Origin of the sequence: Marinibaculum pumilum (assembly GCF_042646425.1) — a bacterium.
Classification (GTDB): domain Bacteria; phylum Pseudomonadota; class Alphaproteobacteria; order Ferrovibrionales; family Ferrovibrionaceae; genus Marinibaculum; species Marinibaculum pumilum.
Window position 1 is genome coordinate 749,287 of the sequence record NZ_JBHRTR010000028.1, and the last position, 111,657, is coordinate 860,943.

General features: G+C 67.8%; 108 protein-coding genes (1 of these 108 only partly in view). 61 read left to right on the top strand and 47 right to left on the bottom strand.

The window, feature by feature from the left end; all coding sequences use genetic code 11:
* The first annotated feature begins 283 nt into the window (after positions 1-283).
* Genes dnaB through ACFOGJ_RS16135 form a run of 4 tightly spaced genes read left to right on the top strand, consistent with a single transcriptional unit; the run spans position 284 to position 2,761 of the window.
* Positions 284-1,681, top strand: a complete 1,398-nt coding sequence (gene dnaB, locus ACFOGJ_RS16120) for a replicative DNA helicase (protein ID WP_379902201.1) — start codon at positions 284-286, stop codon at positions 1,679-1,681.
* Complete coding sequence (locus tag ACFOGJ_RS16125; protein ID WP_379902203.1) at positions 1,678-2,448, top strand: hypothetical protein; 771 nt, start codon at positions 1,678-1,680, stop codon at positions 2,446-2,448. Before dnaB ends, ACFOGJ_RS16125 begins: the two co-directional genes overlap by 4 nt.
* A gap of 14 nt (positions 2,449-2,462) precedes the next feature.
* Positions 2,463-2,609, top strand: a complete 147-nt coding sequence (locus tag ACFOGJ_RS16130; RefSeq protein ID WP_379902205.1) for a hypothetical protein — start codon at positions 2,463-2,465, stop codon at positions 2,607-2,609.
* Complete coding sequence (locus ACFOGJ_RS16135; protein WP_379902207.1) at positions 2,609-2,761, top strand: hypothetical protein; 153 nt, start codon at positions 2,609-2,611, stop codon at positions 2,759-2,761. Before ACFOGJ_RS16130 ends, ACFOGJ_RS16135 begins: the two co-directional genes overlap by 1 nt.
* Before the next feature lie 221 nt (positions 2,762-2,982).
* Here the strand turns inward: ACFOGJ_RS16135 and ACFOGJ_RS16140 are convergent, their stop codons facing one another.
* Both ACFOGJ_RS16140 and ACFOGJ_RS16145 read right to left on the bottom strand, forming a co-directional pair.
* Positions 2,983-3,186 (bottom strand): helix-turn-helix domain-containing protein, encoded by a 204-nt coding sequence (locus ACFOGJ_RS16140; RefSeq protein ID WP_379902209.1) that lies wholly within the window; start codon positions 3,184-3,186, stop codon positions 2,983-2,985.
* The gene (locus tag ACFOGJ_RS16145; protein ID WP_379902211.1) at positions 3,183-3,392 is read right to left on the bottom strand and encodes a hypothetical protein; all 210 of its coding nucleotides are present in this window, start codon (positions 3,390-3,392) and stop codon (positions 3,183-3,185) included. Before ACFOGJ_RS16145 ends, ACFOGJ_RS16140 begins: the two co-directional genes overlap by 4 nt.
* Before the next feature lie 91 nt (positions 3,393-3,483).
* On the opposite strand from ACFOGJ_RS16145, the gene ACFOGJ_RS16150 reads away from it, so the two are divergent.
* From ACFOGJ_RS16150 to ACFOGJ_RS16265, 24 genes are all read left to right on the top strand, one after another.
* Positions 3,484-3,903, top strand: a complete 420-nt coding sequence (locus ACFOGJ_RS16150) for a hypothetical protein (RefSeq protein ID WP_379902213.1) — start codon at positions 3,484-3,486, stop codon at positions 3,901-3,903.
* Positions 3,904-4,245: 342 nt separating this feature from the next.
* Positions 4,246-4,542, top strand: a complete 297-nt coding sequence (locus tag ACFOGJ_RS16155) for a hypothetical protein (RefSeq protein WP_379902215.1) — start codon at positions 4,246-4,248, stop codon at positions 4,540-4,542.
* Entirely contained in the window at positions 4,535-5,872 is a 1,338-nt protein-coding gene (locus ACFOGJ_RS16160; RefSeq protein ID WP_379902216.1) for a terminase large subunit domain-containing protein, read from the top strand. The genes ACFOGJ_RS16155 and ACFOGJ_RS16160 overlap by 8 nt, the downstream gene beginning before the upstream one ends.
* The gene (locus tag ACFOGJ_RS16165) at positions 5,872-6,234 is read left to right on the top strand and encodes a hypothetical protein (RefSeq protein ID WP_379902218.1); all 363 of its coding nucleotides are present in this window, start codon (positions 5,872-5,874) and stop codon (positions 6,232-6,234) included. Before ACFOGJ_RS16160 ends, ACFOGJ_RS16165 begins: the two co-directional genes overlap by 1 nt.
* Positions 6,227-8,242 carry a portal protein gene (locus ACFOGJ_RS16170; protein ID WP_379902220.1) on the top strand — a complete coding sequence of 672 codons (2,016 nt, stop codon included), beginning with the start codon at positions 6,227-6,229 and terminating at the stop codon, positions 8,240-8,242. Before ACFOGJ_RS16165 ends, ACFOGJ_RS16170 begins: the two co-directional genes overlap by 8 nt.
* Positions 8,243-8,262: 20 nt before the next feature.
* Positions 8,263-8,448 (top strand): hypothetical protein, encoded by a 186-nt coding sequence (locus tag ACFOGJ_RS16175; protein ID WP_379902222.1) that lies wholly within the window; start codon positions 8,263-8,265, stop codon positions 8,446-8,448.
* Positions 8,445-8,672: a hypothetical protein gene (locus ACFOGJ_RS16180; RefSeq protein WP_379902224.1), complete on the top strand. Its 228-nt coding sequence runs from the start codon at positions 8,445-8,447 to the stop codon at positions 8,670-8,672. Before ACFOGJ_RS16175 ends, ACFOGJ_RS16180 begins: the two co-directional genes overlap by 4 nt.
* A complete protein-coding gene (locus ACFOGJ_RS16185; protein WP_379902226.1) occupies positions 8,672-9,778 on the top strand; it encodes a hypothetical protein in 1,107 nt (368 codons plus the stop codon). Before ACFOGJ_RS16180 ends, ACFOGJ_RS16185 begins: the two co-directional genes overlap by 1 nt.
* A 32-nt stretch (positions 9,779-9,810) precedes the next feature.
* Positions 9,811-10,776 (top strand): phage major capsid protein, encoded by a 966-nt coding sequence (locus ACFOGJ_RS16190; protein ID WP_379902228.1) that lies wholly within the window; start codon positions 9,811-9,813, stop codon positions 10,774-10,776.
* A gap of 13 nt (positions 10,777-10,789) precedes the next feature.
* Positions 10,790-11,284, top strand: a complete 495-nt coding sequence (locus tag ACFOGJ_RS16195; protein WP_379902230.1) for a hypothetical protein — start codon at positions 10,790-10,792, stop codon at positions 11,282-11,284.
* The gene (locus tag ACFOGJ_RS16200; protein ID WP_379902232.1) at positions 11,284-12,972 is read left to right on the top strand and encodes a 6-hydroxymethylpterin diphosphokinase MptE-like protein; all 1,689 of its coding nucleotides are present in this window, start codon (positions 11,284-11,286) and stop codon (positions 12,970-12,972) included. The genes ACFOGJ_RS16195 and ACFOGJ_RS16200 overlap by 1 nt, the downstream gene beginning before the upstream one ends.
* Positions 12,962-13,528 carry a hypothetical protein gene (locus ACFOGJ_RS16205; RefSeq protein ID WP_379902234.1) on the top strand — a complete coding sequence of 189 codons (567 nt, stop codon included), beginning with the start codon at positions 12,962-12,964 and terminating at the stop codon, positions 13,526-13,528. Before ACFOGJ_RS16200 ends, ACFOGJ_RS16205 begins: the two co-directional genes overlap by 11 nt.
* On the top strand, positions 13,494-14,210 hold the full coding sequence (locus ACFOGJ_RS16210) for a phage adaptor protein (RefSeq protein WP_379902236.1): 717 nt from the start codon (positions 13,494-13,496) through the stop codon (positions 14,208-14,210). Before ACFOGJ_RS16205 ends, ACFOGJ_RS16210 begins: the two co-directional genes overlap by 35 nt.
* Positions 14,211-14,297: 87 nt before the next feature.
* Positions 14,298-15,752, top strand: a complete 1,455-nt coding sequence (locus ACFOGJ_RS16215) for a hypothetical protein (RefSeq protein ID WP_379902238.1) — start codon at positions 14,298-14,300, stop codon at positions 15,750-15,752.
* Entirely contained in the window at positions 15,752-16,198 is a 447-nt protein-coding gene (locus ACFOGJ_RS16220) for a GNAT family N-acetyltransferase (protein ID WP_379902240.1), read from the top strand. The genes ACFOGJ_RS16215 and ACFOGJ_RS16220 overlap by 1 nt, the downstream gene beginning before the upstream one ends.
* Before the next feature lies 1 nt (position 16,199).
* Positions 16,200-18,491, top strand: coding sequence for a tail fiber domain-containing protein (locus tag ACFOGJ_RS16225; protein WP_379902242.1), 2,292 nt, complete (start codon positions 16,200-16,202; stop codon positions 18,489-18,491).
* The gene (locus tag ACFOGJ_RS16230; protein WP_379902244.1) at positions 18,478-20,295 is read left to right on the top strand and encodes a hypothetical protein; all 1,818 of its coding nucleotides are present in this window, start codon (positions 18,478-18,480) and stop codon (positions 20,293-20,295) included. The genes ACFOGJ_RS16225 and ACFOGJ_RS16230 overlap by 14 nt, the downstream gene beginning before the upstream one ends.
* Positions 20,282-22,549, top strand: a complete 2,268-nt coding sequence (locus tag ACFOGJ_RS16235) for a hypothetical protein (RefSeq protein ID WP_379902246.1) — start codon at positions 20,282-20,284, stop codon at positions 22,547-22,549. Before ACFOGJ_RS16230 ends, ACFOGJ_RS16235 begins: the two co-directional genes overlap by 14 nt.
* Positions 22,550-22,823: 274 nt before the next feature.
* On the top strand, positions 22,824-23,492 hold the full coding sequence (locus tag ACFOGJ_RS16240) for a hypothetical protein (protein ID WP_379902248.1): 669 nt from the start codon (positions 22,824-22,826) through the stop codon (positions 23,490-23,492).
* Entirely contained in the window at positions 23,489-24,475 is a 987-nt protein-coding gene (locus tag ACFOGJ_RS16245) for a hypothetical protein (RefSeq protein ID WP_379902250.1), read from the top strand. Before ACFOGJ_RS16240 ends, ACFOGJ_RS16245 begins: the two co-directional genes overlap by 4 nt.
* A gap of 3 nt (positions 24,476-24,478) precedes the next feature.
* Positions 24,479-24,892 carry a hypothetical protein gene (locus tag ACFOGJ_RS16250; protein WP_379902252.1) on the top strand — a complete coding sequence of 138 codons (414 nt, stop codon included), beginning with the start codon at positions 24,479-24,481 and terminating at the stop codon, positions 24,890-24,892.
* 143 nt (positions 24,893-25,035) lie between these two features.
* Positions 25,036-25,302 (top strand): hypothetical protein, encoded by a 267-nt coding sequence (locus ACFOGJ_RS16255; protein WP_379902254.1) that lies wholly within the window; start codon positions 25,036-25,038, stop codon positions 25,300-25,302.
* Complete coding sequence (locus ACFOGJ_RS16260; protein WP_379902554.1) at positions 25,302-25,712, top strand: D-Ala-D-Ala carboxypeptidase family metallohydrolase; 411 nt, start codon at positions 25,302-25,304, stop codon at positions 25,710-25,712. The genes ACFOGJ_RS16255 and ACFOGJ_RS16260 overlap by 1 nt, the downstream gene beginning before the upstream one ends.
* Positions 25,678-26,172, top strand: coding sequence for a hypothetical protein (locus tag ACFOGJ_RS16265; RefSeq protein ID WP_379902256.1), 495 nt, complete (start codon positions 25,678-25,680; stop codon positions 26,170-26,172). Before ACFOGJ_RS16260 ends, ACFOGJ_RS16265 begins: the two co-directional genes overlap by 35 nt.
* Before the next feature lie 164 nt (positions 26,173-26,336).
* Here the strand turns inward: ACFOGJ_RS16265 and ACFOGJ_RS16270 are convergent, their stop codons facing one another.
* From ACFOGJ_RS16270 to ACFOGJ_RS16305, 8 genes are all read right to left on the bottom strand, one after another.
* Positions 26,337-26,579 (bottom strand): hypothetical protein, encoded by a 243-nt coding sequence (locus tag ACFOGJ_RS16270; RefSeq protein ID WP_379902257.1) that lies wholly within the window; start codon positions 26,577-26,579, stop codon positions 26,337-26,339.
* Positions 26,580-27,045: 466 nt separating this feature from the next.
* Positions 27,046-27,315, bottom strand: a complete 270-nt coding sequence (locus ACFOGJ_RS16275) for a hypothetical protein (RefSeq protein ID WP_379902259.1) — start codon at positions 27,313-27,315, stop codon at positions 27,046-27,048.
* On the bottom strand, positions 27,308-27,697 hold the full coding sequence (locus ACFOGJ_RS16280; RefSeq protein WP_379902260.1) for a hypothetical protein: 390 nt from the start codon (positions 27,695-27,697) through the stop codon (positions 27,308-27,310). The genes ACFOGJ_RS16275 and ACFOGJ_RS16280 overlap by 8 nt, the downstream gene beginning before the upstream one ends.
* Positions 27,698-27,885: 188 nt before the next feature.
* Positions 27,886-28,128, bottom strand: coding sequence for a hypothetical protein (locus ACFOGJ_RS16285; RefSeq protein WP_379902262.1), 243 nt, complete (start codon positions 28,126-28,128; stop codon positions 27,886-27,888).
* Positions 28,129-28,205: 77 nt separating this feature from the next.
* Complete coding sequence (locus ACFOGJ_RS16290) at positions 28,206-28,535, bottom strand: hypothetical protein (protein ID WP_379902263.1); 330 nt, start codon at positions 28,533-28,535, stop codon at positions 28,206-28,208.
* 2 nt (positions 28,536-28,537) lie between these two features.
* A complete protein-coding gene (locus ACFOGJ_RS16295; RefSeq protein ID WP_379902265.1) occupies positions 28,538-28,690 on the bottom strand; it encodes a hypothetical protein in 153 nt (50 codons plus the stop codon).
* Between the two features lie 28 nt (positions 28,691-28,718).
* Positions 28,719-29,345, bottom strand: coding sequence for a hypothetical protein (locus ACFOGJ_RS16300; RefSeq protein ID WP_379902267.1), 627 nt, complete (start codon positions 29,343-29,345; stop codon positions 28,719-28,721).
* Positions 29,346-29,423: 78 nt separating this feature from the next.
* Positions 29,424-29,954, bottom strand: coding sequence for an ASCH domain-containing protein (locus ACFOGJ_RS16305; protein WP_379902269.1), 531 nt, complete (start codon positions 29,952-29,954; stop codon positions 29,424-29,426).
* A 430-nt stretch (positions 29,955-30,384) separates the two neighbouring features.
* Between ACFOGJ_RS16305 and ACFOGJ_RS16310 the strand changes: the two genes are divergently transcribed.
* From ACFOGJ_RS16310 to ACFOGJ_RS16325, 4 genes are all read left to right on the top strand, one after another.
* A complete protein-coding gene (locus ACFOGJ_RS16310) occupies positions 30,385-30,807 on the top strand; it encodes a group II truncated hemoglobin (RefSeq protein ID WP_379902271.1) in 423 nt (140 codons plus the stop codon).
* Between the two features lie 41 nt (positions 30,808-30,848).
* The gene (locus tag ACFOGJ_RS16315; RefSeq protein WP_379902273.1) at positions 30,849-31,367 is read left to right on the top strand and encodes a CreA family protein; all 519 of its coding nucleotides are present in this window, start codon (positions 30,849-30,851) and stop codon (positions 31,365-31,367) included.
* A 78-nt stretch (positions 31,368-31,445) separates the two neighbouring features.
* Positions 31,446-31,838, top strand: a complete 393-nt coding sequence (locus ACFOGJ_RS16320) for a nuclear transport factor 2 family protein (protein WP_379902275.1) — start codon at positions 31,446-31,448, stop codon at positions 31,836-31,838.
* A gap of 49 nt (positions 31,839-31,887) precedes the next feature.
* A complete protein-coding gene (locus ACFOGJ_RS16325) occupies positions 31,888-32,760 on the top strand; it encodes an alpha/beta fold hydrolase (protein WP_379902277.1) in 873 nt (290 codons plus the stop codon).
* Here the strand turns inward: ACFOGJ_RS16325 and ACFOGJ_RS16330 are convergent.
* The 6 genes from ACFOGJ_RS16330 to ACFOGJ_RS16355 all read right to left on the bottom strand — a co-directional run bounded on the left by ACFOGJ_RS16330 (position 32,757) and on the right by ACFOGJ_RS16355 (position 38,643).
* Complete coding sequence (locus tag ACFOGJ_RS16330) at positions 32,757-33,656, bottom strand: LysR family transcriptional regulator (protein WP_379902279.1); 900 nt, start codon at positions 33,654-33,656, stop codon at positions 32,757-32,759. The genes ACFOGJ_RS16325 and ACFOGJ_RS16330 overlap by 4 nt on opposite strands.
* A 28-nt stretch (positions 33,657-33,684) precedes the next feature.
* Positions 33,685-34,689: an NAD(P)-dependent oxidoreductase gene (locus ACFOGJ_RS16335; protein WP_379902281.1), complete on the bottom strand. Its 1,005-nt coding sequence runs from the start codon at positions 34,687-34,689 to the stop codon at positions 33,685-33,687.
* Positions 34,690-34,699: 10 nt separating this feature from the next.
* A complete protein-coding gene (gene phnE, locus ACFOGJ_RS16340) occupies positions 34,700-35,518 on the bottom strand; it encodes a phosphonate ABC transporter, permease protein PhnE (RefSeq protein ID WP_379902282.1) in 819 nt (272 codons plus the stop codon).
* A 40-nt stretch (positions 35,519-35,558) separates the two neighbouring features.
* On the bottom strand, positions 35,559-36,428 hold the full coding sequence (gene phnD / locus ACFOGJ_RS16345; protein ID WP_379902284.1) for a phosphate/phosphite/phosphonate ABC transporter substrate-binding protein: 870 nt from the start codon (positions 36,426-36,428) through the stop codon (positions 35,559-35,561).
* 59 nt (positions 36,429-36,487) lie between these two features.
* Positions 36,488-37,264, bottom strand: a complete 777-nt coding sequence (phnC, locus tag ACFOGJ_RS16350; protein ID WP_379902286.1) for a phosphonate ABC transporter ATP-binding protein — start codon at positions 37,262-37,264, stop codon at positions 36,488-36,490.
* A 146-nt stretch (positions 37,265-37,410) separates the two neighbouring features.
* A complete protein-coding gene (locus ACFOGJ_RS16355) occupies positions 37,411-38,643 on the bottom strand; it encodes an acyl-CoA dehydrogenase family protein (protein WP_379902288.1) in 1,233 nt (410 codons plus the stop codon).
* 95 nt (positions 38,644-38,738) lie between these two features.
* Here ACFOGJ_RS16355 and ACFOGJ_RS16360 point away from each other — a divergent pair, with 95 nt between their 5' ends.
* Positions 38,739-39,644, top strand: a complete 906-nt coding sequence (locus tag ACFOGJ_RS16360) for a LysR family transcriptional regulator (RefSeq protein ID WP_379902289.1) — start codon at positions 38,739-38,741, stop codon at positions 39,642-39,644.
* Between the two features lie 3 nt (positions 39,645-39,647).
* Here the strand turns inward: ACFOGJ_RS16360 and ACFOGJ_RS16365 are convergent, their stop codons facing one another.
* Together ACFOGJ_RS16365 and ACFOGJ_RS16370 are read right to left on the bottom strand one after the other, a co-directional pair.
* Positions 39,648-40,253, bottom strand: a complete 606-nt coding sequence (locus tag ACFOGJ_RS16365; RefSeq protein WP_379902291.1) for a 2-hydroxychromene-2-carboxylate isomerase — start codon at positions 40,251-40,253, stop codon at positions 39,648-39,650.
* 84 nt (positions 40,254-40,337) lie between these two features.
* Positions 40,338-41,246, bottom strand: coding sequence for a LysR substrate-binding domain-containing protein (locus tag ACFOGJ_RS16370; RefSeq protein ID WP_379902292.1), 909 nt, complete (start codon positions 41,244-41,246; stop codon positions 40,338-40,340).
* Between the two features lie 232 nt (positions 41,247-41,478).
* Here ACFOGJ_RS16370 and ACFOGJ_RS16375 point away from each other — a divergent pair, with 232 nt between their 5' ends.
* From ACFOGJ_RS16375 to ACFOGJ_RS16385, 3 genes are all read left to right on the top strand, one after another.
* The gene (locus tag ACFOGJ_RS16375) at positions 41,479-42,933 is read left to right on the top strand and encodes a catalase (RefSeq protein WP_379902294.1); all 1,455 of its coding nucleotides are present in this window, start codon (positions 41,479-41,481) and stop codon (positions 42,931-42,933) included.
* A 122-nt stretch (positions 42,934-43,055) separates the two neighbouring features.
* Positions 43,056-44,231 carry an acyl-CoA dehydrogenase family protein gene (locus tag ACFOGJ_RS16380; protein WP_379902296.1) on the top strand — a complete coding sequence of 392 codons (1,176 nt, stop codon included), beginning with the start codon at positions 43,056-43,058 and terminating at the stop codon, positions 44,229-44,231.
* A gap of 40 nt (positions 44,232-44,271) precedes the next feature.
* Positions 44,272-44,685 carry a lysozyme inhibitor LprI family protein gene (locus ACFOGJ_RS16385; RefSeq protein WP_379902298.1) on the top strand — a complete coding sequence of 138 codons (414 nt, stop codon included), beginning with the start codon at positions 44,272-44,274 and terminating at the stop codon, positions 44,683-44,685.
* Positions 44,686-44,710: 25 nt separating this feature from the next.
* On the opposite strand, the gene ACFOGJ_RS16390 is transcribed toward ACFOGJ_RS16385, so the two are convergent.
* The gene (locus tag ACFOGJ_RS16390; RefSeq protein WP_379902300.1) at positions 44,711-45,286 is read right to left on the bottom strand and encodes a PAS domain-containing protein; all 576 of its coding nucleotides are present in this window, start codon (positions 45,284-45,286) and stop codon (positions 44,711-44,713) included.
* 361 nt (positions 45,287-45,647) lie between these two features.
* On the opposite strand from ACFOGJ_RS16390, the gene ACFOGJ_RS16395 reads away from it, so the two are divergent.
* Positions 45,648-46,166, top strand: coding sequence for a hypothetical protein (locus ACFOGJ_RS16395; RefSeq protein ID WP_379902302.1), 519 nt, complete (start codon positions 45,648-45,650; stop codon positions 46,164-46,166).
* A gap of 9 nt (positions 46,167-46,175) precedes the next feature.
* Here the strand turns inward: ACFOGJ_RS16395 and ACFOGJ_RS16400 are convergent, their stop codons facing one another.
* Entirely contained in the window at positions 46,176-47,273 is a 1,098-nt protein-coding gene (locus ACFOGJ_RS16400) for a CobW family GTP-binding protein (protein WP_379902304.1), read from the bottom strand.
* An 80-nt stretch (positions 47,274-47,353) separates the two neighbouring features.
* On the opposite strand from ACFOGJ_RS16400, the gene ACFOGJ_RS16405 reads away from it, so the two are divergent.
* Entirely contained in the window at positions 47,354-49,270 is a 1,917-nt protein-coding gene (locus ACFOGJ_RS16405; RefSeq protein ID WP_379902306.1) for an amidohydrolase, read from the top strand.
* Positions 49,271-49,307: 37 nt separating this feature from the next.
* On the opposite strand, the gene ACFOGJ_RS16410 is transcribed toward ACFOGJ_RS16405, so the two are convergent.
* Entirely contained in the window at positions 49,308-50,291 is a 984-nt protein-coding gene (locus ACFOGJ_RS16410; RefSeq protein ID WP_379902308.1) for a helix-turn-helix domain-containing protein, read from the bottom strand.
* Positions 50,292-50,528: 237 nt separating this feature from the next.
* Between ACFOGJ_RS16410 and ACFOGJ_RS16415 the strand changes: the two genes are divergently transcribed.
* The 6 genes from ACFOGJ_RS16415 (at position 50,529) to ACFOGJ_RS16440 (ending at position 57,084) form a co-directional block, all read left to right on the top strand.
* Positions 50,529-52,043 (top strand): amidase, encoded by a 1,515-nt coding sequence (locus tag ACFOGJ_RS16415; protein WP_379902309.1) that lies wholly within the window; start codon positions 50,529-50,531, stop codon positions 52,041-52,043.
* 287 nt (positions 52,044-52,330) lie between these two features.
* Positions 52,331-53,212 carry a branched-chain amino acid ABC transporter permease gene (locus ACFOGJ_RS16420; protein ID WP_379902311.1) on the top strand — a complete coding sequence of 294 codons (882 nt, stop codon included), beginning with the start codon at positions 52,331-52,333 and terminating at the stop codon, positions 53,210-53,212.
* Between the two features lies 1 nt (position 53,213).
* On the top strand, positions 53,214-54,446 hold the full coding sequence (locus ACFOGJ_RS16425) for a substrate-binding protein (protein ID WP_379902313.1): 1,233 nt from the start codon (positions 53,214-53,216) through the stop codon (positions 54,444-54,446).
* Positions 54,447-54,622: 176 nt separating this feature from the next.
* Positions 54,623-55,651 carry a branched-chain amino acid ABC transporter permease gene (locus ACFOGJ_RS16430; RefSeq protein WP_379902315.1) on the top strand — a complete coding sequence of 343 codons (1,029 nt, stop codon included), beginning with the start codon at positions 54,623-54,625 and terminating at the stop codon, positions 55,649-55,651.
* A 1-nt stretch (position 55,652) separates the two neighbouring features.
* The gene (locus ACFOGJ_RS16435; RefSeq protein ID WP_379902317.1) at positions 55,653-56,387 is read left to right on the top strand and encodes an ABC transporter ATP-binding protein; all 735 of its coding nucleotides are present in this window, start codon (positions 55,653-55,655) and stop codon (positions 56,385-56,387) included.
* A complete protein-coding gene (locus ACFOGJ_RS16440; protein ID WP_379902319.1) occupies positions 56,380-57,084 on the top strand; it encodes an ABC transporter ATP-binding protein in 705 nt (234 codons plus the stop codon). The genes ACFOGJ_RS16435 and ACFOGJ_RS16440 overlap by 8 nt, the downstream gene beginning before the upstream one ends.
* On the opposite strand, the gene ACFOGJ_RS16445 is transcribed toward ACFOGJ_RS16440, so the two are convergent.
* The 3 genes from ACFOGJ_RS16445 to ACFOGJ_RS16455 form a co-directional block, all read right to left on the bottom strand.
* The gene (locus tag ACFOGJ_RS16445) at positions 57,085-57,960 is read right to left on the bottom strand and encodes an ion transporter (RefSeq protein ID WP_379902321.1); all 876 of its coding nucleotides are present in this window, start codon (positions 57,958-57,960) and stop codon (positions 57,085-57,087) included.
* 123 nt (positions 57,961-58,083) lie between these two features.
* Positions 58,084-58,857 carry a glutathione S-transferase family protein gene (locus ACFOGJ_RS16450; protein WP_379902323.1) on the bottom strand — a complete coding sequence of 258 codons (774 nt, stop codon included), beginning with the start codon at positions 58,855-58,857 and terminating at the stop codon, positions 58,084-58,086.
* A gap of 96 nt (positions 58,858-58,953) precedes the next feature.
* Positions 58,954-59,733, bottom strand: coding sequence for a sugar phosphate nucleotidyltransferase (locus ACFOGJ_RS16455; RefSeq protein WP_379902325.1), 780 nt, complete (start codon positions 59,731-59,733; stop codon positions 58,954-58,956).
* 240 nt (positions 59,734-59,973) lie between these two features.
* Between ACFOGJ_RS16455 and ACFOGJ_RS16460 the strand changes: the two genes are divergently transcribed.
* Positions 59,974-61,164, top strand: a complete 1,191-nt coding sequence (locus ACFOGJ_RS16460) for a methyltransferase domain-containing protein (protein WP_379902327.1) — start codon at positions 59,974-59,976, stop codon at positions 61,162-61,164.
* A gap of 15 nt (positions 61,165-61,179) precedes the next feature.
* On the opposite strand, the gene ACFOGJ_RS16465 is transcribed toward ACFOGJ_RS16460, so the two are convergent.
* The 4 genes from ACFOGJ_RS16465 to ACFOGJ_RS16480 all read right to left on the bottom strand — a co-directional run bounded on the left by ACFOGJ_RS16465 (position 61,180) and on the right by ACFOGJ_RS16480 (position 65,485).
* Positions 61,180-62,196 (bottom strand): hypothetical protein, encoded by a 1,017-nt coding sequence (locus ACFOGJ_RS16465; protein WP_379902329.1) that lies wholly within the window; start codon positions 62,194-62,196, stop codon positions 61,180-61,182.
* A 172-nt stretch (positions 62,197-62,368) separates the two neighbouring features.
* Positions 62,369-63,328, bottom strand: a complete 960-nt coding sequence (locus ACFOGJ_RS16470; protein ID WP_379902331.1) for a GDP-L-fucose synthase family protein — start codon at positions 63,326-63,328, stop codon at positions 62,369-62,371.
* 3 nt (positions 63,329-63,331) lie between these two features.
* Complete coding sequence (locus tag ACFOGJ_RS16475) at positions 63,332-64,264, bottom strand: NAD-dependent epimerase/dehydratase family protein (protein WP_379902333.1); 933 nt, start codon at positions 64,262-64,264, stop codon at positions 63,332-63,334.
* 39 nt (positions 64,265-64,303) lie between these two features.
* Positions 64,304-65,485, bottom strand: a complete 1,182-nt coding sequence (locus tag ACFOGJ_RS16480) for a DegT/DnrJ/EryC1/StrS family aminotransferase (protein WP_379902335.1) — start codon at positions 65,483-65,485, stop codon at positions 64,304-64,306.
* A 228-nt stretch (positions 65,486-65,713) separates the two neighbouring features.
* Here ACFOGJ_RS16480 and ACFOGJ_RS16485 point away from each other — a divergent pair, with 228 nt between their 5' ends.
* Both ACFOGJ_RS16485 and ACFOGJ_RS16490 read left to right on the top strand, forming a co-directional pair.
* A complete protein-coding gene (locus ACFOGJ_RS16485) occupies positions 65,714-68,065 on the top strand; it encodes a hypothetical protein (RefSeq protein WP_379902337.1) in 2,352 nt (783 codons plus the stop codon).
* 190 nt (positions 68,066-68,255) lie between these two features.
* The gene (locus ACFOGJ_RS16490; protein WP_379902339.1) at positions 68,256-69,272 is read left to right on the top strand and encodes a GHMP family kinase ATP-binding protein; all 1,017 of its coding nucleotides are present in this window, start codon (positions 68,256-68,258) and stop codon (positions 69,270-69,272) included.
* Positions 69,273-69,285: 13 nt separating this feature from the next.
* Here ACFOGJ_RS16490 and ACFOGJ_RS16495 read toward each other — a convergent pair whose 3' ends face one another.
* The 7 genes from ACFOGJ_RS16495 to ACFOGJ_RS16525 form a co-directional block, all read right to left on the bottom strand.
* Complete coding sequence (locus tag ACFOGJ_RS16495) at positions 69,286-70,191, bottom strand: NAD-dependent epimerase/dehydratase family protein (RefSeq protein WP_379902341.1); 906 nt, start codon at positions 70,189-70,191, stop codon at positions 69,286-69,288.
* The gene (locus ACFOGJ_RS16500; protein WP_379902343.1) at positions 70,191-71,165 is read right to left on the bottom strand and encodes an NAD(P)-dependent oxidoreductase; all 975 of its coding nucleotides are present in this window, start codon (positions 71,163-71,165) and stop codon (positions 70,191-70,193) included. The genes ACFOGJ_RS16495 and ACFOGJ_RS16500 overlap by 1 nt, the downstream gene beginning before the upstream one ends.
* Before the next feature lie 22 nt (positions 71,166-71,187).
* On the bottom strand, positions 71,188-72,159 hold the full coding sequence (locus ACFOGJ_RS16505) for a transketolase family protein (protein WP_379902344.1): 972 nt from the start codon (positions 72,157-72,159) through the stop codon (positions 71,188-71,190).
* The gene (locus ACFOGJ_RS16510; protein WP_379902346.1) at positions 72,152-73,003 is read right to left on the bottom strand and encodes a transketolase; all 852 of its coding nucleotides are present in this window, start codon (positions 73,001-73,003) and stop codon (positions 72,152-72,154) included. Before ACFOGJ_RS16510 ends, ACFOGJ_RS16505 begins: the two co-directional genes overlap by 8 nt.
* Positions 73,004-73,328: 325 nt before the next feature.
* On the bottom strand, positions 73,329-75,356 hold the full coding sequence (locus ACFOGJ_RS16515; protein ID WP_379902348.1) for a B12-binding domain-containing radical SAM protein: 2,028 nt from the start codon (positions 75,354-75,356) through the stop codon (positions 73,329-73,331).
* Between the two features lie 90 nt (positions 75,357-75,446).
* Positions 75,447-76,958, bottom strand: coding sequence for a B12-binding domain-containing radical SAM protein (locus tag ACFOGJ_RS16520; protein ID WP_379902350.1), 1,512 nt, complete (start codon positions 76,956-76,958; stop codon positions 75,447-75,449).
* 468 nt (positions 76,959-77,426) lie between these two features.
* Complete coding sequence (locus ACFOGJ_RS16525) at positions 77,427-78,827, bottom strand: glycosyltransferase family 2 protein (protein ID WP_379902352.1); 1,401 nt, start codon at positions 78,825-78,827, stop codon at positions 77,427-77,429.
* A gap of 261 nt (positions 78,828-79,088) precedes the next feature.
* Between ACFOGJ_RS16525 and ACFOGJ_RS16530 the strand changes: the two genes are divergently transcribed.
* The 6 genes from ACFOGJ_RS16530 (at position 79,089) to ACFOGJ_RS16555 (ending at position 86,894) form a co-directional block, all read left to right on the top strand.
* Positions 79,089-80,195 carry an S-(hydroxymethyl)glutathione dehydrogenase/class III alcohol dehydrogenase gene (locus ACFOGJ_RS16530; RefSeq protein WP_379902354.1) on the top strand — a complete coding sequence of 369 codons (1,107 nt, stop codon included), beginning with the start codon at positions 79,089-79,091 and terminating at the stop codon, positions 80,193-80,195.
* Between the two features lie 14 nt (positions 80,196-80,209).
* Positions 80,210-81,067 carry an S-formylglutathione hydrolase gene (fghA, locus tag ACFOGJ_RS16535; protein ID WP_379902356.1) on the top strand — a complete coding sequence of 286 codons (858 nt, stop codon included), beginning with the start codon at positions 80,210-80,212 and terminating at the stop codon, positions 81,065-81,067.
* A 50-nt stretch (positions 81,068-81,117) separates the two neighbouring features.
* Positions 81,118-82,725, top strand: coding sequence for a class I adenylate-forming enzyme family protein (locus ACFOGJ_RS16540; protein ID WP_379902358.1), 1,608 nt, complete (start codon positions 81,118-81,120; stop codon positions 82,723-82,725).
* Positions 82,722-83,315, top strand: a complete 594-nt coding sequence (locus ACFOGJ_RS16545) for a DinB family protein (RefSeq protein ID WP_379902360.1) — start codon at positions 82,722-82,724, stop codon at positions 83,313-83,315. Before ACFOGJ_RS16540 ends, ACFOGJ_RS16545 begins: the two co-directional genes overlap by 4 nt.
* 73 nt (positions 83,316-83,388) lie before the next feature.
* Positions 83,389-85,431 (top strand): OPT family oligopeptide transporter, encoded by a 2,043-nt coding sequence (locus tag ACFOGJ_RS16550; RefSeq protein ID WP_379902362.1) that lies wholly within the window; start codon positions 83,389-83,391, stop codon positions 85,429-85,431.
* 20 nt (positions 85,432-85,451) lie between these two features.
* On the top strand, positions 85,452-86,894 hold the full coding sequence (locus ACFOGJ_RS16555) for an N-acyl-D-amino-acid deacylase family protein (RefSeq protein ID WP_379902364.1): 1,443 nt from the start codon (positions 85,452-85,454) through the stop codon (positions 86,892-86,894).
* 24 nt (positions 86,895-86,918) lie between these two features.
* On the opposite strand, the gene ACFOGJ_RS16560 is transcribed toward ACFOGJ_RS16555, so the two are convergent.
* Positions 86,919-87,830: a LysR family transcriptional regulator gene (locus ACFOGJ_RS16560; protein ID WP_379902366.1), complete on the bottom strand. Its 912-nt coding sequence runs from the start codon at positions 87,828-87,830 to the stop codon at positions 86,919-86,921.
* Positions 87,831-87,992: 162 nt separating this feature from the next.
* Here ACFOGJ_RS16560 and ACFOGJ_RS16565 point away from each other — a divergent pair, with 162 nt between their 5' ends.
* Both ACFOGJ_RS16565 and ACFOGJ_RS16570 read left to right on the top strand, forming a co-directional pair.
* Positions 87,993-88,613, top strand: a complete 621-nt coding sequence (locus tag ACFOGJ_RS16565) for a flavin reductase family protein (protein ID WP_379902368.1) — start codon at positions 87,993-87,995, stop codon at positions 88,611-88,613.
* Positions 88,614-88,669: 56 nt separating this feature from the next.
* A complete protein-coding gene (locus tag ACFOGJ_RS16570) occupies positions 88,670-90,256 on the top strand; it encodes a 4-hydroxyphenylacetate 3-hydroxylase family protein (protein ID WP_379902370.1) in 1,587 nt (528 codons plus the stop codon).
* A gap of 38 nt (positions 90,257-90,294) precedes the next feature.
* Here ACFOGJ_RS16570 and ACFOGJ_RS16575 read toward each other — a convergent pair whose 3' ends face one another.
* Positions 90,295-91,671: an MFS transporter gene (locus tag ACFOGJ_RS16575; RefSeq protein ID WP_379902372.1), complete on the bottom strand. Its 1,377-nt coding sequence runs from the start codon at positions 91,669-91,671 to the stop codon at positions 90,295-90,297.
* A 93-nt stretch (positions 91,672-91,764) separates the two neighbouring features.
* Between ACFOGJ_RS16575 and ACFOGJ_RS16580 the strand changes: the two genes are divergently transcribed.
* From ACFOGJ_RS16580 to ACFOGJ_RS16590, 3 genes are all read left to right on the top strand, one after another.
* On the top strand, positions 91,765-92,214 hold the full coding sequence (locus tag ACFOGJ_RS16580; protein ID WP_379902374.1) for a VOC family protein: 450 nt from the start codon (positions 91,765-91,767) through the stop codon (positions 92,212-92,214).
* Between the two features lie 151 nt (positions 92,215-92,365).
* Positions 92,366-92,674: a hypothetical protein gene (locus tag ACFOGJ_RS16585; RefSeq protein WP_379902376.1), complete on the top strand. Its 309-nt coding sequence runs from the start codon at positions 92,366-92,368 to the stop codon at positions 92,672-92,674.
* 38 nt (positions 92,675-92,712) lie between these two features.
* Positions 92,713-94,989: a N,N-dimethylformamidase beta subunit family domain-containing protein gene (locus ACFOGJ_RS16590; RefSeq protein ID WP_379902378.1), complete on the top strand. Its 2,277-nt coding sequence runs from the start codon at positions 92,713-92,715 to the stop codon at positions 94,987-94,989.
* A 192-nt stretch (positions 94,990-95,181) separates the two neighbouring features.
* On the opposite strand, the gene denD is transcribed toward ACFOGJ_RS16590, so the two are convergent.
* Entirely contained in the window at positions 95,182-96,174 is a 993-nt protein-coding gene (gene denD, locus ACFOGJ_RS16595) for a D-erythronate dehydrogenase (RefSeq protein ID WP_379902380.1), read from the bottom strand.
* Positions 96,175-96,247: 73 nt separating this feature from the next.
* Here denD and ACFOGJ_RS16600 point away from each other — a divergent pair, with 73 nt between their 5' ends.
* Positions 96,248-96,970 (top strand): helix-turn-helix domain-containing protein, encoded by a 723-nt coding sequence (locus tag ACFOGJ_RS16600; RefSeq protein ID WP_379902382.1) that lies wholly within the window; start codon positions 96,248-96,250, stop codon positions 96,968-96,970.
* Between the two features lie 64 nt (positions 96,971-97,034).
* Entirely contained in the window at positions 97,035-97,793 is a 759-nt protein-coding gene (locus tag ACFOGJ_RS16605) for a sulfite exporter TauE/SafE family protein (RefSeq protein WP_379902384.1), read from the top strand.
* 9 nt (positions 97,794-97,802) lie between these two features.
* On the opposite strand, the gene ACFOGJ_RS16610 is transcribed toward ACFOGJ_RS16605, so the two are convergent.
* The 5 genes from ACFOGJ_RS16610 to ACFOGJ_RS16630 form a co-directional block, all read right to left on the bottom strand.
* The gene (locus tag ACFOGJ_RS16610) at positions 97,803-98,666 is read right to left on the bottom strand and encodes a crotonase/enoyl-CoA hydratase family protein (protein WP_379902385.1); all 864 of its coding nucleotides are present in this window, start codon (positions 98,664-98,666) and stop codon (positions 97,803-97,805) included.
* Positions 98,667-98,686: 20 nt separating this feature from the next.
* A complete protein-coding gene (locus ACFOGJ_RS16615) occupies positions 98,687-100,585 on the bottom strand; it encodes an acyl-CoA synthetase (protein WP_379902387.1) in 1,899 nt (632 codons plus the stop codon).
* 142 nt (positions 100,586-100,727) lie between these two features.
* A complete protein-coding gene (locus tag ACFOGJ_RS16620) occupies positions 100,728-102,191 on the bottom strand; it encodes a sensor histidine kinase (protein WP_379902389.1) in 1,464 nt (487 codons plus the stop codon).
* Positions 102,192-102,203: 12 nt separating this feature from the next.
* Positions 102,204-102,665, bottom strand: coding sequence for a YHS domain-containing (seleno)protein (locus tag ACFOGJ_RS16625; protein WP_379902391.1), 462 nt, complete (start codon positions 102,663-102,665; stop codon positions 102,204-102,206).
* A gap of 176 nt (positions 102,666-102,841) precedes the next feature.
* The gene (locus tag ACFOGJ_RS16630; protein WP_379902393.1) at positions 102,842-103,357 is read right to left on the bottom strand and encodes a GFA family protein; all 516 of its coding nucleotides are present in this window, start codon (positions 103,355-103,357) and stop codon (positions 102,842-102,844) included.
* An 88-nt stretch (positions 103,358-103,445) separates the two neighbouring features.
* On the opposite strand from ACFOGJ_RS16630, the gene ACFOGJ_RS16635 reads away from it, so the two are divergent.
* Entirely contained in the window at positions 103,446-104,399 is a 954-nt protein-coding gene (locus ACFOGJ_RS16635) for an MBL fold metallo-hydrolase (protein ID WP_379902395.1), read from the top strand.
* A gap of 31 nt (positions 104,400-104,430) precedes the next feature.
* Here ACFOGJ_RS16635 and ACFOGJ_RS16640 read toward each other — a convergent pair whose 3' ends face one another.
* The 4 genes from ACFOGJ_RS16640 to ACFOGJ_RS16655 all read right to left on the bottom strand — a co-directional run.
* The gene (locus ACFOGJ_RS16640) at positions 104,431-105,816 is read right to left on the bottom strand and encodes an ATP-binding response regulator (protein ID WP_379902397.1); all 1,386 of its coding nucleotides are present in this window, start codon (positions 105,814-105,816) and stop codon (positions 104,431-104,433) included.
* On the bottom strand, positions 105,810-108,950 hold the full coding sequence (locus ACFOGJ_RS16645; RefSeq protein ID WP_379902399.1) for an ATP-binding protein: 3,141 nt from the start codon (positions 108,948-108,950) through the stop codon (positions 105,810-105,812). Before ACFOGJ_RS16645 ends, ACFOGJ_RS16640 begins: the two co-directional genes overlap by 7 nt.
* A 122-nt stretch (positions 108,951-109,072) precedes the next feature.
* A complete protein-coding gene (locus ACFOGJ_RS16650) occupies positions 109,073-110,182 on the bottom strand; it encodes a TRAP transporter substrate-binding protein (RefSeq protein ID WP_379902401.1) in 1,110 nt (369 codons plus the stop codon).
* A 285-nt stretch (positions 110,183-110,467) separates the two neighbouring features.
* On the bottom strand, positions 110,468-111,657 hold the end of the coding sequence (locus ACFOGJ_RS16655) for an autotransporter domain-containing protein (protein WP_379902403.1). It continues 3,355 nt past the right edge of the window; only the last 1,190 of its 4,545 coding nucleotides appear in the window; its start codon lies off the right edge, out of view; the stop codon is at positions 110,468-110,470.

Below are 111,657 nucleotides of genomic sequence, written 5' to 3' on the forward strand. Positions count from 1 at the left end.
TCGAACATGGTCAAGGCCACGGAGGATTGGCTGGTCAGTCGCGGCTACCTGACCGACGACAGCGCCGTGGATGCCATGCACGTCTACCGGGTCCGGCATGCCGAGTTCGACGGGGTGCGGGTGACTGTCCGCTCTCTGGCCATCTCTCAGGCAAGGGAGGCGGCAGAGTAGATGGCTGGCCGTCCGCGCATCCACGGCATTTTTCCCGCGAACCCGGGGTGCTTGCACGCAGGCCGCGTCGATCTGTGGAATATGGGTGTCCACCTTCAACGGAGGCGGACACATGGCATTCGCTGAGAGCCTGTCACCACAGAAAGAGCCCCCGCACAACATCGAGGCGGAGCAGGAGGTGTTGGGCGCCGTCCTGGTGGACAACGATCTCGCCCAAGACTTCCGGGCCTTCCTGACCGCTGAGGACTTCTACCACCCCGCCCACGGTCGCATCTGGGATGCGGCCATCCGGGAGATCGACAGGGGCGGCTTGGCGGACCCGGTGACGCTCAGGGGCGCGGCGGACCTTGTCGAGGGTCTTGAGGCAGTCGGGGGCGGTCAGTACCTCGGGCAACTGGTTGACGCGCTGTCGTCGCGCCGGACGGCCCCGGCCTACGCCCGGACGGTGCATGCGCTCGCCGTCCGCCGCCGCCTCATCGCATGGGGCGAGGATATCGCATCGGCGGCGGCGACGGAACTGGACGGGGACGCGGCCGACCTGATCTCGGAAGCCGAACGGGCGCTGGCGGAGATCGCAGCGACCGGGGCGGAACTGCCCGTCTATGACTTCGACGCCGTCATTGCCAGCACGCTGGAGACGATCTCCGCCCGGATGTCCGGGGAAACGCCGGGGGCGCTGCCCACGGGGCTTACCGACTTCGACCGGCAGACCGGGGGGCTGCACCTCTGCGACCTGCATGTGATCGCGGGGCGGCCCAGCATGGGCAAGTCCGCACTGTCCGGGACCATCGCATTCAACGTGGCGCGGGCCGGGCATGGGGTCCTGTTCAACAGCCTGGAAATGGCGCGGGACCAGCTCGGCGTGCGGCTCCTGAGCATGGACAGCCGCGTCACCTATTCCGACGCATGGCAGGGCCGCATCGGCAGGGAAGACTATCAGCGGATGTATGCGGCCGGCGAACGGCTTCGGTCTTTGCCGATCCACATTGCCGATCGGGGGCGAATGTCCATGGCCGACGTGCGCCAGGCGCTGCGGACGGCCAAGCGGCGGAATCCGATCAAGCTGGTGATCGTGGATTACATCCAGATTGCCCAGATGGACGACCGGTACCGCGGCAACAGGGTCGCGGAGATCTCCGAGATCACGGCGGCGCTCAAGGCCCTGGCGAAGAACGAAGGCGTGGCGGTGGTGGCACTGTCGCAGCTCTCCCGCGAAAGCGAGAAGCGGCCGGACCCGACCCCGATCCTGTCGGACCTGCGGGAGTCCGGCTCAATCGAGCAGGACGCCGACGCGGTGACCTTCGTCCACCGGCCTGAAGTCTACTTGCAACGCAAGGTGGACAACGCGGACCCGGAACAGGCGAGCAAGTACGCGGCGGCGCTGGCCCGGTCCCGGAACATCGCCGAACTGATCGTGGCCAAGCAGCGCATGGGGCCGCTGGGCAAGGTCGAGACCTATTTCGACGGGCGCACCAGCCGGTTCGCTGATCTGTCTGCAAGGGGTGAATGATGGACTGGTTCCGCTCGCATCACGGTGCGCCGACCGATCCGAAGTGGATCACGATCGCACGCCGGGCAGGTGTTCGCCCCGGTGACGTTGCCGCGATCTGGTGGGCGCTCCTGGACCATGCAAGCCAGCATGAGGACCGTGGCAGTCTTGAGGGCTTCGACGCGGAGTTTCTTGCTGGGGCCTTCGGGTACGAGGAAGGCGATATTGCCAGGGTCATCGAAGCGCTGACCGAAAAGCGGATCGTCGTGGATGGCCGGATAGCCAACTGGAGCAAGCGGCAGCCCAAGCGCGAAGACGACAGCCGCGAACGGGTGCGGGCGTCACGGGAGCGGAAACGTGCGGATGAAACGCCGGGTAACGCGGGTGTAACGCAACGTAACGCGCGCGCCGAATCTGTAACGCACGGTAACTCTAGAACAGAGCAGAACAGAGAAGAACAGAACAGAGAAGATACCCCCCCTACCCCCCCGAGGGGCGACGACGATTCCGGCTATGCGTTCGAGGGCGAAGTCATCCGCTTGAAGACCAAGGACCTGAAAGCCTGGCGAGAGGCATACCACGGAATCAGCGACCTTCTGAGCGAGCTTCGGGCCATTGACGATTGGCTCCGGGACAAGCCGGACAAGCGGAAGCGATGGTTCCCGGCCGTGTCGGGGATGCTGCGGACGAAGCATCAGGAGGCGTTGGCGGCGAAGGCGCGGGCCAGCCCGGAGAACGACCCGCTACTGCGGCGCTGGGGCGCGGAAGCCCCGGCGGTGACCCGCTGACGGAGGGCGGAGGCATGAGCGAGGCGAGCAAGCTGGACATGTTCGAGATGGGCGTGAATGCAGGCCGGGATTTGGCTTGGGCCGATGCGGTCGCATGGATTCTGGCGACTGGTGTTGTCGCCTTCCTCGCCGGCTTCCTCCTGGCATGGGGGACGATGTGATGCGGTTGCACTTGCTCGGGCAAGACGACGGGTTTGCCCTGATCGGCAACGCCGCGGCGATTGCGCTTTCGATGCTGTTCGTGGGCGGCGCGCTTCTGGCGCTGGTGCGGGTTGCGATCCTAGTCGCGCAGTCGGCGCAGGGGTGCGGCTGATGGCGCGTAAGAATGTGACCGACCAAGAGATCCGAGCAAAGGCGCCGCCGGCTGTTGTCGTGACAGTGAAGGTGTTGCGTGAGAAGGCGAGGACCATGCAGGAGCGTGGGGAAGCATCGACTTACTCGTATTGGTCTGGCGTTCTGCACTCGGCTGACGTGATCCGGTCGGCAATGATTGAGGCCGGCACATGGCCCGAAGGGGAGGGGGAAGGCTGATGCTCACTCCGCCGGCATCACAGGCGGGAACCGCCACTGCTGGGTCAATGCGACGTACCCGGCGGCAAGCTGGACAGCGGTGGGGATATCGGCGCGGCCGTTTTCCCAGCTGTTCCACTGCCGGAGCCCGTATCCCATGCGCTCAGCGGCCTCGGCCTGTGTCAGACCGAGGCGCTTGCGCCAGTCGCGAAGGGAGGCGGGGGTCATGCCCGCTCAATCCAGATGCCGAACAGGTCGCTGTCCTCATGGCCCACGACGCTCAGGCAGACATCCTTGCCGATGCTGGTGATCGCCCTGGCTTCGGCCTCGACCGCACCGGCGCCGATGGCGGCCTCGACAGCCTCCGGGATCGTGTCGAACTCCCCGATCTCGCGGGCTTCGTGGTGGGCTTGGGAATAGGTCACTGCGTACATCGTCTTGTTCCTCTGTCCTGCGGGCCCATCCCGTCTGATACAGTACATATAAGCACTCACTGCGCATAAGAAAGGGGCTAGGACGCAGAAAATGCAAAAAATCGCACCCGACCACGGCACAGACGGGCAGGCGGCGATGGCTCGTCAGCGGGAGGTCGTGACAGTCCCGGGGGTGGGCAAGCACGTCCGGTACAACGATGCCTGCCTGCTGGATGCACTCAGGGCGCAGAAGCAGATCACCGACCCGATGTACGAGGCTGGCATCTGGTTCCGGGAGCGCTGGTTCGACGCTGGCTTGGTCCGTCGCTGCACCATGTCCGGTGGGGGCGGTGGGGGTGCGGAGCCGAGTCAGGCGCAGGAGTGGAACGCCAAGTGCTACGACGACACGCTGCGCGCCCTGCCGGGATATTCCATGACGCTGATCGCTGTGTGCTGCGAGGACAGCCCGCGGCATCTGGTGGTGACGCGCCGGGCGCTGGCTGCGCTGGCTGAGCATCGGGGGATCAGGTGATGGGGGTGTTCCCGACGGGGCTAAGCATGGAGCCATGGCCAACCACTGAGGAATGGGCGGAGTACGAAGCCTTGGGGAGCGAGGCGAAAAAGGCGGAATGGATCCAGCGGTGGCACATGGAGAACGTCTGGCTGCCGCGCTGGAAGGCGGAGCGCGAGGCTGAGGAGAAAGCTATCGCGGAGCGGTGGCCGGGATGAAGTTGTTGACAGACCTTCCAGCTTCTGAAACACTGGCTTTCGAGGGTGGGCGAAGTGCGCCCAAAACGCATGCCCGCGCGCTGGGCCGCATCGTCCACCGAGAGCCCGTCACGGAGAGATCCGCGGCGGGCTTTTTCGTGGCTGATTGGTAATCAAGGAAATTCAAATGCCGGCCGGTGGGAAGAGACCAGGAGCCGGAAGGCCGAAGGGGTCACGGACCAAGGTCGGCCAAGAGCTTCGCGACGCAGCCCAGAAGTACACCAAGGACGCCCTGCAAACGCTGGTGGCCATCGCCAAGAAGGGTGAGAGCGAGGCCGCCCGAGTGTCGGCGGCGTGTGCGATACTGGATAGGGCACACGGAAAGCCGGTGCAGGCGCATGAGCACGGCGGCGAGGATGGCAAGGCCATTCGCATCATCCTGACGAGCGAGGCTGATGGCTGAGTCTGTCGAGATCGTGGACCTCTCCGACCAGCTGCGCCCGCAGCAACGAGAGATCGCCGCGCGGATGCGCCGGTTCTCGGTCCTGGTCTGCCATCGGCGTTTCGGCAAGACGGTGCTGATGCTGCTGGTCCTGCTGTCCAGGGCGCTGGACAACCGCAAGACGGCGCCGCGGTATGCCTACATCGCTCCGTATCGGGTGCAGGCCAAGGAAGTGGCGTGGGACTACCTGAAGCGCTTCGCCGGGGCGATACCTGGTGCGGAGTTCAACGAGGGGGAGCTGCGCTGCGACCTGCCCGGCGGGGCGCGTATCCAGCTGTACGGCGCAGACAACCCGGACCGGATGCGTGGCCTGTATCTGGACGGGGCTGTCTTCGACGAGTATGCGCAGATCAACCCGAGCACCTGGACGGAGATCGTCCGGCCGATGCTGACCGATCGGAAGGGGTGGGCTGCGTTCATTGGCACTGTGGCGGGCAGGGACGCATTCTTCCGCCTGTACGAGCATGCCAAGGGGCAGATGGCGGATGGCAACCCGGACTGGTTCGCTGCCCTGTACCGGGCGAGCCGGACGGGGATCGTGGACGAGGCGGAGCTTCGGGACGCTGCAGCGCTGATGACCTCGGACGAGTACGACCGGGAGTTTGAGTGCGACTTCGACGCTGCCGTGCCGGGCACGTTCTACGCTCAGGCACTGAGAGAGGCGGAGGATTCCGGCCGGGTCGGTGTTGTCCCGTGGGAGCCGGATCGCCCGGTGCATACGGCATGGGATATCGGGTTCTCGGACGATACGGCCATCTGGTTCTACCAGCAGGTTGGTAGGGCGCTGCATGTGATCGACTTCTACGCCAGCAACGGCGAGGGGATCGGCCACTACGTCAACGAGCTTCAGCGGCGGCCGTACACCTACGGCAAGCACTTTGGCCCGCACGACCTGCGGCCTAAGACGATGGCGAGCAACGGGCGGTCCCTGTGGGAGCAGGCCAAGAGCCTGGGGTGCACCTTCCACATCGTGCCCGAGCTGGGCGTGAACGACGGCATCAACGCGGTTCGCCGGATCATGCCTCGGCTGTGGATCGACGCGGAGAAGTGCGCGGCCGGGCTGGACGCCCTGCGGCTGTACCGGCGCGAGTGGGACGACGACAAAAAGGCGTTCAAGGACAAGCCGCTGCACGACTGGACTTCGCATGCGGCGGACGCGATGCGGTATCTGGCTGTTGGGTATACGGAGCAGCGGCCGGATGAGTTCCCCGGCCCGCCCCGCTCTGTGCCGACGTGGAACGAGGCGGCGGCGATGATCGACCGGGGGTCGCGGCAGAGGGAGTGGGCGTGATGGCTGATCTATCGAGCGTCGAGATCATCATCCCGCCGTTGCGCTTGCGTCCTGCGGCAAAGGTGACGGCGCGTCAGCGGCGGGAGAATGATGACGCGCGAGCTTTCGCCATCTCGGGAAAGCATAGGCTGCCATCCAAGGAGGAGGACGCGGCGTTCAGGCGGAAGGGCGCTAAGTGGTCAGCAGTTGCAGGGCTAGCTTCGCTGGTGCTTGTTATGCTGTGGCGGGCCGGTGTGGTTTCTGGCGATGTGGCTATGTCTGCGCTGGTGGGGTTTGTCGCTCTCGGTATGACGAGTGCCGCTGCCTTAGCCGTGATTGCGGCCGCTCAGGCCATTCGGCGCAAGAGGAAGCGCTATGGCTGAAGCCTACGAGACAGAGCGCGATGACACAGCCCCGGCGCCCGATGGTCCGGGGCTTTTTCGTCACTGGAAGCGCTGCATCGAAACCGCCGGGCGAAAAGAGGAAGAGTGGCGCAAGGCCGGCATGTCCGTCGTGGAGAAGTACCGTGACGAGAAGCGCCAGAAGCAGGCGGGCAAGCGGCAGCACAAGTTCAACATGCTGTGGTCGAACACCGAGGTTCAGGCGTCGGCCATCTTCCAGGGCAATGTGCAGCCTGACATCCGGCGCCGGTATCGGACCCCCGACCCAACGGGCAAGGAGGGCGCAACGATCATCGAGCGCTCGCTCGCCTACATGGCGGACGAATGCGACTACGACGACGTGATCCGCAGGATTGTGCAGGACATGCTCTTGCCCGGCCGTGGCGTGGCCAGGGTGCGCTACGACTATCAGCCCGGCCCCGATGGGGTGCCGGTGGGCGAGAAGGTGCCTGTCGAGTACGTGGATTGGCGCTGGTTCCGCCGCGATCCTGATGCGGATCGTTGGGAAGATGTGACCTGGATCGCCTTTGGCGGGCAGATGACCCGCCGGCAGCTTGTGGAGGCGTTCGGCAGGAAGGGGCGTGAGGTCAACCTCTCTGCGACCGACGATCCCGAGCAGGACAAGGAAGAGAGCGAGGATAGCGAGGTATATCGCGCCGCGCGGGTGTGGGAGATCTGGGACAAGACGGATAGGACGGTCAAATACTGGTGCCAGGGGTATCAGGACGGTCTGTTGGCGGAGACGGACCCGCCCTATGACCTTCGGGGCTTTTTCCCGTGCCCTCGCCCCATCTACGCCGTGCAGACCAACGATACGCTGATCCCTGTGCCTGAGTACGAGCAGTGGCGGGACCAGGCGGCGGAACTGAACAAGGTCACGGATCGCATCGACAAGGTGGTGGATGCGATCCGGGTTCGGGGCGTTTATCCGGCGTCGGACGGCGCCGAAATCGCCCGGCTGATGCAGGGCGACGACAACGACCTGATTCCCGTGGAAAACTGGCCGGCCCTGATGGAGAAGGGCGGCCTGAAAGACGTTCTCCAGTGGATGCCGATCGACATCCTGAAGGACGTGCTGGAGAGCCTGTACATTCAGCGGGACAGCATCAAGCAGACGATCTACGAGATCACGGGAATCAGCGACATTCTCCGCGGCGCGACGGATGCTCGGGAGACGGCGACGGCGCAGGAGATCAAGTCCAAGTTCGGCTCCTTGCGCATCGAGCGCAAGCGGGGCGAGGTCAACCGGCTCTGTCGGGACCTGATGGAGATGCAGGCGGAGATCGTCGCGGAGCATTTCCAGCCGCAGACCCTGTCCATGATGACGGGTGTGCAGGTGACGCCCGAGGTCATGCAGATGCTGCGCGATGACCGGATGCGGTCGTACCGGATCGACGTGGAGACCGAAGACAGCATCCAGGCCCAGAGCGAGGAAGAGAAGCGGGCGGCGCTGGAATTGCTGAACGCCATCGGCGGCATGGCGGAGGGCGTCGGGGCTGTCATTCAGTCGGGGCTGATCTCGCAGCAGGCGGCGCGGGCCGTGGTAATGGCCGTCGTGCGGCAGTTCCGGTTCGGCAAAGACGTTGAGAACGCGATGGAGGAAGGCGAGGCGGAGATGGCGCAGCAGCCGCCCAAGCCTGACCCCGAGGCGGAGGCAGCGCAGGCCAAGGCCCAAGCCGAGCAGATGAAGGCTCAAGCGCAGGTGCAGAAGACGCAGGGAGACATGCAGTTGGCCCAGGCCAAGGGGCAGGTCGAGATGCAGACCTTGCAGGCCCGGTCGCAGGCTGAGGCGCAGAAGGTGGCGCTAGAGATTCAGGTGCAGCAGCAGGAGCATGCGCTGAAGATGGCGGAGATGCAGGCGGAGCTACAGAAGCTTGCCGCTGAGGTCGAGATGGCGCGGGAGAAGGGTGAGATCGACCGGGAGAACGTGGAGGCTAAGGCCAAGGCGCAGCGTGCGCAGGCCCGGCGGAAGCAGAGGGCGGACGCATAGTGGGGCAGTGGCGACCGCGCATGACGACCGTCGAGCAGGTCGAGGATGAGATCCGGCGGCGGATGCAAGCATCCAACGACTGGGCGGCCGAGCAGGGGACGCAGGAGGCTAACAATCAAGCCGTGAAAGAAATCGCTGATCTGGGCGACTTGCTGCGGTTCATCAATGGCCAGCGCCCGCACGGATGGCCGGAGGATGCGCCATGACCACCTACGTCCTGCGAGCCGGCAAGCTCGTCGAGAAGGCCAAGGCCAGCCCCCGCACTGAAAAGGCGGGGGCTTTTTCGTACATGCCCGACATCGAGCCGTTCCGCGCCCCGTCGCGCCGCGGCGAGATCCTGTCGAGCCGGAAGCACGTCCGCGACTTCGAGCGTGCGTATGAGTGCCGGCAGGTGGGCAACGACATGGACCCGACGAAACCGAGGTACTGATGACCGAAGTCAACGAGGACGCGGGCACTCCGACACCGGAGCCAGCCCCGGCCGAAGACGACGATTTCGCTTCCGCTCTCGCGGAGGCACTGGAAGGCGCCGAAGCCCTGGACGCCCCCGACGACGGGGCAGAGGGCGCCGGCCGCACCCGAGATGAGCGCGGGCGCTTCACGAAGGCGGAAGCCGACGATGAGGGCGACAGCGACGGGGCGGACGATGGCGCTGACGAAGACGACGAGGATTCACCGGACCAGGACCAGACGGAGAAAGGCGAAGAGCCTGCCGTCACCCCGGCGCCGGCACACTGGTCCGCAGAGGACAAGGCGTGGTTCGAGACGCTGAACGCACAGCAGCGGGATGGCGTTCTCGGCCGCATCAAGTCCATCGAGGCGGGCTTCACGCCCAAGCTACAGGAGGCCGCGGCAGCCAACGAGTTCAAGCGTGCGTTCGATAATGTGGTCAATCCCTTCCTGCCGATGATCGAGGCGGAGGGCGGCAATCCCATCGCGGCGGTTGCCAGCCTGCTCCAGACGGCGGCAGTACTCAGGCAGGGCACGCCACAGCAGAAAGCGCAGTTGCTTGGCCAGGTGGCCCAGCAGTTCGGCATCTCCATCGACGACATCGACGAGGCCCCGCCCGTGCAGCGGCCGGACCCCGTCGTCGCGCAACTTCAGCAGCAGGTACAGCAGCTACGTTCCGGCCTTTCCGGCTTCGTCCAATCCCAGCAGCAGCGGGAGCGGGAGAGCATCGGCAAGGCATGGGCCGACTTCGCCGCGAGCAACGACTTCGCCGCCGACCTGGAGGCCGACATGGCACGGCTCATCCAGTCCGGCGCGGCGACCGGCTCCACCCACGCAGAGACGCTGAGCAACGCCTACCGGATGGCCCTGGCGACCCGCGACGACCTGCAGCAGCAGGTCAACGCGAAGCGCGAGGCTGAGCGCAGGAAGGCCGAGGAAGCGAAGGCGCGGGAGGCGGCGGAGAAGGCCCGCAAGGCCAAGGGCGTCCCCCTGAAGACCGGGGGCAAGCCCGACCGTCCGAAGTCCGACCGATCCTTGGAAGAGGAATTGGCCGAGCAACTGGCCAACGCCGCCGGCTACAGCTGACCACCTGCTGCGATGCCTGAAGGAAACAGGAGATGGCATCGCCGAACCCGACCTATACCGAGATCGTCACCACGACGATCGAGAACCGGCAGCGCAAGCTTGCCGACAACGTCACCGAGCACAACGCGCTTCTGCGTCACCTGAAGTCGAAGGGGCAGATCAAGACGACCTCCGGCGGTCGCGTGATCGTGGAGGAGCTGGAATACGCCGAGAACAGCACGTTCCAGCGCTACAGCGGCTACGAGGTCCTGGACATCTCGCCGTCCGACATCATGACGGCGGCAGAGTTCAACTGGAAGCAGTACGCCGTCAATGTCACCTACTCCGGCCTGGAGGCGGTGATTCAGAACGCCGGCAAGGAGAAGTTCATCGACCTGGTCGCCTCGCGCATCCGCAATGCGGAGAAGACGATGGCGAACAACCTGGCGGTGGACATCTACTCGGACGGGACGGCCACGTCCGGCAAGCAGATCGGCGGCCTGGAACTGCTGGTGGCGGATTCCCCGACCTCGGGGACCGTAGGCGGCATCGACCGCGGCACGTATTCGTGGTGGCAGAACAACATCGTCAACACGTCCACGATCACGGCGTCGAACATCCAGACCTATATGAACCAGCTCTGGATCGAGACGGTGCGGGGCGCGGACACGCCGGACCTCATGGTGTTCGACGACGCGTTCTTCCGCCTCTACTGGGAGTCCCTGCAGGCCAACCAGCGGTTCACCTCGGATCGCCGGGCGGCGGCCGGCTTCACCAACATCCTGTTCATGGACCAGCCAGTGTTCTTCGAGAAGTCGGGTGACGGCGGGATTGCCGCCAACCATGGCTACTTCCTGAACACCGACTATATCCGGCTGCGCGTCCATCCCCAGCGGAACATGACCCCGCTGCGGGAGAAGACGAGCGTGAACCAGGACGCGACGGTCATCCCGATCCTCTGGGCCGGCAACATGACCATCAGCAACAGCGCCCGCCAGGGCGTGCTGAAGAACCCGTAAGGAGGGCTTCGGAATGACTCAGTTCGCAATTTCGGGGCAGATCGGCGTCGGCCTGACGACGGTCACCTCCGCGACGGGTTCGTCCAACAACGAGGGCGGCCTGTTCGCTCTGGGCACGATGGTGCACTCGAACGGCAACAAGTACGTGTACGTGCTGTCGTCGGGTGCGATCTTCCAGTACGCCACCGTGGCCATCGACACCGACAACAAGGCGCGTCCGGTGACGAAGGCGCGGGCGGACGGCGGCGAGCGTATCGCCTTTGCGCAGACCGCCATCCCGGCAACCTCGTTCGGGTGGGTCTGCTACGAGGGCAACGACATCTCCGTGACCGTCAAGGCGTCGTGCGCGGCCGATGCGCCGCTCTACACCACGTCTTCGGCGGGCGTGCTGGACGACACCGTCACCTCGCAGACCCTGATCCGGGGCGTGGTCATCAACACCGTGGCCTCGGGTTCCAAGGTCGCGCGCGCCGGTCAGGCATACGCCGTGCAGGCGGATGTGTCCTGATGACGGAAGGCAAGGGGGAGGGGGCAACCTCTCCCCCCACCTTCACCTATGACATGAGCATGGCGCCGGCCTCGTTCGATTTCGTGACCTGGCTTGGGGTATGTTCGACCGCCGCTCAGGGGCCGTGGGATTTGCAGGTCCTGCCTGGCCCCAACCAAGGGTTCCGCCAAGACGACCTGCCCCCGCAGGATATCGAGATGCGGCGGCAGTTCTTCGACAACGTCATGCTTCCTGCCATCCGGATGTTCCCGGTGCGGCATCTGTCGGTATATCCGGCCGATCCCCTTCCGCGGACGATGCCGAACTACATGGTATCGGATCTTCAGCAGGCGAAGCCGATCGTTGGTCTGACGGTTCCTGAATGGGCGCTGCGGACGGTGCGGACAGTCTATTCCGAGCCGTTCGTGACGATCACGACCAGGGAGGCGTCGCACTGGTCTATCCGCAATTCCAACATGGAAGAATGGCGCAAGGTCGCGAAGGCGATGGAGGCGAAGGGCTTCCGCGTCGTCTGGCTCAGGGACGCGGAGAAGGAGATCGGCCCCGGCTTCTCGGTCATCATGCGCGCGGCCCTGTACGAGTGCGCGCACATGAACTTCGGGGTCAGCAATGGCCCGATGATGCTGGCCTACCTCAATCCCAAGGCCCGGTACATCGTCAGCAAGATCATTGCCGATACCCCGGTCACGTCCCAGCAATGGATGAGCCGGCTTGGGCTGGCCTATGGGGACGATTGGCCTTGGTCGCTGCCGGGGCAAAAGCTGTTGTGGACGGAGGATCGGGCGGATTCGGTCCTGAAGACCTATGACGAGGTCCGGGGCGATTATCCCAAAGGCGCGTTCCCGGCGTGGATGCCGGACGCGCTGTTCCGGTCCAGGGTCAATGTGGGCAAGGATGGGTTGCGGGAGCGGGTGGCGGCCAATTTGGAGCGGACAGATGTGTCCTGGATCGGCCCTGAGTTCCGGTTGCCGGAGACGGTCCTGATCGTCGGCGGCGCTCCGTCCGTCGCTGACAACCTGCGTGACATCCGGGCGCGACAGAAGCGCGGCGCGGCGGTCATAGCCCTGTCGGGCGCCCATGACTGGCTGATCTCTAAGCGGATCGTGCCCGACTACATGATGATGCTGGACGCGCGGCCGGGGAATGCCGACTTCGTCCAGAAGCCCCATGCGAGAGTGCGGTATCTGATCGCCTCGCAGTGCGACGACCAGGTGTTCAAGACCCTTGCGGAAAAGGGTGTGCCGCCGGATCGAATAGTCATGTGGCATGTCTACGACCCGGACATCGTGGACATATACGAAGGCAAGGTCGGCGAGAGCCGGCCTTTTTTGTTGATTGGGGGCGGGAACACCGTGGGACTGCGGGCGATGTACTTCGCCCCTCAGTTCGGCGCTCGGACCCTGCACATCTATGGCATGGACAGTTCCTATCGGGAGAAGGCCAACCACGCCTTTGCCCAGCCGTTGAACGACGGCGAGGAGCAGATGGAGTTCATCGCCGGCAAGAAGGCTTTCATCTGCGCGCCGTGGATGGCGAAGCAGGCGGAGGACTACCAGCACCAGCTGGTCGGCCTGTGGCAAACGGGCGTGTCCGTCCATGTCCACGGCGACGGGCTGATCCCGCACATCCACCGCGAGATGTGCCGGAAGCGCAAGTCAATCGACGAGGAGAAAGCACGTGCAGCATAGCTCGCAGCATGTCGAGTTCTACCGGCGGACGGTCCAGGACAACAACCGCACTTCCATTGAGGGGCGGCCAGTGTTCGACGACAAGGTCTATTGCCGGATCTTCATCCCCGGCGACATGAAGAACGTCTGGGACCAGCCGGTGCGGGAGAAGGACAAGCAGCGGTTTCCCCAGCAGTGGGCCGCGTTCATCAACGACGACGACCGGCCCTCGGGCACGCCCCTGCACACCCTGACGATCATCTATCCGAGCGAGTTCCGGCCTGCGGACGCGGAGACGCTGAAGGCGCAGAAGGTGTTCACGGTCGAGCAGCTTTCGGCGCTGCCGGATTCCGCGATCAAGGTGCTGGGCCCGGCCTCCCGTCAGTGGGTGAAGCTGGCGCAGGACCATCTGGCGAAGTCCGACACGTCCGGGCTGAAGGAGGAAAACGAGGCCCTGCGGTCGGAGATGGAGGAACTGAAGGCGCAGATGGCGGAGTTGATGCAGCGGCGCAAGGGCGGCCGGCCCCCGAAGGTGAAGACCGATGAGCCTGCTGACGATCGTTCAGAACACGTGTGACGCGCTGGGGCTGTCCCGCCCTACCGCGATCATCTCGTCAACGGATGCTCAGGTCCGGCAGATGCTGTCCCTGTCCAACCGGGGGGCGAAGCTGCTTGCGCGTCAGCACGATTGGGCGGTGCTGACGAAGGAGCACACGTTCACCACCGCCAATGCGGATGCGGACTATGCATTCCCGTCCGACTACGACCGGATCGCCATGCATACGGCATGGGACCGGTCGAACTATTGGGAGATCCGCGAGGCCATTCCGGGGTTCATCTGGCAGGCCCTGAAGTCGGGGATCGTGGTCCCGCCGGGCTTGCGGAAGTCCTACCGGATCAAGGCTGTTTCCAACGCCCGACAGTTGTTCATCGACCCCACGCCAACGGCGACGGAAACGCTCGTCTACGAGTATTTCTCGAACGGCTGGAACCAGACCTCTGGGGGGACGGCCCAAGCGGCTTGGGCGAACGATACTGATACCGCGCTGCTGGATGAGGAGCTGCTGACCTTCGATCTGGTCTGGCGTTTCCGCCAGGCGCAGGGGCTGGGGGGCTGGGAGGAAGACTACCAGATGTGTCGCAACTACCTGGAACTGCTGAAGGCGCAGGACAAGGGCGCGGCGGTTCTCTCCGCCAACGGCATGGACTGGCACCTGGGGCAGGCGAATATCCAGGACGGCAGCTACCCGAGTTCGTAGATGCGCGGCCGCAGACCTTCCCGCTCCCGCTTCGGCTTGATCCCTGCCCCAACTGGAGGCTGGGACACGTTCTCTCCCCTTGAAGGGATGCCGCCGAACAATGCGGTCCGGCTGGACAATTTCTTCCCCGAAACGCTGCGGGTGAAGATCCGCGGGGGGCATACGTCTTACGCAACCGGGGTGGCGAGTTCGACGGCGTCGGTGGAGACGCTGATGGAGTATTCCGGGCTGTCCGGCAAGAAGCTGTTCGCCATCGCTTCCACCGCTGTTTACGACGTGTCGAGTTCTGGGACGGCTTCGTCGTCGCTCACGGGTCTTTCCAATGCCCGGTGGCAGCATACGGTGTTCACGCCGAACGGGGGGACGCCGACGCTGATGATGTGCAACGGGGTGGACACTCCGCGACAGTATGCGGGGTCTGCGTGGTCCACGGTGTCGATCACGGTTTCGGCCGGGTCGGCGGGGGAACTGATCCACGTCGCAAGCCATGCCAACCGGCTTTGGTGGACGCGCAAGAACAGCATGTCTGTCTTCTACTCCGCCCAGGCCGGGGCCTTGTCGGGGGCGATGAAGCAGCTGAACTTGGGGCCGATCTTTGACGAGGGCAGCTACCTCATCGGGACGGCGTCATGGTCGCGGGATTCCGGCGAGGGCCCGGACGACCTGGCGGTGTTCCTGACCGCCAACGGCGAAGCAGCGGTCTATTCCGGCACCGATCCCGGCAGCGCCAACACGTGGGCGCACGTGCAGACATACCATCTTCCCAGGCCCATCGGACAGCGCCCGTTCATGAAGTTCCGGGGGGATCTTCTCGTGCTGACAGAGGCCGGGGTTATCCCGTTCTCTCAGGTGCTTTCTACGGGCTTCGTGAACCCTGCGGAGCAGGGGCTGAGCGCGCGGATCGCGAAAGCGTTCAACGACGCTATCCGGGCCGGTGGAAGCATTTTCGGCTGGGGTGCCTGCTACTACAAGCGGGGGACACAGATCCTGTTCAACGTGCCGGTGAAGGACGGGGAGACCTATCACCAGTACGTCATGAACACTCAGAATTACGCATGGTGCCGGTACATCGGCATGAACGCGGTTTCTTGGGCGACCTATAACGACGACCTGTACTTCGGCGGCACGGACGGGACCGTCTACAAGGCGGACACCGGGACTTCGGACAACGGCGCGGCGATCCGGGGGGACATTCGGACAGCGTTTTCCAGGTTCCGGGAGCCGAGGAAGAAGCACTTCCACATGATCCGGCCGCAGATCACCTCCGATGGAAGCCCGATGATCGCGGTAGGGCTGAACATCGACTTTGCGGACAAGTCGCCTTCGTCGATCCCGACGACTGCAAGCGGCGACGGGGCGACGTGGGACGTGTCGGAGTGGGATCAGGCCGATTGGGCCGGCGGTGAACAGGTGGTCACTCCCTGGCTGAATGTGCAGGGGATCGGGCAGTCCGCGTCCTTCGCGCTGCGGGTGGATGTGTCGGACATCGAGGTCGGGTTGAACGCGGTGGATGTGCTGTTCGAGCCGGGGGAGTACCTGTGATGGACTTCGTCTTCGTGGAGCAGCCGGACCACAAGGCCATGTTGGTTGCATGGCTGATGGAGCGCATCCCGACCTTCCCTCCTCCGCCGAACGAGGCATCGTTTCAGGGTGCGGTGATGCTGTCCGGTGATCGGATCGTCGCCGGCTGCGCCTATCACCGGTATGCGGACAGGTTCAAGGGGATCGAGGTGACGTTCGCGGCTGATAACCCGATGTGGTGCCGGCCGGGGAACGTGGAGAAATGGTTTGCGTATCCGTTCGACCAGCTGGGTTGCGAGCGGATCACGATGACGATCGCGCGGCGGAACAAGCGTGCGCGGGTCATGGCGAAGAAGATGGGCTTCCGCGAGGAAGGCATTGCAAGGAAGGGGTTCTATCCCGACGACGCAGTCATCTACGGGCTGCTGAGGACGGACCAGGCCGCCGGAAAGTATATCGGAGGCTGACATGTCACTTGGTGGCGGTGGTTCCGCGCCGACCCCGAACGCCTCTCAGGTGTCGGGGGAGCAGGCGGCGGCGAATGCAGATACTGCGCGGCTACAGGCTCAGCTGAACCGGGTCAATCAGCAGACCCCGTGGGGGTCGGTCACCTACTCGCAGGAGCTGACCCCGGCGCAGCAGCAGGCGCAGGAGCAGTATCAACAGCAGCTCCAGCAGTACAACAACGTCACCCTTCCGCAGTGGCAGCAGGCGCAGAGCGGCCGGCGCCAGGTCGGTATCGGCAATGACGGACAGCCCGTCTATGAAGGCGCCGATCCGGGGCCGATGCCGCAGGCCCCGACCGCCCCCGAGATCGCCAACGACCAGTGGACGCAGACGGTCACGCTGTCGCCCGAACAGCAGGCGATGCTGGAGCAGCAGAACCAGCTGTCTTCGTCCCTCCTGGGGCTGGCGCAGGGGCAGTTGGGCCGGATCGGCAATTCCGTCTCCCAGCCGTTCAGCCTTGGCGGGTTCCCGGCGCAGGTCTCGAACGTGGGGCAGACCATCGGCGGGCAGGGTGGCAAAGGGTTGCCACAGCAGCAGTCCACGATGCCCGACCGAATCACGCCGGAGATGATGAACTCCGGCACTCCGAACTCCCCTGTGGGCAGGCAATTCTGGGAACTGTCCGGAAACAGCACTCCGCCCGCGAACATGGGGACCGGAGTTGGGGGCATTCTGGGCGCGCAGACAGCGGCCCCCGCGGCATACTCCCAAGGCTCCGCGGTCCAAGCCCTCGACGCCCTATCCCCGCAGCTGCAGAACAATCCCAACGCAGCGCAGGTACAGGCGAAATTCTTCGCCGACCAGGACCCGCGCGGATTGGCAGATATCCTGTCGTCCAGCACCCCCCTCGGCGGGATGGCGCTGGGGAACATCGGCAACGCTCTGCAGACCAAGTACGGCACCGGGTCCGGGAATGCCGTGTCCGGCCTTCAGGAACTCTCCGCGCGGCTCCAGAACGCCCCTGCGGGGACGGACGTTGCCGGCGAGCAGCGAGCCTTCATCAACTCTCTCTCCGGCGGGGATCTGGCGGACATTCTGCGCTCCCCGCAGGCCGGGCAGTTTGGGCAGGGCATCCGCAGCATCATCGGGACACGGATCAACGACCTTGCCGCGGCGGCGGATCGGCCGGACCAGGGCGCGGGGCAGATCCAGCGACAGATTCCCACCCAATCGCTGCCGCAGATGCCCAGCATTGCCCCCATGCTTCAGTCCCTCGCAGGTGGTACGGGAGGGGTGACGCAGGAGCAAGATCCCTACCAGACTGCCCTGCAGAGGCAGAGGGTGGAAGATGCGCTGTACGAGCGCGCGTCGGCCCGGCTTGATCCGCAGTTTGAGCAGGCCCAGAGCAGCCTGCACAACAGCCTCGTGAACCAGGGCATTTTCCCCGGCCAACCCGCATATTCCAAGGCCATGGAGGACTTCGGGCGGACGAAGAACGACGCCTATTCCTCCGCGGTCAATGACGCCATCCTGGCCGGCGGTGGAGAGCAGTCCCGCCTGTTCGGGCTGGGATTGGCCGGAAGGCAGCAGGGCTTTGACGAGGCGTTGGCCTCGGGGAATTTCGCCAACCAGGCGCAACAGCAGGCATACGGGCAGGCGAGCAACACCCGGTCCCAGCTGTTCAACGAGCAGATGCAGTCCGGCCAGATCGGTTTCAACCAGGCGCTGGCGAATGCGAACCTGCAGAACCAGGCCAGGGCGACGGCCATTCAGGAAGCCCTGTTGCAGCGGTCCCTGCCCCTGAACGAACTCGCGGCCTTCATGGGGTCCAGCCAAGGCGTTACCGCGCCTCAGTACGCCGCTCCGGCTCAGGTGGGCGTGTCGCCTGTGGATGTGAGCGGGAACTACTGGAACAGCTACACGGCGCAGCAGAACGCCCAGAACGCCAGGAATGCTCAGTCGGGGCAGATGATGAGCAGCCTGTTCGGCCTTGGCGGCCAGATCGGTGCAGCGGCCATCATGTCGGACAGGGAGATCAAGCGCGACATTCGACCGATCGACCCGGTGAAGGTGCTTCATGACGTGGTGTCCCTGGATGTCCCGGCCTGGAAGTACAAGACCGTGTTCGACCAGAGCGCACGCGAGCATATCGGGCCGATGGCGCAGGACTTCGCGGAACGGTGGGGCGGGAACCCGCAGATGATCCAGAGCCATGATGCCATCGGTGTGCTGTTCGCCGCGGTGAAGGGCCTTGCGATCCAGCAGCAGGAAATCCTCTCCGAACTGAGGGAGCTTCGGCATGGCCGGGATTAACTACGTCAACCTGTTCGGCGCACCTGCCCAGCAGGCCCCCCTTGCCCCTGTGATCCCCGTACAGAGGATCGCGGCCCAAGCGCCTATGACACCCGCCGCAGGCGCCCTGCAGGGCCTCAGCAGCGCCGCAGGGTCCATCATCGCGGCATTGTCCGGCCAGAAGAAGGAACAGGCCAACCAGGCCGTGGTGGACGCCCTGATGCAAGCGCAGAAGGGATGGACGGCGCCGGATGACATCTACGCCGGGTCGCACCGCTCGCCGGAGCAGATCGCGGCTGATCCGAACACGCAGGCCATGCTGGGCGGTGTGGACGCGGAGCTTGCACGTGTGGCGGGGCGGATGGGGCAGCAGGCCCCGCAGCAGATCACGGCCGATCCTGGACAGCAGGGGGCGATGGCGCAGGGACAGCCCGGTGTGCCGCAGGCCGCGCCCATTCAGCCGGTGCAAGTTCAGCCTCTGACCGGCACCAGCGGGGGCGACACGCTTGTGCCGTCCCCGAACGATCTGGCCGAAGATCCGCAGGGCACGATGGGCGATTTCCGCCGGAACATGGCCGCGTATGAGACGCGCGACATTGGCAAGCTGAACCCGCTACAGGAGACGCGGCCGGGACAGATGATCGCGCAGGCATTCTCCGATCAGGCCCCCGCGGCACGGACCTCCTATCTCTCCCCGCCCATGCGCGACCAGGGGGCGAAGGTGGCGTCCGCGGGCGAGACGGCGCCGGGCACGACCGGCGTTCCCGCAGCCCTTGCCAGCCTCCAGCACAAGGCACAGGAGAACCCGGAACTGGCCTCCTATCTGCAAGGCCCGATGCAGAACATGCAACTGCTGCAGTTGCAGCAGCAGGAGGATGCGCGGTTGCGGAAGCAGGAGTTGCAGGACCGCTGGACCGCGCCCACCAGTGCGGAGCGGGAGGCGCAGCGGATGGGTCTGCAACCCGGCACGCAGGCTTGGAAGGACTACCTCGCCGGGAGTAAGCCGCAGACGAACGTCAACATCAATACCGGGGCGAGCGCGAAGGAGTTCAACGAGGCGGAGGGCAAGCGCCTGTCCGAGCAGTTCGGCAAGATCCAGGAAGGCGCTGGGGTCGCTGGCGACCAGCTGGGCAAAATCCAGCTGTTGCAGTCGATCAATGACAGGGCGGCGGCCGGGGCCACGGCCGATATCGAGGTGGCGTTCAAGAACGGCCTGTCGTCGATCTTCGGCAAGGATTACCTGTCGTCTCTCGGCATCGACACGGATACCTCGCTGGAAGGCATGTTCAAGAGCCTGTCCGTCGATTTGGCGATGGGGCAGCGGGTAGCCGGGACCGGCGCCATGTCGGACAACGATTTCCGGCAGTTCCAGAACGTGGTCGGCGGCGGCCTGACGAACTCCCGAGAGGGCCGCGCCGCGGCTCTGGCATGGCTGGAGGCGGCGCAGGAGCGCAAGCTTCAGATGGCCGAAACCGCTTACGAGTACCTTGGCGATAACGGCGTCTTTGACGAGCGCGGCTTCTTGAAGGAATGGCGCGGCTATATCCGGGACAACCCGCTGCTGACCGACGAGCAGTTGCAGGAGCTGCGGGGGCTGGCGAAAACGCGGCCGGCGGGGGCGGCAACGACAGAAACTGACCCAGCTGCCCTGCAGCGGCAACGGCAGGGCCAGACCGCCGCGGATATCCCGCCAATCGTCTTCAACCGTCCCGATGCAGCGGCGTCTTGGTTGAGCCAGCAAGACCCGGCGTGGTTGGAGACGCTGGACCCGCAGACGATGCAGCGCATTCTGGACCAGGTGGACCGCGCCAATGGCAACCGTTGAAGACTTGCGCGCCGCGCTTGAACGAAAGCGCCAGCAGCCTCAACCGGCCCCGCAATCCGTTGGCGGCGCCATCATGTCGGCCGCAGAAGGCGTCGGGGACGCCATCGGCGGCGCCGCAGATGCCACATGGGACTTCCTGACCGGCCAATCCGAGAAGGAATTCCAGGACGTGCCCGACGTGACGGACACGCTGTGGAAGATGCGCCTCCGGCAGATGAACGAGAATGCCCGGAATTATCTCGCGGAACCCGCCAGGCCGGAAGAGAAAGGCGTCGCCAATGCCCTGTTGGGCACGACCTTTTCCCTGGAGCAGCCGGAGCGCGAGCAGGTCATCCGGCAGAACATGCCCGGCGCTGTGTTCGGCACGGACAGGCCATATGGCAACCCGATGGTGGCCTTCCCTGACCAACCGGGAGAACCTATCGCCTACCTCAACCAGCCCGGCCTGTCGAACGCCGACGCGGCCAATCTCGGCGCGGGGGCATTGCTGGGCAATCCGATCGCTAAGGGGCTTGCCCCTGCGGTGAAGATGCTTGGCGGGGGATGGGTGCCCCGCATCCTCGGCGGCGGCGTTCTCGGCGGCGGCACTGAGGCTGGTATGACCGCGGCGGCAAACCAGCAAGGGGCGGAGACCGGATTCGACCCGGCACGCACTGGCACGGCGGCGGCGTTCGGCGCTGTTGGGGAGCCGGCCATGTCCGCTCTTACCGCCATGGGGCGGAAGCTGTATCGGATGATCCGCGGAAATCCGCAGATCGTGCAGAACGGCCAGTTGACCCCGGAAGGCGTCAGGGCGGCAATCGCTGCCGGCGTCCCTGAGGGGCAGGTCGATGCGGAGTTCGCGAAAGCATATGCCCGCCTGCGTGGAAAGCTGGAGACGCCGGAGCAGCGGGGCGTCTATGCGGAGGCGCAATCCTTGCCTGAGCCGGTTGATCTGACCCGCGGGCAGGTGACGCAGCGTGCCGCAGATCAGCGATATGAGAGTTCGCTGCGCAAGGGGGATTTCGGGCCGGAAGCTGCGGACGAAGCGGTTCAGTTTGCCGGCCGGCAGTCCGGGCAGCTTCAGCGCAATGTGGATCTGATCCGCAATCGGCTGTACGGCGCCGATGCGCCTGTGGACGGCAACGATTTGTCCACGGTCGGCGGGCGGGTGCAGTCTCGGCTTGACGAGATCAACGCAACCCTGAAGGAGCGCGAGAACGAACTGTTCGACGTGGCGCGCGCGGCCAAGGCGTTCGTGCCGCAGGAGGACACGGCGCGGCTGTTCATGGGCGCCAGGGACGATCTGGTACAGGACTTCAACCTGCGGAACGTGCCCCAGGTTGGCAATCATCTCCGCGACCTCGGGGAGATCGTCACCAAGGCCGGGCGGGTGACGGGCGAAGAGCCTGCCGTGTTCTTCCGCGACCTTGAAGCATGGCGTCGACAGGTCACGACAACGGCGCGGACCAGTTCTGACCCGTCCATTCGCGCGGCCGCCTCGCGCCTGCGGGAGAGCTACGACAAATGGGCCGATCAGATGGTGGACGAAGCCAAGCTGATTGGCGACCAGGACGCCGTCATGGCTTGGAAAGCGGCGCGCAATGCGACCCGTGAGCGGAAGGAGCTGTTCGAGGCCAAGGATCTTGTCCAGCAACTGAGCGACGGCACCTTGGACCCCGCCGCGGTCACACGGAAGTTGTTCGCGGCCTCGGCAACTTCCCTTGGTGGTCGCCGCCCGCGCATCGCTTCCGAGATGCGCAAGGTCCGTCGCCTACTCGGCCGCGACAGTGAGGAATGGCGGGCGGTGAAGGATGAAGCCTTCCTGCGGTTTGTCCGCGCCGGCACCAACACATCCGACAACCGGACCTATGAATTCTCGGGCGTGAAGTTCGGGAAGGCGTGGAATCAAGCCCTGCAGGACAATCCGGAGATGATGGGAGTTCTGTTCACGCCGGACGAGAAAATGCTGATCGCCAAGTTCGGGCGGGTGATGGATCGGGTGACACGGACGGTGGAAGGCGGGGCAAACTACTCCAATACGGGTCACACCAACCTCGACACTCTGACCCGGGCACTGGCCGCGCTTGGCATAGGGGAGAACATGGTGGGGCGCATCCTCGGCGCCTTCCGGCCGACTGCGCAACTTCTTGCCCGACCGGGGGCGAGGGGGCGGCTACAAGCGATCCCTGCGACCCCGACGCCGTTTGGCCCTGGCGGGATCTATGGAGGCGTCGGTGGGCCGCCCCTCCTGGATTCCGTCATCTCTGACTAGCCAGAAGCGATCCGGGTTGTCGATCATATGCATGATGTCCACGCCGTAGTGGAGCCGAAGAAAGCCCCAGAACAGGCCCATTCCAAAGATCCCGCCAACGGCGAACCCGACGCCCCAATAGTAGAAACCGAAGATCATGAAGCCGGCACCGCCGATGACGACGGCTCCTGCAACGAGGGCGGCTAGGATCTTCCTGAACATCGCTTAAAGGTGGCATCCGCCATCACGCAACGCAAGCCGCATCCGTGCGGCTTTTTTCGTTGGAGAACAGCCCATGCCCCGTGACGGCTCCGGCAACTACAGTCTCCCATACGATTGGGAGGCCGACCGGGACAACAACATCAAGATCCGGGCTGACCGGATGATGGCACAGCAGGAGGATATCGGGACGGCCCTTACCGGCTCGATGCCTCGCGATGGTCAGGCGGCGGCGACTGGCGTCCAGAACATGGGCGGGTTCCGGGTTTCCAACGTCGGCTCAGCTACGTCGGCGACCGACGCGCTGAACCGGCAGACAGCGGATGGGCGCTACAGCCAGCGGCCGGGCAGCACCACGGACAACCAGCTTGTGCGGTTCGACGGCACCTCCGGCACGCTGCAGGGGACCGGGATCACGGTCAACGACAGCGACCAGGTGAGCGGCGCGAAGTCGGGTGGCGCTGACTATACCGGCACGTCGAACAGCATGGTCGCCGCCGATATCGGCTGTGCGGTGACGGTCAGCAATGGCAGCGCGAATACGTTCTCGCTGCTGGCCGCTGCCACCGCCGGCCGGTGTACGGTGCTTGTCGTCCAGACGGGGGCCGGACAGACCACCGTCGATGTGTCCGGCGGCGGCACCCTGAACGCCCCAAATGGCGCGAAAATCAGCCAGCAGCACGGCATGGCCACCTGCTTCTGCAACGGAACGGCGTGGTGGATCGGCGGGGATGTGACCTCATGACCGCATTGCCGATGGGCCTGTTGCTGGAAGCCGCCCGGCGGCTGGCGGCGCCCGCCCACGCCAAGCCGGGGCACAACGGCGGCCCCGCGCTGGACGATGACGCTCCGTGCAAATATCGCCTGACGCCGGAGGAACTGCGCGCAACTTTCCCCGAGCTGGACATGCTCGGGCTCATGGCGATGGTGACGCCGGGGTCGGCGTTCACGCCTGTCTCTGATGTCTACACTACACCAGGGGCAGGCAGCGACAGCATCCCATCGGGTGCGACCCAATATGCCGCGATGGCGATTGGCGGCGGTGGCGGCGGTGGCGGCAACGGCGGGTCTGGCGGCGGCGGCGGCGAGGCGCGGTTGCAATCCACGGCTGCCATCGGGTCATCGATCTCATCCACCTTCAATTACACTGTGGGGGCCGGCGGCGCCGGTCGGGCCGGTGGTGTCGGCGGCAACGGCGCGACCGGCGGCAGCACGACTGTATTCACCGGAGATTCGGCCCAGATCGTAGCCATTGGCGGGTCCGGCGGCCCCGGCGATGGCGGCGGCGGCGCAGGCGGGGCAGGCGGCACTGGCGGGTCCGGCGGCGACACGGCCAGGACCGGCGGCCAGGGCGGCACATGTGCATCCGCGGAGGCTGCCGGCGGCGGGGGCAGTGCAGGGGCCGGCGGCAACGGATCGGCGGGCGGCAATGCCTCCGCCAATGCATCCGGCATGTATGCCTCGGGCGGTGGCGGTGGTGGCGCGGGTGCTGATACTGCCCTGTCCGGCACCGGCGGCGGCGGTGGCGGCGCGGCCTCGTCGTCTACGCCCGGCACCGGAGGGGCTGCTGGGTCCAATGGCGGCTCGGCGGGCGCTGCTGGAACATCCGGCGGCGGCGCGACGGGCGGCGCAGGTGGCAACTACGGTGGCGGTGGTGGCGGTGGCGCGGCGAGCCTCGGTGATGGTGGCGCCGGGGCCGGCGGCTGCATCGTGATATCCTGGACTTGACCAATGCCCCGCCAGCGCCTCGCCATCCGCCAGATCCAGGACGACACCTTGGAGGCCGGGCAGGAGATCGTCAGCTTGGCCAGCCTGGCCGCGCAGCAGGCGGTCTTGCTCACCCAACAGGCGGCCCTGGTGGCGCAGATCGACGCAGCGTGGGACATCCTGACCGACTGGCGCGCGTCCGCGATCATGGTCCTGGACGGACACGATACCCGGCTGGACAGCCTCGAATCCTCCGCGCTCGCCTTCGACGGGCGGGTGGATGCGCTGGAGGCGGACTTGGCAACGCTGACGCAGCAGGCAACAGCAGCGCTGACATCGCAGGCCGGCCGCATCTCGGCACTGGAGACATGGCGCACGCAAGCGACTGCGGCCGTGCAGGCGCTGGCCGCGCGCGTGACGGCGCTTGAAAATCAGTAATCCGCAGCCGGCCCCGAGGCTCGCACACCTCGGGACCGACCTAACCACCAACCCCACACGGAGGGGCCAATGGCTGATACCAGCGTAACCGGAGGCGGACGGGCTGTCCTGCCGAATCTGCGCCCGGCATTTCGGGGACCCCAATGACTGAGGATCATGAGGCGAGGCAGATGGCGTCAGCAGCACGACAGCAGATCCAATCCCATGAGGAGCGGTGCGCGGAGCGCTGGACCGAAGCGCGGGACCAGCTCAAGACGCTCAACGGCCGGTGGTGGTGGCTGCTGACCTCGATCATTGCTGCCGGCTCCACGATCGCCGGGGGCTTTTTCGTGCTGTGGCAGGATCTGCAGCAAACCCTTGCCACAATCCAGGTGACGCTTGCCCTGCTGCAGCGGGCGACGGGGGGGTGATGATGATCCTGCGCTCAGAGTATGCGCGCCCGCATTTCCGCTGGGACGAACTGCGCTGCCGGGGCTGCAACGGGTCTTGCAGCTACTCCGTGGACGGGAAGCCGCTCGCCAACCCGACCGAGCGGTCGCTGGACAAGCTGGAAGCCCTCCGCGTGGCTCTGGGTGTGCCCCTGCACCTCAACTCCGCCAGCCGGTGCCCGCTCCACAATGCCCGCGTCGGGGGTGCGCCCCTGAGCCAGCACCGGGCTACCAGCACCCTGCAGTCAACGGCCTTCGACATCATGCTGACCAAGGGTATCGACAAGTGGGAACTGATCCGGGCGGCCGAGGAAGTCGGCTTCGGCGGGATCGGGGTCAACTACCGCAGCTTCGTCCATGTGGATGATCGCGGGCACAAGGCGAGGTGGTGACATGCTCGAAATGCTATTCTCTGCCCTGTTCGGCGGCGCTACCGGACTGATCGGGACCGTCATCGGCAAGGTCTTCGGCTGGCTGGAATTGCGCGAGAAGCGCAAGAACATGGTCATCGAGCAGGCCCATGAACTGGCGCTGTTCGACCGGCAGGCGAGCTTGCGTCGCTCCGAGATGGAGAACGAGGCCGCGATTGCCGACACTGCCGCCTGGCAGGCCGGGAGGGTGGAGAGCTACCGGCACGACATGGCGGCCGGGGAAACGTACAAGTGGGTGGCGTCCATCATCCGGCTTACCCGCCCGGTGCTGACCCTGCTGCTGATCGGCCTGACCGCCTACGTCTTCATCCGGGTCGGGGATCTCGGCATACAGGCGGACATCACCGCGCAGATCGTCTATCTGGCCTCTATGGCTGTCGCGTGGTGGTTCGGGGACCGGGCGCCACAGCAGAGGCGCTAGGCTCCATCAGGTGGTCAAGATTCGGGTAGTCGTCGGGGATGGCGAAGTTCTCCAGCGCGGTGCGGGCGCTGGCCGGCAATTCGGTGACCAGCAGCCGTTTCCGCAGATCTGGTCCCTTGGGTCCGTCGAATTCCATCACCCTATCCTCTGAGGTAGACCGCTGGTCAGACCGGCCGCAGCGGCAAGTCATCCAGGCACAGGAAGCCGACGCAGTGGGCCGCGACTCCGCCGTCAGTGTGCTCGGGGAACTCCCAATGCGGGAAGAACGTCACATCCCGGACGGCCTCTCCCTTCGGCGTGATCCGGTAGGCCATGCGGGATGCATCGTATTCGAGCAGGCCGAGTTCGTGCGCCTGACGAAAGGCGTAGCGCATGTGCCAAGGAGCGTCGAGATCCAGCGTGTACATCCGTTGCCTCTCTGAGGTAGACCGCCCCGGCACCGTTGCCAGTACCGGGGTGGTCCGTGTCGCCGGGATTGCACATCGTATCCGACGATGCCCCGGACAGGATTGATGCAGGCGGGCCGGGCGTTACTCCGGCTACGTTCCATGCGAGAGGCAATACATTTCTGCAAGCCCGCACTCCGCGACGGCTAGGCCACATGAAACATCCCGCCGACTGGCGCTTCCACTTTCAGCGCCGCCGCCTGCCCTCACAATATACCAAGCCCTTGACTCCAAAGCAAGAATCGGGGATGATGATCGTCCGTGGGTCTCCCAGCACCCCTGACATGGAGACATCTGGCCCGGCACTACGGCTGATGAGCCGAAAGGCGAAACCGCTTTGCGGTCCCGTGGAGTGGCCCCAGCCGGGGAATAACTGGCCACCTAGGGGGTGCATCTTCCCCGCGACGCTCCGGTGTCGCGGCCCTTGCTACTCCCCGAGGGCGCCGTTGAGCGTGTTGATGATGCCGCGGCCCCGGTGCGTACCTTCGTTGGCCATGGCGATGTAGTGCTTGGCGACCATGCCGGCATAGCGCATCTTTTCCAGCTCTGCCCGCAGCCTCTCGCACTCCGCCTCCAGCTTCTCCAGCCTGTCAGCGGCGTCATGCAGGTCATCGGCAATTGGCGGGTCGCTGTCCCGGTGCTCGGCCTCCCTCCGTCGCAGGTAGGCCACCAGCTCTGCCGTGGTGGGGTCAGTCATCGTCCCAGCCTCTCGGGTCATCAATGGGGCAGTGGCGCCCGCTCTTGTAGGGCTCGCCGTCCAGATGCTGCGGACATAGCGGGTGGGCGCACTCCCCGTCGCTCCTGGCGGCCTGACACACGGTCGGCGGCACGGCGGCCCATGCTTCGCGCGCGGCGCGCTTCTCGGCCTCTGCGGCGGTTCTCTGCCCCTCCAGCCACTCCCTATAGGCGGAGATGGCGGCGAAGGTCGCGCTCAGAACGCGCGCCCGCAAATGAGCATATCGAGGCCGCATCATTGCATGCTCAAATGGCACGTCCGCGTAGTCTGTGCCGACGATCAGATGCGGATACAGCATGGGCGCCACCGCCTCTATGGCGACCTCATCCTCTGGTGTCGTCATCGGTCGCCTCCTTGGGGTGGTGTTCGCCGCACCATAGGCCGCCGTCCGTGAGCGGCCATCGCTGTTCGACGTGGAGCACATTGCGTCCCGCGTCTCGATAGGCGAGAACCGGCGGCGGAAATCGGCGGCATTGGCCAGCGTTCCTTTGTTCCGTCTCTTTCCACCACCTGCACGTCTCGCACGTCGGCCTATCCACGGCTGCGCTCCAGTGCGGCAAGGAGGGCGTCGGCGTGCAGCAGGGCATCATGGGCGATCCCCGGCGCCTCGCAGTCGTGCGGCCCGCTCGCAAGCAACCCCTGCATCGCCAGCCCGGCGTAGTATTCCCGCAGGGTCATGCCGGCCTGCCCGCCGTGGGTCCGGTCGCCTGTCGGGAATGCTTCCTGGTCGCCGCGCGGTCGATGGTCGCGCCACGGCTTCTGTTCCTCGCTCACCTTCGCCTCCTTCTTCAGCAGGCAGCCCGGCGCCGCACACGGCGCGTCCGAGAAGCCGTTGCACATCCGGCACCACATCACCTCTTCTCCCCCTCTGCGCGGGCGATGGCGGCCTCTGCCTGCTCCACCGCATCGCCGATCGTGATGCTGGACGGAATGCCGATAGCCGCGACCAGGCGCTTGCACGCCGCCAGCAGGTCGGGCGCGGCGGCGATCAGGCGGGCATTGGCCTTGCTTTCCTTGTTGAAAGCGGCATCGCCATCCACCTTGCGGTCAACGGGCTGCCTGTAGGCAATGCAGTTGACATTGCAGATCAACCGGCCTTCTGGCGATGCGACCACCGGAAGGCCGGCGACCGAAGAAATCTGAGCAGCGGCGATCCACGGCCCCTCAGTATGTCCTGCCATCGTCATCCCTCCTGGGTGGGCTCGTAGGGGTCACCGCCGAACCGCAGCCCGCATGCCGGGCATCTGGCCCTGTCGTTGTCCATCCGCTCCGAGATGTCGTAGGCGTCGTCTTCGCCAACCTTGTCGCCGCACAACGGGCAAGATTCCGTGTCCATCGTATCTCTCCTGGGTTATCCGCTGCGGTCAGGCGGCGGCCTTTATGGCGGCACGAAGCTGGACGACCAGTTGACTCTCCGAGCCTTCCCCGCCAATGAACGGAATGCCGAGTTCTGCGTTGAAGGCCGCGATATGCAAAAGGTCTGGCATTCCAGCCAACTCCTCCATGTCTGCAAGAAAGGCGGCAGCAGCAGTGCGCAACTCATCGCGTTGCTGGATGCTCTTTTCCAGGCTCTTGCGCAGGGCCTCATTCTGGCGCTCGGCTGCCGCCGCGAAGTCAGTCTTCTTGAAGGTTTCCGCGAACGGCTCTGGAACAGGGTCGGGGTTGGCCCATGCATCGTCGCAAAGACCGTCCGGCGTGTGATAGCCGAGCATGCCGACCACGAAGTTCTGCACCATCGCGTCCGGGTCAATATCTTCGGCTTTACCGTTCATCGTGGCACCGCGGATTGCGTAGCGGGCCGCCGCACAGATCATGTCGGCAAGATCGTGATGCCGCGGATTGTCGGTCCCGCAGCGGAACGGCATGGGCGGCGGCGAATAGCCTTCGTTGGCGTAGAGCCAGTGGTCTTTCGGCAGGGGCGTCGATAGTGTTGCCGCAGCACTCCCGTCCGGCAGGATCAAGACTTCGGGTTGACACTTTTCCTCAGACATCGCAGTTCTCCGTGGTCGGGTTGACAAATTCCGTGGTGCCAAGCCCAAGTAATCATTGGCTCAGCGGCTATCTCTTAATCAGCGGGGCGGGAGCTGCGCCATCACTTCAGGCGGCACACTGAAAAACCCCAGCGCACCCCTGCACGGGACCGGCCGGCACGGCCTGGCGTTGGTCAGCACGAAGCCGTAGGGGCCGTAAAACCAAGGGCTGGGATGCCCCTGCACACAGTCGGTGATGACTGCCCGGCCGACGATGCAGCCGAGGGCCTTTTCCGACTGATAGCGCGCGAGCAGTGGATCACCGGCACCCGGTCTGTTGTCGCCGCCTTGATGGAGAATGTCGCTCAGCACGCCGAGTACATCGTCGCGTTCTTCCCGCTTGCCGGCGTGGATCCAGACCGGACCACGGAACGGCGTCCACCAGGATCGGTTCTCGACCGGCTTCCACCCGTTCACGATGGCGAAGGCATAGGGCTGCCGGATGGAGAGACACTTCTCCACCGGACGCCCCGGAATCCCGTCGCCCGCGGATTGTCTCTCTGCACCCTCGGAACCGCAGGAATCCGCGGAAATGGGATTCCGCCCCTGGGCACGATCGGGGGCGGTCATGCCGGCGCCTCGTCGCGCGAATCCCAGCCACAATCCGGGCAGGTCAGGAAGGCGTTCTCACAAGCGGCACAGGGCGGCCGAATATGGCAGCAGCAATCGCCGTCCGGCTGGATGACGATGCGCCCGCAGCAGCCGTCGCGGCGGCAGAGCGCGCCTTCATCGGTGCCGACCTGGCTTTCCCACCCATCCGCCAACCCCTTGATATCGCTTGGGCTGGTTTCGGCCGGAATGTGGGAAAGCTGGCGGTTTTCCGCGCCTTCCCCTACATTCCTAATCTGAGGGTCGGGGGTTCGAATCCCTCCGGGGTCACCATTCTTCGCGTTTGTCCAGTCCGGACACATAGGTGACAGATCGTACCTGAGACATGGGTGACGGCGGCGCCGTTGTGCAGCCGGCCTGCGCCCCTTTCCCGAAGGCCAGCGAGGCGGAAATGACGGAACCGGCCGGCGAGACGCCGATCTTCGAGCGGATCGGCGGGGCCGCGACGGTGGACCGGCTGGTCGACCGCTTCTACGACCGCATGGACAGCCTGCCCGAGGCATCCGGCATCCGGGCCATGCACGCGCCGGACCTGGGGCCGGTGAGAGAGGTCCTGAAGCGCTATCTGGGAGAATGGCTGGGCGGCCCGCCGCTCTATTCGGCGGAGCGCGGCCATCCGCGGCTGCGGCAGCGGCATCTGCACATCCCGATCGGCGCGGCCGAGCGCGACGCCTGGCTCCTGTGCATGCAGGGCGCGCTGGAGGAGACGGTGGCGGATCCCCAGCTGCGCGCCGGCATCTATGACGCCATGGCGCGCCTTGCCGACTGGATGCGCAACATTCCCGAAGACGGCAGGGATCAGGCAGCGCCCTGACGGGTTCTGTCCTGCGACCCCTGCAAGGAAGAGGCGCAGCGATGCCATTGATTCCCCGCTCCGCGGCCGGTGCCTTCGTGACGCTGGCCCTCGCAATCCTTTGCGCCCCCCTGGCGGCAGAGGAGATCGGCAGCGTCGACACCGCCTGGAAGCTGATCGGCCCGAACCACAAGATCGTCATCGAGGCGTTCGACGATCCGGACATTCCCGGCGTCGCCTGCCATGTCAGCCGCTCCCGCAAGGGCGGCACGACCGGCTGGCTGGGCCTGGCTGAGGAGACGTCGGATGCATCCATCGCCTGCCGGCAGGTCGGCCCGATCACCCTGCCGACGCGCGAGAAGGATGGCCGCCAGGTGCCGGACCTCCGGCGGCTGCACGACCGGGAGGTCTTCTCCGAGGGGCGCTCGCTGATCTTCAAGTCGCTGCAGGTGCGGCGCTTCTGGGACCCGGCGCGGCGCACCCTGGTCTACCTGGTCTATTCCGACAAGCTGATCGACGGTTCGCCGAAGAATGCGCTCTCCACGGTGCCGGTGATGCCCTGGGGCGGTGGCAGGGAGTAAGCCGGTCCGGCCGGCATAGCCCTGGTCTCGTGCGCTGCCGGATGGACAGCCCGTTCGCGGCGCCACTAGGATGCCGGCATGAAGACGCTCACCGAGGGCCAGCTGATCGAGCTGGTGGAACGCGACTATTTCGGCAATGTCGACGCGAAGGACCTGGAAGGGGTCCTGAGCGTCCTGGCGCCGGATGCGCGGCTGACGGTGAAGACTGCCGCCGTCATCCATGAGGGTCGGGATACCGGCATCCGGCGGATGCTGACGGATTTCCTCGCCGCCTTCCGCGAAGGCTGGCACGGCGATTTTGCCCATGTCGTGGATGTGCCGAACCAGCGCATCGCCAGCCGCTTCGACGTGCGGCTGGTCGACCATGGCGGCGCGGTCAGCACGGCCAGCAATGCCAATTTCTTCCAGATCCGCGACGGGCTGATCGCCGAGATCTTCGTCTACATGAGCATCGAGAACGTCCTGAAATAGGAGGCGAGGCCCGACGCAACCCGACGGCAGGGAGGAAGCCGCTATGCCGATGGCGCAGAGCGACGGCGCCCGCATCCACTACGACAGCTTCGGCGAGGGCGAACCGGTCCTGTTCATGCACGAATTCGCCGGCGACCATCGCAGCTGGCTCGACCAGGCCCGCTGGTTCGCCCGGGGCCGTCGGGCGATCTGCCCGGCCGCCCGCGGCTATCCCCCTTCGGACGTGCCGGAGGCCGCGGAGGCCTATGGCCAGCGCCTGGCCAATGCCGATGCGCTGGCCGTGCTGGATGCCCTGGAACTGGAGCGGGCGCATGTGGTGGGCCTGAGCATGGGCGCCTACACCGCCCTGCAGCTGGCGATCTACCATCCGGCACGGGTGCGCAGCGTGGTGGCCGCCGCAGGCGGCTCAGGTGCCTACAAGCCCACCCGCGATGCGTTCATCGCGCAGACCCTGGCCATGGCCGATGCGATTGCCACCGCCGGCAAGCTGCCGGTGGAGGAGATGGGCACCACCGCCACCCGCATCCAGCTGCTGCGCAAGGATCCGCTGGGCTGGGCGCAGTTCTGCGCCAACCTGTCGGAGCATCCCGCCACGGGGGCGGCCAATACCCTGCGCGGGGTGCAGGCGGCGCGCCCCTCGCTGTACGACCTGGAGCGGGAGCTGGCGCAGGTCGATGCGCCGGTCCTGCTTCTGGTCGGCGACGAGGACGAGCCATGCCTGGACGTGAACCTCTGGCTGAAGCGGATCATGCCGACCGCCCGCCTGCAGGTGATGCCCGGTGCCGGCCATGCCCTGAACCTGGAGGAGCCGGCTGCCTTCAATGCGGCTGTGGCGACCTTCCTGGACCTGGTGGAAACGGGGCGCTGGCGGCCGCGCGATCCGATCGCGCAGCCCGGCGCCGACATGTACCGCGGACGCTAAGATACCGCCGGGCCGGTTTCGCCGGGCGTGCTGCCGGTGCGGTCCAGCAGATGCGCCGCCAGGCGTGCGGCCGGTGCGGTCTCCGGCAGGTCCTGCGGCAGCACCAGGCGGGTCTTCTTGGCCAGCGGCGGCCCATCCAGGGCGACCGCAGCCAGACTGCCGGCGGCAAGTTCGTCGGCGACCGTCGCCGCCAGCACCAGCGAGGCGCCGCGACCGGCGCGCACCGCACGCTTGACAGCCTCCGTGCTGCCGAAGCCGCCGACCGTCCGCAAACCGTCGGCCAGGTCGCCCAGCCGTTCGCGCAGCAGCCGGCCGGTGCCCGTGCCAGCTTCGCCGCCCAGCAGCGGCATCGTTGGCAGTTCCGCCGGGGCGATCCGTCCGCGCACCGCCCAGGGGTGACCGGGCGCCACGATCAGGACCAGCGGCTCCACCCGCCAGGCCTGCGCGGTGAAGCCTGGCCGGTCGTCCCACCATTCCATCAGGGCAAGGTCGGCCGCGCCGCGCTCCAGCCGGTCGGCGACCGCGGGGTTGGCACCGATCCACAGGTCGACCTCGCGGCCGTCCCGGTCCCGGAATCCGGCGAGGGGCGCCTGCAGCATGTAGGTGCCGATATTGCTGGCGGCGGCCAGCTGCAGCGCGGCGCCGGCAAGCTGCGCCCGGGCGCGGGCCTCGGTGGCCAGCAGCGCCTGCGCCAGCGGGCGGAAGGCGGCCCCCTGCACGGTGGGCAGCACCGGCCGGCGGCCGCGGGCCAGCAGCGGCGCGGCCAGTTCCGCCTCCAGCTGGCGGACATGCTCCAGGACGGTGGAAGGCGAGAGGTCCAGCAACCGCGCGGCGGCGCGCAGGCCGCCCTGCTCCAGGACGGTCAGGAAGGTCCGGACATGGGTGAGGTTCAGCATCGGCTGCGCGGCGGCAATCGTCGGCGTCTCATCGGGGGTCGTTGACGGCGCAGCGTGGCACCCGGCCGGCCAGCGCGTCCAGGATGCTTTCCGCCGCCGCCAGCTCGATGCTGCGCCGGGCGGCGGTCGTGGCGGAGCCGACATGCGGCGTCAGTACGGTGGGGGCGCCGGGGGCGGTCAGCCGCGGGTCGATGCCGCGTGGCCGGTCGGCCTGCGCCCAGTCCTCGCAGGCGAACACGTCGGCGGCGTAGCCGGCCAGGCGGCCGCGCTCCAGCGCGTCGGCGACCGCTTCCTCGTCGACCAGGGAGCCGCGCGCCGGATTGACCAGCCGGGCACCGGGCTTCATCTGCGCCAGGGCCCCGGCATCGATGACATGGCGGGTCCGGTCGGTCAGCGGCAAAGCCAGCACCACATAGTCCGACACGGCCAGGAGTTCCGGCAGGGCGCGGAAGCTCACCGGTTCTCCCGGCAGACCGGCGGGCCGGCCGGCCGGCGCCTGCAGGTCGTGCGCCAGCAGGTGGCAGCCGAAGCCATGCAGGCGGCTGGCGATGGCACGGCCGACCAGGCCATAGCCGACCAGGCCGACTGTCATGTCCTGCAGTCCGCAGCCATACAGGCGCGGCCGCCAGCCGGCGAAGCCGTGCGCGCGGATGCCGCGATCGCCCTCCAGGATGTGGCGGCCCAGCGCCAGCATCAGGCCGATCGCCAGTTCCGCGGTCGGCGCGGTCAGCAGGTCGGGCACGATCGCCACCCAGACGCCGGCCCGGGTGGCGGCCTCCAGATCGATATTGTCATGCCCCTTCAGCGCCGCGCCGATCACCTTCAGCCGCGGCGCGGCGGCGAGCAGCTCCGCATCGATCCGGTCGGTCATGAAGGCCATCAGGCCGGTGGCCTCCGCCAGCGCGGCCCGCAGCTGCGGTTCCGGCCAGGGTGTCTCGCCGTCATTGGCCGCCACGCGGACCGCCTGCATCAGCCGGTCGCGCGTCTCGGGGAAGATGCGGTTGGTCACCGCGACAAGCTCGTCCTGCGCCATGGCGGCCCCGCTATTTCAGCGCCCGGCGCAGCATGGCGCCGATGCCGTCGACCATGGTCACGCAGACCAGGATGCAGATCAGGATCGCGGAGACCTGGGCGTAGTCCAGCACCCGCAGCGAGGCGATCAGCTCGAAGCCGATGCCGCCGGCGCCGACCGCGCCCAGCACGGTGGAGGCGCGGAAATTATATTCCCAGCGGTAGATCGTGGTGTCGGCCAGCTGCGGCATCACCTGCGGCAGCACCGCGTGCCAGATCACCTGGAAGGGCGTGGCGCCGGCCGCGCGTGCCGCCTCGATCGGCTTCGGGTCGACATGCTCGATGCTCTCGGCGAAGAACTTGCCCACCATGCCGATGGAATGCAGTCCCAGCGCCAGGACGCCGGGCATCGCGCCGAAGCCGACCATGGCGACGAAGATGATCCCCATGATCAGTTCCGGCACCGAGCGCAGCAGGTTCAGCAGCAGCCGCGCCGCGTGATAGACGCCGCCGTTCGGCGTCGTGTTGCCGGCCGACAGCAGCGCGACCGGCAGCGACAGCGCCACCGCCAGCGCGGTGCCGGCCACCGACATCGCCAGGGTGTCCGCCAGCGGCCGCAGCCACTGGCCGAAGCGTGCGAAATCCGGCGGGAACATCTCCGACGAGAGCTGCACCACCGCCGGCCAGGCATCGGCATAGCGGTCGAGATCCAGCATGCCGGTCAGCCAGAAGGCCAGCAGGACGGCGCCGCCGATGGCGCCGAGGACGGCGCCGCGCTTCGCACGCGCGGCACCGTCCCTGGCCAGGATCTCCAGATGGCTGTCTTCGGCGAACGGCCTGTCGAGGCTCATCCGGTCGTCCTTTCGCGTCCGTCCGTCCCGGCCTGGGGGCTCAGTTCATCTTCGCCAGGTCGAGGTTCAGGATCTGCGCGGTCTCGCGCAGCACGTCATAGGCCTGGTCGTCGGTGGCCGCGAAGCCCTCGGCGCGGAAGGACTTCAGGATCGCGGGGTCCTTCATCTCCAGGAAGGCGGCGCGGATCTGCGCCTTCAGCTCCGGCGACAGCTCGCCCTGCATCACGATCGGATAGTTCGGGATCGGCTTGCTCTCTTCCAGCACGACGACCTTTGCGGGATCGATGGTGCCGCGCTCTACCAGCTTCTTGTAGATCTCCTCGCTCATCCCGCCGGCCTGGACCTGGCCGGCCTGGACCGCGCGGGCGACGGCGTCATGGGTGCCCAGATGGGCGAACGCGTAGTCGGTGCCGGCGGTGAGCCCCTTGCCCGCCAGCAGGGCCCGCGGGATCAGGTGGCTGGAGGTCGAGGCGGGATCGCCGAAGCCGAAGGTCTGCCCCCTGATGTCGGCGATCGCCTTCACCGGGCCGGCCGGATTGGCGATGACGACGCTCTGGTAGGTCGGCGAGCCGCCCTTCACGCCGACGGCGAACGGCTCGATCGCCGCCGCCTTCGACTTCGCCAGCACGTAGGAGAGCGGGCCGAAATAGGCCACATCGATACGGTTGAAGCGCATCGCCTCGATCATCGAGGAATAGTCGGTGGTGACGATCAGCTCGACATCCCTGCCCAGCGCCTGTTCCAGATAGTCCTTCAGGGGCTGCGCGTTCTGGATGATTGTGGAGGCGTTCTCGTCCGGCAGAAGCGCGACCTTCAGGGTCTCCGGATCCTCGGCCCGGCCCGGCATGGCGCCGGCGCCGGCCGCAATGACGGCCGCCGCCGCGGCGGCCAGGAATGTCCTACGCTGCATCTTCCACTCCCTCGGTTGGCCCGCATGTCTTGCGGGCGGGTGACGGGATCGGCCGGCAGCTATTCGGCCGCTGCGGCCAGCCGTTCGGCCCCACCGGCCGGTGCCGGTCCGGCATAGATCTCCTGCAGGATGCTGTCGGTCAGCCCGTCGGGCGCGCCATCGAAGGCCAGCCGGCCGTCGGTCAGGCCCAGGATCCGGTCGGCGAAGCGGCGGGCCAGGGCGACCTGGTGCAGGCTGACGATGGCGGTGATGCCGTCCTCGCGGCAGATCCGGAACAGGTCGCCCAGCACCCGCTCCGCGGTGGCGGGGTCGAGGCTGGCGACCGGCTCGTCCGCCAGCACGATGCGCGGTTCCTGCGCCATGGCACGGGCGATGCCCACCCGTTGCTGCTGGCCGCCGGACAGCCGGTCCACCCGTTCCAGCGCGCGGTCGGCCAGGCCGACCCGGTCCAGCGCCTGCAGCGCCAGCAGGCGGTCGTGGCGGGGCAGGGGCAGCACGGTGCGCAGGCCGGGATGCGCTGCCAGGCGGCCGGTCAGGACGTTGCGGAGCGCGGTCAGGCGGCCGATCAGGTGGTGCTGCTGGAAGATCATGCCGGTGTCCCGGCGATGGCGGCGCAGCGCGGCGGCGGAGGCGAAGATCGGCCCCACCCCCTCGGCCTCGACGGTGCCGCGGCTCGGCCGGACCAGGCCGTTCAGGCAGCGCAGCAGGGTGGATTTGCCGGCGCCCGACGGCCCCAGCAACACCACCAGCCGGCCGCGCGGGATCTCCGCGCTGACCGGCTGCAGGGCCTGCACGCCGTTGGGGTAGGTGACCGCCACCTGGTGGAGGTTCAGCATCGCCGCCTCGTTCGGAAAATCAGAACGAACAACCGATATGTTCTGATTTCGACGCTAGCAGCGGCCCGTGACAGTCGGATGACGCGCCGTATGAAATCTTGATGACAGTTTGCGGGAGCCGCCGGCCGGCGGCTCCCGGGATCGCCTCAGGCCGCCCTGGCCGCGGTCGCTTCCGGCGCCAGGGCCGCCAGTTCCAGCCGGCCGATCTGGTTGCGGTGCACCTCGTCCGGGCCGTCCGCAAGTCGGATCGAGCGGGCCTGGATGTAGTAGCGGGCGAGGTCGAAATCCTCCGTTACGCCGCCGCCGCCATGCATCTGGATCGCCCAGTCGATCACGCGGCAGGCCATGTTCGGCGCCACCACCTTGATCATCGCGATCTCCTTGCGGGCGGCCTTGTTGCCGTAGCGGTCCATCTTCCAGGCGGCATGCAGGGTCAGCAGGCGGGCCTGGTCGATGGCGCAGCGCGCCTCGGCGATGCGCTCCAGGGTCACGCTCTGCGCCGCCAGCGGCTGGCCGAAGGCGGTGCGCGACCGCGCCCGGCGGGCCATCTTCTCCAGCGCCCGCTCGGCCAGGCCGATCAGGCGCATGCAGTGGTGGATGCGGCCCGGTCCCAGCCGGCCCTGCGCGATCTCGAAGCCGCGGCCCTCGCCCAGCAGCATGTTGGCGGCCGGCACGCGGACATCCTCGAACAGCACCTCGCCATGGCCGTGCGGGGCGTCGTCGAAGCCGAACACGGGCAGCATGCGCAGCACCTTCACCCCGGGCGCGTCGCGCGGCACCAGGATCATCGACTGCTGGCGGTAGCGGTCGGGATTACCGGCATCGGTCTTGCCCATGAAGACCATCACCCGGCAGCGCGGGTCGCCAATGCCGGAGGTCCACCATTTGCGGCCGTTGATGACATAATCGTCGCCGTCGCGGCGGATCTCGGCGGCGATGTTGGTGGCGTCGGAGGAGGCGACCGCCGGCTCCGTCATCGCGAAGGCCGACCGGATCCGGCCGTCGAGCAGCGGCTCCAGCCATGCATTCTTCTGTTCCGGCGTGCCGTAGCGCTCCAGCACCTCCATGTTGCCGGTGTCGGGGGCGGAGCAGTTGAACACCTCCGCCGACCAGGGCACCCGGCCCATGATCTCGCACAGCGGCGCATAGTCGAAGTTGCTCAGGCCGGCACCCAGGCTGGAGTCCGGCAGGAACAGGTTCCACAGGCCGGCGGCCTTCGCCTTCTCCTTCAGCTCCTCGATCAGCGGCACCGGCTGCCAGCGGTCGCCCTCGGCGACCTCGGCATCGAAGCGCGCCTCGTTGGGGTAGACATGCGCTTCCATGAAGACGGTCAGCGCCTGCTGCAGGTCCCTGACCCGGTCGGTGAATTCGAAGTCCATGATCCGCTCCCGCGTTGTCCGTTGTCCGGTTGCGGAGAGACTGGGCCTGCAGCTAATATCAATCAAATGAATGATTATGATGAGATCATATTAATATGATGCATTTATCGCGCATCGACCTGAACCTCTTCGTGGTGTTCGACGCCATCTATGCCGAAGGCGGGGTCACCCGCGCGGCAGAGCGCCTGAACCTGACCCAGCCGGCTGTCAGCCACGCCTTGGCCCGCCTGCGGGAGACCTTCGGCGACCCGCTGTTCGAGCGGCAGGGGCGGGTGCTGGTGCCGTCGCCGCTGGCGCGCAACATCGCGGGCCGGGTGCGCCAGACCCTGCAGGCGATGGAGGGGCTGGTGAACGAGGGGCGCGCCTTCGATCCGGTCGCGGCGCCGCGGCGCTTCGTGATCGGCATGCGCGACATGCTGGAATCGGTCCTGCTGCCGCCGCTCGCCGCCCAGGTGGCGCAGGAGGCGCCGGCCGTGGAACTGACCTCCGCCCTGGTGCTGCGCCGGCGGATGGAGGCGGAACTGGCGGCGGGCACCATCGACGCCGCGCTGGATGTCTTCGTGCCGCAGGCCGGCGCCGCGCGCCGCCAGCTGATCGCCCGCGACGAGATCGTCGTCGCCGCCCGCCGCGATCATCCCGACCTGCGCGGCGGGCTGGACCTGGCCACCTATCTGCGCCTGCCGCATGTGCTGGTCACCTCGCGCCGGCATGGCATGGGGATGGAGGATATCGAGCTGCGCCGCGCCAACCAGAAGCGGCGGATCCGGGTGCGCAGCCAGCATTACTTCGCCGCCTGCCGTATCGTCGAGCGCAGCGACATGCTGCTGACCCTGACCGCCCGCAGCGCGCGGCTGCTGGCCCGCCAGGCGGGGATCCAGCTGCATCCCTTCCCCGGCGGCATGCCGCCGTTCGAGCTCTACCTGTACTGGGATCCGCGCCTGGAGGAGGACCCGGCCGGCCGCTGGCTGCGCGATCAGATCCTGCGGGCGCTGGCGGCGTGAGGCTCAGGCCGCGGCCATCGCATCCTCCACCTGCCCCAGCCGGTCCTTGCCGAAGAACATCTCCCCGTCCACGAAGAAGGTCGGGATGCCGAATACGCCGCGTTCCACCGCCGCCTCGGTATTGGCCAGCAGGGTCTGCTTCACCTCCGCATCCTGGGTGCGCGCCAGAAGCTCTTCCGCGTTCAGGCCGGCGGCGGACAGCACCCGGGCGACCGTCTCCGGGTCGTCCATCTTCTCCCCCTGCTCCCACATCGCGGCCAGCACTGCCTCGGTATAGGGCGCATCGCAGCCGGCGGCCTGGGCGGCGACCAGGCCGCGCATGACCAGCAGGGTGTTGACCGGGAAATGCGGGTTCATGCGGTACGAAGTCAGGCCGTGGCGGGCGATGAAGCGCTGCATCTCCAGCCGCTCATATTCCAGCTTCCCCTTCACCGGGCCGAACGCCTCCATCGGCGAGCGGTTGTTGGTCAGCTTGAAGATGCCGCCCAGCAGGCAGGGCCGGATCGCGACCGTCGCGCCGTGACCCTGCGCCATCGGCGCCAGGACCTTGTGCGCCAGATAGGCGTTCGGGCTGCCGAAATCGAAGATGAACTCAACCGTGCCGGCCATTGGCTTGCCGCCCCCTCTGTCTGACGTCATGGACGCGGATACTGCCCGGAACCGGGGGCGGGAGGAAGGGAAGCCGCCCCGCGTTCAGCGCGCCGGGGTGACGGTGCCGGGCACCGCGTCGCGGATGCAGGCGGCGATCTCTTCCAGCAGCGATGCCCGCGGGAAGCCGGCGCGGTAGACCAGCCTGACCAGACGGCTGGCGGAGGCATCGTCCAGCGGCCGGCAGATCACCCCGGGGTCCTTTTCCCAGGATGGGCGTGCCGACAGCGCCGGGACCAGGGTCACGCCATGCCCGGCGCCGACCAGGTTGACCAGTGTCTCCAGGCTGGTGGCGCTGGTGTCGATCTGCTGCGGCGGTACGGCGGCGGCGCAGACCTCGAGGGCCTGGTCGCGCAGGCAATGGCCGTCGGTCAGCAGCAGCAGATGGACGTCCTCCAGCGCCGACATCTTCACCTGCGCCGCCTTCCCCAGCGGATGGTTGCGGGGCATCGCGACCAGGAACGGCTCGCTGTACAGCGGCAGTTCCCGCAGGCCGGCGTCCGGCGGTGCCGTGGCCAGGACAGCGGCGTCCAGCACGCCGTCGTCCAGGCGGCGCAGCAGAGTATCGGTCAGATCCTCGACAAAGCCGGGCTTCAGTCGCGGGAAACGCTGCCGCAGCGCGGAGAGGCAAAGCGGCAGGAGCGCAGGGGCAACGGTCGCGATCATGCCGAGACGCAGGGCCCCAGCCTCCGGGTCGCGACCGGCCTCCGCCAGTCGCTCGATCTCTGCCGCCTGCTGGAGCAGGACGCGGGCGCGGGCGGCGATCTCCGCCCCCATGGGTGTGGGGCGCACCGTCCGGTTGGACCGTTCGAACAGGTCGACCCCGAGATAGGCTTCCAGCTTCCGGATCTGACCGCTGAGGGTCGGCTGGCTGACATGGCAGGCTTCGGCCGCCCGGCCGAAATGGCGGTGATCGGCGACCGCACAGACGTAGCGGAGGTCACGCAGGTTCATTCGACTTCTCGGGATCCGGTGCGGGAAGACGTTTGATCGGTCTAAACGATCAAATAGATATAAACAATCGATTTTGCCAATGAATGGAACGATTCCATTTTTGCGGCGTTTCCGGGCCGTCATGTGGCACGTCCGGACAGGCATTGCCGGCCGGCTGCGCCGGCTCGCATTGCAGGCAAGCTGCGCACAGGGCGGGCCCCGCAAGAACATATCTCGGATCGGAGACACCCAGATGAGCAATGGCGATCGCAAGCACACCACCACGGATGCGGGCATTCCCGTCGCCAGCGACGAGTTCTCCCTGACGGTCGGCCCGAACGGTCCGCTGCTGCTGCACGACCATTACCTGATCGAGCAGATGGCGAACTTCAACCGGGAGCGGATCCCGGAGCGGCAGCCGCATGCGAAGGGCGGCGGTGCCTTCGGCCAGTTCGAGGTGACCCACGACGTCAGCAGGTACACCAAGGCGGCCGTCTTCCAGCCCGGCACGAAGACCGACACCCTGGCGCGCTTCTCCACCGTGGCGGGAGAGCGGGGCAGCCCCGATACCTGGCGCGACCCGCGCGGCTTCTCGGTGAAGTTCTATACCAGCGAAGGCAATTACGACATGGTCGGCAACAACACGCCGGTCTTCTTCATCCGCGACCCGATGAAGTTCCAGCACTTCATCCGCTCGCAGAAGCGCCGCGCCGACACCAACCTGCGCGACCATGACATGCAGTGGGACTTCTGGACCCTGTCGCCGGAATCCGCGCACCAGGTGACCTGGCTGATGGGCGACCGCGGCATTCCGAAGAGCTGGCGCCACATGAACGGCTATACCAGCCACACCTACATGTGGGTGAATGCGGATGGCGAGAAGTTCTGGGTGAAGTACCACTTCAAGACCGACCAGGGCATCGACTTCCTGACCCAGGAGGAGGCCGACCGCCTGGCCGGCGTCGATGGCGACTATCACACCCGCGACCTGTTCGACGCGATCGCCCGCGGCGACCACCCGAGCTGGACCCTGAAGGTGCAGATCATGCCCTTCAAGGAGGCGGAGACCTATCGCTTCAATCCCTTCGACCTGACCAAGGTCTGGCCGCATGACGATTATCCGCTGCATGAGGTCGGCAAGCTGACCCTGACCCGCAACCCGACCGACTATCACACCGAGATCGAGCAGGCGGCGTTCGAGCCGAACAACCTGGTGCCGGGAATCGGTGTCAGTCCGGACAAGATGCTGCTGGCGCGTGTTTTCTCCTATGCCGATGCGCATCGCGCCCGGCTCGGTGTCAATTACAAGCAGATCCCTGTCAATTCGCCGAAGGTGCCGGTGCACAGCTATTCCAAGGATGGCGCGATGCGGGTGCAGAATGTCTCCGACCCGGTCTATGCGCCGAACTCCAAGGGCGGCCCGCAGGCCGATGGCGAACGCTGGCCCACGGTGGAGACCTGGGAGGCCGCCGGCGAGTTCGTCCGCGCGCCCTACACGAAGCGCAAGGACGACGACGATTTCGGCCAGCCCAATACCCTGGTGAACAAGGTGATGGACGATGCCGCGCGGGACCGCCTGGTCGACAATGTCGTCGGGCATCTGAAGGACGGCGTGACCGAGCCGGTCCTGAAGCGGGCCTTCGATTACTGGCGCAACATCGACAAGACCATCGGCGACCGCATCGAGAAGGGTGTCCGGGGCGGCTGACCGGAACCCGGTCCCGGCAGGAAACCCGCTCCGGCACTGCCGCGGCGGGTTTTCTTTTGCCGGCGCACGGGCGAAGCTGCCGGCCTGTCCCGCCCCGCCCGCCAGCCGTCGGAGAGCATGCCGTGCATCTGGAACTGACCGATGAGGAACGCGCCTTCCGCGACCAGGTGCGGGCCTTCATCGCCGCCAACCTGACACCGGAGCTGCAGGCGGCCGGCCGGGGCGCCACCAGCATCTTCGTGGATCCGGCCTACAGCCTGCCCTGGCAGCGCATCCTGCATGGCCGCGGCTGGGCGGCCCCTGCCTGGCCGCGGGCCCATGGCGGGCCCGGCTGGAGCGAGATGCAGCGCCATATCTTTGCCGCCGAATGCGCCCGCGCCGGGGCGCCGCCGCTGGCGCCGATGGGCCTGCGGATGATCGGGCCGATCCTCATGCACTACGGCAGCGACGAGCAGAAGGCGCACTACCTGCCGCGAATCCTGTCGGGGGAGGACTACTGGTGCCAGGGCTTCTCCGAGCCGGGTGCCGGATCGGACCTTGCCGGTCTGTCCCTGCGGGCGGAGAGCGACGGCGACGATTATGTCCTGAACGGCTCGAAGATCTGGACGACGCATGCCCATTTCGCGAACCGGATGTTCTGCCTTGTGCGGACCTCGCGGGAGGGCAAGCCGCAGGCCGGCATCACGTTCCTGCTGCTGGACATGAAGAGTCCCGGCATTGCCGTGGACCCGATCATCAGCCTGGCGGGGGAGCATGAGCTGAACCAGGTCTTTTTCACCGACGTGCGGGTGCCGAAGGCGAACCGGCTGGGCGCGGAGAACGATGGCTGGTCGGTGGCCAAGTCGCTGCTTGCCTTCGAACGCGGCGGCGGCGCCGGGCCGGGCCTGCAGGCCTATCTGGCCCGGCTGCGGGAAATTGCCGCCCGCCCGCCGGGCGCCGATTGGACCCTGGCGCAACGGCTGGCCCGCGCGGAAATCATGGTGGAGGCAGTGAACATGAGCGAGCACCGCCTGCTCTCGGCGCTGGCCGAGGGGCGCAGCCCGGGACCGGCCTCCTCCCTGCTGAAGACCCGGTCGACGGAAACGATGCAGCATCTCGACGAACTGGCGGTCGATCTCGTCGGCGCCGCCGCCTGCCGCTGGCCCGCGGAACCCGACGGTGCCAACGCTCCGGAACCGCAGCGGGACGAGGCGCAATGGCTGACCGCGCGCTACCTCAACAACCGGGCCGCCTCGATCTACGGCGGCAGCAATGAGGTCCAGCGCAACATCATCGCCCGCATGATGCTGGGCCTCTGAGGCGATGTTCCGCCACATCCGAACCGTGGAGGCCGCAGCCATGCCCGTTCCGATCCTCGTCCTGGTCGCCCTGCTCGCGCTGCCGCTGCAGGCCGCCGCCGCCGATGACTGCGCTGCGCCGCAGACCAATATGCAGATGCAGGACTGCGCCGGCCGCGACTACAAGGCCGCCGATGCGGAGCTGAATGCGGCCTATGGCGAGGTGATGGCGAAGCTCAAGGCGATGGATGCCGAGCTTGCGAAGCAGCAGGCCGGCGGTGGCCTGGCCGCTGCCCTGCGCGAGGCGCAGCGCGCCTGGATCCAGTTCCGGGATGGTCAATGCGGGTGGGAAGCCGCGTTTTTCAAGGGCGGGTCCATGCAGCCGCTGATCCGGACCACCTGCCTGACCGAACTGACCCGCGCGCGGACGGCGCAGCTGCGGCAGACCTGGAAGAGCTACGGCGCCGGGCAATAGCCCGACCTGGAGACGCGGCGACCCGCTATTCCGGCTGCCCGCTGGGCGCGGACGGCAGGCCGGCCAGTACGCCGAACAGCATGTCCACGGTCCGCCCGTCGCTGGACAGGGGGCAAAGCAGGCGCCGGTAGCGCAGCGGCCGGCCGTCTCTGCGCAGATATTCCTCGCTGTCCAGGCTCGGCTCGCCTGCGTCCACGGTAGCGGCGTAGGCGGCGAGGATGGCCTGCTGCCGGCTGCCGAGGTCGAGCTCGTCCAGGAAGCGGCCGGTCAGGTCGGTGCCGAACCGGTTGTTCACCTCGGTGCCGGCGAGGCGGATGCGGAAACGCGGCGGGTGGCGCAGGACGTCGACCAGGAAGACATGGGGCAGCAGGGCCTTGATGTCTTTCGGTTGGATGTCCCGGCGCGAGGGCATGCGGCGATCGCCCCGAATCCGATCCCAATAGTCGAAGGCTCGGACCAGGCGCGGATCGCTGACCCCGCTCAGGTCCAGCGGCACGGAGCAACACCGCGCCCGGCACCGTCGCCGGTGCCAGGATCGCGCGGGACCTCGATCGGGCTGGCCGGGGATACCGCGACGGACCGGGGCCGCTCGGCGGCCCATGCGGAGATCGGGGGCACGGGAGAGACACGATTCATACTGCTGTGCCCAAATTGTTCACGTTCTCGCTACAGATATGGCAATCCTCTGCGATTCCTTTGTGAATGTCAGCAACAATGTCGGCCGTGCAGGCAAGTGAGAGATGCGTCTCAAGCGCAGCGGTCAGGCGTCTGGCGCATAGCGTGGGAGCGGGCCCGCAGTATCGCCACGTCATGACGTTGGATGCGGGATCCGCCGCGCCGCCGGCAGCCGGCCGGGCTTCGTGCGGCACCCGCCGGGGATGCAGGGGACGGTATCTCGCGATGGCCTGTGCTTCCGTATTGTGTTCCCTTGTATCGAATGCCAGCCGATCGGAGAGTAAAGGATGAGCCCTTGTTTGAAGTGGCGCCGCCGGACCATGCTGGCCGCCCTCGTCCTGGCCGTCATCGCGTTGACTGTTGCGCGACCCGCTCTCGCCGCCGACCCGGCGGAAGAGAAGCCGATCCTGCATCTTGAGAATGCCGATGGCAGCAAGGTGGTCGAATTGTCCCTTGCGGACCTGCAGGCGTTGGGACGGGTGACATTCGACAGCTCAACGCCCTGGACCGATGGCGCGGTGCGGTTCGAAGGCGTCCCACTATCCGCGGTGCTGGACACTGTCCGCGGCACCGAGAGCCGGTTGCAGGCGGCGGCCCTGAACGACTATGCGATCGAGATGCCGATCGAGGAGATACTCCCATTCGAACCGGTCCTGGCCTGGGCCCGGGATGGCCGCCTGATGAGCGTCCGCAACCGGGGGCCGCTTTGGCTGGTGTTCGATTTCGACCGATTTCCGGAGACCAGGAACGAGACGTTCCTGGCGCGGTCGATCTGGCAGCTCAAGTCATTGCGCTTGCAGCAGTAGCCGGGCGCGTCAGTCGAAGCCGTCCAGGATCGAAGCGAACAGCTCCGCGACCTGGGCTTCTTCCATGTCCCGGGCGATGATCACCAGCCGGGTCCGTCGGTCGCCGCCGGGCCAGGCCGCCAGGTGGGTCAGCGGGTGGAAGACATGCTGCGCCCCCTGCACCACGGCCGGCCGGCCCGGTGTCTCTGCAATATCCACCAGGCCCTTCACGCGCAGGAGATCGGGACCGCGGAATGCGGTGAGGGTCTCCAGGAAGAGTGCCAGGGCCTCCGCGGCGACGGGGCGCTCGGCCGTCAGGCACCAGGCCCGCACTCGCGCGTCGTGCCGGTTCGGGTCGTGACGATGGTGATCGTTGTGATGCCCGTTGGCGGGAACGTTGGCCTGCCGGACGTCGGCACGGGCGAGCCACGGCGCGAGGTCGTCCGCCGCGCCGGCCGGATCGGCTCCCGGCAGCAGGAAGGCAGGGTCCAGGCGGCCTTCCGTCGCCCGTCCCAGCGGCGCCGCCGGATTGATGCGGCGCAGGGCGCGCACCGCGGCCTCGGGGTCCGCAGCCAGGTCGGCCTTGGTCAGCACCAGCCGGTCGGCGACCGCCACCTGTTTCACCGCTTCCGGGTGGCGGCCCAGCGTATCGGGCCCGTTCACCGCATCGAAGAGGGTGGCGACCAGGTCCAGCCGGACATGCCTGGACAGCGCCTCTTCCGCCAGTAGGGTCTGCAGGATCGGCACCGGGTCGGCCAGCCCGGTCGTCTCCAGCACCACCCGGCGGAACGGCGGGACGGTGCCGGCGTCGCGGCGGGCGAACAGCGCGCCGACCGCGTCCGCCAGGTCGCCGCGCACCGCGCAGCAGAGGCAGCCGCCCTTCAGCTCGATGACGGTTTCGTCGGCCGCCTCCACCAGGTCATGGTCCAGGCTGATCTCGCCGAACTCGTTGACGATCACCGCCGTGTCGGCGAACGCCTGGCTGTGAAGCAGGCGGCCGAGCAGGGTGGTCTTGCCGGCCCCCAGGAAGCCGGTCAGCACCGTCAACGGCAGCGGTGCCGCGATGTCGGAGGAAGCCCGCGCCGGTGCCGCCGGATCGTCATGCGCCGTCTGTCCGAATTGTGCCATGCTGCCGTTCCTGTGTCTGAATCGATGTCCCTGAAGCGGCCGCGCATGCGGCGTGCCGGGGCGCAACAGCGGAGGATGCCATGCGCCAGGCCGGCAACGAACCCTATGACTGCTTCTGCTGCGGCCCGCTGGTCGCGGAGCTGGGCCGGCTCGGCCTGCTGGGCCGGATGCCGGCCGGGCTTCACGACCGGGCGCCGGGCCCGGCGCCGACGGCATCGGGCGGCCGGTGGCGCAGCATGCAGGCCCGTCGCCGCTTCCTGCAGGCGGCGGCACTGCTGGGCGGCGGGGCGGCCAGCGCGGTGCTGGCCGGCGACGCCTTCCCCGCCGGCGACGGCGGGCTGGCACTGGCCGCGGCCGCGGCGGGGGCCGCCGCGGCGCATGCCGGGCCGGAGACGATCATCTTCAGCGGCGGCACCGTGCTGCCGGTGGACCCCGCCTTCTCGGAGGCGGAGGCCCTGGCGATCCGCGGCGACCGCATCCTGGGGGCCGGTCGCCTGGACGATGTGCGGCGCCTTGCCGGGGCGGGCGCGCAGGAGGTCGACCTCGACGGGCGCACCCTGCTGCCGGGCTTCATCGAGCCGCACATGCATTTCGCGCTGCTGGCCGGCTTCGGCCACTGGCCCGATATCGGCGCGCGCAACCATGCCACCGTCGACGGCGCCCTGGCGGCGCTGAAGGCCCATGCCGCGAAGGCGCGCCCTGGCGAATGGATCATGGCGCGGCAGTTCGACCCCTCCCTGCAGGCCGGTCCGGACGCCCTGACCGTGGTGGAGCTGGACCGGATCTCCGACAGCAGCCCGGTCTTCGTGCTGAACGCCTCGGTGCACCTGGCCTATGTCAATTCGCGCGCGCTGGAGGCGGCGGGGATCACGGCGGACACGCCGGACCCGGTCGGCGGCGAATATGTCCGCGGGCCCGACGGGCGGCCGAACGGCACCATCAAGGGCGGTGCCGCCCACCTGCCGGTCCTGGCCTGCAACCCGGCGCTGAAGGACCGCGACCTGATGGAGGTCGGGCTGCGGGTCTGCGGCGATGCCAATGCCGTCGGCGTCACCACCTTCTGCGACCAGGCCACCGGTGGGCTCGGCGCCCGCGACGAACTGGCGCTGTACCGGCGGATGGCGGAGAGCGGCCGCCTGACCGCCCGCATGCGGCCATCCCTGTTCAACGATGCCGGTCCTGCCTGGGATGAACTCGGCGTGGCCTGCGGCGACGGCGATTCCCTGGTCCGGCTGACCGGCTGGAAGATCGTCGCCGACGGCTCCAACCAGGGCTATACCGGGCTGCAGCGCGAGCCCTATTTCCGCACCGGGCGGAACGGCATGGCCTATATCCCGCAGGACCGGCTGGTGCAGGCGGTGTCGCAGCGCGCCGCTCAGGGCTGGCAGGTGGTGATCCACGGCAATGGCGACCGGGCGATCGACAATATCCTGGATGCGGTGGACGCCGCGGCGGCGGCGGGTGTCGACGTGCCGGCGCGGCGGATCCGGATCGAGCATTGCTCGATCCTGCACGACGACCAGATCGCGCGGATCCGCCGCCACGGCATCTCCCCCAGCTTCCTGATCGGCCATGTCTACTATTGGGGCCAGGCGTTCCGCGACGACATCTTCGGGCCGGAGAAGGCACGGCTGCTGGACCGCACCGGCGCCTGCTCCGCGGCCGGCATCACCTGGACGGTGCATTCCGATGCCACTGTGACGGAGCTGAACCCGCTGCGCTGCATCCACAACACGGTGACCCGGCAGATGTGGCGGGAGCCGGAAAGCGTGCTGGCGCCGGAGGAATGCGTCAGCGTGGAGCGCGCCATCCGGGCGGTGACCCGGGACGCCGCCTGGCAATGCCATTCGGAGCATGAGATCGGCAGCCTGGAGCCCGGCAAGTTCGCCGACCTGGCGATCCTGGAGGAGGACCCGCGCAAGGTCGATCCGGCGCGGATCAAGGATATCCGGGTGTCAGAGACCTGGATGAACGGCCGGCAGGTCTGGCAGGGCTGAGTCGCGACAGCGGCGAACGATGGGGCGCGGCGGCGTCTCAGCGGCGCTTGAGGGAACTCGGCGCGCGTCCGAAGGCCTGGCGGAACGCCCGGCTGAAATGCGACAGGTCGCTGAAGCCGGCGCCGAACGCCGCCTCGGTGACCTGCCGCGCGCGGCCCTCCGACAGGGCGCGGTAGCTGGCCGACAGCCGCTGCTGCCACAGCCAGCGCATCGGCGTCGTGCCCTCGGCCACGAACAGGCGGTTGAGGGTGCGCCGCGACATGCCCAGCGCGGCGGCCACATCTTCCACATGCAGGTCGGGATCGTGCAGGTTCTCGCGCATGTACCGTTTGGCGCGCGCCAGGATGTCGTCCTCGCCGGCATCACGCTGCCGGTCGCCCTCGATCGCCGCCACCAGGATGTCCACGGCAGAGGTGCCGATCCGGTCGAGGGCGGCGGAGCCGCCCGCCGGTGCGGCCGCCAGCAGCTCCCGCAGGACGGCGGCCGCCAGGCGCACATAGGGCGTGCCGCCGGACAGGCGGCAGGCAGTCAGGCGGTCGGCGCCCGGCAGGCGCTCGTAGACGGCCGGCCAGGGGACGCTGACCAGCAGGGAGCGGGTGTCGCCGTGCGCGGCCAGGTCGAACGGGCGACCCTGGTGGTAGTACATCAGGTCGCCCGGCTGCAGGGCCGCCGCCCGGTCTTCCTGGGCGATCGTGACCCGGCCGTGCAGCACCAGCAGGAACTGGTAATGGTCGCGCGGGTCGCAGCGGATCTCGTCGGGCCGGCGGGTCCACCGCATCGCACCATGGCCGGAGAGCTCGACCTCGCCCAGCGCCAGCGGCCCGCAGCGCCAGTTCGAGGCGCGGGACTCGAAGCTTTCGTCGTTCAGCCGCCGGCAATCGGTCACCGAGTAGTGGCGGCAGATCCAGTCATGCCAGTAGTCGAAGCGGTCGGTATCCCGGACCGAGATCGCCCCGTCTGCGTGGAGTCCGTCTGCGTGGAGTCCGTCTGCCTGGATTCCGCTGTCCGCGTGCGCGTCCAATTCCGTCTTCCGTGCCTCCGCCGATGCGCTGGCCTGCGCATCTGTCTTTTGCGCCAAGTCTTGGCGATTTCGCCGGGCAATACCAGCACGCAGCGCATCCCTGTCCCGCAGCGGCCAATCGCTGTCCCGCAGAGGCGAGCGGCCTGGCGGCCGTGGTGGTATCGCTGGTGCCGATCCTCGGGAACAGCCGCCCGAGGACCAGCCGCCCGAAGACCAGTCGCTGCCAGGAGCATGAGGATGACCGTCAGCCTGCCCACGCCCGACCAGCTCCGCGCCGTTGCCGCGCAATGCGGCCTGCATCTGACCGACGATGCCGTGACGTCCTATCTCGGCCTGATGCAGGGCATGACGGAGGCCTATAACGCCGTCGGTGCGATGCCGGACGAGCTGCCTGCGGTCACCTATCCGCGCACGCCGGGCTATCGTCCCGACGGCGCGGAGAATTCCCGCAATGCCTGGTACCGCAAGGCCCGCGTGCAGGGTGCCGCATCGGGCAAGCTGAAGGGCCGGACCGTCGCGCTGAAGGACAACATCATGCTGGCCGGCGTGCCGATGATGAACGGCGCCTCCACCCTGGAGGGCTACGTCCCGGAGTTCGACGCGACCATTGTCACCCGCATGCTGGATGCGGGGGCGGAGATCGCGGGCAAGGTTCATTGCGAGTATTTCTGCCTGTCAGGCGGCAGCCACACGAATGCCACCGGGCCGGTCCACAATCCGCACCGGATGGGCTATTCGGCCGGCGGCTCCTCCTCCGGCTCCGGCGTGGTGGTCGCGCTGGGCGAGGTGGACATGGCGATCGGCGGCGACCAGGGCGGCTCGATCCGCATGCCGTCGTCGTTCTGCGGCACCTACGGCATGAAGCCGACCTGGGGGCTGGTCCCCTATACCGGGATCATGCCGATCGAGGTGTTCATCGACCATGCCGGGCCGATCACCGCGAATGTGGCGGACAATGCCCTGCTGCTGGAGGTGATCGCCGGCGACGACGGCTATGACCCGCGGATCAAGGCGCCGCAGGTGCCGGCCTATACCGAGGCCCTGGGCCAGGGTGTCGCCGGCATGCGGATCGGGGTCCTGAAGGAGGGCTTCGAGCAGGAGGGCGCCGAGGCGGCGGTGAACGAGAGCGTGCGGGAGGCGGCGAAGCGCTTCGCCTCGCTGGGCGCCACGGTGGAGGAGGTCTCCGTCCCCATGCACCTGCTGGCGCCGGCGATCTGGATGCCGATCGGCGTGCAGGGCCTGACCCAGACCATGATGTTCGGCGACGGCTATGGCACCAGCCGCTCCGACCTCTACGCGACCTCGCTGATGGACCGCCATCGCGGCTGGCGGGGCCAGGCCGATTCCCTGTCGGAGACGACGAAGGTGCTGATGATGTTCGGCACCCATGTGAACAACCATTTCGGGCCGCGGCACTACGGCAAGGCGGTCAACGTCTCCCGCCGCCTGAAGGCCGCCTATGACCGGGTGCTGGCGGAGTTCGACCTGCTGCTGATGCCGACCACGCCGATGAAGGCGACGCCATTGCCGGCGGCCGGCGCCGGTGCGGAGGAGATCTTCGCCCGGGCGCTGGAGCCGACCACCAACACCCTGCCGTTCGACATCACCCATCATCCGGCGATGTCGCTGCCCTGCGGCATGGCCGATGGCCTGCCGATCGGCCTGATGCTGGTCGGCCGGCATTTCGAGGAGACGGTGATCTACCGCGCCGCCCATGCCTTCGAACAGGCGGGCGACTGGAAGCGGATGTAGGGAGGCAGCAGCGTCATGGCGGCGTCGGAAGCCGGATCGCAGCAGGAAAATATTTTCACCTGTATTGCGTCCCGGCCCGATTTCGGTCGTAATGCGGCTTCACTGCACTGCACCATGACCCCGAGGCGATGCACCGGCGGGGCGCCAGCCGGGGCGGAGCAGTCCTGGGGAGGAAGCCCGCCGGTGATATTCCTGGGGGGAAAGCCGGAGGGCGCAGGCAGGCACGGATCGCCGCGGCGATCCGGCTGCGCGGCGGTGGCAGCGTATTTGATGGGGGGTGCGACCGCATGGAGGTCGTGAAGCTCGTATTCGACATCCTGGCGTTCACCTCCATCATGGTGCTGGTGGTCCTCGGGCTTGGCGTCATTGCCAGCATGATGGGGATCTTCAACTTCGCGCATGGCGAGTTCGTGCTGCTGGGCGCCTATACCGTCTACCTGTTCTCCACCGCCGGGCTGCCGGTCTGGCTGGGCATGATCGTGGCGCCCGTGGTGGTGGGCGCGATCGGCCTGGCGCTGGAGCGCGGCATCGTGCACCGCTTCTATGCCCTGCCGGTGGCGGCGATGCTGGGCACCTGGGCGCTGGGCCTGATCATCCGCGAGATCGTGCGCGGCCTGCTGGGCGGGCTCTACTACAACGTGCCGGAACCGGTGCCGGGATCCTTCTCGCTGTTCGGGGTCGAGGTTTCGGCCTGGCGCGCGATCGTCATCGTCGTGACGGTGCTGATCGTGCTGGCCTGCTATGCCTTCATGACCCGCACCAGCTATGGCCTGCGGATCCGCGCGGCGCTGGAGAATCCCTCCCTGGCGCGCTCCTGCGGGATCTCCACGACCCAGCTCTATGCTTTCACCTTCGCCTTCGGCGCCGCGCTGGCGGGCCTGGCCGGCGCACTGATGGTGCCGCTGTTCCAGATCTTCGCCGACCTGGGCGTGCGCTTCCTGGTGCAGGGCTTCCTGTCGGTGATGCTGGGCGGCATCGGCACCTTCGAGGGGCCGGTGCTGGGCGGCGCGCTGATCGGCGCCATGGTGCCCGGCTTCCAGTGGCTGCGGGAGATTCCCGGTGTCAGCGACCTGGTCAACCCGGTGTTCGCCGAGGTGCTCGTCTTCGTCGTGGCGATCGTGATCGTCAAGCTCCGGCCGCAAGGCTTCGTGAAACAGGGGAGGATCTGACATGTCAGACGATACATTCGACCGGGACCGCCGCCAGGGCCCGTCCCGGCGCCGCTTCCTGCAGGGCAGTGCCACCGCTGCCGGCGCCATCGCCATCGGTGCCGGCAACTGGGTGCTGCCGGCCAAGTGGGCGCATGCGCAGGGGCCGATCAAGATCGGCATCGCCACCGACATCACCGGCCCGATCGGCTATGCCGGCAATGCCGACTGGAACACTGCCCAGCTGGTGGTGAAGCAGATCAACGATGCCGGCGGCATCGCCGGCCGCCCGGTGGAGCTGTACCTGGAGGACACCGCCTCCAACGAGACGGTCGCCGTCGGCAATGTCCGCAAGCTGATCCAGCAGAACCAGGTGGATGTCGTTCTGGGCGGCATCACCTCCTCGATGCGGCAGGCGATCAAGGACCCGATCGTGCGCCGCGGCCGCACCCTCTACATCTATCCGCAGCTGTACGAGGGGCAGGAATGCACCCAGTACCTGTTCAACACCGGGCCGACCCCGGCGCAGCAGTGCGACCGGCTGATCCCCTGGCTGATCGAGAAGGGCAACAAGCGCTTCGCCATGCCGTCGGCCAACTATGTCTGGCCGAACCTGCTGAACAAGTATGCCCGCAAGGTGATCGAGGCCAATGGCGGCGAGGTGGTGTTCGAGGAATACTACCCGCTGGACCAGATCGAATATTCTGCGACCGTCTCCAAGATCATCAACGAGAAGGTCGACTGCGTCTTCAACACCGTCATCCCGCCCGGGGTCGGGCCGTTCTTCAAGCAGCTCTACGAGGCCGGCTTCCAGAAGAACGGCGGTCGCCTGTGCTGCGTCTACTATGACGAGAACCTGCTGAACGTGAACAAGGCGGAGGAGATGGAGGGGCTGGCGTCCTGTCTCGACTTCTTCCAGGACATCGAGGATCCGTTCAGCCAGCAGATTCTGGCGGACTACAAGGCGATGTTCCCGGACACGCCCTACCAGTTCACCGCCGGCAGCGCCGCGACCGGCACCTGGCGCGGCCTGAAGCTGTACGAGCAGGCGGTGATCGCCACCAATGGCGACGTCTCCCGCGATGCGGTGAACGAGGCGATGCAGACCGCGAAGATCGAACAGGGCCCCGGCGGCGGCGCCGAGATGGTGCCGGGCAAGTGGCACTGCAAGATGAATATGTACATCGCCGTCGCCCATAACGGGCAGTACGACGTGGTCGAGAAGTACGACATGGTCGATCCGAAGGAATGCTGATCCGCTGCATTCCCCATAGGTCCGACCTGCCGGCCTGACCGGCATCCGACAGGCCGCCCGGCCCCGCAGCACCTGCGGGGCCGGGCGGTCCCCATCTTCAAGCGTTCCAGCCCCGAGGCGCCGACGACATGGCCGAACAGGCAGAACCTGCAGCGACAGACCGGGCGCCGGATCCCGTGCGAGCGACCGCGCCGGTGGCGCGACGGCTGCCGGTGATCGAGGTCGTCGTGCTGGTGGCCTTCCTGCTGCTTCCGGCGGTGCTGGAGCTGACACTCGACAACACCTATTACCTGACCGGCCTGGCGACCCGCATGCTGCTGCTGGCGATCTTCGCCATCAGCTTCGACCTGTGCTGGGGCTATTCCGGCATCATGGCGTTCGGCCAGGGCCTGTTCTTCGGCGCCGCCGGCTATGTCGTCGGCCTTCTGGGCCGCGACGCGGAACTGGCGCAGCTGGTCGTCACGGTACCGATCGCGATCCTGGTTTCCCTGGTCTTCGCCGGGCTGATCGCCTGGTTCCTGCTGCTGGGGCGCCGCACGCCGACGATCATCTTCGTCGCCATGGGCACCCTGACCGCCTCCTACGCCGCCGAGCGGCTGGCCGGCGGCTGGAACTATATCGGTGCCGCGAACGGCCTCTCCTCCATCGAGATCATGATGCTCGGCGGCCTCGAGTTCTTCGATGGCGAATACCACTTCTACTACCTGGCCCTGGCCTTCCTGGTAGCGGTCTATGCGCTGTGCCGGATGATCGTGAAGTCGCAGTTCGGCCTGGTCCTGGCCGGCATCCGCGAGAACGAGGAGCGGCTGGCCTTCTTCGGCTATCGGGTGCAGGTGTTCAAGGCGGTGATCTTCACCTTCGCTGGCGCGGTGGCGGGCCTGTCCGGTGCGCTTTACAGCTATCACGAGGGCTATGCCGGCATCGACATGCTGGGCATCCAGACCTCCACCATGGCCGTGCTCTATGCCTTCGTCGGCGGCACCGGCACCCTGATCGGTCCGGTGATCGGCGTGGTGGGGGTGGAGGTGGCGACCAACTGGCTCGCCGACCTGGAGGGGATCCGCAACTACTGGCAGTCGATCCTGGGCCTGCTGCTGCTGATCGTGATCGCCTACCGGCCGACCGGCCTGCTCGGCTTCATCGTCAGCCATCGCGAGCGGGTGGGCTCCTACGGGCGGCCGCCGAAGAGCGGCAGGAAGCGCTGAGATGGCGCTGCTCGAAGTCCGCGGTGTCGGCAAGACCTTCGGCGGCCTGAAGGCGCTGGAGGGGGTCGATGTCGATGTCCAGTCCAACACCTTCCACGGCCTGATCGGGCCGAACGGGTCGGGCAAGAGCACCCTGCTGAAGGCGATCGCTGGGGCGCATTTCGCCTCGACCGGGACGATCACCTTCGACGGCGGCGACATCACCCGCGCCACCCCCTACGAGCGTGCCCGCGCCGGCCTGTCGCTGAAGTTCCAGATCACTGCGGTGCTGCCGTCGCTGTCGGTCTACGACAATGTCCTGATCGTGCTGCAGACGCGGGAGACGGTGTGGAGCCTGGTCCGTTCGCGCACCCGCGGCGCCCTGCACGACCAGGTGATGGAGGCGCTGGAGCGGTTCCGCCTGGCCGACCATGCCGACACCCTGGCGGGGGAGCTCTCCCACGGCCAGCAGCAATGGCTGGAGATCGCGATGGCGCTGGCGCCGCGGCCCAAGCTCCTGCTGCTGGACGAGCCGACCGGCGGCATGAGCCCGGAGGAACGGCGGGTCACCGGCGAGCTGCTGGAGCCGATCCGGCAATGGTGCGCGCTGGTGATCGTCGAGCACGACCTCGATTTCATCAAGGATATCTGCGACCACCTGACCGTCCTGCAGCAGGGCCAGGTGCTGCAGAGCGGCACGGTCGAGGAGATCGAGCGGTCGGACAAGGTGCAGGAGGTCTATACCACCCGTGTCTGAGGCAAGCCCCATCCTGGACGTGCAGCAGCTCTCCTCCGGCTATGGCCGCAGCCGGGTGCTGTTCGACGTGTCGCTGAAGGCGGGCCGCTCGGGCGGGGTGGCGGTGCTGGGGCGCAACGGCGCCGGCAAGACCACCCTGCTGAAGACCCTGGCCGGCGAGCTGAAGCCGATGGGCGGCAGCATCACCTTCGACGGCCGCGACGCCACCAACGAGGCCACCGAATCGCGGATGCGCCGCGGCATCGGCTATGTCCCGCAGGAGCATGCGGTGTTCGGCAAGCTGACGGTGCGGGAAAATCTGCGCATCGGCGCCCTGTCGAAGCGCAACGAGGGCGCGATCGACACCGTCCTCGACTTCTTTCCGAAGCTGGCCGAGCGGCTGGGCCAGCAGGCCGGCACCCTGTCGGGCGGCGAGCGCAAGATGCTGGCGATCAGCCGCGCCCTGCTGGGCAAGCCGACCCTGCTGATGCTGGACGAGCCGACGGAAGGCGTCTGGGTCGGCGTGATCGAGGAGATCGCCGACCGGCTGGGCAAGCTGCGCAGCGAGATCGGCATCATCATCGTCGAGCAGCATGTCGAGCTGGCGCTGAAGATCGCCGACTATGCCTATGTCATGGACCGCGGCGAGATCGCGCTGGAAGGCCCGGCCGACCAGATCCGCGACGACCCGCGGTTGCTGCGCTACCTCGCTCCCTGATCAGCGGGCACCCTGATCTCCCTCGGCCCGCTCCCCTTCGGCCCGATCTACCGCGACCTGGGTCTGCTGCAGGGTGCCGCGCAGGTCCGAGACCTCTTCCCGCAGCGCCCGCAGTTCGGACAGCAGTTCCGCGCGCTCGGTATGGGCCTTCGCCTCGATCTCGGCGCGGGCGGCCTGCGTCTCCTCGTCATGGGCGGACTGCATCGCGTTGACGATCAGGGCGATGAACAGGTTCAGGACCGCGAAGCTGGTGATCACGATGAACGGCACGAAGAACAGCCAGGCCAGCGGATGCACCTCCATCACCGGCCGGACGATGCCCATCGACCAGCTTTCCAGGGTCATGATCTGGAACAGCGAGTACATGGAATTGCCGATGGAGCCGAACCATTCCGGGAAGCTGGCGCCGTACAGCTTGGTGGCGATCACCGCGGCCACGTAGTAGGCGATCGCCAGCACCGCGATCACCGACCCCATGCCGGGCAGGGCCGACAGCAGCGCGCCGACCACGGCCCGCATCTGCGGCACCACGGAGATCAGCCGCAGCACCCGCAGCACCCGCAGTGCCCGCAGCACCGAGAACTCGCCCGCCGCCGGCAGCAGCGCGATGCCGACGACGATGAAGTCGAACAGGTTCCAGCCCTGGCGGAAGAAATGCAGGCGCTGGGCATAGATCTTCAGCAGCAGTTCGACCACGAAGACCGCCAGCGCCGCCATGTCCAGCACGGTCAGCAGGGGACCGGCGGCCGCCATCGCGGCACCCGAGGTTTCCAGACCCAGGGTGATGGCGTTGACCACGATCACGACGGTGACGAACAGGTTGAAGACGCGGCTCTCGGTCAGCCGCTGGACGCGGCCGCGAAGGTCGGCGGTCATGGAACTCCGGATCCTGCAAGATGGTGTCGACGCGCCGTGGCGCATCTCCGGCCCGGTGGCCGCGCCGGCGGTCGCACTATAGCGCGCGACGCTCCGGACCGTCAGGGGGTGGCTTCGCGGCCGCTATCCGATCAGGCGCAGGACCAGGCTGGGGCGCAGCCGGTCCCAGACATCGGCCTGGCGGAAACTCGGCCGGCCATGCACCCGGTCCCAGTAGGCGGCGACGGCCGGCCGCGCGCCGATGCGGCGCCCCTGCCGGCAGAAGCGCAGCCGCGCCAGGAAGACGGTCGCCAGGACGTCCGTCGCATTGAAATCCGCACCGCCGAACAGCGGGCCGGCCTGTGCCAGCTGCGCGTCCATCTCCGCCAGCAGGGCGTCGGCCTCGGCCGACAGGGCGGCCCAGCGCGGGCCCGGCGGTTGCGAGAAGGCGGCGACCCGCTGGTCGAACACCGCCGCCCGCCTGCGATAAGCATCGCCGAGGTCCGGGTTCTGCTCCGCCAGCTGCAGCATGTCGCCGCGGATCTCCGCCAGCTTGCGCGGAAACAGGAAGCGCACGACCGGGTTCCAGCGCATCAGCCAGGCGAAAGTGAACTGGTCGACGGGGAAGCGGTAGAGCCGAGACAGCAGTTCGGCCTGCGCGCCGGCCGCCGGCTGCGGCCGGGCCGCATCCAGGATCAGGTGGCTGTCCGGCAGCACCCGGTCGCCGTCGACGAGGACCGGCACGGTCATCTCCGGGTTCAGCCGCACGAACCAGGGCTGCTGGTTTTCCCGCCCTCTGTGGATGTCGACCGGTCGGGAGGTGTAGGACATCCCGGCTTCCGCCAGGGCCAGCCGGGCGATCATCGAATAGTAGGATGAATCCGTGTTGTAGAGGGTGGGCAGCTGCGTGTCAGGCATGGGAGGCCGCGACCGGTGCAGGTTGATCCTGCCGCAGAGTAGGGGATTGCCTGCATCCGTGGAACTGGAAAGCCGATCCGCACAGGCCGCGTCGCGCTACGGCGCCGGCGTTACAGTAGCGGAGCCGCGCCAGAGCGCTCCATCGCGAAAGCCTTCGGCAAGCGGCGCGAGCACCTCGAAGGCTTCGCTGAGGGAGGACGCCGTTCCGATGTCGAGAAACCGGCAGCGTTGCGGCCATGCCCAGATCGTTCCTGGCGGAAGCCGCATCATGACGTCACGTTCGAAGGAGCCCTCTGCCATGCCGCGGAGGCGTGCCATGACCGGTTCGGACAGCAGGTAGATCCCGCCATTGATCCAGCCTCCGCCGGCCGGACGTGCATGCGGCTTCTCCAGGAACCGGGCCACCCGGTTCTGCGCGTCGAGCGACAGGAGCCCGAAGCGCGCCGCGTCGGGGACCTTTACGGCGACCAGGCCGAGTTCTGCCTGGTGCGGGAAGGCGGCGCAGAAGTCCGGCAGGTGGATGTCGACCAGGGTGTCGCCATTGATGACCAGGCCTGGCCCGGACGGGCGGTCGTGCAGCGCCAGGGCGATTGCTCCCGCTGTGCCTCGCGGCGCGGTTTCGACGGTCCAGTCGATGGCGAATGGCAGGCAGCCGGTACGCTGCTGCAGTGCGGGGATGATCCGATCGGCACCATAACCAAGAGCGAAGGTCACCCGCGTCGCGCCCTGGCGCCGCAGCCACGACAGAAGGTAGTCCAGGAACGGACGACCATGTATCGGGACAAGCAGCTTCGGCAGGCCCGGCTCTACGACATCGCGCAGTCTTGTGCCGAGCCCGCCTGCCAGAACCACGATGTCCGGGACCGGCGGGCTCACGGGGACCGTCCGAAGCGCAGGCCCTTTTCCGCCCGGCCCGGCGGGCGGGAGCTGCTGGGTTGGAGAGTGGCAGACTGCCGTTCTGGCATGGCGTGGCAAGACCCTGGTGCGGTTGCTGGCGGCGGGATCCTGTCCGCGACCGCGCCCCTCCGCTTCCAGACAACTTTCGGAGGAAACGGCGCTCCTGTAGGTTCGGCCCGGCCAGGGAGACAGGATTGTTCAGACGGTGAAGGGGAACAGATGTATCTCATTCCGCTCGAGGAAATCAGGGCGCTCGTTGCGGGAAAGCGTGTGGCAATTCTTCTCCAGGGTCCGTCCGTCCGGGACGCGCGGCTGGACGAACTGCTGCGTCTGGACGGGGAGTGGATCATCGCCAGCCTGAACAAGGCTCGGGCGGTGGAGGACCTGCTGCCGCCGGGCCGGGGTTTCGACATCGTATACTGCACGGCGAAGCAGCGGATCGAAGAGGATCTCGACTGGTACTCAGCATATCAGGGCTTCCTGGCACTGTCTTTCGAAGGCTGGAAGCTTCTCGGCAAGGGCATGATCTACCAGGAGGAAGCTCCCTTCCTTTTCAATTCGATCACCGGCCTGCTTTACCTGCTGGCGCGTGGCGGCGCGGCTGACATCTTTATTTTTGGTGCCGACGGCCATGGCGACGGCTATCACAACGAGCAATTGTTCGACGGTCCTGCTTCCTGGATCAGCCGTGACACCGCGGTGATGAACAAGTTCTTCTGGCCAGTGGCGGAAACCTACGGCATATCGCTTCCCCGGGTCACCAATGTCACGCCCGGCTCGGCGATCTCCTGTTTCCCGATTCTGGACCAGGAGGCTGTCGTCGCGCGCGAACGACACGACCGGCTCAACCGCGCGGCCGCACTGGAAGGGCGGTCGACGGGCCTGGTCTGGGCTCCGACTGTCCTGTCCAAGCTCGGCATCCGTGCACGTTCTTCGCTATGGGACCTGGGTTGCGGCAATGGCGAGGCTCGGGACTGGTTCCGAGCCCGCCGCGTGGATGCTGCAGGCATCGACTTCTCGGGGCGGCCCGACGTCGAGGCCTGTCTATGGCTGCTGCCCGCTCTGTATCGCCGCGACTTCATCTATTGCGTGAACGTCCTGGAACATATACCGGAAGCACATATCGACACTGTTCTGCGCAGCGCTGCGGCGCTGATGGGCGCAACCGGGTTCTTCTACATCCGCACGGCCGCGCGCGAGGATGCGCCGCCTGCGGAGACATTGCGCCCCGCGGCCTGGTGGGTCGCCCGGATCGAGGCGCATTTCGCGATAATGCATCTGCTGCAGGACGACGGATTCGAGGCGTTCTTCCAAGGCGACTGGTATGTGATGCAGATGGACAGGCATGTCGGCACGGCCAGGGCGCCACGCGACCCCGACTGCATTGGGATCTTCGTCACCGGCAAGTGACCGGCTGCACCGCGATCACGCGTCCCAGTCGATGAGCATCCGGGTGAGGTAGCGCAGCGTTTCATCATCGCCGATCCGTGAACGGAGCCAGCTTGCAGGGACGCGCTCCGGCGTCACTCTGGCACTGTAGGCATTCGGCCCATAGCCGTAGCGCGCCCAGAACAGCAGGCGGGGCCCCTTCGGCGGCACGCCGCGATGCAAGCCGAAATTGTCCTCCGCGAAGGTCGTGCCTGCCGAGCCGGCAATGCGGAGGATCCGGTCGCCAAAGATGGCATGAATCAGCGGGTCGATATAGGGGTTCGGCGCGAACAGGATCCGGGGGTCACGGTACTGCTGCTTCAGTTCCGCCTCCTCGCCGCTGCGGGCATGCTCCCCATGCCAATTCGCGAAACGCTCCAGATTGATGTCGCGGCGGTGGCTGCCCTGCACGAACTCGTGGGAGCCGGCCGCGTCGCTGACATCGTTCAGCAGAATGAAGAGGGTGACGAAGCGGAGATCGTCGAAGTCGCGATGGAAGTGCTGCACCCCGCGGACGAGATCGTGGCCGGGAAAAGACCAGTACATGTTGCAGCCGTACATGGTCGGCATGCAGCCCAGATAGGCGGCAGCCAGGTCGCGGATCGCCGGCGACAGGGCGGCCTCCAGAAGGTGAGGCACCTGCAGGATGTGATCGACGCGGTAGCTGGCGACAGGAACCGTGTTGCGGACCTGTTCGAACAGCAAGGGCGTGCGGCTGCTGCCGCTATAGGACTGGTTGTCGTAGACGGGCAGTTGCGAGATGTGTCGCAGAACCTCGATGCATTGCTGCCGGGTCAGGAACGGCTCGAAGAAATGCACGCCAGTCTCGGCCATGTCCGCTACGGCCTGACGGCTCTCCGCCGGGGCTTGCGAAGCCGGCACCGGATGGCGTGCGGCAACGAAGTCGCGCACCCTGACCGCCGCCGCCTCGCGTACCTGCTTGTCGGAGAAGTGCTCGATCATCTGGCCATAGGCAAAGCGCAGTAGAGCATCGTCAGTATGGTTTTCGCGCATCGACCTGCCTGTCGCTTCAGTTCGGCCGGCCCGGTGCCTGAAAGCAGGCCGGCATATGCCCGTCAAATCTACTGCCTGCGGATGGTTCAGTCATTGCCGGGATCATGCCTGCGGCGCGATGCCCGTGCCGGCCTTGCCAGCGCGGTTCGCGATCGCCGCCGGGCCATTCCCGTCAGGCGGGCGGCGCCTGCGCCAGCAGGTCCTGCAGGGTCAGGCGGAGCCCGTCGACCAGGGCGGTGGTGGGACGCCAGCCCAGGCCGAAGCTGGTCCGGCTATCCAGGACCTTCCGCGGCATGCCGTCCGGCTTGCTCCCGTCGAAGCGCAGGGCGCCGCGAAAGCCGGTGACCTCGGCGATGGTCCCGGCCAGCGTGGCGATGTCAGTGCCGCTGCCCGAGCCGATGTTGAGGTGGCCAGGGCCGGCGAAGCGCTCGTAGGCCAGCAGGATCGCTTCGGCGGCATCGTCGACATAGAGGAAATCCCTGACCGCCTTGCCTGTCCCCCAGATCTCCACCTCCGCGGCGCCGGCCTGCCGTGCCGCCAGCATGCGCCCCATCAGGGCAGGGATCACATGGGCCCGGTCCGGATCGGCGTGGGCGCGGTCGCCCCGCCCGTAAAGGTTGGCCGGGACGAGGCTGACATAGCGGCGTCCGAACTCCTGCCGCAGGAAGGCACAGAGCCGCATGCCCGCAATCTTCGCGAGGGCGTAGCCTTCGTTCGTCGGCTCCAGCGGACCGGTCAGCAGGCTTTCCTCGGCGATCGGCTGTGCCGCGTCGCGCGGATAGACGCAGGAGGCGCCGAGATAGGCCAGCCGCGCGACATCGGCCTGATGCGCACCCCAGATCACGCTGTGCGCGATCATGAGGTTCTCCTGCATCATGCTGGCCGGATGGGCCGCATTGCCGGCGATGCCGGCAACCCGTCCGGCAGCAACGATGATGCCGTCAGGGCGCTCCCGTCGCAGCCAGGCCGCCACCTCCACCGCCTGTGTGAGGTCGAGATCGGCCCGGTCGACGGTCAGCGGCCAGGCACCTGCCGCCCGCAGGGCTCGACAGACCGCGGATCCCACCATGCCGCGATGCCCTGCCACCCAGATCCGCTGTCCGGCGACGGGGAATGCGGACGCCTCTGCCATCGCTCAGACGTTCCTGTAGCGGTGTACGTTCAGGGTGCGGTAGCCCTTGATCAGTTCGACTATGCCGTCGTCCAGGCTGTGCGCCGGCCGGAATCCCGTTGCCTCGATCCGGGCATTGGAAACGATATAGTCGCGCTGGTCAGGGTCCTTTCCGACCGGTGCTTCCAAGAAGGTGAAGCCGGGGACGTGGCGGGCGATGGTCTCGCACAGTTCCCATTTCGACAGGTTGGCGTCCGACAGCCCGACGTTGAACGCGCGGCCGCGCATCTCGTCAAAATGATCCAGTCCGTGCTGGAAGGCGCGGGCGACATCGCGCACATGAATATAGTTGCGCTTGAAATGGGCCTCAAAAAGCACCAGGGCCCGGTCACTGACAGCCCGGTAGACAAAGTCGTTGACCAACAGGTCCATGCGCATCCGGGGCGACATGCCGAACACGGTCGCCAGGCGGAAGCTCACCGTGTTCTCACGCGCCAGGGCGATCTCCTCCGCCTCGACCTTGGTGCGGCCATAGAGCGAGACCGGGCGGAGCGGTGACTCTTCGGTGCAGAACTTGCCTGGCTCGCCGACCCCGTAGCCGCTGTTGCTGATCGGGATCAGAAGGCGCTGCGCCGGCGACATCAGGTCGACCATGGTCGCGATGGCATCCCGGTTTATTGTGACCGCGCCGATCTGGTCGCGATCGCAGAGCGGCGCGCCGACCAGCGCAGCCAGCGGAATGACCGCATCGGCCTGTACCAGCAGCGGGCGCAGCACGTCCGTCTGGCGGGCATCGCCTCGCACCGCTTCGAAACCCGGATCGGCGCAGGCCGCGGCTAGACTGTTCTCGCCGAACTGGAAGCTGTCCAGCACCGTCACCTTGTGGCCCTGTGCCAGCAGGGCAGGCACCATGGTGGAGCCCAGATAGCCGGCGCCGCCGGTGATGAGAATGTGCATGCCGGAACTCATGGCTGGTCGTTCACTGCCCCCTGTGGCTCATCCTGCTGCGGCCCGGATCGTCTCGTCCAGACGGTCGATCTGCGCAGTCAGGTCGCGCGGCAGGTTGCCGACGAAGAAGCCGCGGTCATGCACCTCGTTGGCATGCGGCAGGTCACCGACCACGGAATGATCGAAGAAGCGGATCGCCGGATGGCGGATGAAGCAGCCGCCGGTGACGATGCGGTAGGCGATATCCGCCTCCTTCAGTGCGGCCATCACCGCCCCCCGGTCGGTCGAGGGGTCGCGCAGGACCAAGGGAAATGAGAAGGCGGAGCTCTCGCCGTGTTCCCGCTGCATGCGGACCACCGGATGGTTGCCGAAGCGGGCCTGAAAATGCGCGAGGTTTCTGCGGCGCTGCGTGGTATGGGCGGGCAGCTTGCGCAACTGCTCCATGCCGACGGCGGCATGCAGTTCGCCCGGCCGTAGGTTGTAGCCGGGTAGCACGAACTTGTAGGCCTCGAAGAAATCGTCCCGGCCGCGCGCATAGACCGGGCTGTCCGGAGCCAAGTCGCGTGTCCAGCCATGCGCCCGCAGGCAGCGAGCAAGGTCCGCCGTCTCCCGGTCGTCGGTCAGCATCATGCCCCCTTCCATCGTGGAGATGTGGTGGGAGAAGAAGAAGCTGGCCGTGGAAATATCGCCGAACGTCCCCGTCTTGCGTCCGCCCAGCCCGGCATCGAGGGATTCGCAATTGTCCTCAAACAGCAGCAGGCCGTGCTGCCGGCAGAAGCTCTGCAGGGCCTTGAAGTCGCAGGGATTGCCCAGGATGCTGACCGCCATGACCATCCGGGTGCGCGGGGTCAGTGCCGCTTCCAGCGCGGCCGGATCGATGTTCAGCGTCTGCGGGTCGATATCGACGAAGCGCAGGTGCAGCCCGTACTGCTGCAGCGGATGGAAGGTCGTGCTCCAGGACAGTGCCGGCACGATGACCTCGTCGCCGCGCTGCAGGCGGGGGGTGTCGGTGAAGAACTGGCTGGCGATCCCGACCAGGTTGGCCGACGAGCCCGAATTCACCATCACCGCATGCGCCCGGCCGTGATACGCGGCGAAGGCCGCCTCGAAGGTGCGTACCCGCTCCCCCATGGTGAACATGTCGCTGGCGATGACCTCCGCCAGGGCGTCGAGTTCCGCCTGGTCCCATTGCGAGGCTGCGAGAGGATAGAACGGCTCCTGAGGGGGCATCTTGATCATCCTGGGTCGGCCGGATGGCGGGCCGGGGGCGGGTCTGAGAAGCGGAAAGCTGTATCGTCACACGCCCCGGATTGCAAAGGGTGACGCATCGAACGTTCCGGCATGGGACTGGCATGCAGCTGCCGGCATTTGAGCGCCCGGAATCGTTGTGGCACCTTCCCGGCTTCTCCCTTCCGCGGGCCCCGAAGAGGGGCCGCCCCGTCGAGAACCGCAGAAAGCATGTTGCGCCGCAGCCATCCATCATCGCGCGCCGACGAATTGCGTCGCCTGCTTGAACTCTATGGATCCGCGGAAGAGGCTCTTGCCGCCGGAAACTACTATGTTGCCGCCCGGCGGGCGGATGCCGCGCCGGAGGTGCGTGCCGCCGCAATCACCCTGGCAGGGTTTCACGAAGGTGGCCACCGGCTGTTCCAGGACCTTGAGCCCAGCGGGCACCACACCCTTTTCGCGAAGGCGATCGCCTGCCTGTTTGTGGAGGGCCGGGATGCCGCGCTGGCCTGCCTCGACCGCTATGCGCTGACGGCGGGTCCTGCCTTCGCGCTCCGCGATGTGTTGCGGCGTGGCGCCGTACGGCTCTATTTCGTCACCGCCTGGCAGGCTTGGCAGGAGCGGATCGCGAAGGCTGCCGAGAACTTCGACGGACATGGGCTGGACGTGCAGGTGCGGACCGTCTCGGTCCATGACGGTGCGGATATCAGGGTCGACTTCAACAGACCCTCTTTCCTTCAGGCGATCGAACAATCGGCTGCCGATGCCGCCTACGCCGCCAGCATCTACTTCGACGACCTCGACATGCTGCCTATGGGCTTCGATCGGTCGGCGGTTCCCAGCATCAAGCTGATGATCGATTTCCACCACAACCTGCCGCGCATGGCGGAGCAGCTTGGCCGTTTCGACCACCTGGTCGCCTACGGCCCGGAACTGCACGAACGGCTTCATCGAATGTACGGCCGGCGCACGCCGATGTTCATGCGCCTCTCCGACATGAAACCCGTGAACGCGCTGGCGGGTGAGGATGCCAGTATCGACATCTTTCTCAGCGGCGCTCTGGTGAAGGATTATTCCCCGCGCCGCGAGGCCCTGGTCCACCGCTGCGTCGAGGAAATCGCAACAGATCGCGTGGTCCTGGCGGACGGGTTGCTTCCGTTCGAGACCTATCAGGGCCTGGTTGCGCGGGCGCGCATGATTCCGGCCATGCTCGAGGAGGGCAATGCGCTTCCCTCGCCGCGCTTCTTCGAAGCGTTGAACGGCGGGATGACTGTGGTAACCGACGATCCGCTGTTCTTCGCATGGGCCTATCCGGATCATGCCGACCTGTTCGTGGACGTGGAAACAGCATTCAGAGTGGCTACGGCGCCGAGGGAGGCACAACCGGTGCAGCGGCGCCCGCGGCCGCGGCCCCGCACCGAACTGGCGGCGATCGATCAGATGCTGCACCTGGCCCTTGTCGGACCGTTGCTGGCGCCGGAGAACCATGTCCGTCAGGGCAGGGCGGACGCGGCCAGTCCAGCCTCATTATCCGGATGGAGCCGGGCGGCGCAGGAATTCCCGCGGCTTAGCTTGAACAGCAACATTGTGCGGCAGTTCGCCGCTGCGTCCGGGTCCTTCAGCGATGTGCTGACGCGGGCGCTCCACCTTGCGCGGCATTCCGCCGAGCCGCTTGCAGTGCTGGATTCGAGTCGCTTTTTCGCAGAGCTGGCGCTGGCATTCAGCCATTTCCATCAGCACAGCTACCACCTGCAGCTGGAGCCCGGCCTGAAGGCCGAGCTGGCAGTCCTAGCCGGCCCGGCCGCGCCGGATGGCGGCGCGCCGGTTCCCGTGCGACGCAACGCGGCGACGCCTCAAGCGGTCCTCATGGCGGCCGCCGCATTGAACCTGATCGCCGAAGGCCAAGCGCGTTGTCCGGACTCGCTGATTCTGACCTATGAGCGCCTGCTTCAATGGAAGCGATTCTGCGGCGAGGATACGATGCTGGCAGACATGGTGCAGGCGGCGCAGGCGCGCCGGGCGGACCTGCGGTACGACCCATCGGTCTCCGATGCCGGCGCAGTCGGCGCCGTCCTGCCGGATATGCTGGCACGGGAGATCCTGGCCGGGCGGATCGAAACCCGGGCCGACCTCGCCATCCGGGCAGAAGCGAATATCTGGTATCTGATAGATCTGCTGGGTGCGGGCTGCGCGGCCGCGGCCGGTGACACGGAGACCGCAGCCGCTGTCGTGCGGCACATCCTGGCGGAATCGCCAGGTTACATCCCGGCGGCAGACAAGCTCGTCGAGATCTGGGAGGTCGCGCCGCAGGCGGCCTATGGCAAGGCCGGAAGCGCCTCGTTTCTCCGCCAGGCGCTGAGCGAAGTGCTCCTGGAGGCGCCTTCACGCATCGAAGGCTATGGCCCGGCCCTGGTTGCGGCGGCATTGGAGGAGGGCGACGAGGCGGGCGCCCGGGCCCACCATGCCGCGTGGGAGCGCTGGGCCTACAAACTCATCATGTCCCCGTATCGCTACGAGAAGCGCACGGAGAGTGCCCGGCGGATTTCCGAAGCGATGGCCGCGGCTGGCCTGGTGCCGGGCTAACCCGGCCCGGGGAAACTTCCGGGGGGTGCGCGGCATTGCTGGCTATAATAGCATGCCGGCTGTCGCTCCGCCGAGGCTTCGCACCGGCTGCCGCCTGCGATCCGGCGACCATCTATCCTGCCGTGGCTCGCCCGCCGCCCCTGTCCGGCGCCGGGGAGTTGGCGGCAGCCCTGCGTCCTGGGACCGCCGTGTGATCATCTCGCGTACGCCTTTCCGGATCTCCTTCTTCGGCGGTGGCACCGACTACCCCGACTGGTATCGCGACAATGGCGGGCAGGTCGTCGGAACCACGATCGACAAGTACTGCTACATCGCGCTGCGCCGCCTGCCGCCGTTCTTCACCCATCGCCATCGCTTCGTGTACAGCCGCATCGAGATGGTGTCGCAGATCCACGAGATCGAGCATCCGGCGATCCGCGCGGTCCTGCAGGAATATCCGCCGGCCCACGGGCTGGAGGTCCACCACGACGGCGATGTGCCGGCGCGCTCGGGAATCGGGTCCTCCTCAGCCTTCACAGTCGGGCTGCTGAACGCGCTGCGCACCCTGAACGGTATCAGCCTGGCGGCGCCCGAACTGGCGGCGGAGGCGATCCGCATCGAACAGACGGTGGCGCGGGAGGCGGTCGGCTCGCAGGACCAGGTCTGGGCTGCACATGGCGGCCTGAACCTGGTTCGCTTTGGTGCCGCCGGGGATATCGACGTGGAGCCGCTGGGTCTGCCGCCGGAGCGGCTGGCAGCCCTGAACGATCGCCTGCTTCTCTATTTCACCGGCCTGACCCGGACTGCCTCGCAGATCGCGGCCCAGCAGATCGGCAACATCCCGCGGCGCGGTGCGGAACTGAAGGAGATCATGGGACAGGTCGACAGCGCCGTGGCGATCCTGCGCGACGAAAGCTGCGACCTGGGGGATTTCGGCCGGCTGCTGCACGAGACATGGCTGGTGAAACGCCGCCTGGCGGAGGCGATCACCACGGACTTCGTCGACAGCCTGTACGACCGGGCCCGCGCGGCCGGTGCGCTGGGTGGCAAGCTCCTGGGCGCCGGCGGCGGCGGTTTCATGCTGCTCTATGTCGAGCCCGAGCATGGAGAGGCCGTGCGGCGGGCCATGCAGGGCATCCTGGAGATTCCGATCCGGATCAACTCGCCCGGCAGCACGATCGTGCTGAACCAGCCGGACGGCCTGGGCGAAGCACCGGCCCGGACCTGAAGACAGCGCCGGCTCAGCCGGCGGGCCGGTCGACCTCGTGCTCGGCCTGTAGTTCGGCATGGATCTCCGTCAGGCATTCAAGAATGCCCTGCCCGAAATCGATGCTTGGATTGTTCACAAGTTTCTCGCCGGGTGAGGGCAGGAAACTGTAGGGGGTCAGCTTGTAGTGGCCTCGATAGTCCTGGTTGTTGAAGACGATCTCGACCTCGTCATTCAGGATCTCGCGGATCATCTCCAGCAAAGTCCGGTATTTCAGCCGCTCGATGCCGGTCAGGACCACATGCCGGTTCCGGTAGTGCGGTTCAAGGATGTCGACCGACAGCTTTGCTGCGTCGCGCACATGGATATATTCCCGCTCTTCCTCCCCGTCGCCGGGGAAGTCGATCCGGCCAGCGCGCAAGGCCTGCCGCAGGATGCGATACACCCGGTTGCTCGCATCCGCCCGCGGCCCGTACACCGAGCCGTAGCGGATGATGGTGAAGGGCAGGTCGTAGTAGGTGGCATATTCCTGGATCAGCAGTTCGTTCGCCTTCTTAGTGGCGCCGTACACTGCTCCCTTCTGGGACAGGACATAGACCGTGCTGGCATAGACGAAGCGCTCGATACCCTGGCCGCGGCAGCCTTCCAGGATGTTTGTATTGCCCAGCACATTGAGGCGGACCGCCTCGTAGGGCTCCTCGATCGAGCGGTTCAGGTCGGCCAGACCGGCGAAGTTGTAGGCCAGGGTGCAGCCTTCCATGGCCGTCCGGACGGCCTGCGGGTCGCAGATATCGCCCTCGATCTGCTGCAGCCGCCGGTCCTCGTGATGTGACGATCGGCGGCGATCGAAGAGCACCACTTCATGGCCGCGGACCAGCAGCATGTCGACGACGTGGGAGCCGAGAAAGCCTGCGCCGCCGAAGACGATCGTGCGGGGCATCAGCTGCGTGCCTCTGCGGCCTGTCGCCGCGGGTCCGAGGCCTTCGCATCCTGGCTGAGCAGCTCGTCCAGTGCGTCCAGGGCGGCGCGCCCCATGGCGAGCACGGCCTCGTTCGAGTTGCCTGCGATATGCGGGGTCGCCACGATGCCGGGATGGGCCAGCAGCTCTGGCCGGTGTGGCGGCTCCACGTCGAAGACGTCCAGTGCGGCACCGGCGATCCGGCCCGACTGCAGCGCGGCGAGAAGCGCATCCAGGTCGACGACGTCGCCGCGCGCGGTGTTGATCAGGACCGCATCAGCGCGCATGCGCGCCAGGAAGGCGGCATCGACCATGAAGCGGGTGCGCTCGGTCAGGGGAACGTGGAGCGAGACGATCTGCGCCTCCTGCAGCAGCGCCGCCGGCGTCACCGCCGCAACTCCGTGGGCGGCGCACCAGTCGTCGATATCCACGATGTCGGTTGCCAGGACCCGGGCCCCGGCGGCACGCAGCAGGCGGGTGAAGGCGCGGCCGACATGGCCCAGGCCGATGATGCCCACGCAGGTCTCCGACAGGCCGAACCCGCCATCCTTGTGCCAGATCCCGCCGGCCATGTTGCGGGCCTCCCGGAACAGGTTGCGACGGAAGCCGATCGCCAGCGCAAGGGCCAGTTCGGCAACCGCTCCGGCATTCACGCCGGCGCGGTAGCCCACCCTGACCTGGCGACGGGCACAGGCATCGAAGTCTATATTGTCCAGGCCGACGCCGTACTTGGCGACGTAGCGCAGACCCGGGCAGGCCGCCAGCAGCGTCTCGTCGATCCGTTCCAGTCCGACGATCAGCGCGGTGGCGTCGCCGACGAAGGCAGCGAGGCCGCTCTCCGAGAGACGGTCCCCGGCCAGGTTCAGCCGCGCGGCGGGATATCGCCGACAGGTTTCCGGGCCCAGAACCGGATGCCGGGAGAAGCTTGGGGAGGTGACGGCGAGGGACGGGCTCATCGTCGCAGCAAACCGGGCGCCCTCAGGCGCTGGCCGGCGCCATCTCCCGGACCGCTTGGGCGATGGCCTGGGCGTCGATGCCGAAGTTACGCCACAACCGATCGCGGTGGCCGTTCTCGACCACGAAGCCGTCGCGCAGGCCCAGCCTACGCATCGGCAGCATCGCGCCAGCGTCCAGAAGAGTCTCCGCCACGGCGCTGCCAAAGCCGCCGTCGAGCAGCTGCTCTTCCACCGTGACGATGGCCCGGCAGCCTTGCAGCGCCTCCAGGAGCGCCGGCGCCGAGAGCGGCTTGATGCGGTAGAGGTCGATCACCTTTGGCGGCTGGCCTTCCCCGCCCAACTGTGCGGCCGCCTCCAGCGCGGCATGGCAGAGTGCGCCGCAGGTCAGCACGGCAATCCCGCCGCCATCGGAAATCTGGCGCAGGCCGGGCGCCAGATCCGCCGCCTTTTCGAGCGGTGGGGCGAGCGCCGTCAGGCCCTGCCGGTCCAGCCGCACATAGCGAAGCGCCGGGCTGGCGAGGCAGAGATCCGCCATCGCCACTGCGGAGGGCGCGTCGGCGGCGGTCAGCACCTCCATACCGTTCATCGCGCGCAGGCAAGCCAGGTCCTCGATCGCGAAATGGGTCAGGGTGGCATGGTCGTAGCCCAGCCCCACACCGACGCCCAGAAGGCTGACCGGCAGGCGCATCGCCGCCAGGGTGGCCTTGATCTGCTCAAGGCAGCGCAGGGTCAGGAACGGCGCCATGGCATAGAGGAAGACCCGCTTGCCCGACAGCGCGAGACCGGCGGCGAGGTCCACCATGTTCTGCTCGCTGATCCCGGCATGCAGGAACTGCCCGGCCCGGTCCTGCCGGAAACGGTCCAGCGCCTTTGCGCCGAAATCGGCCGATATGAACAGGATGTCGTCGTGCTGCCCCGCCGCCTCGGTGAGCCTGTCGATGAAGGCGTCCCGCATCAGCGGAGGCGGCGCCGCGGCCGTCTGCGTCTCAGTCATGACCGGACGCTCCCGCGAGGCCGAGTTCCTGTCGTGCCTGCGCCTCCTGCTCTGGCGAGGGCATGCGGTTGTGCCACTCCGCGCGGCCCTCCATGAACGATACCCCCTTGCCCTTCACGGTGTTGGCGACGATGGCCAGGGGAAGGCCGTCGGTGCTCCCGATCCGGTCCATGGCAGCGCGCAGCGCCGCAAGATCGTGCCCGTCCACTTCCTCGACTGCCCAGCCGAAGCTGCGCCACTTGTCCGCCAGGGAGCCGAGGCGGACCAGATCTTCGGTCCGGCCGAGGATGCAGAGCGCATTCCGGTCGACGATCGCAACGAGATTGTCCAGGCCGTGATGGGCCGCGAACATCGCGCTTTCCCAGACCGAACCCTCATAGCATTCGCCGTCGCCCAGCACGACGAAGGTGCGGAAGTCGCGCCCCTCCATGCGGGCCGAGAGGGCAAAGCCCGCCCCCATCCCCAGGCCATGGCCCAGTGACCCGGAGATCCCTTCGATGCCCGGCACCCGGTTATCTGCATACATTCCCAGGAAGCTGCCCGGCTGGGTGAAGCGCTCGAGTTCAGCGGAGTCGAAATAGTCCAGGTCGGCCAGGATGGGATAGAGCGCATGGGCCGCATGACCCTTGCTGACCAGGATCCGGTCGCGGTCCGGCCAATCCGGCGCGCCCCGGCGCAGGCGCGCCACGCCGCCGTAATAGAGCAGTGTCAGGATCTCGGCCATCGAGAAGCTGGAAGGGACATGGCCTTCCCTGTGCTGCATGACCATCTCGAAGACGCGCCGTCGCAGCCACGCCGCCCGTTCCTTGAGGTCGTTGATCGGCAGGGATGATTCAGCGCTCATTGCATACCTGTCTTGTGGCGTCCGCAGCGCAGGGCCGGCTTCCGTGGTTCGGCAAGGGGTAGCAGATAAGGGGCCCAATGTCTGCGCTTCCAGGCGGCATTCCGGAACCGTCAACGGTGGACGCTTCAGTCCCGGCCACCGCCATGTCGCCTGAACCTGAAAAATGCGCGTGCCGGGGTGCTGGAGGATGATGGCCCGCAGACATCGGTCATCCAGGAGGCCCGGCCCTTCGGGTCCCGTGAGGTCACCTTCCGGCCCACCGGGGCATGCCAGTGGCCGCCCACGGCACAGCGCTGATCCCGCGGGATGACGTGCAGCCAGGCATTCAGCCGGCGGAAACCTGCGCTTCGACAGCGACGGCGGTATTGCCATGCGCGGGCGACAGGGCGACTTCGGATTCGTCCTCGCGGTCGATGCGGACCAGCATGGTGCCGCTCTTGCGGCCCCAGAGCAGGACCTCCCGTGCGAAGCGCAGCCGGTCCCCGTCGAACTGCCTTGGCATGATCGTCAGGGACTGCGCTTCCTCCCGGACCGGGATCGGCGACAGGCCGTAGCGGCGTTCGAAATAGTCCGGGATGTTGAAGCGGAAATGATGCTCGCTCGGCGGGCCGTCGTTCTCGGACGCCATGCGCAGCCGCTGATACCGCATCACCTCGTCCAGCTCCGCCTCGACGACGTCACGGCCATGGGCTGCCAGGAAGGCGCGGGTCACGGCGTCCAGTTCGGCGAAGAAGGTGTCGTATTCCGCAGAGATGCGCAGGAAGCAGGCTTCCTCGATGTCCCAGTAGATCGGACCGTATTCCGGCAGTTCGACACCGCGGCCGCCGCCGGCCAGCAGGTTGTCGGTATAGGCGTCGATCTGGCCGAGTTCGCGCCGCAGGATCGGCGCCTCCACCGGGAACTGGCCTTCGGCGATGTATTCGACGAAGTCCATATAGTCGACGCCGTATCGGTCGGCGACATAGGACATCAGGAAGAAGCCCAGCTTCATGCTGTGCAGCAGCATGGTCACCGTGGACAGCCGCGTCATTCGCCGCCAGTCCGCCAGCGGCATGGAGCCGGTCTCCACGATGATGTCCTGGTATTCCTTCACCCATTCGGTGCTGCGGATCGAGCCGTGGATCTCGCGCAGCTCGATCTGGCGGGTGCGGATGCCGTGCTTCTCCTGATAGTCGGGGTCGTGCATCTCGGTGTTGGGATAGACCTCGCACTGGTAGACGAAGATCTGGTTCTTCAGCGACGCCTGCAGCAGCTGTTCCAGCCCCGTCTTCCAGGTCTCGTAGGTCTCCCCCGGCATGCCCAGGATCATCTCGGTATAGACCGGGATCTTCATGTCGTTGAGCTGGTGCTGGAGGTTCTCGTAGGTCTCCAGCTTGATGTTGCCGCGCTTGATGTTGGCCAGCGCCTTCTTGGTGTTGGTCTGCCGCGCCAGGGTGACACCTTTTTCCATGTCATGGGCATGCAGCAGAGAGGCGATCTCCAGGATCGCCTGGTCGGTGTTCTTGCCCCAGCAGGTGCGGAACTTCTCCGGGAAGCCGTACTTCTTCTTGGTCTCGACCAGGAATTCCGCGATCTCGCGGTCGCGGCGATGCATGCCGAAATTGGAATCCGCGTTGAACATGTAGCGGATGCCGTTCCGGCCCGCCCAGTCGATCTCCGCGAACACCCGGTCCAGGTCGTGATAGCGGTAGCGGCGCGTGGTGCCGCCGCGGCCCCAGTAGCAGAACGTGCACAGGAACGGGCAGCCGCGGTTGGTTTCGATGATCGCCTGGAACTCGATGTCCGGGTAGGCGCTCATCATGTAGTCGTACTTGTTCTCCAGGTAGGGCGAGGGATACTCGTCCAGGGAGCGTACGAACTCGATCGTCTCCGGGTTGCGCAGGATCTCGCCGTCCTTGCGGAACGATACGTTGGGGATGTCGCGGAAATCGCGGCTCTCCAGCAGCCGCTCCAGGGTCTGGGCGAAGGCATCCTCGCCCTCGGCCCGGATCGCCACGTCGATGAACGGATACCGGTTCATGTAGTCGGCGGGGTGGTGCGGCACCTGCGGCCCGCCGAACACGATCAGCACGTCCGGCCAGCGCGCCTTCAGCTCCGCCGCGACCTGGAGGCTCAGCTGCTCGTTCCACATGGAGACGGAGAACGCGGCCACGTTGGGCTTGCGGTCGTACTGGCCCAGCACCTGCGGCAGGCTGTCCATGTAGAACACGTAGGGAGCGAAGTCGAAATTCCCGGCCACGACCGGCTTCGTCTCCGCGAAGGCGTGCAGGATGCCCGAGACGAACGGGAAATAGGTCGTATGGCCCATCCGCACGTTGAATTCGTTCAGGTAGACGAGCTTCTTGCCTGTCATTGCTGTTCCTCGAGGCGGTGCCGCGGCCTGCAGCCGGGGATCGGTCCCGGACCCGCTTTGCGCCGGCGCCCTTCCGCCTGGCTGGTCGCCCTACTCGGCTGCGGCCGAGGGGGCCTGATGGTGCCGCCGCTTGAGCTTGTGGGCCAGCATCCGCTGGATCTGGTCGACCGGTTCCTGGCCGAAGGTCTTTCGGACCAGTGCCTGGTAGTCAGGGTCCGAGAAATATTCGTCGAACGCCCGGTCGCGGAACGCCAGCACCTCGGTGCCGGAGAGGGTGTCGGTCGGCAGCGGCATGGTGTCGAAGGCGTGCTGCGAATAGCCGATCCAGCCCGGCCCACCGGGATGGTCGGGCAGCGGCCAGCCGCGGCGCACTGCCTCGGCATAGAGCGGCGATCCCGGATAGGCCATGGCGCTGTAGAAGTTGGCCCACTCCGTGTGCAGGTTCTTGGCCATGTCCAGGGTGGTGCGCATCGAGGCCAGGGTGTCGTCGGGCAGCCCGAAGATGTAGTTGCCCATGATGTGGATGCCGTGGCTCTGGATCCGACGCACGATGTCGAAGATATCGTCCTCGGTGAAGGCGCCCTTGGCGACCCCGTCGCGGACATACTGGCTGGCGGATTCGATGCCCAGAACCAGCCAGTTGATGCCGGCGCGCTTCAGCTTCTCCATGAACTGGTCCTGCACGGTGTCGATCCGCGCATAGGCCCAGATGTTGACCTTGTAGTCGCGCTCGATCAGACCGTCGCAGATCCCCAGCACATGGCGCTTGTTCAGCACGAACATCTCGTCGGGGAACTTGATATTGGTGACCCCGTAAGTCTCCACCAGATGGTCGATCTGCTTCAGGATCGTCTCCGGCTCCCAGTAGCGGATGCCGTTGCGGCCGAACGGCGCGTTGATGCAGCAGAACTCGCACTTGTAGGGGCAGCCCAGGCTGGTCTGCACCGAGGCGTAGCGGTTGCGGCTGGAGAGGTCGTGGAAGCTGTGCCAGTTGTGCGCCCGGTACTTCGACATGTCGAGCAGGTCCCAGGCCTGGGTCGGCAGTTCCTCGTCCAGGTTCTTGATGTTTTGCGCCGGCTTGGTGGCGCGGGCCACGCCGTCGGCGTCCTGGTACCAGAGGCCGGGCACTTTCTCGAAGTCCCGGCTGCCGTCCTTCAGCACGTCGACAAGGCCCTGCACCGTATAGGGCCCTTCGCCCTGGCAGACGAAGGTGAACGGCTCCTCCAGCAGGGTCCGCTTCGGCAGGGCGGAGGCATGGGTGCCCAGCACCAGGGTGGGCAGGTCCGGCTCCAGGTCGGCAAGGGCGCGGGCGGTCTTGGCGCCGCCGGGCATGCACTGCGTGCTGGCCGATGGCTGCAGGCCATAGACGGTGAAGACCGCCAGGCGCGGCGACTGTTCGGCAATCTGGCGGGCCGCCTGCTCGTGGGTCAGGCCGGCCGCCTCGGCATCCAGCATACCGACCGAATAGCCCTTGCGACGCATGAATTCGGCGATCAGGCCGGCCCAGACCGGAGGCTCGATCGCTGCGAACTCGTTCGACAGGGACTGGTAGATTTCAAGCCTGCTGGGCGGATTGACGAGCAGGACGTCGAGTTGACCCATGTGACACTGGCCCTTGTTCGAATTCTGGCTCAACCGGAAGCAGGTTTCGTGCCGTTCCCCGGCGCCGGACCGGCTTAGTGCGGAATGGCCTGCGATTCGCGCACTCTATTGGCTCCGTTGGCCCGGCACTACGCTCCGGTAGGTGCAATTGCAAGCCTGCGAACATGGCCGAGGCCGTGCGTCTCAAGGCAGGCAGGTTTCGCCGAGCGGTGCCGTATCGGCAAGAACGGCAGGGCGGTCCGGCAAAATCTTCAGCACTGGCCGCAACTCAAGACCGATCAGGTTTGGTGCCGACCTCCAGCTATCGAATGGCCCATATCCTATCAATCCGCAACCCGCGGGTCGAACCCTGGCCTCCGTTGCCGCATCCGGGACCCGAGGAAGGGCGACGCCCTCGCCGAACCCGCAAGCAGACCCGCCTGCTTGTGACAGGGCCTGGGGTCCTTGGACCGACGGCCAGGAAAGGTGTCACGGCCTCGGTTTGTAGTCCCGGCCGCGCGAGAGGTAGTAGTCAAGATGGTCGAGCCAGATGCCTGCCGCGACCGGTGTCGTCGGCAGGACGATGCTGACCAGTCCGGGGATATGCTCGAACAAGTTCGGCCGCACCTGGAAGAAGGCCTTGGTCAGGGCATGGGTCGGCGGGCCCTCCGGCGCCAGCAGCGCGCGAATCACGCTGCGGCTGGTGGCTGCGTTGCGTGCCGGTTCGTTCATTGAGCGGAACGCGAAGCGGTCCCCGTCGACGGAATACTCGCTGAGGACGCGCGGCACGAAGCTGGCGCCATAATTGAGCATCACCCGGATGCCGGCCAGCCAGTCGGCCAGATAGCCATGTTCCGGCTTCGCCTCGGTCGCCGCGCGGAAGGCGTCGGTGCGATAGAGGGCACTGTTGCCGTTGATCCAGATCAGCCGCTTGTCCAGCAAGTCGAAGATTCTCGACGGCGACACATAGCCCTCGATCTCCCGGAAGTCCGCCCAGGGATTGAGGCGCCAGGACTCGTCGGCGACCTTCAGGACCCGCTGCTGGACCTTGAAATGGGAAAAGATTGCGCCGGATGCGGGCCATCTGTCACCCGCGGCCGCCAGATGCTCCAGGAAGCCCGGCATGATGAAGTCGTCGGCCGCAGCGAGATGCAGGAAGTCGGTGGTGACCAGATTCAGGCCCATGTCGTAGGCCTGCACCACACCGACATTGCGTTCCAGGCGATGCAGCCGCAATTGCGGCAGCCGGTCGGCGAAGGACGCGATCACAGCCAGGCTGTCGTCCGTCGAGCCGTCATCGACCACCACGATCTCGTCGAAGGGACGAGTCTGCGCGGCGATGGCTGACAGTGAGCGCGGCAGGTGCGCGGCATCATTGTAGTTGCAGAGCAGCAGGCCGTAGGTCGGCCGGCCGCTGCGTACCGTGTCCCCGACGGTCGCATCCGCGTCTGTCAGCGCCCGCCGGAAGTCGGCGGGGTCCGGTCGCTCCGGCTCGTAGGCCATCAGGTCGGCTGCGGTCAGCAGGCCTTCCAGGTTCAGGCCGGCAAGCACGTCGCGCCGCGCCTGCTCCAGGCCATATTTCTCGAGCATTCCCTTCAAGGGCGCCACAAAGATCGGAAAGTAGGACCGCGGGTCGAGACCGGCGGCGATGCTGCGATAATACGGTGGCAGCGCCTGCACCCACATCCGCCGATTGTTGAAAAAGTCGCCGACGATCCGGTTCGCGACGGCGTGGTCGCGGAACAGGTGACAAAGATGGTTCAGCAGGGCGCTGTGGTTCTCGTTGTCTTTGTTGTACAGCTCCAGCATGCGCATCAGCGCGTCGTCGGCGCCCTTCGCCTCCGCCAGCAAGCGCCGCAGTAACAGGTACTCTTTCTCGGACAGGTGCACGGGCGGTCACTCCGGGGCGGCAGGCAAATTCATCCGGCCATGGGCAGGCCGGCTCCCACGGGGGCCAGCCGCACCCTTTTGCGAAGCCCCGTGAATCGTGTCAACGGGGAATGCCGGAGGGCGCTGTTCCGGGCATTGGGGTCTGCAGTGTTGGGGTTCGACCCGCCGCTGCGATCGGCTATCGTGTCGGCCGCCGTTTCGCCGGGGCCGACGTTCTGCCAGGCACCGGCCCCACAGACCGACCATTCGGGAGAGACCGAGATGAAGACCCGTGCCGCCATCGCCACCGCCGCCGGCAAGCCGCTGGAAATTCACGAGGTCGAGCTGGAGGGCCCGCGCGAGGGCGAGGTCCTGGTGGAGATCAAGGCGACCGGCATCTGCCACACCGACGCCTTCACCCTGTCCGGCGACGATCCGGAGGGGCTGTTCCCCGCCATCCTGGGGCACGAGGGCGCCGGCGTGGTGGTCGATGTCGGGCCCGGTGTCACCACCCTGGCGCCCGGCGACCATGTGATCCCGCTCTACACCCCGGAATGCCGGCAGTGCGAGTTCTGCACCTCCGGCAAGACCAATCTCTGCGGCGCGATCCGCGCCACCCAGGGCAAGGGCGTGATGCCCGACGGCACCAGCCGCTTCTCCATCGGCAGGGACAAGCTGTTCCACTACATGGGCACCTCGACCTTCGCCAACCACACCGTGCTGCCGGAGATCGCGCTGGCGAAGATCCGCAAGGACGCGCCGTTCGACAAGGTCTGCTACATCGGCTGCGGGGTCACCACCGGCATCGGCGCGGTGATCTGGACGGCGAAGGTGGAGCCCGGCGCAACCGTCGCCGTGTTCGGCCTGGGCGGCATCGGCCTGAACGTGATCCAGGGCGCGCGGATGGCCGGCGCCACGCGGATCATCGGCATCGACCTGAACCCCGCCCGCAAGCCGCTGGCGGAGAAGTTCGGCATGACCGACTTCATCGATGCGTCGAAGACCGACGACGTCGTCGGCACGATCGTGGAGATGACCCGCGGCGGCGTCGACTACAGCTTCGAATGCATCGGCAACGTCAAGGTGATGCGGCAGGCCCTGGAATGCTGCCACAAGGGCTGGGGCGAGAGCATCATCATCGGCGTCGCCGGCGCCGGGCAGGAGATCGCCACCCGGCCGTTCCAGCTGGTCACCGGCCGGGTCTGGCGCGGCACCGCCTTCGGCGGCGCGCGGGGCCGCACCGACGTGCCGAAGATCGTCGACTGGTACATGGACGGCCGCATCAACATCGACGACCTGATCACCCACACGATGCCGCTGGAGGAGATCAACACCGCCTTCGACCTGATGCATGAGGGCAAGTCGATCCGCTCCGTCGTCACCTATTGAGCGGCGGGCTGCGCATGTCGTTCGAAATCACCGGGCGCCACAAGGCGTTCGAAGGCGAGACCGCCTATTGCCGGCACGCTTCCACGGAGACAGGGACGCAGATGGCCTTCGCCGTCTACACCCCGCCGCAGGCAGCCGAGGGCGAGGTGCCAGTCGTCACCTACCTGGCCGGGCTGACCTGCACCGAAGAGACCTTCATGATCAAGGCGGGCGCCCAGCGCATCGCCGCCGAACTCGGCGTGATGCTGGTGGCGCCCGACACCAGCCCCCGCGGCCTGGGCCTGCCGGGGGAGGATGACGACTGGGACTTCGGCACCGGCGCCGGCTTCTACGTGGATGCCACGCAGGCGCCCTGGGACGGCCACTACCGCATGGCCAGCTATGTGGTGGAGGAACTGCCGCAGGTGGTGGCGGCCAACTTCCCGGCCGACCTGGGACGGGCCTCGATCATGGGCCATTCCATGGGCGGGCACGGCGCCCTGGTGCTGGGGCTGCGCAATGCCGGCCGCTACCGGTCGATCTCCGCCTTCGCGCCGATCGCCAACCCGATGGACTGCCCCTGGGGCCACAAGGCGTTCGGCAATTACCTGGGGCCGGACCGCGCCGACTGGGCGGCATGGGACGCCACCGACCTGGTCCGCTCCGGCCGCGCGGCGTGGCGGGGCCCGCCGCTGCTGGTCGACCAGGGCCGCGCCGACGGCTTCCTGGACGAGCAGCTGAAGCCGAAGGCGCTGCAGGCCGCCTGCGCTGCCACCGGCACGCCGTTCGAGCTGCACTGGCGGGACGGCTACGACCATGGCTATTTCTTCATCTCCACCTTCATGGAGGCGCATCTGCGCCACCACGCCCGGGCGCTCGGCCTGACGGCCTGAGCCGCCTGCGCGCCGACAAGAAACCCGAATAAGCAAACTGGGGGAAACGCATGAACGCCGCGACGCAGTCGGGGACCGAGACGGGTGTGGCGGAAGCGGACTGGATGCTGCCGGTCCCCTTCCTGGGGATCAGCGAACATGTCGCCGCCCATGCCCGGCATCGCGGCGGCGAGCCGGCCCTGATTCAGGACGGGCAGGCCACCAGCTGGGCGTCCTTCGACGCGGCGGTCAACCGGGTCGCCAATGCGCTGCGGGCCGGCGGCCTGGCGAAAGGGCAGCGGGTCGCGCTGCTGGCCGGCAATACCGGCTGGACCTATACCGCGCTTCTCGGCGTGCTGCGCGCCGGCGGCGTGGTGGCGCCGCTTTCGCCGTTGCTGACGCCGGAGATCATCCGCCGCCTGGCCGACGATTGCGACGCGCAGGTCCTGTTCGCCGGCCAGGGTTACGAGGCGATGGCCGCCGCCGTGATGCGCACCGAGGGCTGGCCGCCCGCCCGCCGGGTGGTGGCGGAGGCCGGCGGCGCGGACGGCATGGTCCCGTTCGACCGCTTCATCGCCGATGCCCCGGACACCGCGCCGGACGTCGTGCTGACGGCGCGCGACTGGTGCAACATCGTCTATTCCTCCGGCACGACGGGGGTGCCGAAGGGCATCGTGCACAGCCACCAGGCGCGGATCTGGCAGGCCGGTTCGCTGGCCTGCGCGCTGCGCTTCGAACCCGGCGGCATCGCCATGCAGACGGTGCCGCCGCACAGCAACTATTCCTGGGCCAGCATGCTGGCCTGCATCGGCTCCGCCACCGCGATGCTGGTGATGCCGAAGTTCGATCCGGCCGCCTTCCTGCGCATCGTGGCGCAGGTGCGGCCGAGCCAGGCGCTGCTGGTGCCGACCCAGTTCCAGGCCCTGCTGGACAGCCCGCTGGCGGCGGAGACCGACCTGTCCTGCTTCCGCTCCGTGCTGTCCGCGGGCGCGCCGCTGGGCGAGGGGCTTCAGAAGCGGGTGCTGGCGGCTTTCCCCGACAGCTTCTTCGAACTCTGGGGCCTGACCGAAGGGGTTGCCACCATGATCGGCCCGGCGGAGAAGCGGCAGCGGCCGGAAAGCGTCGGTCGGGCAATGATCGGCACGGTGCTGAAGATCGTCGGCGAGGAGGGCGAGGAACTGCCCGCCGGCCAGGCGGGAGAGATCGTCGGCACCTCCATGGGCCTGCTGCGCGGCTACCACAACCGCCCGGAGCAGACGGCGGAGTTGGTCTGGCGCGACGCGGCCGGCCGGCTCTACATCCGCACCGGCGATGTGGGCGAGTTCGATGCCGACGGCTACCTCACCCTGCGCGGCCGCAAGAAGGACATGATCATCTCCGGCGGCTTCAACATCTTCCCGGTCGATATCGAGGAGGTGCTGCGCGCCCATGAGGCGGTGCTGGACGCCGCCGTGATCGGCGTGCCCCACGAGAAATGGGGCGAGACCCCGGTCGGCCTGGTCACCCTGCGCCCCGGCACGACGGTCGAGGCGGCGGCCCTGAAGGACTGGGCGAACGGACGGCTGGCGAAGCACCAGCGGCTCGCCGACCTGGCGGTCGCGGGCGAGGACTTTCCCCGCAACACCATGGGGAAGGTGCTGAAGGGCGAATTGCGGGACGCCTGGCTGGCGCGGGGATGAAGGCGCCCGGGGTGCCCGGCCCGCTGGCGATGCAGGTCCGGCGCCTGGCGGAGAACAATGCCTGGTCGAACCTGCGGCTGCATGCCGCCTGCGCGCGGCTGGATGACGACGAATTCGCAGCGGCACGGACCGGCTTCTTCCCCTCGCTGCAGAAGACCCTGAACCACATCCTGCTGGTCGACCTCTACTACCTCGCCTTCCTGCTGCGGCGACCCGGTCCCGACCTTTCCGACGAGGTTCCGCATTCCCGGCTTGCCGACCTGACGGCCGCACAGATGGCTGCCGACCGGGAGATCGTCGCCCTCTGCGCCGGCCTCGACGATGCCGGGCTGCAGGTGCGCGTGACGGTGGCGCGCGACGACAGCAGCGATGCCGAACGGGTCGGGGACCTGCTGATGCACCTGTTCCTGCACCAGGTGCATCATCGCGGCCAGGCCCATGCCATGCTGTCGGGCAGTGCGGTTCCGCCGCCGCAGCTCGACGAGTTCCTGCTCGACTACGACCTTGCCCGCCGCCGGTCCGACCAGCCGGCCCTGGACCGCTGGCTGGGCCGGCATCCCGCCGATGCGGAGATCACGGGCGGGCGCTAGGCAGTGCGCGGCGGCCGGTTTAGGCTCGCCTTGCCCCGGGATAGAGCAGGGGGGCGGACAGTACGGGGGCGCCATGACCGAAGGCTTGCGCGAATTCACCCTTCGGGGTTTCGTCCTGGGGGCGGTGCTGACCCTGATCTTCTCCGCCTCCAACGCCTATCTCGGGCTGAAGGTCGGCATGACTTTCGCCACCTCGATCCCTGCCGCCGTGATGTCGATGGCGCTGCTGCGCAGCCTGGGCAATAACGGCATCCTGGAAAATAACATCGTCCAGACCATCGCCTCCGCCGGCGCTGCGGTGGTGTCGGTGATCTTCACCCTGCCGGCGCTGGTGATGGTCGGCTTCTGGCAGGGCTTTCCGTTCTGGCTGGTCTTCATCATCACGGCGGCGACCGGCATCCTGGGGGTCATCTTCACCGTGCCGCTGCGCCGGGCGATGGTGGTGGAGAGCCCGCTGAAATATCCGGAAGGTGTCGCCGCCGCCGAGGTGCTGCGCGCCGGCCAGGCGGAAGCGGGCGAGGCAGACAGCGCAGGCAGTCAGTGCGGCAAGGCCGGTCCAGGGGGAGCCAAGGCAGGCGGCGCATTGGGCGGCCTCCGAGACATCTCCTTCGGTGCCGCCATTGCCGCCATCGTGGCGCTGGTCACCGACGGCTTCCGGCTGGCCGCCGATGCCGGCAATCTGTGGTGGCGGATCGGCGAGGCGCGCTTCGGCATCGGCATTGAATATTCGCTGGCCCTGGTCGGCGCCGGCTACCTGATCGGGCTGCGCGCCGCCTTCGGCCTGTTGGTCGGCGTGATCCTGGCCTGGTTCGTCGCCGTGCCGATCCTTTCGGGTACCATGACCTGGCCCGCCGACATGTCGGCGGAGGCGGTGGCCAGCAAGGTCTGGTCCGACGATGTCCGCTTCATCGGCGTCGGCGCCATCGGCTTCGGGGCGATCTGGACCCTGCTGGTCCTGCTGCGGCCCTTGTGGGAGGGGATGAAGGCCTCCGTCCGCGCCTATGCCCATATGCGCGCCGGCGGCGGCGCCGCGGTACCGCGGGAGGAACGCGACATGCCGCCGCCGATCATGGCGGTGCTGGTGCTGGCGATGCTGGTGCCGGTGGCGGGGCTGATGCTGGTCTTCATGGCCGACGGCCCGGCGGAGATCGCGGGCGGCACCTACTGGGCGCTGGTGGTCTTCGCCACCCTCTACGTCCTTGTCGCGGGCTTCCTGACCGCGTCGGCGGCCGGCTACATGGCGGGACTGCTGGGCTCCTCCTCCAGCCCGATCTCCGGTATCGCGGTGCTGGCCCTGCTGGGCGGGGCGGTGGTGCTGTCGCTCTGGTTCGGGCCGCAGGACGGCAGCGACGACCTGCTGCAGGTGTTCCTGGTCGCCGCCGCCGTGTTCATGGCGACCGGCGTGCTGGGGGTCGCATCGATCGCCAACGACAACCTGCAGGACCTGAAGACCGGGCAGCTGGTCGGCGCCACGCCCTGGAAGCAGCAGGCCAGCCTGATCTTCGGCGTCGCCGTCGGCGCCCTGGTGGTGCCGCCGATCCTGCAGCTGCTGTACGAAGCCTATGGCATGGGCGGCTCGATGCCGCGCGCCGGGATGAATCCGAACAACGTGCTGCAGGCGCCGCAGGCGATGATGATCCAGACCCTGGGCCGCGGCATCGTCGCGGAGACCCTGAACTGGACCTATATCGGCATCGGCGTCGCGGGCGGCATCGTGCTGGTGGTCTGGAACGGTATCGCCGACCGCTTCGGCTGGCAGCTGCAGGCCTCGCCGCTGGCGGTCGGCATCGCGATGTACCTGCCCTCGATGATCTCGGTCACGATCCTGGCCGGCGCCCTGCTGAACCACCTGATCGAGCGTGGCCGCCGCCACGCCTCCGCCACCGACGCGGAGGAGGCGGCCGGCGGCACCGGCACCCTGGTCTCCGCCGGGATGATCGTCGGCGCCTCGCTGTTCGGCGTGCTGATGGCGGTGCTGATCGTGGTTTCCGGCAGCGGCGACCCGCTGCAGCTCTCCCACCTGGCGGACGGCGCGGCCGGGCCGTGGATCGGACTGGCGGTCTTCCTGGCCGCGGTCGCCGCCGGCGGCGCCTATATCCGCCGTCATCTCCACTGACTTCCCGACAGGACGCCATCATGCCCGACAAAGCCGACCTCGTGATCCGCAGCGCCACCATCGTCGATGGCGGCGGCGGCCCCGCCATGCGCGGCGACCTGGCGGTGGCGGAGGGGCGGATCCAGGCGATCGGCGCGCTGGGCGACGTGACCGGCGAGCGGGAGATCGATGGCACCGGCCAGGTGCTCTGCCCGGGCTTCATCGACGTCCATACCCATGACGACCGCGAGCTTCTGTCGGCACCGGCGATGACGCCGAAGGTCAGCCAGGGGGTGACCACCGTCGTGGCCGGCAATTGCGGCGTCTCCCTGGCGCCGCTGGTCACCGACGAACGTCCGGTGCCGCCGCTGGACCTGCTCGGCGTCGAATGGTTCCGCTTCGCGGAGTTCGGCCGCTACCTGGAGGCGGTCGATGCCGCCCGCCCGGTGACCAACGCCGTCTTCCTGGTCGGCCACCAGACCCTGCGCTACGGCGCCATGGGCCGCGACCTGGACTGCGCCGCGAGCGCGGGCGAGACGGCGGCGATGGCGGCGCAGGTCGAGGCGGCGATGCGCGCCGGCGCGATCGGGCTGTCCACCGGCCTGTTCTATCCGCCCGCCCAGGCCGCGCCGACCGAAGAGATCGTCGCCCTGGCGAAGGTGGCGGGTGCCGCCGGCGGGCTCTACGCCACCCACCTGCGCGACGAAGGCGACGCGCTGGAGGAATCGGTGGCGGAGGCGCTGACCATCGGCCGCGAGGGCGCGCTGCCGGTGGTCTTCTCCCACCACAAGGCCACGGGCCGGAAGAACTTCGGCAAGGTGAGGCGGTCCCTGGCGCAGATCGACGCGGCGGCAGCGGGGCAGAAGGTGGCGCTGGACGTCTATCCCTATGCCGCCGGCTCCACCGTGCTGCTGCCGCAGCGCATCGACATGGCGGAGAAGGTGATGATCACCTGGTCGGAGGCGATGCCCGATGCCGGCGGCCGCTACCTGCACGACCTGGCGGCGGAGCATGGCCTGTCGGACCAGGAGATGGCGGTGCGGCTGCAGCCGGCCGGCGCGATCTACTTCATGATGAACGAGGCCGACGTGCAGACCGTCCTGCGCCACCCGATGGCAATGATCGGCTCTGACGGCATCCCGACCGACCCGCGACCGCATCCGCGGCTCTGGGGCACCTTCCCACGGGTGCTGGGCCATTACGTGCGGGAGCTGAACCTGATGCCGCTGGAGGAAGCGGTGCGCCGCATGACCGGCCTGCCGGCGGAAACCTTCGGCCTGCGCGACCGCGGCCGGCTGGTGCCCGGCGCCTGGGCCGACCTGGTGCTGTTCGACCCGGCGACTGTGATCGACCGCGCCAGCTTCGACAATCCGATCCAGACCTCGGCCGGCATCGGCATGGTGGCGGTGAACGGTGAGGTGGTCTGGGCCGACGGCGCCGCCACCGACGCGCGCCCCGGCCGCGCGCTGCGCCGCGCCGCCTGACCGGCTGCGGCAGGGGCACGGCGCCTACAGCGCATCGGCGGCGGCCTGCAACCTGCGCCGCAGCCAGCGATGGCCCGGATCGTGGGTGTGGCGCGGGTGCCAGAACATGTCTTCGTGGATGTCGGGCAGCGCGACCGGCGGTTCCAATGTCCGCACCGGGGCATGGTCCGACAATGCCCTGACGGCGCGTTCCAGCATGACGCTCACCATGCCGGTGCCGTGCAGGAAGAACGGCACCAGCAGGAAGCTCTCGAGGGTGACTTCGATCCTGCGCTTCAGTCCGAGCCCGGCGAGATGCTGGTCGGCCAGGCTGGGCTGCCGGTCGAGCCCGATGCCGTAGGTGATGTGCGGCAGGCGCAGGTACTGCGACAGGGAAAGCCGGTCGCCATCGACCAGCGGATTGCCCGGATCGACCGCACAGAGCCAGCGGTCGCTGTAGAGCGGCCGTGACGGGAAGCGCGACGTTCCGATCAGTTCGCGCGGCTCGATGACGATATCGGCGCGGTCGCTCGTCAGCAGCTCGTTGACGTCGCGGAAGCGCGGCAGCAGGTCGACCGTGATGCCCGGCGCTTCCGCCGCCAGGGCGCGGACGAAAGGCGCGAGCAGCACCAGGGTCGCATAGTCCGAGGCGCTGATCGTGAAGCTCCGGTCCGCCGTGCCGGGATCGAACTCGGGCCGTTCCACGATCAGCCGTTCGACCTGGCCGAGCGTCTCCCGCAACGGAATGACAAGGTCGTCCGCCACCCGCGTGCGCACCAGCCCGCGGCCGGCACGGACCAGTAGGGGATCGCCGAAGATCTGTCGCAGGCGGCCCAGCGCGGCGCTGGTCGCCGGCTGGCTCAACCCGATGCGGCGTCCGGCCCGGCTGACATTGCACTCCGCCAGAAGCGCGTCGAGCACCACAAGCAGGTTCAGGTCGACCGATCGGAGGTTCATCGTCCACCCCATATATCCACCACATGAATATATAGATTACTGAATATCGATTAGACGGCTAGTTCGAGCAGTCCTAGCCTCGTTCCCGACCTGCAATCGGGGGCACGGGTGCCGCGGCAATCGGTGCGGTGCACGCGCCCGGCACGTGCCGGGAGAACGGGAATGGAGGGCGGCATGGACGGGCAATGGCCGGAGAGCGGCGGCGACGTGACGTCGGATTGGGACGTGGATGGCGCGGCTGAAACGGAGGATTTCCGTTCGGTGATGCGCCGCGCGGTCGGCGGGCTGGCGGTGGTGACGACCCTGCACGAGGGGCGTGCCTGGGGCATGACCGTCAGCGCCTTCAGCGTGGTGAGCGTATCGCCGCCGACCCTTCTGGTCTGCGTCGGCAACGGCACGGTGACCGCGGAGGACGCCATCCGCGACGGCAGGTTCGCGGTGAACCTGCTCAGCGATGCGCAGGTGGAGCTGTCCCGCCTCTGTGCCCGGCCCGGGGTCGCCAAGTACCTGGACGACCATGTGCTGCCGGCAGCTGCCCTGCCGCGCCCTGTCGCCATGCCGGTCCTGCCTGCCTCGCTCGCGACGTTCGACTGCCGCCTGCAGGAGGCGAAGCCGGTGGCATCCCACTTCGTGATGATCGGTTCGGTGCTGTCGATTCTGGCGCCGCCGCCGCGGCCGGCGCTTCTGTACGGCGAGGGGCAGTACCAGCGCGGGATCCAGATCGATGCCGCTGCCGCAGCGCCCGCCGCATCGCCGGCAGGCCAGGTCGCGTTCCGCAAATAAGCCCGCATCAACGGATTTGACGTTCAGCCAAGGACCAGCCAGCAGGAAAGGGAGGCATGGCAATGAGGACAGGCGAGGAGTATCTGCAATCGCTGCGTGACGGCCGCAAGGTCTATGTGGGCGGCGAACTGATCGAGGATCTGACGACCCATCCCGCGACGCGCGGCTATGCCCGGGCGATCGCGGACTATTACGACCTGCATCTCGACCCGGCGAACCGCGACGTTGCGACCTTTGTCGACCGGTACGGCGACCGGCAGTCGATGCACTGGTTCCTGCCCCGGTCGAAGGAGGACGTCGCGCGGCGCCGGAAATACACCGACTTCCTGGCCCGGCATTTCAAGGGCGGCATCTTCACCCGGCCGCCGGCCGGCATGAACGTGGTGATGTTCACCCAGGTCGACGACCCGACGCCCTGGTACGAGAACTCCCGCTTCCGCAACGGCCATCGCGACCTGTCCGGGAATATCGAGCGTCAGTGGGATGAGGTGACGAGCAAGGACCTGGCGATCTCGCCGATGTTCCTGGACGTGCAGTACGACCGCGGTCGCGACGACGCGATGGCGGACACGCCGATGCTGAAGATCCTGGAGGAAACGGACGAGGGCATCCTGGTGCGCGGCTGGAAAGCGATCGGCACTTCGGTCCCGTTCGTCAACCACCTGCTGATCGGCAATCTGTGGCGGCCCGGCCAGACGCCGGAGCAGACGATCTATGCGCTGGTGCCGATCGCCACCAAGGGGATCAGCGTGGTCGCGCGCAAGTCGAACGCGGCACCGGATGCCGATCCCTACGACCGGCCTCTGGCGGTGATCGGCGATGAACTGGACGCGATGGTCTATTTCGACGATGTCCTGATCCCCTGGTCGCAGGTCCAGCACATCGGCAATCCCGACCATGCCAAATGGTATCCGCAGCGCCAGTTCGACTGGGTCCACCTGGAAACCCAGATCCGGCACTGCGTGCATGCCGAGCTGATGGTGGGGCTGGCCCTGCTGCTGACCCACTCGCTGGGCACAAGCGGCAACCCGATGGTGCAGGCGCAGATCGCCGAACTCATCCGCTTCCGCGAGACCTGCCGCGCCTTCATGATCGCGGCGGAGGAAACCGGCTTCACCACCCCGGGCGGCCTGTACAAGCCGAACAACATCTATGTGGATTTCGGCCGCGCCCATTACCTGGAAAACCAGCACCGGATGGTGAACCTGCTGATCGACTTCTGCGGGCGCGGCGTGGTGATCCAGCCGACCCGTGCGGAGATGGACGATCCCTATATCGGCCCGAAGCTGGCCGATGCCCTGCGCGGCGCCGAGATCAGCGCCCGGGACCGGATCAAGATCTTCCGTCAGATCAGCGAGCGCTTCCTGACGGAATGGGGCAGCCGCCACGAGATGTTCGAGAAGTTCAACGGCACGCCGCTCTACCTGATCAACCTGCTGACCATGCAGCGGACCGAGTACCAGGTGGACGGCCCGCTGACCGAGCTGGCGCGCGAGGTGCTGGGCTTTGGCGACACGGCCGAGCTCGGTCGCCGCGCGCAGGAGGCGGAGCAGGCGTCCCACTACGCCAATGTCCGCTACCAGCCCGACTATGCCCGCGGGCAGGATGTCCAGAAGGGCTATATGAAGGGCGCCGCGGAGTAGCCGGGCCCCGGGGCGGGGGCGCCCCGCGCGGGGCGCCCCTACCGCTGCGGCCAGGCCGGGTGGTGCAGGTCCACCACGAAGGCATGGGCATGACGCCCTGCCGCATGCCGGTGCGGATGGCTGTGCGGCTCCGGCCCCTCCCAGCCCTCATGCGCGTGCCGGTGGTGCTGGTCGTCGTGGACATGGAGGTGGGCATGGTCCTGCGCTTCGTGGCTGTGGGCCAGGACCTGCGGGTCCGGCGATGGCCAGAGCCGCAGGGCGGTGGCGGTCGCGGCCAGGCAGAGCGCCGCAAGGATCGCGAAGGCGGCCTCCAGCCCCAGCACCTTGCCGGCCCAGCCGGCAAGCGGGTAGGTGGCCAGCCAGCACAGATGCGACAGGGCGAACTGCGCCGCGAACAAAGCCGGGCGATCGCCCTCCGTCGATGAGCGGCGCAGCAGGCGCCCGGCCGGGGTCTGCACCAGGGCACTGCCGGCGCCCAGCAGCAGCCAGATCGCCAGCAGGCCGGAAAGGCCGGGCTGCAGCAGCCCCGCCAGCAGGCCGAGGCCCATCGCCGCGCCGCCGGCCAGCATCACCGGCCGCTCCGGCAGCCGGCGCAGCAGGCGCGGCAGGGCCAGAGCGGCGGCCATCGCGCCGGCACCCGCGGCGGCGAAGGCGATGGCGGTGTCGCTGTCGCTGCCGCCCAGACGGTCGCGGACGATCACCACCGTGTTGACGATGGTCATGGCGCCGCCGGCGGCGACCGCGACGGCCAGCGCCAGCAGGGCGCGCAGCCGCGGCGTGCGCAGATAGATCCGCATCCCGAACAGCAGGTTCTCCGCGATGCCGCCGGCCCGCTCCGGCGGCCGCGCGGCGGGCAGGCGGGTGGTGGCGACCAGCAGGGCGGAGGCGGCGAAGGCGGCGGCATTGGCCAGGAAGAGGCCGTCATAGCTGATCGCCAGCAGCGCCAGCGCCGCGGCGGCCGGGCTCAGCAGGTTCTCCAGCTCGTAGGCCAGGCGGGAGAGGGAGAGCGCCTGCGTGTAGCGCTCCTCGTCCTGCAGCACGTCGGGGATGCTGGCCTGGAACACCGGCGTGAAGGCGGCGGAGCAGGCATTCACCAGGAAGATCAGCAGGTAGACCTGCCAGACCGCGGTGACGAAGGGCAGGGCCAGCACGATGCCGGCCCGCGCCAGGTCCAGCGCCACCAGTAGCCGCCGCCTATCCAGGCGGTGGGCGACGGCGCCGGCGACCGGCGCGATCGTCACATAGGCGATCATCTTCAGCGCCAGGGCGGTGCCCAGCACGGCGCCGGCATCGCCGCCGGCCAGATCGAAGGCCAGCAGGCTGAGCGCGACCGTGGTCAGCCCGGTGCCGAACAGCGCGATCGTCTGCGCGGCGAACAGGTGGCGGAAGCGGCGGTCGGCGAGCGGGGCGAACATCGGCACAGGCTGCACCGGCCGGCCGTGCCTGTCGACGGGGGAACCCGGCGGTCAGGCAGGCATTATCCGGGCGGGGGCGGAAAGGCCAGACGGATGACGGCGAAGCTGAACCACACCATCGTCGCCGCGCGCGACAAGGAAAAGTCGGCCCTCTTCATGTCAGAGATCCTGGGTCTGCCGCCGCCGGTCGCGTTCGGTCATTTCGTCCTGGTCACCGTCGGTGACGAGCTGACCCTGGACTTCCGCGACAAGGCGGGAGAGATCGTCCCCCAGCACTACGCCTTTCTGGTCAGCGAGACGGGGTTCGACGAGATCTTCGCGCGCATCGTCGCCCGCGGCCTCGACCACTGGGCCGATCCCGGCCGCCAGCGGGCGGGAGAGGTCAACCGCTGGGACGATGGCCGCGGCGTCTACTTTCCCGATCCTGACGGCCATCTGCTGGAAATCCTGACCCGACCCTATGGCAGCCTGGGCATGTCGGCCGAACATCCGCACCCACTCGTCGCGCGGACCCTGCAGACGGGGGGTGGCGGCGCGGACTGATTCTCCCAACAGCGCCATCCAGGTCCTGCCGGCCGTCAAAGATGGACAGACGTCATGCCGACGTCCTACTGTCGTAGTATCGTGGCGGGCGCCCGGTGAGAGCGAAGATCCGCCGTGTTCGCCGCGGGCGACCGGTTCGGGAGAGGGCCAGATGTCGGTATACAAGATCACCCCTGCCGACAGGCAGCTGGTCGAAGAGTTCCGCAGCAATCCCGTCGGCCATCACAGCCCGGAACTGCAGCGGGTGCTGACCCGCCTGCGCGGGCAGGAACCTGCCGGCAAGTACGTCCTGGTCTGCACCCGCCCGCATGAGGAGTTCGTCCTGGCGGAACTGCCGGCACAACGCGGCCAGCCCCTGAAGATCCACCACAACCGCGTCTTCCATTCGCAGGAGGAGGCGGAGTGGGAAGTTTTCAAGATGCGCTGGGAGCAGGCGACGGGCGAAAAGCTGGACGACTGACCGGGGCCGGGACAGCATCATCGGAGGCGGGGCGGCAGATGAAGAAGATCCTGGGATACAGCGACAAGATCAGTGTGCGCCCCGGCGAGGAGATCGCCTTCAAGGTATCCAGCCTGGAAGGCCGGGCCTATGACGCCTCGATCGTCCGCATCATCCATGGCGACAACAACCCGGCCGGCCCCGGCTGCCGCTTCGAGCCGGTGGCAACCGCGATCGACGGCCGCTATGACGGCCGCCCGCAGGAGGCGCTGGCCGGGTCATATGTCACCGTGCCGGACCATCCGCTGTTCGCCGGGCTGCGCAGCTTCACCCTGCAGGCGATGATCTGGCCGACCCTGCCGGGGCAGGGCGCGCAAAGCGTGATCTCGCGCTGGGACGAGGGCCGCAAGGCCGGCTTCATCCTGGGACTCGACGCAGCCGGCTGCGTCGCACTGACCATTGGGGATGGCAGCGGCAAGGTCGCGACGTTCGGCAGCGGCAAGCCGGTGCTGGCACGCGAATGGTACCTGGCGGCGGCCAGCTTTGACGCCGCCACCGGCACGGTGACCGTGCACCAGGTGCCGCAGGCCGTCTATGGCCATATCGACGATGCATCCACCGTCACGGATCGGCCGGGCTTCGCGCCGGGCGACGCCGGCGGTCCGCTGCTGATCGCCGCGCATCCCGTCGGTACCGTTGGAACCCGCCTGCGCACCGCGGGGCATTTCAACGGCAAGATCGACAGCCCGGCGGTTTCCGCCGTTCTGCTCGACCCGATGGGGCTGGAACAGGTGCTGACCGGCCGCCTGCCCGACGCGGCGGCGCCGGCGCTGGTCGCCCGCTGGGATTTCGGTCAGGGGATCAGCGGCGAGACGGTCTTCGACATCTCGCCCAACCGCCTGCATGGGCAGACCGTGAACATGCCGGTGCGGGCGATGAAGGGCTACAACTGGACCGGCCGCGAGATGAACTGGAGCCGCGCGCCGCAGGAATATGGCGCGATCCATTTCCACGACGACGACCTGTACGATTGCGGCTGGCAGACCGACTTCACCCTGACCGTGGCCGACGGCCTGAAGAGCGGCATCTACGCCGCCCGGGTGCGCCTTGACGAAACCTCGCCGGGCGGCGTCGGGGAGGATTACATGCCCTTCGTGGTGCGGGGGCCCAAGACATCTGCCTCAGGCGGACGGCCCCGCGCCCGCGCGGCCTTCCTGGTGCCGACCGCGAGCTACATGGCCTATGCCAACGAGCATATGGCGTTCGACGGGGCGACGACCGAGGTGCTGGCCGGGCGCATCCCGGTGCTCTATCCGAACGACGTGTTCCTGGCGGAGAACCGGAATTTCGGCGGCTCCTGCTACGACACCCATGCTGACGGCAGCGGCATCTGCTTCAGCTCGCGCCTGCGGCCGATCCTGAACATGCGGCCCGACTACCAGTCCTGGGTCGGCGGCATCGGCTCCTCGCTGTGGCAGTTCAACGCCGACACCCACATCACCGACTGGCTGGAGGCGCAGGGCTTCGACTTCGACTGCCTGACCGACGAGGACCTGCACTACGAAGGCGTGGGCGCGCTGGACGGCTACGACGTCGTGATGACGGGCACCCACCCGGAATACCATTCGACGGCGATGTGGGACGCCATGGACGCGTTCAAGAAGCGCGGCGGGCGGCTGATGTATCTGGGCGCGAACGGCTGGTACTGGCGCATCGCCTACCACCCGACGAAGCCCGGCGTGATGGAGGTGCGCCGCAACGAGGACGGAATCCGCGCCTGGGCGGCGGAGCCAGGCGAGTACTACCACGCCTTCACCGGCGAATATGGCGGGCTGTGGCGGCGCAACGGCCGGCCGCCGCAGGTGATGGCCGGCACCGGATTCACCGCCCAGGGCTTCGACATCTGCTCCTACTACCGGCGGCAGAAGGATGCCGACGACCCCCGCGTCGCCTTCATCTTCGACGGCGTGCCGGACGAGATCATCGGCGATTTCGGTCTGATCGGCGGCGGTGCCGCGGGGCTGGAACTGGACCGCGCCGACCGCCTGCTGGGCACGCCGCCGAACGCGCTGCTGCTGGCCTCGTCGGAGAACCATACCGACATCTACCTGGTCGTCAGCGAGGAGATCCTGATCAACTATCCCGGCCAGGGCGGCCATGAGAGCCCGCTGGTGCGCGCCGACATGCTGTTCTACGAGACCGCCGCCGGCGGCGCCGTCTTCTCCACCAGCTCGATCGCCTGGGCGGGCAGCCTGTCGCACAACGGCTACGACAACAACGTCTCCCGCATCACCGGGAACGTGCTGCGCCGCTTCCTGGACCCGACGCCGTTCTGAGGGGACGGAAGCGCCAGCCACGCTTGGAGCGCTGCCGCCAAAGGGGATGCAGCAAAAAGCAGTGAGATCCGTCGTCCCCGCCCTTGAGGCGGGGATCCATTCCGCAAGCCGCGATGCAGCTTCAGGGGTGGCGGAATGGGCTCTCGGGTCAAGCCCGAAAGCGACAGGTAGCTGTCATGGCCGCAATCGCTCTTACTTGCCCGCCGGCCTTACCATGTCGTCCTCGGCAAAGGCGCGGACCACGGCTTCCATCGACTCGTCGGCGGTGAAGCCCAGGGTGCGCGCCTTGTCCCAGCCGAAGCCGGCGGGCCAGCCGGCGACGATCTTCTGGATCGCCGGGTCCGGCTCCCAGCGGATGCGGGCGACGGCCTCTTCGCCCCCCACGGCGCGCAGGGCCTCGACCATCTGCGCCACGCTCACCGTGATGCCGGGGAAGTTCAGCGACCGCCAGGGCCCCAGCGCACCGTCCGGCAGTTCGTGCAGGGCGACCAGGCCCGCCACCGCCTTGCGCGGGGAGAGCACGACCATCTGCGCATCCTCGGTCACCGGGCAGACCGTTTCTTCGCCCTGCAGCGGCTCGCGGATGATCGAGGAGACCCAGGTCGAGGCCGCCCGGTTCGGCCGGCCGGGCCGGATCGCGATGGTCGGCAGGCGCACGGAGCGGGCATCGACGAAGCCCTTGCGCGAATAGTCGTTGGCCAGCAGTTCGCCAATCGCCTTCTGCGTGCCGTAGGAGGTCTGCGGCGTCTGCGGCGTGTCGTCGTCGACCGCCTCGCTCCAGGCGCCGCCGAAGGTGGCCAGCGAAGAGGTGAAGACGATGCGGCTGCGATGGTCGGTCGCCCGCGCCGCCTCCAGCACCGCCAGCATGCCGTCCAGGTTGGTGCGGTAGCCCAGGTCGAAATCCTCCTCCGCGCCGGCGGAGACGACGGAGGCCAGATGGAACAGGCTCTGGGTGTCGGGACCGACCAGGTCGGCCACCAGGCCGCGGTCGGCAATGTCGCCCTTGTGCAGGCTGACCCGGTTGTCGCCGGGCCGCGGCGAGACCGGCTCGACATGGTCGAAGAGCACCAGCTGGTCGACTTCCTGCTCGCTGCCGTCGGCACCGGTCAGCCGGCCGCGGTCCAGGATCGCCCCGGCCAGCTTGCGTCCCAGAAAGCCGGCGGCGCCGGTGATCACGACCTTCATCTTTCTCGTCTCCTCCTGCGCGCCGGGTTGTAGGGTATCCCGGCTTCGGCCCCGCCGTCCCGATAGGGGTACCATGGACGACCAACTGCGATACGACTATGCGGGCGACAGCCGCGTTCTGGAAGGCGCCGACTGGATCGGCTGCCGTCCCGCCGGGCTGCGGCTGCACTACCATGCCGAGACCCAGCTCTCGGTCGTCTGGAACGGCTGCCGGGACTATTGCATCGGCGCCCACCGGCTGCGCCTCGCGCCCGGCCATATCCTGGCCATCGGCGGACTGGTGGCGCATCGCGCGCTGCCCACGCAAGGGCGGCAGGTGATCTCTGCCGAATTCTACCTGCCGCCCGATTCGCTGCCCGACGGGCTGGCGGACCGTCTGGCGCGCTCCGCCTACCTGCTGGCGGCGGCACCGGCCCTGCTGGATATCGCGCCAGGGGCGGTCGGCGATCTCGTCGCCGGCGGGCTGTCGCGGCATGCGCCGCGCTGGACCGGCCCCGCGCGTCCGGTCGCACGGGCGCCCGGCGGCACCGGCGGAGGCGCCGCTGCCGCGCGCCTGTCCGGGTTGAGCCGGGAGGGCTTCATCCGTGCCTTCGCCCGGCAGTTCGGCATGACGCCCCATGCCTACGACCTGAATGCCCGCCTCAATGCCGGCCGCCAGATGCTGCGCGACGGTGCCCGCATCAGCGAGGCGGCCTATGCCGCCGGCTTCTGTGACCAGAGCCATTTCGGGCGCATGTTCCTGGCCTTCTTCGGGGCCACGCCGGGCCGCTTCCGCGCCGCCCACCACCCGGACTGACGGTCACTTTCATTCTATATCGCGGGCCCCCGCCATGCTTTCTGCCGGGCGGGAGGAACGGGACATGAACTTCGAGGCGGTCGCACTGCTGGGCCTTGCCGGCTTTGCCGCGGGGATCCTGAACGCCATCGCGGGCGGCGGGACGATCTTCACCTTTTCCGCCCTGCTGGCGCTCGGCATGCCGCCGGTGGCGGCGAACGCCACCAGCGCCGCGGCTGTGGTGCTGGGTTCCGTCGCCTCTGCCCTGGCCTATCGCAGGGAGATCGTGGCGGCGTTCCGGCGCCTGCTGCCGCTGGTCGCGGTGTCGCTGGTCTGCGGTGCCCTGGGGGCATGGCTGGTGCTGCTGTCCGGCGACGGCCTGTTCGGCACCCTGGTGCCCTGGCTGCTGCTGCTGGCGACCGCGATGTTCGCCTTCAGCCGCGGCATCGCCCGCCTGGGAGCGCGGCTGGCCGGCCCGGCAACGGGACCCCGGCCGGTCTGGCCCGCCGTGCTGCTGCAGGGCGCGGTTGCCGTTTATGGCGGCTATTTCGGCGCCGGCATGGGGGTGATGATGCTGGCGACCCTGGCGCTCACCGAGAATGCCGGTTTCCACGCGGTGAATGCCGCCAAGAACCTGCTGTCTATCGTCCTGCAGGCGATGGCGGTCGCCGTCTTCCTGGCAGCCGGCGCCGTCGATCCCGCTGCCAGCCTGGTCATCGCGGTCGCCGGCATCGCCGGTGGCTGGTCCGGCGTCCATCTGGCCAGGATGCTGCCGCTGCCGGTGGTGCGGGCCTTCGTCATCGTCAGCGGCCTCGCTCTGTCGGCCTGGTACTTCCTTGCCTGACCAGGCCGGCTACCGGTTGAGGCGCAGGCCTTCGCGGCCCTCAGGGATCGGGTCGCCGGAATCCCGTTCCTTCACCGCCTGCTGGAAGCCGACCTCTTCCGCCCGCTGCTTGAACCACATGCCCTCCGGGCTGTGGCGGGTGATGCCGTCGAACAGGGTGGCGATCATCTGGGTGTTTGCCATGCCCATATTGTCGAAGGCCTGGTTGATCATCAGCTTCTGCATCATCAGCTGGTTCTTCGGCACACCGGCCATGCGGTCCAGGAAGGCCCGCACCCGGTCGGCCAGGGCATCCTCGGGCACCGCCTCCAGCGCCAGGCCCAGTTCGGCAGCCTCCCGCCCGTCGATCAGGTCGCCGGTGAACAGCATGCGCTTCGCCACCTGCGCGCCGACCCGGTAGACCCACATCGCCGTGGTCGGGCAGCCCCAGACCCGCGCCGGCGGATAGCCGATGCGCGCATCCTCCGCCATGAAGAGGATGTCGCAGGACAGGGCGATGTCGCTGCCGCCGGCCACCGCATGGCCATGCACCTGCGCCACCGTCGGCTTGTAGCTGCGCCACAGGCTCTGATAATCGTCGGTGAAGCCCTTCATGATCTTGTAGTCGATCATCGGGTCCCAGGGCATCGGCTGCACGCCCGCATTGGGCCCTTCGCTTTCGGCGTACATCTTCAGGTCGTAGCCGGAGCAGAAGGCCCGGCCGGCGCCCTTCAGCAGGATGACATGGACGGCATCGTCGTCATTGGCCTGCTGCACGGCCCGGCGGATCTCGCCCGGCATCCGGTCGTCGATCGCGTTCAGCCGCTCGGGCCGGTTCAGGGTGATCACCGCCACCCTGTCCTCGACCGCATAGGTCAGGCTGCTGAAGTCCAAGGCCGGCTCCCTTCTGGCCGTCAGGCCCAGACGATCCGGTAAGGCTGCAGGGTGAAGGCGCCCAGCCGCTCGTTGACCGCGGCTTCCACCGCCGCCTTGTCGTCGGCCGTGCCGCTCAGGCTCACGGTGGCGACGATGCCGGTGCCCGGCACGTCGCCGACCTCGACCTTCGCGGCGACGCCATGCTCGTCGGCCAGGCCCTTCAGCCGGCTCTCGAAGACCTGCCTGGTGATGTCCCAGCGCAGCGCCGGCTTGAAGATCTTGCCGACCGCGGTCAGCGGCATCTCGCCGATGACATGGATCTGCTTCGGCAAGGCCGGGCGTTCGGAGATCCGCTCCGCCAGCCAGTCGTGCAGTTCGGATTCCGTGGCTGTGGCGCCTTCCTTCAGGGTGACGTAGATCGCCGGCAGCTCGCCGGCATATTCGTCGGGCATGCCGATCGCGGCGCTGTTCAGCACGGCGGGATGCTCGTCCATCGCCGCCTCGATGATCGCCGGGTCGATGTTATGGCCGGAGCGGATGATCAGGTCCTTCGCCCGCCCGGTGATCCACAGCCGGCCGTTCTCGTCGAAGCGGCCCAGATCGCCGCTGACCAGCCAGCCGTCGTCCAGCACCACGCCTTCGTTGCGGCGCGGATCGGTATAGCCCGGCGTCACCGTGGGCCCGCGGAACATCACCACCCCAGTCTCGCCCTGAGCGCAGTCGACCGACGGCGTGCCGTCGGCGCCGAACTTCGCCACCTTGACCTCGACATAGGGCGCGCGCAGGCCGGCGCAGCCGACCACCCGCTCGCCGAAGCGCGGGTTCACGGTGCCGTTGCCGGCGGTTTCGGTCATGCCATAGATCTCGTGGATCCTGATGCCGAAGCGGCCCTCGAACTGCTTCGCCGGCTCCACCGGCATCGGCGAGCCGCCCGTCAGCGCCATCTTCACGCACGAGATGTCGGCATCGCCGACCGGCACCTGGCCCATCGCCACGATCGAGGTCGGCACGCCGCCCACCGTGTCCAGCCTGAACTTGTCGGCGATGCGCCAGACATTCTGCACCACCTGCGGGTTGCGCAGGCCGGCCGGGGTCGCGAGCAGGAAATGGGCGCCGGAGGCGAGCGGCGCCAGGCCGGCATCCAGCGCGCCGCCGACATGGAAGATCGGCAGACCGTTCAGCACGCCCTTGTTGGGCTGGAAGCCCCACATCCTGCCGACGGCGAAGGCCATCGCGACATGGTTGCGGTTGGTGTGCTGCGCCAGCTTCGGCGCGCCGGTGGTGCCGCCGGTGTGGAAATAGGCGGCGACATCGTCCAGGCCGAAGCCGCGCCCGCTGACCAGGCGATCCGCCGGCTGCGCGCCGACCGCCGCGTCGAAGGCATGGACATTGTTCAGCTCCGGCGCCACCTCGCCGGTGACCTGTACGATCGCCTTCAGGGTCGGCACCTTGTCCTTGATCTGCAGCACCTTGTCCCAGATGTCGACGGCCGGGTTCGGGCCCAGCGCCACCAGCACCGTCACCTTGGCGGCGTTCATGAGGTCGGCCAGCTGGTCGGGGCGCAGCAGGAAGTTCAGCGGCATGGCGACACCGGCCGCGGCACCGCCCCACAGGGTCATGTGCGCATGCGGCATGGCGGGGAGCATCTCCGCCACCACCGGCGGCTCGCCCTCGCTCAGCTCGTGGAACAGGTTGGCCGCCTGGGTGACCCGGCCGAACAGCTGCCGGAAGGTCAGGGTCATGGCCGGGTCGTCCGGATCCGGCGTGGTCATGAAGATGATCGCCGGCCAGTCCGGATGCTCCGCCGCCTGGATGCCCAGGATCTCGTAGGCGCTTTTAGCGTTGCTCACCTGGTCGAAGGGCGTCTTCTCGATGGCGGCGATGTCGGCAGCGTCGCGGATGACAATGTCGCTGACGGCGGGGTTCCAGACGGGCATCGTTTCCTCCATGCGGGCCGCGATCTCGATTGCGGCAGAGCATGGTCAAAACGCCTGCCGGCCGCAATACGCTGTCACCGGCAAGAAACGATGTCGGGAACCGCCGGCGCCCGGCCGGTCAGGATGAGGCCGCGGCAGGCCGTCACGCCGGGCCGGCGGCGGGCAGGGTGACCGTCACCGTCGTGCCCAGGCCGGGATGGCTGTCCATGTGCAGGCTGCCGCCGTTGATGGCGACCAATGCCCGGGTGATGGCGAGCCCCAGGCCGGTCCCCTTGTGGGCCCGGGTCGCCGCCTGCGCCACCTGGTAGAAGGGCTCCATCACTCTCTCCTGCTCCTCCGGCGCGATGCCGATGCCGGTATCGCTCACCGACAGGGCGATCAGGCCCTCTTCCGACCGGCCGGCCCGCAGGGTGACCGTGCCGTCCTGCGGGCTGAACTTCGCAGCATTGGAGAGCAGGTTCAGAAGCACCTGCAGCAGGTGGTCGGAATCGCAGCGGACCTGCGGCAGGCCGGCCTCCAGCTGCAGGTCCAGCGACAGCCCGGCCTCGTCCATCTGCGGCGCCATGAACATCCGGCAGCGGCGGAACAGGTCGGCGATGTCGATGGCGGACGGCCGCGCCACCACCGTCCCGGCCTCCACCCGGGAGATGTCCAGGATGTCGGAGATCAGCCTGTTCAGGAGGCTGCCGGAGGCGTGGATATGCTCCAGATAGTCGCGGTAGCGGGGATTCTCTATCGGGCCCAGCACACCTTCCTTCATCGCCTCCGAATAGCCGATGATGGAATTCAGCGGGGTGCGCAGCTCGTGGCTCATGTTGGCGAGGAAGTGGCTCTTGGCATTGCTCGAATCCTCTGCCGCGTCGCGCGCGATCCGCAGTTCCGCCTCGACCTCCTCCTGCCGTCGCCGCATGACGTTATAGGCCTGGATCACGCGGGCGATCTCGTCCCGGCCGGTGACGGGCACCGGCCTGTGGCTGCCGCCCGTTTCCGCATCCCGGATCGCAGCCAGGAGTCGTTCCAGTGGGCGGCCGACGACCTGCCGGTGTGCGAGTTGCACCAGCGCCAGGACGATCGCCAGCAGGATCACGGCGGTCAGTGCATGGTTGTAGAAGTCGCGCCGGCTCTCCGTCAGGATCCGGCCGTCGGAGGCGGCGAGCCTGAGTTCGCCGACGGTGCGGAACCCCGTCGCCGTGACCCGGTTGATGCTGTGCCGGCGGACTAGCGGCCCATTGCCGTCATAGCCACTGCCGAAGGCATCCAGCACCGCGCCGTCTGCGCCGGTCACGGCAATCCCGACGATGTCGGGATCGGCGACGATCATCGCGACCAGCAGCCTGACGGCAGAGCTGTCGTCCTGTCCGATCGCCTCGCTCAGCAGGATCGACTGGCTGGCGGAGATCCGGTCCAGGCGCTGCATCAGCCCGTCATGGGCTTCCCGGTATTGCAGATGTTCCTGCAACGCCACCACGGCGATATAGCAGACGGCCGTCAGCGGCAGGATCCGCGCAAGCATCCGCGCATTGGCGGAACGGGCCAGGCGCGCGCGCAAGCGCGCGATGAAGCCATGCGCCGGGACGCCGGCGCCTTGGGCCGCAGTGTCTGCCATGTCCCGGGCCGGTCAATTGCCCAGCTGGGCCGCGGGGACCTGTTCGATCTCCGGCCAGATGCGGTCCGCGATGGCGATGTTCCGCGGCACCTCGCGCAGCCACACGGCGCGGATGCCCTGGTCCAGCTCCAGGTAGAGGCGGCCGTCGACGATCTTCCACGCGATGGGTTTCGTGTCGAACTTCCTGCCCATCGCGACGCCATAGGCGCAGAAGCCGCCATAGGCGGGCAGGTGGCGCGCCGGCTCGGCGGCGAAGGCCGCCGCGTTGGCGGCGCTGGCGAAGCGGTAGAGGATTCCGTCATGCGTGACCTGGTGGGCGCGGCGGCCCTCGACAGGTGCGTCCTCGCTCAAATAGGCGACCAGGTCGTAGCCATGTGCGCCGACCCCGTCGGCGTCGACATTGACGTCCGGGCGCGCGAGCGCGAGCGAGGTGCCCGCCAGCAGCAGGGCGGCCACAAGGGCGATGATCTTCATCGTGAAACCCGTCTGGTGTGTCGACTGCAATGCGGCGTCTCGCTGTCCCGGACTGTCTTGGCCGGGTCGCGCGGCAACGTATCCCGTGGCCGGCGGCGATGCCGGACCTGCCGGCGCGTGGACGCTATCCGGTGAGGTTGGCGGTCAAAGCTTAAGGAAGGCTGAGCGGATGATGCTCAGCCGTCCTCGTCGACCGCGTCCGGCTGGAACCGCGGACCGATCCGGACATCGGCGCCATAGGCCGCCTGCCAGGCGGCGACCAGGTCGGCGCTGTCCTCGCTGCGCTCCGCCGGCAGGCCGTCATGCACCGCCAGGCTGGCCTGGCGGCCCTCTATGCCGTAGTGGCGGACGGGCCGCACCCGGCCGGGCGCATCCAGGCAACCGACGCTGACATCGATGCTGTCCTGCGCATGCAGGCGGAAGGTGAGCGGCGAACCGCAATCGGGGCAGAAGCCGCGCTCGGCAATGCGGGAGGAGGCGAAGACCTGCGGCGGCGCCGTCAGCCAGGCGAAATCCGCCAGCGGTACCGTCAGGAACAGCCAGGCCGGGTTGCCGGTGGCCTTGCGGCACATGCTGCAATGGCACCACTTCGCCGCCAGGTCGGGGCTGCGCAGCCGGAAGCGGCAGCGGCCGCAGAGGCAGCCTCCGGTCAGGATGATCCCGCTGTCGATTCCCATCGCCTTGTCAGCCATTGCCTGCATCCTCCTGGCCGTGGACGGCTTTCCCGCCTATATAGTTGCGCCAGTAACTTTCATCCGTGCGTCCCGAGGGAGGGAGACCATGGCCAAGGCCTTCGCATCCGCCGCCGATCTGGAAGAAAAGACCGTCACCTTTGCCGAGCTCGGTTCCGGCGTCTACGCCTATACCGCAGAGGGCGATCCGAACACCGGCGTGGTGGTCGGCGATGACGGTGTCCTGGTGGCCGACACCCAGGCCACGCCGGTGATGGCGCAGGACGTCATCCGCCGGGTGCGCGAGGTGACGGACAAGCCGTTCCACCACGTGCTGCTGACCCACTACCACGCGGTCCGGGTGTTGGGCGCCAGCGCCTATGGCGCCCCCAACGTGATCGCCAGCCGCAACACCATGGAGATGGTGGCCGAGCGCGGCCAGCAGGACTACGACTCGGAAGTCGGCCGCTTCCCGCGCCTGTTCCAGTCGGTGGAGAGCATTCCCGGCCTGACCTGGCCGACCCTGGGCTTCGACGAGCGGCTGACCCTGTATATGGGGCGCGACCGGGTCGTGGAGATCATGCATGTCGGCAAGGGCCATACCCAGGGCGACACCATCGCCTGGCTGCCGAAGGAGAAGATCCTGTTCTCCGGCGACCTGGTGGAGTACGGCGCCACCCCCTATTGCGGCGATTCCCACCTGACCGACTGGCCGCAGACCCTGGAGAAGCTGAAGGAACTGGGGCCGGAGAAGCTGGTCCCCGGCCGCGGCGATGCGCTGATGACGAAGGCCGACTGCCTGGACGCGATCGAGGGCACGAAGGCCTATGTCACCGCCCTGTTCCAGACCGTGAAGGGCTGCGTCGACAAGGGCATGTCCCTGAAGGAGACCTGGGACCACACCTACCCGGAACTCGAGAAGAAGTACCACAACTGGGTGATCTTCGAGCATTGCATGCCGTTCAACGTCTCCCGCGCCTATGACGAGGCGAAGGGCCATGTCCGCCCGCAGATCTGGACGGCGGAGCGCGACAAGGAGATGTGGGCGAACCTGAACGACTGACCCCGAGGGCGGGGCCGCCGCGCCGCGCGGGTCAGGCGGCCGGCGGCGGTCGGACCGACCGCTCCGGTGGAAACCAGGTCGTGACCGTGGTGCCCTGGCCGGGCGTGCTGTCGAGCGTGAAGGTGCCGCCGTGCAGCTCGACCAGGCCCCGGGTCAGGGGCAGGCCGAGGCCGGTGCCGGCATGCCGCCTGCCCAGCGGGCTGTCGATCTGGCCGAACTGTTCCAACGCCTTGGCCATCTCGCCCGGCTTCATGCCGATCCCGGTATCCGCCACCTGGATCACGATGCCGCCGTCCCGCAGCTGCGCCGACAGCCGCACCCGCCCGCCCTCCGGCGTGAACTTCGCGGCATTCGACAGGATGTTGAGCAGGATCTGCCGCAGCCGCTGCGGATCGGCGCGCAGGCGGGGCAGGTCTGGCTCTGCCTCGACCTCGAGGGCGACCCCGCCCTTCTCTGCCAGCGGGGCGATGATCCGGGCGCATTCCGATGCCACCTCGGACAGCTCCAGCACCTCGTCCTGCAGCGGCAGCTGGCCGGCATCCAGCCGGGACAGGTCGAGAATGTCGTTGATCAGGCCCAGCAGGTGCCGGCCGCTGTCGGCGATGGTGCCGGCATAGTCGCGGTAGCGCGGCGAACCGAGCGGCCCCAGCATCTCCTGTTCCAGCATCTCCGCATAGCCGATGACGGCATTGAGCGGGGTGCGCAGCTCATGGCTCAGCCCGGTGAAGAAGCGGGACTTCGCCTGGCTTGCCGCGGCTGCCGCATCCAGCGCCTCGGTCAGCTGCGCATTACTGGCAGCGAGGTCCTGCAGCGCCCGGTCGAGATGACGGGTGCGCAGTTCGACCTGCAGCTCGAGGGTGTCCAGACGCTCCCGGGCCTCGCGGCGAAGCTGCCACTTCCGTGCCAATGCGGCTGCGAGCTGCTGGACCTCGATCATCTCGAACGGCTTGCGCAGAAGCAGGAACCGGTCGGTATGGCCCAGCCGCGCGGTGATCTCCTGCAGGCCGAAATCGCTGTAGGCGGTGCAGATTACAACCTCGATCTCCGGATCGATGCGCCACAGTTCCTCGATCGTGGTCAGGCCGTCCCAGCCGCCGGGCATCCGCATGTCCACGAAGGCCACGGCATAGCGCCGGTCCTGCTGCAGCGCGGAGCCGGCGCGCCTGCAGGCCAGTTCGCCGTCCCGCACGGTATCGATATCGAAACGTGGCGGCGGCTCCGGTTCCGGACGTTCGGCTTCGGCATTGGCGTCGGTCTGGAACAGCATCGCTTCCAGCGCGTCGAGATCGCCGCGCGAACCCGGCCTTTCGGCAAGAATCTGGCGGAAGTTCTCCAGGATACCGGCATTGTCGTCGACGGCCAGGATGCGGGCGCGGGCCTCGTCGAGATTGCCGGTGGGGGCCGGGACGGTCAGCATCCTGCGGCTCCTGCCAGGGGGGGAGGTGGAGCGGACGGTCCGCTGCTTCCATCATCCCCCAGATCCGCGACGCTGGTCGCGTCCGGCAGTTCCAGGGTGAAGCTGGCGCCCATGCCCGCCCCCGCGCTGCGGCAGGTCAGGCGGCCCCCCAGTTCGCGCGCGAAGTTGGCGCTGGAATGCAGGCCCAGGCCATGGCCGCTCGACTTGGTGGTGAAGCCCTGGTTGAAGATCTGCGGCAGCCGGTCCGGCTCGATGCCTACGCCGTTGTCCCGCACCTCCAGCCACACCTTTTCGTCTGCGGCCCAGCAGCGCACGCGCATCACCCTTTCCTCTTCGGGCAGGTCGTGCATCGCGTGGCAGGCGTTCTGCATCAGGTTCAGCAGGATCTGCAGGATCTTGTGGACGTCGGAGAAGATCGCGGGCGAAGCGACATAGTCCCGTTCCACCGACACGCCATGCTCGTCGATCATCCTCTGGCTCAGCCGCAGGGCGGTGTCCATCAACTCGTCCGCGGGCACGACCTCCTGCGTCATGACCCGCTTGGTCAGGGCCTGCTGTGTCGTCAGAATGCCGACCGCATGCACGATGCGCTCGTTCAGGACGGCGAACTCCGCGGTCAGGGTGCCATGCTCCCGCCGCAGCTCGGCATGAAGCGCGGCGAGGTAGGCGGGCAGCACGCGGCCTCGCTCGTCCTCGGTCAGGAAGCTCTGCAGGTCCGCGGCATTCCCCTTCAGCAGGTCCGCCACCCTGCCGAGCTTCGGCAGGGCGGAGCTGCGGAGCGTCTCCTCGATCAGCGAGGCGGCGATGGTGACGCCGTTCAGCAGATTGCCGAGATTGTGCAGGATGCCGATCGCGACCGCCGACATGCCGGCCTGCCGGGAGCGCTGCCGCAGCTCTGCCTGTGCCTGGGCCATGCGCAGCGCCGCCCGCACGCGCGCCCTCAGCTCCGCCGGCACGAACGGCTTGGCGATATAGTCGTCCGCCCCCTGCTCCAGTCCCGAAGCGCTCGCCTCGCTGCCGCCGCGGGCGGTCAGCAGGATCACCGGTATATGCGCCAGGTTCGGCGCCGCGCGGATCCGGCCGGCAAGCGCCAGCCCGTCCAGCCGCGGCATCATGATGTCCGAAAGCACAACGTCCACCGGCTGCCGCTGCAGCAGCTCCCAGGCTGCGAGTCCGTCGACCGCGGTCAGCACCGTGCAGCTGTCGCGCAGCAGATCCGCGACATAGGCGCGGAGGTCGGCATTGTCCTCGGCGACCAGTACCCGTGGCCGCCCCGGGATCGCCTGCCCCATCGTTCCCCCGGCCGGGTGTTGCGGCTCCGCCTGGGGCGGCTCGTGAACCGGCATCGGGCCGGAGCGGATATCCGCGGCCAGACCTGCAATCAGGCTCTCGCGCTGCTGCAGCGCCTCGCCGCCCGTCGCCGGCGCACCGGTCTGTCCGGCGGGCCTTTCGCCGCCGGCCGGGTTGCGCCGCGGCAGATGCACCGAGAACCGCGCCCCGGAGCCGGCGATGCTTTCGACGCCGACGCTGCCCCCCATCAGCTCGGCGAACTGCTTGACCAGCGCCAGGCCGATGCCGGTGCCGCCGTACTGGCGGGTCGGGGATGGATCGAGCTGCTGGAAGCGCTGAAACAGCAGCTGCACCTTGTCCGGCGGGATGCCTGGACCGGTGTCGCTGACGGCGATCTCGAAGCTCTCCTCGCCGAGCGGCGAGGCCTCCACCCGGACCGTACCGCCCGAGGGGGTGAATTTCAGCGCATTGCTGATCAGGTTCAGGAGGATCTTCTCCAGATGCCGGCGGTCCAGTGACAGCGAATGCAGTGCCGGATCGATCCTGCAGGACAGGTCGATATCCTTGCCGCGTGCCACGGCGGCTGCATCGTCGCAGAGGGCGGGAACGAGCGCGGTCAGGTCCACCTCCTCCCAGCGGATCTCGGTCTTGCCGGCCTCCGCCTTGGAGAAGTCGAGGGTGTCGTTGACCCGGTTGAGCAGCAGTGCCGCGTTGCGCTTCATCCGCTCCATCTGCGGGCGCCAGTCGGCGGGCGGCCGGTCCTGGCCGAGCAGCTGCTCCAGCGGTGCCAGGATCAGGGTCAGCGGCGTGCGCAGCTCATGGCTGACATTGGCCAGGAAGGCGCTCTTGGCTTCGCTGGCCCGCTCTGCCTCCAGCCGCGCCGCCTGTGCCTCGGCATTCGCGGCGCGCAGCTGCGACTGCAGCTTCTCGCGCCGGCGCAGGCCGCCGGCCAGAAGCGCCGCGGCGACGGCCAGGGCCGCGAGGATGCCGCCGGTCACCACTGCCTGCAGCGCGAAGCCGCGGCGAAAGCCGGCCAATGCCTGCGCCCGCGGCATGCCGACACTGACCAGCAGCCCGTCGCCGAAGCCGTCGACCGTGGCATAGCCCGCGATCCGCGCGCTGCCGTCGAACGGGTCAGGCGCGTGGAAGGTGCCGGCCGGGGATTGCGACAGTCGGCTCACGAACGGCTCGGCCCCGGCGGTGCTGCGGCCCAGCCGGTCGGCTGCATCTGGGGCGTGGGCCAGCACCACGCCATCGCCGGAGAGCAGGGTCGCGGTCACGCCGGGGCCGAGATCGAGCGCCCGGTAGACCCTGGCGAAAGCCTCGGGGTCGAGCATCCCGACGGCGACGCCGGCAAAGCTGCCATCCAGGTCTTCCAGCCGCCAGGAAACGCCGATCTGCCAGGCGTCCGGGCCTGCGCCGGCGGCGGGAACACGCTGCGGTGCGCTGATATAGAGCGCTTCGGGAGAGGTGGATCGCGGGACCTGGAAAAGGTCTTCGCGGGCGATGCTGTCATGTTGCGGGTCGATATCCGCCGAGGATGCGACCCGCTCGCCATGCAGGTCGAACCAGCCGATTTCGCGCAGGATCGGCGCCCCGCTCTGCAGGGTCTTGAGATGGATATAGATCGAGGCCTGGCTGCGGTAGATCCCGCGGGCCACATCCTGGCGCAGGCGGCCCACCGCCTGTAGGGTCACCTCGATGCCGTCGAAGGTGCGCGCCGCATGCTCGGCCAGAAGGAAGGCCGCATTGCGGGTGTCGCGTTCGGCGCGGGCGATCGCCCGGTCATAGCTCTGCCATTGCGAGTAGACGAACAGGGCCAGGATCGCCGCGCCGACCGCCACCGCAGCACCGGCGACCTGGCGGCTCGGCGTGCCGGCAAGGCCGGCCCGGACCGGGCGCCCGGCGGACGGAAGGCGGGGGGCGGCCGTACCGGTTTCGTCCCCGTGTCCTGCCGGGATCCTGGTCATTTCAGATAGGCGTGGTCATGCCAGATGGCATAGTCCCGCCGGAACGCCATGTAGGAATCGTAGACCCGGCGGAAGGTCGGGTTGCGGCGGGCCTCCTCCTCCGCCACCTCGTTCCAGGCGCTCTCCATCGCGGCGATGATCTCCGGCGGCCAGCGGCGGATCTGCACCCCGGCGGCCTGCATCTCGCGCATCGCCCGCCACTGCGCGGCCTCGCCGGCGGCGATGGTGTGCCGGATCATGTCGCCGCAGGCGAGTTCGACGATCGCCTTCTGCGGGTCCGGCAGCGCCGCCCAGACGGCGGAATTGATGTAGAGGTCGAAGAAAGTCGCCTGCTGGTGCCAGCCCGGGAAATAGTAGTACCGGGCGGTGCCCTGGAAGCCGAGATCCTGGTCCATCTGCGGCAGCGAGAACTCGGCGGCGTCGATCTCGTCGCGCTGCAGGGCGGCCAGCACGTCGCCGGGCGGCAGCTGCAATGTGGTCACGCCCAGCCGCTCCATCACCTTCGCACCCAGGCCGAAGAACCGCATGCGCAGGCCGCGCAGGTCCTGGATCGTCGCGATCTCCTTGCGGAACCAGCCGGAGGCCTCGGGCGGGATCACGGCGCAGGGAATGTTGTGGATGTTGTGCCGGGCGAACATCTCCCGCGCCATGTCCAGCCCGCCGCCGTGGTACATCCAGGCCAGGTACTCGCCCATGCCCGGCCCGAAGGGCATGGCGGAGAACATGTTGAAGGCGCTGTCGACGGTGTTGAACCAGCCGGCGCCGCCCCAGCCGGCGTCGATCGCGCCGCTGGACACCGCCTCCAGCGTTTCGGCCGCCGGCACCAGGCTGCCCGGCTCGTGGAATTCCAGCAGCAGCTGCCCGGCGGTGGCGCGGGAGATCCTGTCCGCCAGTTCCTGCGCGCCCGTCCCGATCAGCTTCATGTCGCCCGGAAAGGTACTGGCGAATGTCAGGCGGGTCGGCGGCGGCTCGGCCAGCGCCGGCCGGATCGTCCAGGCGAAGCCAAGCAGCAGGATCGCCGCAACGCATGCAGGGACGGGCGAGCGGCCGCGGCGGGCCGCGGTAGCGGTCTTGCGCGACGGGGACGCCGCAGGTTTCTCGATCATTGCAGAACCCCCGGATTGCTGGGCGGCCAGTGGCGCCGGGCATGCTCCTCCTGATAATCCCCTGCGATTGACAAATAGTTACGCAAGTCTTTGACCCGTGCCGGTGGGGTGCAAGGCCGCAACCGGCTTCCAGACAGGTTCGCCGAAAGTCCGACAACCGCGCCTTGTCCTCGCCGGATGCGGAGTGGAGAAGCGCTGCATAGACGGGGAAATGCAGGCCGCGCTCGACGACTGCCCCCGGCCGGACCGCCGGCCGACCTACGGCTGCCGGTCCGGGGGGCGCTTTCAGAAGGCGTAGCGCAGGCCCAGGGTCACCGTATGGTCCCGCTCCCGCGCGGCGGCCTGCAGTTCGTAGTCGGCGAACAGCTGCAGGCCGCTGGCGGCGCCGGCCAGGCCCTGGCCGGTCAGGTTGATCCCCAGCACCGCCGCGTCGCGCCCGGGTTCCGCGGCGGTCACGGTGAAGGGCGCGCCCGGTGCGCCGGCCAGGGTGGCGCTGACCTGCGGATCCTCGCCGACCAGGTCGTGGGTCCAGGCGCCGCGCAGTTCCGGCCGCAGCGCGAATGACCCATCCAGGTCGAAACGGGTGGCGGCGCGCGCGCCCAGCCAGGACTTCACCACATTGCCGCTGCTGGACTGCACCTCCAGGTTGGCCGCGCCGGCACCGCTCTCGGTGAAGCCGGAGCGGTCCAGCCGGTACCAGTCCAGGCCGGCCTGCGGGGTCAGGGTGAAGCGGCCGGCCGACAGGTCGCGGCCGACCCTTGCTGTCACCGCGATGTCGTTGCTGGTGGGGCCGGCGGTGGCGGTCCGGCTCAGGCCGCCGAAGCTGAGGCTGCGGCTGGTGCGCCAGTCGGTGCGGGCATAGGCGGCGGTCAGGTCCAGGTCGACCGGCCCCAGATCCGCGGCGCCATAGATGCCAACCTGATAGGTATCGCCGTCCGTGTCCGCGGTCACCTGCTTGGCGGAAAGGTCGCTGCGCAGATAGGCGAGCGACAGTCCGACCACGAAGCGGCCGTCGATCACCCGGTCGATACCGATCTGCAGGCCGCCCAGGTCCGTGTCATAGCCTGTGCCGTTGCCGTCGGAAGAGACATGGCCGCGATGGCCGATGGCCCGCGCCCAGGCCGAGCTTGCGCGCGCGGCGGCCGGGCCGGGCGCATCCCCTGCGGCCAGGCCCGTCCCGCTCTGGGCGGCCAGCGCGGCACCGGTCCCGGTCAGCCCTGCCTCGTCGCTGTCGCCGAGCGACAGGGCGGTCACCGCGCCGGCGGCCTGCGCGTTGCCCGAGCGCAGCCGGGCGAGCCGCCCCTGCATGCCGCGGGCGAGCAGGCCCGACATGTTGGCCGAGGCCGTCGTCATGTCGCCCAGCGACTGGCCGGACAGCTGGGTCAGGGCGTTCTGCGCCGGCGCACCGCCGGCGGTCTGGTCCAGCGCGGTGAAGACCTGGTCCAGGTCGCCCTGGGCGGTCAGGGCATAGCTGC

Coding starts and splice junctions, on each gene's coding strand:
- dnaB (WP_379902201.1), top strand. CDS start 284: ATGGCATTCGCTGAGAGCCTGTCACCACAGAAAGAGCCCCCGCACAAC.
- ACFOGJ_RS16125 (WP_379902203.1), top strand. CDS start 1,678: ATGATGGACTGGTTCCGCTCGCATCACGGTGCGCCGACCGATCCGAAG.
- ACFOGJ_RS16130 (WP_379902205.1), top strand. CDS start 2,463: ATGAGCGAGGCGAGCAAGCTGGACATGTTCGAGATGGGCGTGAATGCA.
- ACFOGJ_RS16135 (WP_379902207.1), top strand. CDS start 2,609: ATGCGGTTGCACTTGCTCGGGCAAGACGACGGGTTTGCCCTGATCGGC.
- ACFOGJ_RS16140 (WP_379902209.1), bottom strand. CDS start 3,186: ATGACCCCCGCCTCCCTTCGCGACTGGCGCAAGCGCCTCGGTCTGACA.
- ACFOGJ_RS16145 (WP_379902211.1), bottom strand. CDS start 3,392: ATGTACGCAGTGACCTATTCCCAAGCCCACCACGAAGCCCGCGAGATC.
- ACFOGJ_RS16150 (WP_379902213.1), top strand. CDS start 3,484: ATGCAAAAAATCGCACCCGACCACGGCACAGACGGGCAGGCGGCGATG.
- ACFOGJ_RS16160 (WP_379902216.1), top strand. CDS start 4,535: ATGGCTGAGTCTGTCGAGATCGTGGACCTCTCCGACCAGCTGCGCCCG.
- ACFOGJ_RS16165 (WP_379902218.1), top strand. CDS start 5,872: ATGGCTGATCTATCGAGCGTCGAGATCATCATCCCGCCGTTGCGCTTG.
- ACFOGJ_RS16170 (WP_379902220.1), top strand. CDS start 6,227: ATGGCTGAAGCCTACGAGACAGAGCGCGATGACACAGCCCCGGCGCCC.
- ACFOGJ_RS16175 (WP_379902222.1), top strand. CDS start 8,263: ATGACGACCGTCGAGCAGGTCGAGGATGAGATCCGGCGGCGGATGCAA.
- ACFOGJ_RS16180 (WP_379902224.1), top strand. CDS start 8,445: ATGACCACCTACGTCCTGCGAGCCGGCAAGCTCGTCGAGAAGGCCAAG.
- ACFOGJ_RS16185 (WP_379902226.1), top strand. CDS start 8,672: ATGACCGAAGTCAACGAGGACGCGGGCACTCCGACACCGGAGCCAGCC.
- ACFOGJ_RS16190 (WP_379902228.1), top strand. CDS start 9,811: ATGGCATCGCCGAACCCGACCTATACCGAGATCGTCACCACGACGATC.
- ACFOGJ_RS16195 (WP_379902230.1), top strand. CDS start 10,790: ATGACTCAGTTCGCAATTTCGGGGCAGATCGGCGTCGGCCTGACGACG.
- ACFOGJ_RS16200 (WP_379902232.1), top strand. CDS start 11,284: ATGACGGAAGGCAAGGGGGAGGGGGCAACCTCTCCCCCCACCTTCACC.
- ACFOGJ_RS16210 (WP_379902236.1), top strand. CDS start 13,494: ATGAGCCTGCTGACGATCGTTCAGAACACGTGTGACGCGCTGGGGCTG.
- ACFOGJ_RS16215 (WP_379902238.1), top strand. CDS start 14,298: ATGCCGCCGAACAATGCGGTCCGGCTGGACAATTTCTTCCCCGAAACG.
- ACFOGJ_RS16220 (WP_379902240.1), top strand. CDS start 15,752: ATGGACTTCGTCTTCGTGGAGCAGCCGGACCACAAGGCCATGTTGGTT.
- ACFOGJ_RS16225 (WP_379902242.1), top strand. CDS start 16,200: ATGTCACTTGGTGGCGGTGGTTCCGCGCCGACCCCGAACGCCTCTCAG.
- ACFOGJ_RS16230 (WP_379902244.1), top strand. CDS start 18,478: ATGGCCGGGATTAACTACGTCAACCTGTTCGGCGCACCTGCCCAGCAG.
- ACFOGJ_RS16235 (WP_379902246.1), top strand. CDS start 20,282: ATGGCAACCGTTGAAGACTTGCGCGCCGCGCTTGAACGAAAGCGCCAG.
- ACFOGJ_RS16240 (WP_379902248.1), top strand. CDS start 22,824: ATGCCCCGTGACGGCTCCGGCAACTACAGTCTCCCATACGATTGGGAG.
- ACFOGJ_RS16245 (WP_379902250.1), top strand. CDS start 23,489: ATGACCGCATTGCCGATGGGCCTGTTGCTGGAAGCCGCCCGGCGGCTG.
- ACFOGJ_RS16250 (WP_379902252.1), top strand. CDS start 24,479: ATGCCCCGCCAGCGCCTCGCCATCCGCCAGATCCAGGACGACACCTTG.
- ACFOGJ_RS16255 (WP_379902254.1), top strand. CDS start 25,036: ATGACTGAGGATCATGAGGCGAGGCAGATGGCGTCAGCAGCACGACAG.
- ACFOGJ_RS16260 (WP_379902554.1), top strand. CDS start 25,302: ATGATGATCCTGCGCTCAGAGTATGCGCGCCCGCATTTCCGCTGGGAC.
- ACFOGJ_RS16265 (WP_379902256.1), top strand. CDS start 25,678: ATGTGGATGATCGCGGGCACAAGGCGAGGTGGTGACATGCTCGAAATG.
- ACFOGJ_RS16270 (WP_379902257.1), bottom strand. CDS start 26,579: ATGTACACGCTGGATCTCGACGCTCCTTGGCACATGCGCTACGCCTTT.
- ACFOGJ_RS16275 (WP_379902259.1), bottom strand. CDS start 27,315: ATGACTGACCCCACCACGGCAGAGCTGGTGGCCTACCTGCGACGGAGG.
- ACFOGJ_RS16280 (WP_379902260.1), bottom strand. CDS start 27,697: ATGACGACACCAGAGGATGAGGTCGCCATAGAGGCGGTGGCGCCCATG.
- ACFOGJ_RS16290 (WP_379902263.1), bottom strand. CDS start 28,535: ATGGCAGGACATACTGAGGGGCCGTGGATCGCCGCTGCTCAGATTTCT.
- ACFOGJ_RS16295 (WP_379902265.1), bottom strand. CDS start 28,690: ATGGACACGGAATCTTGCCCGTTGTGCGGCGACAAGGTTGGCGAAGAC.
- ACFOGJ_RS16300 (WP_379902267.1), bottom strand. CDS start 29,345: ATGTCTGAGGAAAAGTGTCAACCCGAAGTCTTGATCCTGCCGGACGGG.
- ACFOGJ_RS16305 (WP_379902269.1), bottom strand. CDS start 29,954: ATGACCGCCCCCGATCGTGCCCAGGGGCGGAATCCCATTTCCGCGGAT.
- ACFOGJ_RS16310 (WP_379902271.1), top strand. CDS start 30,385: ATGACGGAACCGGCCGGCGAGACGCCGATCTTCGAGCGGATCGGCGGG.
- ACFOGJ_RS16315 (WP_379902273.1), top strand. CDS start 30,849: ATGCCATTGATTCCCCGCTCCGCGGCCGGTGCCTTCGTGACGCTGGCC.
- ACFOGJ_RS16320 (WP_379902275.1), top strand. CDS start 31,446: ATGAAGACGCTCACCGAGGGCCAGCTGATCGAGCTGGTGGAACGCGAC.
- ACFOGJ_RS16325 (WP_379902277.1), top strand. CDS start 31,888: ATGGCGCAGAGCGACGGCGCCCGCATCCACTACGACAGCTTCGGCGAG.
- ACFOGJ_RS16330 (WP_379902279.1), bottom strand. CDS start 33,656: ATGCTGAACCTCACCCATGTCCGGACCTTCCTGACCGTCCTGGAGCAG.
- ACFOGJ_RS16335 (WP_379902281.1), bottom strand. CDS start 34,689: ATGGCGCAGGACGAGCTTGTCGCGGTGACCAACCGCATCTTCCCCGAG.
- phnE (WP_379902282.1), bottom strand. CDS start 35,518: ATGAGCCTCGACAGGCCGTTCGCCGAAGACAGCCATCTGGAGATCCTG.
- phnD (WP_379902284.1), bottom strand. CDS start 36,428: ATGCAGCGTAGGACATTCCTGGCCGCCGCGGCGGCGGCCGTCATTGCG.
- phnC (WP_379902286.1), bottom strand. CDS start 37,264: ATGCTGAACCTCCACCAGGTGGCGGTCACCTACCCCAACGGCGTGCAG.
- ACFOGJ_RS16355 (WP_379902288.1), bottom strand. CDS start 38,643: ATGGACTTCGAATTCACCGACCGGGTCAGGGACCTGCAGCAGGCGCTG.
- ACFOGJ_RS16360 (WP_379902289.1), top strand. CDS start 38,739: ATGATGCATTTATCGCGCATCGACCTGAACCTCTTCGTGGTGTTCGAC.
- ACFOGJ_RS16365 (WP_379902291.1), bottom strand. CDS start 40,253: ATGGCCGGCACGGTTGAGTTCATCTTCGATTTCGGCAGCCCGAACGCC.
- ACFOGJ_RS16370 (WP_379902292.1), bottom strand. CDS start 41,246: ATGAACCTGCGTGACCTCCGCTACGTCTGTGCGGTCGCCGATCACCGC.
- ACFOGJ_RS16375 (WP_379902294.1), top strand. CDS start 41,479: ATGAGCAATGGCGATCGCAAGCACACCACCACGGATGCGGGCATTCCC.
- ACFOGJ_RS16385 (WP_379902298.1), top strand. CDS start 44,272: ATGCCCGTTCCGATCCTCGTCCTGGTCGCCCTGCTCGCGCTGCCGCTG.
- ACFOGJ_RS16390 (WP_379902300.1), bottom strand. CDS start 45,286: ATGGGCCGCCGAGCGGCCCCGGTCCGTCGCGGTATCCCCGGCCAGCCC.
- ACFOGJ_RS16395 (WP_379902302.1), top strand. CDS start 45,648: ATGAGCCCTTGTTTGAAGTGGCGCCGCCGGACCATGCTGGCCGCCCTC.
- ACFOGJ_RS16400 (WP_379902304.1), bottom strand. CDS start 47,273: ATGGCACAATTCGGACAGACGGCGCATGACGATCCGGCGGCACCGGCG.
- ACFOGJ_RS16405 (WP_379902306.1), top strand. CDS start 47,354: ATGCGCCAGGCCGGCAACGAACCCTATGACTGCTTCTGCTGCGGCCCG.
- ACFOGJ_RS16415 (WP_379902309.1), top strand. CDS start 50,529: ATGACCGTCAGCCTGCCCACGCCCGACCAGCTCCGCGCCGTTGCCGCG.
- ACFOGJ_RS16420 (WP_379902311.1), top strand. CDS start 52,331: ATGGAGGTCGTGAAGCTCGTATTCGACATCCTGGCGTTCACCTCCATC.
- ACFOGJ_RS16425 (WP_379902313.1), top strand. CDS start 53,214: ATGTCAGACGATACATTCGACCGGGACCGCCGCCAGGGCCCGTCCCGG.
- ACFOGJ_RS16435 (WP_379902317.1), top strand. CDS start 55,653: ATGGCGCTGCTCGAAGTCCGCGGTGTCGGCAAGACCTTCGGCGGCCTG.
- ACFOGJ_RS16445 (WP_379902321.1), bottom strand. CDS start 57,960: ATGACCGCCGACCTTCGCGGCCGCGTCCAGCGGCTGACCGAGAGCCGC.
- ACFOGJ_RS16450 (WP_379902323.1), bottom strand. CDS start 58,857: ATGCCTGACACGCAGCTGCCCACCCTCTACAACACGGATTCATCCTAC.
- ACFOGJ_RS16460 (WP_379902327.1), top strand. CDS start 59,974: ATGTATCTCATTCCGCTCGAGGAAATCAGGGCGCTCGTTGCGGGAAAG.
- ACFOGJ_RS16465 (WP_379902329.1), bottom strand. CDS start 62,196: ATGCGCGAAAACCATACTGACGATGCTCTACTGCGCTTTGCCTATGGC.
- ACFOGJ_RS16470 (WP_379902331.1), bottom strand. CDS start 63,328: ATGGCAGAGGCGTCCGCATTCCCCGTCGCCGGACAGCGGATCTGGGTG.
- ACFOGJ_RS16475 (WP_379902333.1), bottom strand. CDS start 64,264: ATGCACATTCTCATCACCGGCGGCGCCGGCTATCTGGGCTCCACCATG.
- ACFOGJ_RS16480 (WP_379902335.1), bottom strand. CDS start 65,485: ATGCCCCCTCAGGAGCCGTTCTATCCTCTCGCAGCCTCGCAATGGGAC.
- ACFOGJ_RS16485 (WP_379902337.1), top strand. CDS start 65,714: ATGTTGCGCCGCAGCCATCCATCATCGCGCGCCGACGAATTGCGTCGC.
- ACFOGJ_RS16495 (WP_379902341.1), bottom strand. CDS start 70,191: ATGCCCCGCACGATCGTCTTCGGCGGCGCAGGCTTTCTCGGCTCCCAC.
- ACFOGJ_RS16500 (WP_379902343.1), bottom strand. CDS start 71,165: ATGAGCCCGTCCCTCGCCGTCACCTCCCCAAGCTTCTCCCGGCATCCG.
- ACFOGJ_RS16505 (WP_379902344.1), bottom strand. CDS start 72,159: ATGACTGAGACGCAGACGGCCGCGGCGCCGCCTCCGCTGATGCGGGAC.
- ACFOGJ_RS16510 (WP_379902346.1), bottom strand. CDS start 73,003: ATGAGCGCTGAATCATCCCTGCCGATCAACGACCTCAAGGAACGGGCG.
- ACFOGJ_RS16515 (WP_379902348.1), bottom strand. CDS start 75,356: ATGACAGGCAAGAAGCTCGTCTACCTGAACGAATTCAACGTGCGGATG.
- ACFOGJ_RS16520 (WP_379902350.1), bottom strand. CDS start 76,958: ATGGGTCAACTCGACGTCCTGCTCGTCAATCCGCCCAGCAGGCTTGAA.
- ACFOGJ_RS16530 (WP_379902354.1), top strand. CDS start 79,089: ATGAAGACCCGTGCCGCCATCGCCACCGCCGCCGGCAAGCCGCTGGAA.
- fghA (WP_379902356.1), top strand. CDS start 80,210: ATGTCGTTCGAAATCACCGGGCGCCACAAGGCGTTCGAAGGCGAGACC.
- ACFOGJ_RS16540 (WP_379902358.1), top strand. CDS start 81,118: ATGAACGCCGCGACGCAGTCGGGGACCGAGACGGGTGTGGCGGAAGCG.
- ACFOGJ_RS16545 (WP_379902360.1), top strand. CDS start 82,722: ATGAAGGCGCCCGGGGTGCCCGGCCCGCTGGCGATGCAGGTCCGGCGC.
- ACFOGJ_RS16550 (WP_379902362.1), top strand. CDS start 83,389: ATGACCGAAGGCTTGCGCGAATTCACCCTTCGGGGTTTCGTCCTGGGG.
- ACFOGJ_RS16555 (WP_379902364.1), top strand. CDS start 85,452: ATGCCCGACAAAGCCGACCTCGTGATCCGCAGCGCCACCATCGTCGAT.
- ACFOGJ_RS16560 (WP_379902366.1), bottom strand. CDS start 87,830: ATGAACCTCCGATCGGTCGACCTGAACCTGCTTGTGGTGCTCGACGCG.
- ACFOGJ_RS16565 (WP_379902368.1), top strand. CDS start 87,993: ATGGAGGGCGGCATGGACGGGCAATGGCCGGAGAGCGGCGGCGACGTG.
- ACFOGJ_RS16570 (WP_379902370.1), top strand. CDS start 88,670: ATGGCAATGAGGACAGGCGAGGAGTATCTGCAATCGCTGCGTGACGGC.
- ACFOGJ_RS16575 (WP_379902372.1), bottom strand. CDS start 91,671: ATGTTCGCCCCGCTCGCCGACCGCCGCTTCCGCCACCTGTTCGCCGCG.
- ACFOGJ_RS16580 (WP_379902374.1), top strand. CDS start 91,765: ATGACGGCGAAGCTGAACCACACCATCGTCGCCGCGCGCGACAAGGAA.
- ACFOGJ_RS16585 (WP_379902376.1), top strand. CDS start 92,366: ATGTCGGTATACAAGATCACCCCTGCCGACAGGCAGCTGGTCGAAGAG.
- ACFOGJ_RS16590 (WP_379902378.1), top strand. CDS start 92,713: ATGAAGAAGATCCTGGGATACAGCGACAAGATCAGTGTGCGCCCCGGC.
- denD (WP_379902380.1), bottom strand. CDS start 96,174: ATGAAGGTCGTGATCACCGGCGCCGCCGGCTTTCTGGGACGCAAGCTG.
- ACFOGJ_RS16600 (WP_379902382.1), top strand. CDS start 96,248: ATGGACGACCAACTGCGATACGACTATGCGGGCGACAGCCGCGTTCTG.
- ACFOGJ_RS16605 (WP_379902384.1), top strand. CDS start 97,035: ATGAACTTCGAGGCGGTCGCACTGCTGGGCCTTGCCGGCTTTGCCGCG.
- ACFOGJ_RS16615 (WP_379902387.1), bottom strand. CDS start 100,585: ATGCCCGTCTGGAACCCCGCCGTCAGCGACATTGTCATCCGCGACGCT.
- ACFOGJ_RS16620 (WP_379902389.1), bottom strand. CDS start 102,191: ATGGCAGACACTGCGGCCCAAGGCGCCGGCGTCCCGGCGCATGGCTTC.
- ACFOGJ_RS16625 (WP_379902391.1), bottom strand. CDS start 102,665: ATGAAGATCATCGCCCTTGTGGCCGCCCTGCTGCTGGCGGGCACCTCG.
- ACFOGJ_RS16630 (WP_379902393.1), bottom strand. CDS start 103,357: ATGGCTGACAAGGCGATGGGAATCGACAGCGGGATCATCCTGACCGGA.
- ACFOGJ_RS16635 (WP_379902395.1), top strand. CDS start 103,446: ATGGCCAAGGCCTTCGCATCCGCCGCCGATCTGGAAGAAAAGACCGTC.
- ACFOGJ_RS16640 (WP_379902397.1), bottom strand. CDS start 105,816: ATGCTGACCGTCCCGGCCCCCACCGGCAATCTCGACGAGGCCCGCGCC.
- ACFOGJ_RS16650 (WP_379902401.1), bottom strand. CDS start 110,182: ATGATCGAGAAACCTGCGGCGTCCCCGTCGCGCAAGACCGCTACCGCG.